The following is a 95,728-nucleotide window of genomic DNA, read 5'->3' as shown; positions in this document are numbered from 1 at the left end:
TACGGATTAACAGTCCGGCGTTCTACCAACTGAACTATGGGGGAATCGTCTTTGCGACAACGAGCGAGATGATAGGCAATCCATTATCTCGGTGCAACCCTTTTTTCAATAAATCCCCACACACTCGGCTCGAATGGCTAAAAAGGCAACAAATCAGACGATTAAACGATCACCTTTGCACTGACGTAGGTAAAAGTGCAAATATACGACATTGTAGCTGACTTCGAGGACCCAGAGACATTGGACAAAGACACATCGCTCCCACTGTTTATTGCCGGCCCCATGCTACGGCGGACGACACAGCATGAAGTGACCTTATGGTCAGTGCTGACACAAAAGCCCGACGATGGCACCGTCTCCGTTTATCAGCACAACCAGATATTAGCATCCATGCCGTTGTCAGCTGGACATTGGTTTCGTATTGGCGCGCATGCTTGGGTCGTACTTCATCATCTCCGTTCAGCGCATGGGTTTCCCGTCGATCGACCATTATCATACGACATACAGATCAACGGCAGTGGAATAGCGGACATCCAACCGGATGTCTTATATGACAACGAACGCGCTCCCTCTTTTTGTATTCCCTCAAAAGCCACCCATATCGCGCATGGCTCGTGCCGACATCCGCACCATCGCTGCGATGATGCCCTCGTGACCCTCGACCAACATTTGGCCACGACCCCGATGACACAATGGCCCAATATGTTGATTATGAGTGGCGATCAAATCTATGCCGATGATGTCGCCACGCCGATGCTGCAGCGTATTCGCCGGTTAATTGCCGTATTAGATCTCAAAAATGAGTCTTTTGAAGACGCGCCCATTGTCGACTGCCGGGCGTTGGATACACACCCGGACAGCTATGCTCAACGTGGCAAACTCCTCCCTAACCAGCGTGCAGAAAGGGGCAACCGCTTAGAAAAACTATTTGGGCAACCACTGCCTATTTTTACCTCCAAAACCGTCTCTAATCACTTGATAAGCTTTGCAGAGCATGTCGCCATGTATTTGCTGGTATGGTCGCCGGTTCCTTGGAAACTAACAGACAGCGCTGACCATCAATCCCCCAGTGGACTCACCGACGACCAACGCGCGCGCTATCAACAAGAAAAAGCCACCTTGGATGTGTTTCGCGCCGGCTTGCCTCAGGTGCAGCGACTATTCGCACACCTATCAACCTATATGATCTTTGACGATCATGACATCACAGATGACTGGAATATCACCGTCGGATGGGAGCAAGCCGCATATTTTAACCCCTTTTCTCGCCGTATTATCGGCAATGGCCTCATGGCGTATTGGTTGTGCCAAGGTTGGGGCAATGCCCCCGACAACTTTAGTCAAGACTTTCTCACTACGGCCCGCCAAAGCACCTATCAGCCCATTGATATTCGCGACTCGGACACACAAACAGAGGCTCATCAGGCCATGGTGGAGCAATGTCTGCGTTTTGAACACTGGCATTACACGGTGCCAACAACGCCACATCTCGTCGTGTTAGATACACGCACACGTCGCTGGCGCTCTGAGTCACGAATGAATAAGCCGTCGGGCCTGATGGACTGGGAAGCACTGATGGATTTTCAACATGATCTGTTAAGGCATGATAGCGCAGTGATTGTCTCTGCTGCCCCCATGTTCGGGGTTAAGTTTATTGAGGTATTGCAACGAGTCGCGACCTGGCTGGGCGTCCCCACTGTCGTCGACGCCGAGAACTGGATGGCCCACCCAGGGAGTGCCAACACCCTGCTGAGTATTTTTCGCCATCAACGTACACCCACCAATTATGTGATTTTATCTGGGGATGTGCATTACTCGTTTGCTTATGATATCCGAATCCGATTTCGCACCCATAGTCCGCGCTTGTGGCAAATAACCGCTAGTGGATTCAAAAATCGCTTCCCCGAGCCACTCCTCACCGTTTGCGAGTGGTGCGATCGCGTTTTATTCAGCCCACTGTCTCCACTGAATTGGCTCACTAAACGTAAGCGTATGCGCATTGATCGGCGCGATCCTGATACGCCAGGCCCTAAGCGGCTGGTCAATGCCAGTGCCGTGGGGTTAGTCACCCTCAATGAAGATGGCTCTCCACACACCATTGGCCTTCTGAAGACCGATGGCCAACGCATCGCTTTCCCGGAAAAGACAAACACCGAGTCAACTCGCCAGCTAGGTTACCGTGATTCTCATCGATGAAATTTGGATAATGGCGTAAGCAGGCCTAACCTTAGAAGGAGTTGGCCGATAAAAGGAGGCTTTATGCAAGGAGAAAACCACGCACTCGTTTTTGATTTCCCGGAGCATCGCGATCGTATCCATTATCTTAAGCAACATGACCCCGCGTTTCAGCTCGATGCACACCGCTATCATCAACTCGATCACCATATTCGTGGTCTAGAGATGAACCAAATTCCCACCAGCGACGATGTCTTTACCGCGATGAAACGACAGCGCGCGCACCTCAAAGACCGCTTGTACGAAAAGCTACGCACACATTAATGGGAGGTGAGTAATGCGTCTGTCGCATTCATTGTGCTTGGTGGTTCTGTTTCTAGGAACAATAGGGGCTGCAGTGGCGAAAACCATCAACACGGAGGCGGTGAGCCTTCGTGTTGAAACACTGAAATCCGGCTTTTCTCACCCATGGGGGATCACTGAGCTTCCGGATGGCGATCTACTGATTACCGAGCGCAACGGCAAGCTTAAACGGCTGACACCCAATGGATTGGTCGTCCCCATTTTAGGCACCCCAAAAAACGTGTTTCAAGAGGGACAAGGAGGACTATTAGATATTACCGTAGCACCTGATTTTGCGACCAACCAGCGTTTATATCTCTCCTACGCCGCCGTCGACGAGCGAGGACAAGCCGGGACTGAGGTAATGATGGCCACACTGTCTAAGGATGTACTGATTGACAGTCGTGTTATTTTCAAAGCCTTTCCAAAGCGCAGTGGCGGGCGCCATTTTGGCAGTCGCTTATTGGCCACTGCTGAGCATCTATATATCACGCTCGGCGACCGTGGCCACCGCGATCGCGCGCAATTTGCCGACGATCACCTAGGCACGCTCGTGCGTCTTAATCTTGATGGCACAGTGCCAGAGACTAATCCTTTCACACAGGTGAATGACAAACGTGCTGAAGTGTTTAGTTTCGGGCACCGAAATATCCAAGGCATCGCCCTCGATAGCACAGGTACACGTATTTGGGCCCATGAGCACGGTCCCCAAGGTGGCGATGAGCTCAACGTTATCCTCGCCGGCGAAAACTATGGCTGGCCGACCATAACACATGGCGTTAACTATGGGCTGGGCACACAAATCGGAGAAGGCACATCCAAACCTGGCATGCGCCAACCTGTGTATTACTGGGATCCCTCTATCGCACCATCAGGCATGACGATGGTGAACAGCCAGCAGTTTCCCATGTGGAAGGGGGATTTACTGCTCGGGTCGTTAAAGTTTGGCTTACTCGTCAGGTTAGAGCTGGAGAACGGCCAAGTCACACATGAAGAACGAATGTTCGACGGTCAGTTTGGCCGCATTCGCGATGTGATCCAAGCACGTGACGGCAGTTTACTCATCCTCACTGATAGAAGAAATGGCAGTGTATTGCGGGTCACACCATTGTCTCAGTCGTAGACCATTATCTCAGTCGTAGATAGGCGCTAGGAAAGACTGGACGTCAGCTCGCCATCATTGTGAGGCATCGACAGACGATATTGCCCACCATCGTAGTCTAAATTGGTGACCAACCACGCGCTTCGTGACTTAGAGCGTTCATCAAATTGAAACCCACAATGATAGCGACCGCCCATCAAACGGCAGTTCATTATAACGCCACTGATACCCATATCTTGACTTGCAGTGGTGTCGGTCAAACTCAACGATGCCGTTTGCGCCTCATCGAGTTGCAAGCCAACAGCGCGATAAGAAAACAAGCAGCCGCCGACAGAGAAGTCATGTATTGTCACCGAGATATCAGGTTTTCCATCGATGGTTAACAGCGCAGACAAGTCGACATTGAAACGCTTATCTTGGCGTAAAGGGGTCTCACTGGCCCCCTCACGAATAAGCTCGACACATAAAAGGGTGTGGTGGGCCTCCATCAAGCCTTGTACTTTTCCACCAAATCGAATCAGTGATCCATCGGCAGAAACACCATGAAGACGTAAACTATAACCGACCCCAAAATACTGCTTTTTCTGTTGGGCCGACAATTTAGGCAGTTGCAGATAACAAAAACGTTGCCCATCACTACCAATCAACAAGCCATTAAATCGAAATAGAGCTTTAGTCGGTGTCTGAATATGAACACGCACCAAGGTTGCCACCCCCAACTTCAGTATCGCTTGAGTGACAGCTAAAGCGATGACTTCTTGGTTTTTTTCTATCGCATTGAGTTGTTCTTTTCTGGGCATAATGACGTTCGTTATATTCCGTTAATATGAATTTCAGTATTTTCATCAAGATCGGTTGCCCTGAGTATAGATCGCACTATTCACCCATGTTACTTTTCGATTCATAACGCACGCATCTATCAAGGACACATCATGAAAGGGACGCTAAAACGGCTACTGTTCAGCACAATGCTGGTCTGCTCCCCCTTCGCCCAAGCCAGCGATCAAGCGGCATGTGGCAAGGTTTCTATCGCGGATATGAATTGGAACTCAGCCACATTAATAGCACATGTTGATCAATTTATCTTAGCGTATGGATATGGGTGTGATGTCTCTCTTGTCCCAGGCGATACCATGCCTACCGGCGTCTCAATGACGGAAAAAGGCGAGCCAGATATAGCGCCAGAGTTTTGGACAAACTCGCACAAAGCGATGTTGGACAAAGGCGTGCAAGCAGGACGATTACGGTACGCAGGCGATGTATTCTCACAAGGTGGCAACGAGGGCTTTTGGGTTCCCAAATACATGGTCGATCAACACCCCGAGTTAGCGACGATTGAAGGCATCAAAGCGCATCCAGAGCTGTTCCCTCATCCAGAAGATCCTGATAAAGCCGCATTCATGGGCTGCCCGGCGGGGTGGACATGTCAAATCTCAGCCCAACACATTTTTAACGCCCTTGAGTTGGACAAAGCCGGCTTTGAAATTGTCGATCCTGGCTCTGCAGCAGGCTTAGCCGGCACCATCGCGCGTGCCAATGAGCGAAAAAATTCTTGGTTTGGTTATTATTGGGCGCCGACGCCTGTGATGGGAAAATATGAAATGGTTGAAGTCGACTTGGGTGCCGATGTCAATTTAGCGCACTACAAACAATGTATCACTCAAGCAGACTGTCAATCGCCCCAGGTCACCGCCTTTCCCACCTCTCCCGTGCACTCGCTAACCACAGCATCATTTGCTGAGCAAGCACCAGCAGCATTCGAGTATATCAACCGCCGCGAATACGATAATCAAGTAATGAGTGACATGCTGGCTTGGATGGATACCTATCAAGCGGACGGTGAAATAGCCGCAGACGAGTTTCTTCGGCGCTACCCTGCCGTTTGGCATCAGTGGGTCGATGCACAAACCGCGCAACGTGTCGAAGACGCACTACGATAACGGTAGAATATACACTGAGAGGAATATAAGTAGACATGACTTGCCGAGGATCCAATTGGCCTCGGCAAGCCTAACAAGCGTGTCACTCGATCACGCCAAGCTCACGGAGGCGTTCCATCAAGTAACTGTTGGCAGTATGGCGATCAGACAGCACCACATCTGGCTTAGGGTGCAAAAATAGCGGCAACGAAATACGCGCTTTGGTTTTATCCGCGCCTTCCGGGTTCACGACACGGTGGGTGGTAGAAGGGAAGTATCCGCCGGATGCTTCTTGAAGCATATCACCGATATTGACAATCAAGTTACCAAAATCACAAGGCACATCTAACCAGCTCCCGTCTTTTGCTTTCACTTGCAAGCCAGGCTCATTGGCAGCCGGTAATATTGTCAGCAAATTAATGTCTTCATGAGCAGCCGCTCGAATCGCCCCAAGCTCTTCATCACCCTTTAACGGTGGGTAATGTAAAACACGCAATAAGGTCTGTTGGCTGCCATTAATCATACTGGACAATGGCTGTGAGTAGTGCTGACTCACTTCAGACGGTGACTGACGTTCAACCCATGACAGCAAGGTTTCTGCTAAATGCGTAGCATGCTCGTAATAAGACTGTAGATCACTTCTCAGTGCGTCAGGACACTGCCCCCAAGGGTAGTAGTGGAAGAATTCTTTTAAATCGCGCTTAGTATGACCTTTCGCGGTTTCTGCGACTTTGGCGGGAAAAAAGCCGTCTTGCGTATCGGGTTTATAGGTGAACAGATGCTTGTCTTCGGTATTAAAGAAACCTTCCCATTGCTGATAGATATCAGCGACCCATTGTTGCTGTAACGGGTGATTTTTTAATACACCAAACCCTGTTTCACGTAGGGATTTAACAAAGGCCTGCTCGGCATCAGGCGCATTAAAGTCAATGGCTTGCAGTGTCATAATGCTCTCGTAATCGTTTGCTTTTTATCATGAGGTAAGTGAAACAATAGTTTAACAGGCCGATCAGCGCACACAACGCAAAACTGTTCTCATAGAGAAACGCTTTGTTTTTTTACAAGCACGGTTGAGGTTAAATCATGCAGCCTCGAGATAGGCAAACAGATATCACGTGTTACACTCTATGCCGTTGTAAACGCATGGAGGTTATATGGGCGTTATTCGTTGGATCCTAGGCAAGATTATTCTGGTGATTGAGTCGTTGACTCAACCCAAGGCACCTCAGCTGAGCGCGACACAAAAACAGGCTATCGACACCTTGGCGCAGCAAGTTACCTTGTATCAATTTGCGGCCTGTCCGTTTTGTGTAAAAGTGCGCCAGGCCAGCCGCAAACTCGGCTTACCGCTGAACACCAAAGATGCGAAGCGTGATATAGACGCGCGGCAGGAGCTTGAACAAGGGGGTGGGCGAGTCAAAGTCCCCTGTTTGCGTATTCAAAAGGCAAGCGGTGAGGCGCACTGGATGTACGAGTCAGACGATATTATTGCCTATTTAAACAAGCAGGTCGCGCCGATAATTGAAAAATAATTAGACACAAGCGAGATCGGGGTCTATGGTTTTAGTGACAAGACTCCTTCGCTTGCCCCTTGTTGCCCGACTGGCTGATGCCTTTTATCGGGCTTTGCTAAACTGCCCTAGCACTGCGCCTGGGCAGTTTTCTTTTTAAACCTAACGGTTATCCATGTGACTATTGTCTACTCCCATCGATTCCATAAAGCACATTCATTTAAAAGCCATTAACATCACGTAAACCAAGAAAAGCGACATGCTTTCCCATTTTCCCTCGGAACGTATATCATTGCGGTCGTCGCTCTGACTTGAGTTAGGTTTAATCACAAACTAGCTTTAAAAAGATAGAGAAATAAGGAGTGTGACATGACAACGTACGATCCCAGGCAAACGATCAGCAAAAGCCGTTTTCCCAACCTGCTCATCTTTTTCGCGCTGTTGTGCCTGATGTTGGTCAGTCATGGTGTTAAAGCGAGAACTATTTTGACCCTTTATGGCGATGTCGCCAAGCACTCGTTTACCCGTGAAGAGCTGATGCAGCTGGCTGATCGTACGATTGAAACGAAAACCCCTTGGACGGAAGGTAAACAGGTTTTTCTCGGCGTGTCAGCACAAAAATTGTTGAAGAATCTCGACAAGCAAGGCCATGAATTGAAAGTTCACGCCCTCAATGATTATTGGTCTAAGATACCGACTGACGAGATCAATAAGTACAACCCGGTCTTCGCCATAAAGAAAAACGGCGAATGGATGCCTATTCGTGACAAAGGGCCGATTTGGGTTGTCTACCCATTATCCGAGTTTAATCAATACGACAATGAGATTTTACATAGCCGCATGGTGTGGCAAGTGAACCGTATCGAAGTATTAGGAAAAGAATAACAACGGACTGATGGGCTCAATCCCGGTTTTTGCCTGCACCACGAGCCTCTAGACCAAACCACAAATTTGCTAGGCAACACACAGTAGTAAAGGATTGTAACGGCATGGTCAAGCGCCCTCTTATTGGTTTCATCATTTTTGTATTTACCACTTTAGCCTTCGCGGCCGGGGCGCTTTACCAGTTTCACAATGCCTACGCACGGCAAGCCCTTCATACCCAATTGTCCGCATGGGCACTCGCACAAATGGAGCTCGAAACCTTAGAATTCCGTAATGAGCTTGCCTTGTACCTCGCCACCGCATCAGATAAACAGTCTCTTATCCTCTCTTATGACATCTTGTGGAGTCGCTATGATACGTTTTTAAGTAGCCAAGAGGCCGCGCCCATGCGCCGGGCCTTTGATGCTGAGCCTGTGGTGCAGCGCGCGTTTCGTTTAATTCAGCAATATGAGCAAGCGGTATTGAATGGTAACAGTCAGCGGCTAGAAGCCCTTCTGCATGAGATGGATATTGTTCTACCGCAAGTGCGTAACCTGATGGTGAATAACTTCACCGGCCCTGCCGCTATCGAGCAGCGCGCGTTTTTACAGCACCAGTTACAAACCATGTATGCGGTCATTTTTATACTGATGGTGTTGTTGATACTGTTTGCCTATCGCCTCTACCGTAACAGCAGCAAGCAACAGAAAATGGCATGGCACGACAGTCTTACCGGTCTACCCAATCGCAACTATCTGCTGGAATACCTCTACAAAGCCGCTGATAAAAAACAAATTCATACCTTGTTGTTGATCGATGTTCGTCGTTTTAAAGACATAAACGATCTGATGGGCTATGAGCAAGGCGATCTCGCGCTGACGCAGTTAGCCAATGAGCTGAAAAGCATGTGCTTGCCCTACGGCTATCCTTGCGCACGGATCAGTAGTAATGAATTTGCGGTTCTCGCATACACCGACAATCGCCACCTGAGCTTTTTTACTCAACCTTTGTGCAACGCGCTGCGAAGCGCGATCGACAGTGTCTATCCCGGCCATCGATTAGCGGTAGCCATCGGTGTCGCTAAGAGCCTCGATTTGGATGATAATGTCATCAGGAATCACCGCCAGTTTGCCAACCAGCTACTTAACAACGCCGATCTCGCCCTGATGAAGGCCAAGAAAGCGCCTGTGACACAAGATAGTGTTGATATCTTCAAAGCGGAGTATGAGCAAGAAGCCAAGCAACGTCGTCAATTACGCGATGAACTCAAGGCGCACCTCGACGACCCCTATCAAGATGCACTCTATGTATTGTTCCAACCCATGGTGGCGGCGACGTCAACACGCCTTGGCTGTGAGTGTTTGATTCGTTGGGACCATGCTGAATTTGGCCCTATAAACCCAGCCCTCATCATCAATATCGCCGAAGAATCAGGCCTGGGTCGGGCACTAGGCGCTTGGCTTTTGCGCCAAGTCTATTTGGCATTAAACACCGAATGGCAGACCATCAATGAACGTATTGATATCGCCATCAATCTCTCCGATTCATTTTTCAACGAGTCCTTAATTGCCGATGTCATCACTGTCTTTTCCGACCACCCCGAGCAACGTAAACAACTGATTTTTGAGGTGACAGAGACGATGACCATTGAAGATATGGGCCGCTTCAATTTGTTGATGAATCAACTGCGCGATGTCGGTATTCGGATCGCACTGGATGATTTCGGCACCGGTTGGTCATCCATGTCCGTACTCAGCCATCTGAATTTTGATAAAGTCAAAATTGATCGCTCGTTTGTCACCGGCATGGCCCATACATCGCGCCAGCATGTGCTGGTAGATACCATTTGTTATATGGCACACCAACTCGGTATTCGCGTGGTCGCCGAAGGCGTCGAAACACAAGAGCAACTCACCAGTCTAAAACAGATGGGCGTCGATGAATTTCAAGGCTACTTTTTCGCCAAACCGCTATCGGCGCTAGACTTTTATGCGTTCTGCATCGATCACTTAAATCATCAAGACAGGGAGTTGATTAATGATTAATCAAACACTTCTTCAATGTCGACCACTTTTGAACGGTTAACCGTAATTTTCCAACGCTGATATACCGTCGGCTGCCCCTTTATCCGCTGACAACTAACCAGGTTAAATTGATGCCGCTTCTCTACCGAGTCTTTGAGTACCTGACCTTCATTGAGCCGGTATAAGCGCTGACTACCGCGATCCATGAGGCGAGAAAAAGAGCGGAAGTCAAACTTCCACACGTCACGGGTGGTGTCATAGCCCGACAAAAAACGGGTCGTCTCGAGCTGTGTCTTCACTTTCAGCCTCACCACCGCTTCTTCTCGTTGACGAAGCTTACCACGCCGCAGTTTTTTCACTTCATCTGGCAGAGCAGCATAATCAATATAATCTAGCCACTCTAACTGCCGACCTATTTGTCGATTGGATGTAGGATCAATAAAGCGCTTTCGCCACTTGGGACGTCCTTTACGAATCCAGCGCCACAACGCATCACGTAGGTCATCTTTAAAGATCTCCCGCAACGCATACACACCCGCCATCGCCAACACGAACGATAACGTAATTTCGCCTAAGTATTGGCGTGCACGCACAATAACGGTAGTGACAAATAGCATCACAAACGCCGTCGCAGTGGCTTTAGCCAGTTTGTTTAGGTTTTTGCCTAGCGCCTGCGGCACTTGGCGAATCGTCACGGGAAACTCAATCAAACGGCGCGCAAGGCGCATCTTATTAACCATACGGGTGGGATCGCGGCGCGCTTTATCCGAGTTATAACGGTTGACGAGACGGTGCGCCTCTTCGGCTTGGCACAATTCAATCAATTGCTGGCGTACATCCTTGTAGACGTTTCCACGCGGCATATGGGCCAATAACGACAGAAAACGTTGCTCCGTCAACCAAGATAAATAATTATCTATATTATGGTAATACTTGAGTAGCTTGGTGTTTTGCGGTTTGTAGCGCCGGAGTCGTCGCAAAATCTCCACCGCCATCTCTATCGTGTCTTCTAATTGCTCTAGCGCCTGTTCATCCTCGAGCCCAGAAACGGATTCAAAAAAATCATGCGTCGCTTTTTCGAGCGATAGCGCATACTGATACGCATAGAGACTCAAGCTCACTCGATATTGTTCGGTTGGCAGTTTGTCACGACTGGCCAGGCGAGCATGTACCAAGGGCAGATGATAACGAGACGTAAAATACGTCCGACTATTGGTGAGAACACGGTAATAGAATTCATCTTCAGACAGCACATGCTTACCAAACTTAAGCTCACCAGGGACAAAGAGATAAAACTCAACCTCTTGGGCACTGACTTCCTCGTTGAGTACAGCCACCCTAACTGATAAGCCCTCATGTTTGTCTACCGTGATCACGACTGCTCTCCTGTGAACGCCAATAAAGTTGCTACCAAGCGGATCCCCCATCATACCCATGCGGTCAAGGTGTTACGAGTATCGCACATTTATCGCAACACGAGTGAAAAACCGCCATATAGACAGCATTAAGCTGTTCGTTTTTTAGTCAATCGATCGTGTTGGGGTTGCTTTCCACGACTCACGTGCATTGCCGCGATTGCTTACAAAGAAATTAACGGGGTTATCCACAGATACAGTAGATAACTTTGCCCTCACAGCGCTAAATATAGTTTAGGTCGCACAATATATAGTATGCATATGACGTCATCCTCTCCCAGATCCTAAACTAACCGCGAAGTCGTTTGGGCCAGTCGAGAAAGCAAAGCTGTGCATGCGTATTCGCGACCTCTGTCCAATGTTCGACCGGATACTGCACCACAGCCACCCCTGACGTCGGTAAGTTATCCTTAGTCATCCCCACGCCATACAGGTAATCGTTTAGTGCGGGGTTATGGCCAATAATCATCGCCACATCGTGTTCTAACTCAAGTGCTTGGATGGTATGAATGATTGCAGATGCATGCTCACTGTATAGCTTTTCCTCTAAAACAATGGGCGGCTTGTCGGCAAGCGTTTGTGCCACCAGCACGGCAGTATCTTTTGCCCGTTGCGCGGTGCTGGTCACAATCGTTTGCGGCTGATGCAGCCACGCGTTCAAGCGCTCCGCCATTTGTGGCGCTTGCCGAAATCCTCTCGGGTTGAGCGGACGCGCGTGATCATCAAGGCTAGGATCATCCCAACTGGATTTTGCATGGCGCATGAGAAATACCGTTTTCATCGTCTCCCTCCTTGTTCAATAAAAAAAGCGAGCCACGGCTCGCTTTTGTTCACACGGGTGCCTAGGCGGTTTAACTCGCCACAACTTGGCGTAAACGCTCCTGCACCACATTAACCAACAGGTCGGGCTGGAATTTAGAGATAAACTGATTACAGCCCACTTTCTCAACCATTGCCTCATTGAAGCTCCCGCTTAATGAGGTGTTCAATGCAATGTATAAATCACTCATCCGGCTATCAGAGCGCACTTCGTGCGTCAGTTTATAACCGTCCATTTCCGGCATTTCCGCGTCAGTGATCATCAGCAAAATTTCGTCACTCACGTTTTTGCCTTCATCGCACCAACTCTTCAGCAAATGCAGTGCTTCCGCACCATTTTTTTTAATGATGCACTCGACACCAAACTGCGACAAGGTTTCACTAACCTGCGCCCGCGCCGTCGATGAGTCATCAACAACCAATACTCTCTGTCCCGCCATATAAGGGGTCAAGTGGGGGTCGAGGGCATCTTCAGAAACGCCAACTTCATACGCAACGATCTCAGCCAGTACTTTTTCCACATCGACAATTTCCACTAAACGCGTTTGCCCGTCAAAGTCTTGGCGAGTAATGGCCGTTAAGTAATTATTGCGCCCTGAACTGGAGGGCGGCTCCATGATCTCATCCCAGCCCATGTTTTTGATATTGATCACCTGCCCAACGAGGAATGCTTGGATAGTGCGGTTATATTCAGTCACGATAACGTTACACTCATCCGACATGCCTATCGATCCCATGCCGATGGACTGGCGTAGGTCAATCACCGGAATAGATTTGCCACGAATCATGGCAACGCCACGAATATTAGGATGCGATCCCGGCATTTGGTTGAGCTTTGGCACTTTAATGACTTCACGTACTTTAAACACGTTGATGGCAAAAGGTTGGGTAGAGCCAAGGTAAAACATTAAAAGCTCGAGGCGGTTTTCACCCACCAATCGTGTCCGCGAATCTACCGAATCTAAAATATTGGTCATAGTTCACTCAACCGTCGTGTTACTGCTCATTCGCATTTATCCGGACACGTAAACCCTTGCTAACGTGCCTCAATGTTGGGGGCTTTTGTGTCGCGTTGCACTGTGACTTCACGTCCCGTGACAAAAAGCGTGTGTCATTCTTATTTTAGGTAAGATACAGCCACAGGCAACCTCTTTGCGTAAGGTGACGCCTAAATGACTGGCTCACCGAGTCTATATCTTTCGCTATCTTAGCAAAAGGCATGGCTTAAAAGCGTGGTATACACCACGTTTAAATGAGACTATCAATAAGTTTCAAATATGAGACAATAGCAGGCAAAAGTTTTATCTTTTCGCCCGTTAGCCCTATCCTTGGGGGTAAGAATAGGTGATTTAAGACAACACTGTTACCATACTCAAAAGAATGACGATAACACGCAGAGTGATGCTATGAAGAGCAAAGCGAATCAAGCACAAGGCATGTTGATGTTCCGCCTCACCGCCACCCAATCTTTCGCGATTGGGACGCTAAAGGTACGAGAAATCATCCCCTTTCAGCCGCTCACGGATTTGCCGGGATCTCACCCAACGGTGATCGGAACCACTAGCTTCCGTGGCATCGCCACCCCTGTCATTGATATGGCAAAAGCGATTGGCTACAAACCCGTTGCTAAGTCAGAATGGGAGTCTTGCTACATTATCGTGACCGACTGTCAGCGTCGGGTGATGGGCTTTTTGGTACGTGGTATCGATAAAATCAGCGAGTGCGACTGGCGCTCTATTTCCGAGCCCCCTGAAACCTTGGGAACACGTGCTTTTTTAACCGGGGTGATGCACATCGACGATAAGCTGGTGCAGCTTCTCGATGTGGAGTACATCATGGAACACATTTTCCCCTCTGCGCCTGATAAATTACACCCCATCCTGGCTGACGTGGATCGTGAAAAGCTTAAACCGATGAATATCCTCTTGGTCGATGATTCACTGACCGCTAGGCGACAGCTTTCAGAGGCACTCGACAGTATCAATATTCCTTATTTTGTCACCAACAATGGCCTAGAAGCGCTGCAAATGATGAAAAATGCCGCCTCTGCAGGCAAGCCATTTGATATCATTGTCAGCGATATCGAAATGCCTGGGATTGATGGCTATGAGTTAGCGTTTGAAATCCGCAGCGATGATAAACTCGCCGAGGCGTATCTTATTCTCCATACCTCATTATCGAGCGATATCAGTGTTGATCGTGCGAAACAAGTCGGGGCGCACGAAGCACTGACGAAATTCGATGCCACTGAGCTGGTACAGGCCATGTTGCGCGGCGCAATGATGAAAACATCCGGCTCATCGGTCAAGCTCGAAGGCAGTCCAACCGATTACTAAGGGTATGACCGCATTATCGGTGAGCCTTGATATGTGTCATGACACTGTCAATGCTCACCTGTTATCGTTGCCACCATCAATTAGCGAAGAAGGTAGGGTGACGGTTTAGCCAGCTGAATGGGGTTGTTGATAAACAGGCCTCACCATGTCTTTTCTTCACCCGCCTGTTTTATTCAAGTGTTTAAAAACTCCCCACTTCAAGCGCAAAAAGACTGGGTTTGCCGCAGCGCTTGTGGTTTAATTTTTTCATACTTCAAAAAATAGAAGGCGACTACTATGACCAGCGTATACGAGATTGTTAAGCACTCACGACAAAAGAACAAATTGAAGCGCGAAATCCAGGACAACGACAAGAAAATCCGCGACAACCAAAAGCGGGTGGTGTTGTTAGAAAACTTGCTCGACTACATCCAGCCTGAGATGTCGTATGAGGAAATCGTTGAGATCATCAAAAACATGAAAGGCGATTATGAAGATCGCGTTGATGACCACATCATCAAAAATGCGGAGATCTCTAAGCAGCGCCGTGAAATAAGCCGCACTATCAAAGAGTTAACCAAGCAAAGTAAGAGCGGTAAGTAATCCCGCGAGCACAAAACAACAAAAGGTCTACGAGTCAGTAGACCTTTTTGATACGCCTCCTAATAGCTTCCATCGCTTCCCCACACGAAAACGCCTGACCTCATTGATGCGCCACCGTACCTCTGAGCACTGATATCTATCAGAACAATCTTTATTAATCCCTTACATTTACCACGCCTTTTATGCGTTATTTTTCACCAATTTACGTGAAATATGGCAATTCGGTTATCAATGTATTGACATCGTTAGCAAAGATCAATAATCATAATGATATCCATTATCATTTGATTTTGGAATTAAGGTAGTGACGAAGAAGTACTGCAGGGACGCAGCCTCATCATGCCCTGCAGGGTTGTGACGTATAAGGATAATTATGAACACCATAAAAGCAGTCGGCTTTTCACTCTCGCCGCTGGCGTTAGTGATCAGCGCCCATCTCGCCCATGCCGCCCCTTCTGCGGCCAATACCGAAACCATCATTGTAACCGGTAGTAAGATTCAAACGACCATCGCCGATTCCGCCAGCACCAACTGGGTGATCACCAATGAAGAGTTAACCCGTGAAATTCAAGGCGGTGAGTCATTAAAAGGCGCGCTCGGGAAGCTGATCCCAAGCTTTGACTTTGGCAGCACCAACGCACGCACCAACGCCTCACAGAATTTACGTGGCCGCAGCGCGCAAATCATGATTGATGGCGTTGCTCTGAATGCTGCTCGAACCATCAGCCGCCAACTGGATAGTATCGACCCCTTTAATGTCGCGCGTGTTGAGGTACTGTCAGGCGCAACTTCCATTTATGGCGCAGGCGCAACCGGCGGTATTATTAATATCATCACCAAACGCGGTGAAGCGGGCGATGCGCAACTCGAGGTGCAGACTGGCATCACCACTGGGTTTAACAACAGCGACGATCTCACCAAGCAAGCCGCGGTCGCGGTCTCCGGCGGCAGTGATAGCTTGCAAGGGCGCTTATCCGTCGCGTATGAAGGTAAAGGTGCAGCCTACGACGGCAATGGCGATCCTATTCTGCCCGATGTGACCCAAACCGATACCCAATTCAATGACAGCATTGATGTCATGGGTAGCCTCGATTACCGCCCAGATGACCAACAGCACCTTTCCCTAACCGCGCAATACTATGACAGTCAGCAAGATACGGATTATGGGATTGATTATGGGCCTAAAACTAGTATTCCAGTTGGTGCGATATATCCCAAATATGCTGGCTTTGGTAATGTTGAATTATATTCAGGACTACTAGATTCATCATATCTAAAACGTTCCAATGGTTTATCGTTAGATGAGCAGCCTTTTACCGAAAGGTTGATGCTTAACACTCAATATAGTCACGCTAATGTCGCTGGTCACTCCCTTTTGGCTCAAGTCTATTACCGCGAAGAGACATTCGGGAACTTTCCCTTTCCAATGATTTCCGAGTCATTCAAGCAAAAAGTTGATTACGCTCTTTCTGGTGATATATCAGCTCCCACACTAGCATTCGGTGCCTCAGAGCAGAGCAATGACGTACTAGGCGGAAAGCTGCTGCTACAAAAAGACTTTACTCAGGCAACACTGAACTATGGTGTGGACTATTCACATGAGACTTTTAGTGCATTTCAACGTATCTACGAGCCGTCAGTTAGTGCAACGAGCCAGGGGTTAAACTTTAAACACAAAGCAAATATCGATCGTTATCCTGACTTCACCACACAAAATGTCGGTGTCTTCAGCCAAATTGATTGGGCAATCACAGATAAAACCAACTTGTTCGCTGGTATTCGCTATCAAAATACGGAGTACGATGGTGATAGTTTTGTCAGTGCATATAAGCAACTCGCTACACTGCTAGACGGAAAACCGCAGGCAGAAGCTATCCCTGGCGGTAAAGCGGATAAAGATATATGGCTCTTTAATGCCGGTATTAAATATGATCTTACTGACAAGCAGCAAGTATGGGCAAACTTTAGCCAAGGCTTTAACATGCCTGATCCCAGTAAGTTTTACGGCTATGGCTCATATTCTGGCTCTTCTTTAGATGATTACGTTAGCGTCAGTAATGTAGGCCTTGATGGTCAAAAAACAGATTCTTACGAGCTTGGATGGCGCCTCAGCAATGCGTCATTTAACACTCAGTTATCTGCGTATTATTCACTTTCTGACAAAACCTATAAATACTCTAATACACAGCTCGAATTAGACAACAATGAGCAGCGTATTTATGGCTTAGAAGGTCAAGTCAACTACTATATTTCTGATAATTGGTACTCTCGCTTGCAAGGTCATCTTGTCGAAAGTGAGGAAAAAGATAAAGGCACTTGGAAAGACTTGAGTATCTACACCGCCAGCCCATCAACTGCGATGGCAGCGATCGGATACGATAACTTCGATTGGGGCACTGAGCTTAACCTGCAACATGTTGGTGACTTATCAGATAAAGAGGGTGATCGCCTCGAGGGCTATGAACTTGTCGGTCTCAATGGTTATTACACCTTGCCAGTCGGTCAAATTAACTTTGGTATCCAAAACCTACTGGATAAAGATTACCTAACTATTTGGAGCCAAAAGGCACAAAAAGTCTACAGCCCAAGTATTCCAGCAGATCTAGTCACCTATCAAGGTGTCGGCCGTACCTTTAGCTTGAGCTACAGCGCCACGTTCTAATTATGTTCCTTTTCGCGCCCAGTCCTCGCTGGGCGCCTCTTCTCCCAATGTATTTCAACCATAGTTGCACCACAACATTGCCCAGTAAGCCCGTGTCTGTAAGGAGTTGTGATGACACACCCTAAAAGCGCGACACAAACTGCTAGGTGGCAACCGCTCACTTTGACCTTGATTGCGGCTTTGATGGGCATCGGTCAGAACGGACTCTTGGTCTCGCTCCCCCTACTGGTGGCGCAAGGTGGCTTTTCACTGTCGACATGGGCAGTGATTATTGCTGTAGGAAGCGTGTTATTTCTCCCTGCCGCGCCATTTTGGGGACGGATCAGCGACCAACATGGTCCTAAGTTTGTGGTCCTGCAAGCACTAGCCGGCATGGCGATTAGCTTCGCGTTATTGCTCGCAGCGACACTGGGCGCACAGAGCAGCGCTAACCCATGGCCTTGGTTGGCGCTTGCAGTACTGGCTCGGGTGATCTACGGCTTAACGGTCGCAGGGATGGTGCCTGCTAATCAGCATTGGGCCGTGTTACTCGCCGGGGAAGCGCGCCGTATGCAAGCGATTACCTCCATTAGTATTGGCTTAAGCCTCGGCCGACTCGCTGGCCCGTTGATTGCCTCAGCCGTATTAGTGATCAGCCCCTACGCTTCACTGACGTTGATGCTACTGCTGCCCGTCTTGGCGGCACTGGTTGTCAGTGTGATGCCTCACTGCGCGGGTAAAAAGGACGAATCTCATTCATCCGCCAATCTGTGGTTAGCGCCCAAAGCCATTTGGCCCTACATGGGTTACGGCCTTGCCGTATGTGCAGCGATTGCGCTGTTGCAATACAATCTCACCCCCATGCTCAATACCCTCACCGAGTGGTCCGCTGATCATGTCAGCCACACCATCGGCTATTTACTGACGTTAAGCGGTATCGCCACCTTAGCCGTACAAGTGTTGGTGGTAAAAAGGCAGCGTCTGAGCACCGAGCGTATGCTAAGCATTGGCGCAATCAGTCTGGTGTCAGGCTACACGATGCTATTGATGCCAAATTTTGCCGCGTTAGTGATGGCAATGCTGGTGATATCTGGCGCCTGCGCACTCCTTATCCCTGCCTATACCAGCCAAGCGATGCAACAACTTGACGATCAACCGGGAAAGGTCAGTGGTTATATTGCCATGGCCCATACACTGGGTTATGGACTGGCGTCCCTGCTAGCAACGCTCACGCTCAGTTATCCGCCACTGCCTACGGTCACCTGCATATTGCTTTCCTGCGTGGTTGCCATTGGGATATTTATTATCAAACCGCCCGCTCCGTCCTGCTAACTCAGCTCTCTTAGCAAGCTTTCGCTGCTCGTGCGTCCTATCTCTAGGCAGCGAATAATACTTAATCACTGCCGCCAAGCTTGGTAAGGCATGTTTTTGACTTAAACGTCGCCAAAAACTCAAGAAGACGACTTCGACGGAGCGGTGCACCAATGACATGGCCTTGCACACGCGTGCAGCCTTTTTCTCTCAAAACGTCGATTTGGTTTTGATTCTCGACCCACTCAGCGACCAACTCAATATTGAGTAAGGTCGCACTCTGGCAAATTGATGACAAGATCACTTCATCCGTTTCACTCTGACCGATATGACGGACAAAGCGACCATCAGTTTTTATCACGTCAAAAGTAGGCCATCATGGGCTGCGGCCTCCTATCATCGCCTCATGGACTGGCGGGAACATACGCTCAGCATGATTGCCCGAGTCGGGCAACACAATCGTCAATGTCGTTATCCTTCACGAGCCCCTTCCATGTTTATGCTATATGCACAGGAAAAACGCCGTCGTATTACGATCTGACGCACTCAAATCGTCTCTTTATACGATTGAGTAAAAAAAGCGCCGATATTGGCCGACCAAGACTGTAAAAGCTTGGCTTTGTCGATATCGTTCGCATTAATCCACTGACGGCAGTAATGCAATAGCGCCCCATCCTTGGTGCGCTCACTGTCAGGGGACAATGGGATGGCACCGCTTGCCAGCACAATCTCTGCAAACTCATAGTCATAGCCCCACAAAATAATGATATAACTCGAGACGACGAGCGCGGTATCAAAACGAACGGGTAAATCGCAAATGGGATTGTTGCCATTGTCACGACAGCCAAGCTCTCGCGCCATTAGCTCCCCTAACGCAGACAACACTGATGCAAGATACAAACGCTCTGCGCGCGCTTTGTCATACCCGAGGAATAGCCCCAGCGACTTACTCACATTAGCCAGTTCAATATGTTCATCCACCACCGCATAGTGTTCTTGGGTGGACAAGTGCTTAAAGGCATTATGTCCCACCATTGTCGCGGCAATTGACTCGACCGATTGAATGCCCAATCGATTTATCGCTGTCTCTAGTGACCATGTTCGGTTTCGAAAGCCCAAATAAGCAGAATTAGCAAGCTGTAAAAGTCGGGCAACTAAGGGAGGCTCTTCACTGACCACTCGTGCAATTTGTTCCATGTCCGAATGGGGATCATTAATCGTGGCACGTAAATGGCGCACACAGTCAGGCAAGACGGGGAAGTCCTCAATACCGACCAACCGGTTACGCGTTTCAGCATCAATCGGCAACTTATGGAGACGCTCAACACTATTCAGCACATTATTGAAGTCATCTTCAGAGAAGGGTTTGGGTAAGACGAAGTGCACACTGGGCGTGGCTAATTCAGTAATTTTTTGGCGTGTGTTCCCTGTTATCAGCGCACGTATCGTACCCGGGAAACGTGCCCGAACTTGGTCTAGTAATGCATCCCCTTTGAGCTTGGACATCAAGAGATCACTGATCACCAAAGACGGGGGCTGATCCTCTAATAGGCCTTTTTCCCACTGGGTAGGATCCTTGATCAAGCTGATCGCCCAACTTGGTTTCAAGCGGCGAATCTCCCGACCAATCGCCTTTAATGTGAGTTCGTCATCGTCAACATAGATGATATGGAAACGCGGCCTAGTCATGCTTCCCTCGTCTTCTGATCGTTGTCCTCAAGCCCCTTAACACTATCGCTAGGTCGCCAATAAGAGAATAATCAACGCCTCGGCGTGTCCCTATGAAGCGTTATCCAAGATGAGATGCCCAGCGATCCTATCAATAAGCGTAGTCCAAAATTCCAGACTGTCTTGGGCTAAGCGCAGAAATAAGCCGTGTCTCGCTGACGTTTATGGAGGGTGGGGAAAGCGGGCTCAACATCGTTAAGCCCGATATCAATGCGATCTATCAAGCGCTGAAATTATTCAAATTCAAACTGTACCATGACCGGATAGTGATCAGAGAGTTCATTGTAGTAACCATCATGATAGTTTTGTCCAGCCGCTTGCGGCCACTCGCCTTCAAGGTAGTCCCAATACCAACGGTCGTTAGCGGTTAACTGTACCACCTGCATCTCAGGTTGATTAGCTGGCACGGCATGATCACGGCTCCACAAAATATAATCTAACGTGGTGTTGTAGTTAAGATCATAGTCAAAGTGATACGCGTTCGCTTTCGTAAACCAATTGTGTTTGGCAGAAAAAGACGTTACTTCCGGCTCGGTAAAGCGCAATGCGCCATTTAATGCTGCTTTCATGTCTTTAATTTCATCTTGGCGGCTCCACTCCACATTCATATCACCACCAATAATCACAGGCTCGTCAGCCGGGATCGCCGCCTTGTCGATAAAGTCTTTGATTTCACCTAGCTGACCCAGACGCACTTGATGCTCTTCGTCAGACATCCCATCATGCGTGGCTTGTAAATGGGTGCCAATTAGGTGAAAAGCTTCGCCTTCTTTGTCAATTTCGACGTATGCAAAGCCTTTGTTGGCTTGGTAGTCCCAGCTACCTTTCAGGCTGTGATGATAAACGTGCGCTTTCTGAGTCAAAATGGGGTACTTGGAGAGAATGGTCACGCCGCCACGCACGACAAATAAAGAATTGGAGCAATCCCCAGTCAGCGCATCCCAACCTTCTCCGCTACAGTCTTGTCCGACATTCGGTGTTTGATAAGGGTACAGGCTTGCAAGCTGATTCATCGCTTGCTCAGCTTCAGCGTTGAAGGCCTCGCTCACCAAGATCACATCAGGCTGCGTGTCCATGTCGGCAATGGCTTGCGGCAGACGGGCTGCACGCTCAGCTTGATCCCAGTCTTGTAGGTTGCTGAGTTGCATAATGTTATACGCCATGACATTAAGCTGACCCGCATGCGCACTGAGGCTAAGCAGCAACGCCGCTGCCGTTGAGAGCAGTTTATTGATTTTCATGTTTCCTCTTTTCGTTTTGCTTTCTAATTGTTATCGGTGTTTCGCCCACCAAAAGATTAGAAGCCTAACGAAAATCATTTGAGACGCCCCAGTATTTGTTTACTTTTTCTGATAATTTTGTAACTAATATCACGTTACTTGTATTACGCCATTAATGCGTCACTAAGTAGGTTTGCGAGGTAAAGGTATGTTTTCTCAGCATGGTCGCAAGCTCATGCTGCCTAACAGGTTTGGCAATATAATCATCCATCCCCGCGGCTAAGCACGCTTCCTTGTCTTCCGTTGTCGCATTCGCGGTCAGTGCAATAATGGGGGTTCGGTTAAAGCGTGATTCTTGTGCCCGAATGTGTTCAGCGGCTTGATAACCGTCCATCACAGGCATTTGACAATCCATGAAAATCGCATCAAAAGGTTGGCTTTTCCATAGCGCTAACGCCTGCTCACCATCGGCAGCCGAACGGACATGTACCCCTAGCTGAGTCAATATCGCTTCAGTCACTCGTTGGTTAACTTTGGAATCTTCCACGACTAAAACATGCAACCCAGCCAGTGAGGTGCCTTTTCCGGTAGAGCGTACGACCCCCAGCGTCGGTTGGCGCTGTTGTAAGATCCGCACCAAATGCGCTTTTAAGTCATTAAATTGGTAGGGACGACCTAAGTAACCCTCTATGCCTGAGCGTTCAATCCGCGGCTTATCTAATGCATCAGGCGCCGCCGTTAACATCATGATCGCAGGGCTTTTATCTGCAAATGTAGCAATGATCTGTTCTGCCAAGCGAAAGCCATCCATTTTGGGCATCACTTTATCGAGTAAAATCACTTTAAAGGGATAGTGGCTATCAAGGCGTTCGCGAATTAAAGGGATCACGTCATCCGGGTGCATGCAGCATGTAACCTGGCAGCCAAGGTTGCTCAATTGTGCCGTGGTGATGCGCATGTTTAAACGACTATCGTCTACCAATAACATCGGCGCACCGGCAAAAAGATAAGCCTCGACCGGCGTGGCTAAAGGAATATCCGCACACTCAAAACGCACGGTAAACGTAAATAGACTGCCCACACTCACTTCACTGTTGAGGGTGATTCGCCCCCCCATTAAGTTGACAATTTGCTGTGAGATGGCAAGCCCCAGCCCTGTGCCTCGAGCGGCGGCGGTTAAAGAATCACCTTGTTCAAATTTACCAAAAATACGGCTTTGTTCTTCAACGGGAATGCCTGGCCCGGTATCGCTCACTTCAAAGCGCAGCACACTGGCGGTATCCTCGTCGCTCACTTGCTTGATAGAGACAACCACCTCTCCACGCTCAGTAAACTTGATTGCATTACCCACCAAATTAATCATCACTTGGCGTAATCGCGGTGCATCGCCGATCAACAATGGGGAAATATCAGCGTCTATCTCGCAGCGAAAGGCGAGTTGCTTTTCCTTGGCACGAAGAATGAACAGGTTCTCGAGATCTTTCCCTAACTCAAATATATTGAGTTCTAATGGTTCCAGCTCTAACTTACCTGCTTCGATTTTAGAGAAATCGAGGATGTCGTTAATGATATCTAATAACGACATCGACGACGTTTCTAACATCTCGACAAACTCTTGTTGCTCGTCATTTAAGCGTGTGCTCTTTAACAGTGAGGCCATCCCAATAATGCCGTTCATTGGTGTGCGGATCTCATGGCTCATATTGGCCAAAAACTCGCTTTTCTTTTGACTGGCCTTTTCAGCGTCGTGCTTCGCGTCCTCTAGCTGCGTCAGTTGTTGCCCTAGCGCTGTGATCATGGCGTTATAACGCGTTTCAAAACCCCGCCAATGATGAAATTGGCGTGGAACCTGAATCGGTGTGGGTATGCCATTCTCCCACTGGTTAACTTGCTGGTGTAGCGCCAATAACGGCCTATCTAAGTGGCGGCGCACAATCCACATAGAGCTGATAATTCCCAATCCTGACACCGCCAACCATCCAAGAAAAACCCACTGGGCACTATCACCAAAATAGGCGTTTAACGCCGTGTAATTTGACGCCACCTCAAGTTGCCCAAGGGTATACTCGTTCCCCTCGTCGGTTGCAATTAACGACCAACGCTTTTGCAACGACTGTGCAGCAGGCTCCACGCCGCGCTCAATTAACGAGCCATCGGCATCATATACATGGATATAGTCAATCTCAGGTTGGGCGATGAGCTGCTCTATCTGTTGCTCAAAAGCTTGCGTTTCCACACGCCATAGATGCCCAGTCATCGCACTGACATCTCTGTTGCCTACCTGTTGCAAGGCGCGCTCGACATCTGCTTTGTGCGTTTGGTAATCGCCCAGCAGGAGAAGCGCCGTAAACAATGCAGTCAGTACGGTCCAGCTTAAGGCTAGCTTGGTAACGATTCCCGCAGAAAGCGAAGGGCGTGTCAGGGGGCTACCTACCTTCATAATCACCTTTTTAGTGGGAAAGCTTCTCTGCTAATCATAGAGTCTAATCTTGTTTTGGGCGAGAAATGTCCTAGTTAGTAGGCGAAAAAGGACAAAAAAGGCGCTCCCAAGGGAGCGCCTGCCACACGCAATGTCTACAAATGATGACACGCTACCGATTGGAGTCAGTTTATCCGGATAACCCGTATCGCTGCCCCAAGCGGGTTTGTTATATGCCGTTTCAGTTAGTCCAATACACCACGACGCATTTGATCCAGCTCGATAGACTCGAACAAGGCTTTAAAGTTACCTTCGCCAAAGCCTTGGTTACCCTTACGTTGGATAATTTCAAAGAAGACCGGCCCAATAACAGTATTGGTGAAAATTTGCAGCAAGATGCCGCTGTCTACGTCACCGTCAATCAATACACGGGTGTCACGCAACTCGTCGATGCTTTCTTCATGGCCGTTGACACGCTCGTTGATTTTCTCATAGTAGGTGTCCGGCGTATCCATGAATGCCATACCTCGTTGACGTAACGTCCGCACGGTTTGGTAGATGTTGTCGGTGGTCATGGCGATATGCTGGATCCCCTCACCGTTGTACTCTTTTAAGTACTCTGCAATCTGTGACTTGTCATCACTTGACTCATTGATGGGAATACGGATTTTTCCGCAAGGCGCGGTCAGAGCACGCGACTTTAGCCCAGTCTTTTTGCCTTCAATGTCAAAAAACCGGATCTCTTTGAAGTTGGCAATACGCTCGTAAAAGTCAGCCCACACGTCCATGTTGCCAATATCCACGTTATGGGTTAAATGGTCGATGACTTTCAATCCTGCATCCGCTTCTTTCAGGCGCGATTGCCAATCTGGATAAAAGTCAAAATCGACTTCATAAATACTTTGGTCGCCATAGCGGTCGACAAAGTAAAGCAATGAATCACCAATGCCGTATACCGCGGGAATACTAAGCTCCATTGGACCGATGTTTGGTTCAACCACTTTGGCGCCTTGTTTAGCCGCATACGCAATCGCGTGTACCGCATCTTGAACGCGAAACGCCATGGCGTTGACACTCGCACCGTGCTGCTTGGCAAAGCCTTGCGCTTGTGATTCAGGCTCACCGTTGACGATAAAGTTAGTGTCTCCCTGACGATACAGCCAAACATCCTTGTGTTTGTGTTTGGCAATTTCGGCAAAACCCATCAGTGAGAACAAATTTTTAAGCGCATCAATCCCCGCTTGATCGGGCGCTGTGTATTCGACGAACTCAAATCCATCTGTGCCCAATGGATTAATCGTTTTGACAGGTGCTTGCATGGTTGACGTCATAATCGCTTCCTCCTTGTGTGTAGCATTAGAGATAGCATTAGACGGTGGTTGGGACTAGAGAAGACAGGCGGACAACAGGTTAAGCAATTGTTAACCAATAGTGTCACTTATACTGAACAGTGAGAGAAAAAGGCTGATAGCCGCGTTTTATTAGGGGTTTAAGCCAATTAGAAGTGTAAAGAATAGCGACCAACATCCTGCTTTTTTTACATTTTTGCAACGCAAGATAAAAACCACACAGCAAAGACACAAACGCCGCCCAGAGGCGGCGACCAAAAAGCGGGCGGATGAAAGGATTACACCTTGAGGCTATAACTATTTTGCTGGCCATTGGGTGTGATGGTTTTTTGCACTTGATCCATCAACGCTTGTTGCTGTTGGTTATAGGCATCAGCGCGCGTTTTCTGCGCTTCTTGTTCCGCAACACGATCAATGAGGGCTTGATAATCACGCTTATCCTCACGCTGCTCGCCCGATGCAGCGGCTTCTTTTTGCTCTTCCCGCTCTTTACGGATCAGCTCGGCACGCTCTTGCACGCTCATCGAGTTGTTGAGACCGCCATTGACCTGGTCATCTTGACGATCGCGCTGGCGCTGCATGTATTGCTGCGCTAAAGGTTGCGAATTGATTGACGTCGGCATAGGTCCTCTCTCGAACAAGGTGACAACTTGATTAAATTTTAGCCTATACGCCCACAAATTGATATCTCTATTTACTATAGAGGATGTCACCACTGGCCTAGTTGTTGCACGTTATCTCACGTTGGCCGTGAGATACCAACGCAGAAGCAGGGGCTTAGGTGACCCAACGCCCAAGAAAATCACGATGAATATAATGAGGAGAAACACCATGCTGACCGGTAAACACTGTGTCATTACAGGTGCCGCACAAGGGATTGGCCGCGCGATTGTTGAAACCTTTGTTGAGCAAGGCGCTACCAAAATTTATGCACTAGATAGGAATATTGACAACATGCAAGACTGGCAGACGGATGCGGTTATCGTGCCCGTCGCGCTGGATGTTTGCGATCAAGACGCTGTCGCGAATTGGGTGCAGACCCTGCACCAACAACACGCAGTGATCGATATACTGGTGAACAATGCTGGCATCACCCGAGACAACCTACTCACCAAAATGAGCGAAAGTGACTGGGACGCAGTCATTGACGTTAACCTAAAAGGCGTCTTTACCATGACACAAGCCATCGCGCCACTGATGATAGCGCAAGAGAAAGGCGCGATTGTGAGCTTGTCTTCCGTCGTCGGCACCGATGGTAATATTGGTCAAACCAACTACGCGGCATCAAAAGGTGGCGTGATAGCCATGACCAAAACCTGGTCAAAAGAGCTTGCCCGTCATGGGGCACAAATACGCGCTAACTGCGTCGCCCCCGGTTTTATTGAAACGCCCATGACAGCAAACTTACCCGATAAAGTCATTGATATGATGAAAGGAAAAACCCCGCTGGGACGAATGGGCACCGCCCAAGACATCGCCAATGCGATCAGCTTTCTCGCCAGTGATAACGCGAGCTTTATCACAGGGCAGACGCTTAAAGTCGACGGGGGATTAGTCATATAATAGTGGAACCAAATCAGCCACTATGAGGCAACAATGACGCCAACACTCCTTATCACAGGCGCAAACCGTGGAATTGGTCTAGCGCTCACCGAGTTGTACCTTGAGCACGGTTGGCAGGTGATTGCCTGCTGCCGCTTCCCCGGCTCTGCGCCTCACTTAATGACATTAAAAAACCGCTACGCAACACTCACCACGCACGGGCTGGATGTAACGGATCATACCGCAATACAGCATCTTGCCTCACAGCTTAGTGACACACCTATCCATTTGCTGATCAATAATGCTGGACTCTATGGCCCCAAAGGCTATCAATTCGGTGAAGTGGACACAGCCGCATGGCGCGACGTGCTGGAGGTCAATACCATCGCGCCACTGGTTATCGCTGAACATTTCACCCCGCATCTTGAAAAGGCAAGCCAAAGTGGCCATACACCCATTTTTGCTTTCTTGTCCTCAAAAGTCGGGAGCATGAGTGATAACCAATCAGGTGGCGGGTATATTTATCGAAGTTCAAAAGCCGCGCTCAATGCTGTGATCAAAAGCCTGTCTATTGACCTGCGAAGTAAAGGCATTCGTTCGATTGCTCTCCACCCTGGTTGGGTACAAACGCACATGGGTGGACCCAATGCCCTGATTGATACCGCCACATCGGCACAAGGACTAAAACATGTGCTCGATACCCTCACGGACAGTCAGAACGGCAACTTTATCGATTATCAAGGCCAAGACATTGGCTGGTAAGGGGCGAGGCGGTGATTGCACCGCCTCGTTAATTAGATAGGGAAGAACGTCATCGACGCCATACTGTGCACAACCTGATTGATATTACGGTTGGTACTGTCTGCCACCATCACCGCCATCATATCTTGAATAATGATCATCTGACTCAATAAGCGTTCGTAGCTGTAATTGGGCACCCCATTTTTGCCCATGCCATTACTCAGCAACAGCAGTTGGCCGTGTTCGTCCTTTTGATTGTTTAAAAGCCAGGCAATTTTTTCTAGGTTTCGAGCACTGTTATAGAGTTTTTGTTGGTCAATATCATCGAGCAAAAAAAACTCAAGTTGATGATTATAGCTCGCACTGATCATGCCGGTAACACCCGCCATGAGCGCAAACACGCGGTCGCCCTCAAATTCACTTGAAAAGGCTAAAGGCAGCAGCGCGATGCCATCCATTCCTCCCAGCTCTCGAAAGCCATTGTCGGGGCGTTCTGCCGTCATCAACTGCGCCACGCGTTTTTCAATCGTCATGCCGGGCACTTTTTTAAGCTCGCGCGGGTTACGCTTATACAATTTCACGATGAGGGCTTCGCTAAGATCACGAATCTCAGCGATGTGAATATCGGTAATTAAATCCATGTCTGACTTGGCGAGATTTTTAATATCAAATGGCCGACCAAGCTTCTGCGCACACCCTGTGAGGCTAAGCAATAATACGCTCACCCATACCCAGCGCATCATAACAACATCCTTGCATCCTCTAACTCGGCGCTAGCATAACGATTTACGCCCGCTCGGTGCACTCTTAGAAAAAATCTTGTATGCAATGTCACACTTTTGTGTGTCTTGCTGACCCATTTTTGATTAAATCATCTAAAAACAAATAATTATCGCAGGCTTTACATGGGTATACATTGACTATACTGATAGAAATATCAAAACTTAGTATCCATGATGAAGTACCTACTTTTTGCCGTCCTCATCGCTATGCAACTGATACATGGGGCGGCGGCTAACACTGAAAAATCATTAACCTATGTGGTTCCACACTGGCCACCTTGGACAGATATCCAAACTTATCCCTACCAAGGCATTGATGTCGAGATCATCACCACACTCGCGGACAAGGCAGGCTTTAAGCTCAATATGCTTCAGTGCGCGTGGAAACGCTGTCTACGATTGCTCGAACAGGGCAAAGCAGATATTGCGACAAATGTGCTCAGAAAGGCGGATCGCGAGGGCTACCTGCATTATTTGACCCCTGCCTACCGCACCAATCTCAATTATGTGATTTACACGCACAAAGGCGATATGCACAACGTCAGGACTAAACAACAGCTGTATTCGTTGCCCATCACAATTGAACGAGGCGCGCATTTCCCAGACGAGTTCAGTCAAGATAAAAATATTCAGACACGTCCTGTCAGTCAAACCTTGTTTGCAATTAAACAACTCATCAATCAACGCGCCAATGCAGTCATCGGTGAGGAATACCAACTCGATTATTTGGTTAGTCGCCTCGATACCAATCGCATGCTCGAAAAGCAGCCACTCCTCTTTTCTGAGCCGATTAACGCCTACATTGTGCTATCAAAAAAATCTCACCATGCGGAGGCAGTCGCTCAGCTCAGTAACACAATTGCACAGATGATGGATTCTGGGCAGATTGAATCGATGAAGCGTGATTATTTACGTACTATTGAGTGAGCGCCTTTTGATACATGGTGAGGCAGTCTTCTGCGATCACTTGCTCTTCATCGGTAGGGATCACCCAGACCCCGACTCGACTCGTTGTGCTCGAAATACAGGATTGACTGGCTTGATTCGCCTCGCCATCTAAATTAACCCCCAGCCACTGACAAAGGGCCGCTACCTGCTCTCGTACTGGCGCGGCGTGCTCGCCGACTCCAGCGGTAAAGACAATATGATCTAACCCACCTAACGCTGCCGATAAACTGCCAATCTCACGCGCAATGCGATAGCAATAATGTGTGACCGCTTGCTGCGCTCTGGGTCGGTCACTATTCAGCAAGGCACGCATGTCACTGCTAATACCAGACAAGCCTAGAAGCCCTGATTCCTTGTAGAGCAACGTCGTTACCTCATCGGTCGTCATCCCCTCTCGCGCAATCAAATGCAGCACCAAGCCAGCATCGATTGATCCGCAACGTGTCCCCATCGGTAAGCCTTCCAGCGCCGTAAATCCCATAGTAGAAGCAAGGCTAGTTCCAGCTTGAATAGCACATAAGCTTGCACCATTCCCCAAATGCGCCACAACCACACGCGCGTCATGGTTAAAATCAGGGATGATGGTTGGTAAGCGCCGCGTGATATAGTCGTAAGAAAGGCCATGAAACCCGTAACGCTGAAAGCCCCGATCGAACATCGCGTAAGGTAAAGCGAATTGTTTTGCTTCGAGCGGCTGATGAGCATGAAACGCCGTATCAAAACACGCAATCTGCACCAGATCAGGCAATCGCTCGCCGAGTATCTTAATTGGGGCAAGACTGTAAGGTTGATGCAAAGGTGCAAGCGGGGTTAACGCTTCCAACAAAGCCACTTTTTGCTCATCCAGCTGAGTCGCTTGATGAAAGTGCTGACCGCCATGCACGACACGATGCCCAACGGCGATAATCTCGTCCAACAGCTCTTGGCGCTCTAACCAGATGAGTAACGACGCGACAGCTGCATGATGGCCTGGCGCGGAGCCCGGAGAGACCGCGCTGATCCCCGGTTTATGACGGGTCATTGATACATCATAGCGATCGGTTCCAAGTCCTGAAAACTGCCCCTTCACTAAAGCGTTAACCGATGAACTGGGCCCCGAATCCACGGGGCCCGCTGTGTCAAACAATGCAAACTTTAAGCTCGACGAGCCACTGTTAATGACCAGTATGTTCGCCATCGTCGCCCTACTTATACTTATTCAGTGCTTTTCGTTGATGCTCCGCAAGCAACAACGCCAGCGCGCTCGACGCAATACGGGTTAGTGCATCATCGGCACGGCTGGTGAGCATAATAGGCACACGCGCCCCCACCACCACACCCGCGCCGGTGGCATCGGCAAGATAGCTCAATTGTTTCATCAACATATTGGCGGCCTCAAGATCGGGCGCCACCAGAATATCCGCACACCCTGCAACCGGGGAGTCAATCCCTTTGGTTACGCGAGAGTCCTCGGAAACAGCACTGTCAAACGCAAGCGGTCCGTCTAAGATACCGCCCGTTATTTGACCACGTTCCGCCATTTTACACAGTGCCGCGGCATCGAGGGTCGCATTCAATTTCGGGTTAATGGTCTCCACGGCCGACAATATCGCCACCCGTGGATGACTATTGCCAATCGCATGAGCCAGTTCGATGGCATTTTGAATAATATCGCGCTTTTGAGCCAATCCTGGATAGATATTAATGGCGGCATCAGTAATAAATAGCGGGCGCGGGTAGGTCGGCACATCAAAGGCCATCACATGACTGAGGCAGTGCTCAGTTCTCAACCCACCTTCTCGTTTGACCACTTCGTGTAACAATTCGTCGGTATGCAGCGCGCCCTTCATTATCGCCTCACTCTCCCCCGCACGCGCCATGGCCACCGCTTTTTCTGCCGCCGCATGACTATGAGGTGCATCGACAATGTCAAAGTCACGAATATCCAGCTCGGCTTTGTCCGCCGCCGCCATTATTTTGTCGCGAGGTCCGACGAGGGTGGGAATAATGAGCTGCTGTTTCGCCGATGCGACCGCGCCGCGGATCGAGCTATCATCGACTGGGTGCACCACCGCGGTGTGCATAGGATCAGGATGATCGGCCGCGGTTAAAATCGCATGCAATTGCCCGCGCTCGGATAAACGCACTTCAGGTAAAACGGTGCGTTGACGCCGAACTTTTTTGGTGGGGGCAAGGACGCGCGCTTCCCCTTCAATCACGGTATCACCGCGTTGGTTTTCACAGCGACAGGCAAACACAATGTGGTGATGTTTTTCGTCCATTTTATCGACACGAACGGCAACGCGCAGCACATCGCCGAGCATGACGGGGGCTTTGAACGCCAGTGTTTGTCCAAGGTAGACAGTGCCGGGGCCGGGTAGTTTTGTGCCGAGTACGGTAGAAATCAGTGCCCCACCCCACATACCATGGGCAATCACTTCTTGAAAGCGACTGCTCTTAGCAAAATCATCATCCACATGAGCGGGGTTAACATCCCCCGACATGATTGCAAAAAGCTTAATGTCTTCCATGGTGAGGCGCTTTTCTAAAAACGCCTCATCGCCTAATGAAATCTCATCGTACGTCTTATTCTCGATGACTTCCTCGTTATTCGTCCCTGACATGGTGGGCTCCTCAATAATCGATCAAGTCAAAAAAGTGTGTATTAGCCTCGTTGCGCTTAAAACCTAAGGTGATGACCAGCATCAACGTAATGGGTTAGCCCCGTCAACACACGACCGGCATCGGCGCTAAGGTACACCACGGCATGACCAACATCTTGTACGGTTGCCAATCGCCGAAGGGGAGAGCGCGTCTCGCCATCCACGGCCAAGGCTTCAAATTCTTTTAACCCCGACGCAGCACGGGTTCTGATCGGGCCGGGGGAAATAGCATGCACCCGGATCCCTTTTGGGCCTAATTCTGCTGCCAAGTAGCGGGTGGTTGACTCAAGCGCCGCTTTGACAGGCCCCATAAGGTTATAATTATCGACGGCTTTCTCCGCCCCATAATAGGACATGTTAAACAGCGTGCCGCCATCAGACATCAGTGGCTCCGCCTGTTTCGCCATACGGATAAATGAGTGACAAGAAATATCCATCGCTAGCGAGAACCCCTCTCGCGAGCAATCGACCACGCGACCGTGTAAATCATCCAAAGGCGCAAAAGCAATTGAATGCACAACAAAATCAACCCGTCCCCATTTTTCCTTGGCACGCGCAAATAGTGCATCGAGTTGTTGATCGTCCTGCACATCACACAGCATCAGTTCTGGATCGCCCATGGCCGCTTTGAGCGGGGTCACAAATCGCTCTGCCTTGGGTGTGCCATAAGTGACCAGCACATCGGCACCCGCTTGGCTCAGCGCTTGAGCACACCCAAACGCAATGCTGTTTTCATTGGCCAGTCCGGCGACAATGCCGACTTTACCTGCAAGTGAAAAAGGATGTTCCACAATATTCTCCCTACATTGGATAACGACGCGTTCATCGCTCAGAAACCTGAGTGATTACACTAAAACAGACATCATCCACTTTAAATCAACCGCAAACCCTCAACGTAGACTTAAATCAGCGTTAGGTGCAAAAGTATAGAAGAAAAAAGGCCGAGTGACGTGCTAGATAAAAAGACAATTTTGACAATTTTTTATGACAGCCGCGCCTTGGACCACGGCGATAAGAGCTTTCACTCTAATCAGTGTTCTCTTCTCACAACCAAAAACGCCACCGCGCTCAGCGGTGGCGTTTTACACAAGCGAGAAGTGTAGGACTACGCCAACTCGGCCATCACACACTTGGCAAGGTCAGCGGGACGGTAGTAGACCGATTTCATCACCTTGCCTTCACGGATAAGCTTGCCGTCCACACTGACATCGGCGGCACATTTAGCGATGATGCCATCCTCTTTGGGGCTGGCAACGACGTCTATCCCTTTTTGCGCGTAAAACGCTTGGGTATCGGCAAACTCTTGTTGATTGCGACAGACTTTACTCATATTGCTGCTGTGCACCTCATCCCAACAGGTCACAAAATCAACACCTAGGCGCGAGGCGATTTGAAGCAAGATATCAATCATGTAGCTCACTTCGAGTTGTTCCCGATAGCCACGCGACCCCATTTGAACAGCGCGCCCCATCAGCACGTAGACACTATCAACAATAGCGTCCACTTGCTCAACCAGCGAGTCGGCTTCCGCAAGCTCTGTCATCTCTTCTACCGCCAACGCCGTGTGCAAATCATCGGCCTTGTCATCGAGAGAATCTGGATCATTGCAGGGCAGATCAAAGGTGGTGCGAAAGGCTTCAATATCACGGTAAAGGTGGTCGTAGATCGCTTGATTGAGAACAGCAAATTTCATTTATAGGGCCCTTTGAGAAACAAACACGCATGCATTCATGCTGAAAGACAAGGGACAATACAATAGCACTGCTCATCAAGACTTAAAATCGATCCTGATGATTCTTTGTCACCAGACAGCGTTAAAGCACAAATATCGCTCAAGCTTAGTGTACGCGCGCCGCTAACTTCTTATACTGAACCTATGATGTCAATTGCACGCTCGGTCAAAAAGGATAGTTACTATGACCAAACATTTATCGCTCGCCACACTGTGTGCTGGCATGTTGCTGGCCACAACCGCACAAGCGCAAACCTCCCCGCTCAGTATCGGTGCTAGCGCAAGTGTCACCGACGTAAAATACGGCTCTCAAACGGAGACAGGTCACACTTGGGAAGTCAATGGCACCTTACGCGTGACAGATTATACGAGCTTATATACCGGATATGGCGAAACCAGCGCTGACTTTGACAATGAGAATGGCACCGAAACCAAGCTGACTTCATCCTATATTCCGGTTGGATTACAAGTTAACTTTCCCATGTCAATGGGCAATATCTACCTACGCGGTGGCGGCAACTACTATCAAACTGAGTTCGGCACAGATAAAGATATTGGCTGGGGCGCCACAGGCACTGTGGGATTTGAATTACAGCCCACCGTTGGCCCTAAAATGGCGTTTGAATTAACCTATGCTGATAGAGGCGACGCAGAAACCAGTTCAGTCAGTGTCGGAACCAGTGTTGGCTTTTAACGGCGTAATGTTATCGGTCACCAGCGGTAAGTGCGTGACCAATGGCCTGCTAACCCGACACGGTGCACCATCGTAATAGTACATGCTGGTCGTCGCCGAGCTGACGCGAATATGGGTGAAGCTCACCGTGCTCGCGTCATCTCGGTGCATACAAACAGATAAGCTACCTAATACAGGTTCGTGGCTACGATGATACTGGATTAAGTCGTGCACGGAAGGGCTCGCGTGCAGGCTTGATGCCAATAGCGCTGAGCGGGTTCGACGCGCATCATCCGGTACCACCGCAGACGACACGACAGGTGGCACACACTCAATACGCTGTAAGGTTTGCCCATCCCAGTGCCACGCCTTTGGGACCGGGCACCCAGGTGGCGTTCCAATTGGCGAAGCGGAACGAAACACCAGCAAGTTAAACGGTGAGAAATCCGTCATTGTATGCGCAGAGACGATGTGCCCAACTTGGGTTAAGTCACGTGCTCGGGCCACGGATTTAACCAGCTGACCCCGACTGCGCTTGGGCACAACAGACGACTGACCTTGATAATCATTTAACAAACAGACCAATAGTCCATGCTCATTCGCCGCTATCCAGGTTCCCATCCCATCAGGATCAATCGGCATGAGCACGCGTGTCCCCGCGATTTGATAAATTTTCGGCGGTATTGCACGGCTTCGACCTCGTGCCTCATCACGGTTAAAACACAGCTCAAACCCTTGCTCCGAGGTTAACCATGTCAGCGTGCACATTGATGTTGCTCTCGCTGATAACTTGCTGTCGCGGCGGCGATGCCAATCTCTTTATCCAACACTTCGCCCAGATCGTGGGCTGCTGTGCGCATCATAGCAAAATGGTGAGTGGCATGACTGGCCACTGCAATCAATTCACGCATTATGGTTGAGGGGGTCGTCACTGTGTTGGAGGTATATAAGGTGACTTGTGTCGATACGTTTATAGACTGCTTGAGTTGTTGATCAGACAGCGTGTGCAACCAGCTGGCTATGGCTTGCCATTCAGCTTGGGCAAGGGATTTATCGGTTTCTACACGATGGCCTCGCCGGCGTTCATCTGCATCCATGACGCCACTGCCCTCTCCTTGGTGTAAGGCCCAATACATATCAAGCGCATGACGCATATGTTGGCCAATGGTGCTGGTAAACCCATCAGCCTGCATACGGCTATAAGCTTCGTTCGTGACACTCGCTAGTAGCTGCTGTGCCTGATAAGCCACATCCAGGTTACCACGAATAATCGCACTATCTGCTTTGGTTAGACTCGAATGCATACCCTCACCTTAGTACATATTACGGCAATTTGGCGCCATCATCTTCATACAAGCAGATGTCATGCCGTTTTAGTCCGTTCCTGGGTATTGCTTCATCCAGCGCCTTTCTTGATACCAGGCGCGTAGCAAAGCAAACACAGAAGGTGGTTGGTGCCCCCGCAATCGCAAGCATGCGCCAATATGGTACAAATGCCGATATTGGTGCAGAAGTGCTCTGATGGCCTGAAAATACCCCCCTTCACTATCCCAAATATGCGCTGGCTCGCTGCTCGCCCCGTTGACCTCGACAATACACAGCCCCTTTCCTTGTTGTAACGACGCAATATCGCGAAACTTGATATCAAAGCGGCCGAAATAAAAGCCATCAATATCTTTCGCAATGGTATCGATTGTCTCTGTGAGCGCTGGGGTGATCCAAGCCGAACCATTTTTGAAAATGGCACCACGACAATGACTGCCCGAAAAGGCTAACGGAATGCGTGTACCGGCCGGAATGACCTCTTCAAGCCGATGGAGGTGACGATGATGATAAAGATGGCCACGCACAGAAGCGGCATCATGGTGTTGGATAAGCGCGGCTAAGGTGCGCTTACCATCACCGATCACAGCGGGCAAGTATTTCAACCCGAGGGAAAATATTTGCCCCCTTTCCTCGCCGGGATAGCGAATATAGAAAACCCCCGCTTCCGCGTCGAAAGGTGCCAATGCTTGGAAAATAATGTCTCTGTCGGGTGGAAATGTGCGGATATAGGCGAAGAGCTTTTTTTCCGTATCAATGCGCTGAACACCAGCCCCTCGACAGCCTTTGTCCGGCTTAGCCACCAGCGGCATAGTGATACCGGCCTTCGCAAGTTCGGCAAGTAGCGTTTTTTTAATGCTGGGGGTGATGGCATTGGGCCGCGTCCATCGCCAATAGGCAGCGATGTATCGTTGCGCCGTGTCGCCCGCTTGAGCAAACACCTCTGATTTAGCCTCACCCACCATTCCAGAAAGGGAGATCCCTGGGTTGGCAATCAATGGCAATGTCAAACTGCGATAGTAGAGGCCAAGCCCGATTGATTGAACCACGACGGGCGTGTAGAAACACCACGCCGGCAGAAACTCAAACCAGCCCAACGGCCGTGAAACAGGGTAATTGGGCATGCCAGCTTGACCGATGAGCATCATCGAGGGCTTTGTCATACCGAACCTTTTGCGGGGGTTAACAATGCGCGACGACGAAGAAAACGATTCATCAGCACCAACGCGATAACCGCAATAGCAAAGGCCCACCCAGTGAGCTGTTTCTCTGCTAGCCATTCACTGTGCTCAATGGTGAATGCCCCCCAAAAGATCACGCCTGTCCAACAGGCGGTGGCAATCCCCACGGACAATAAAAACGTACGAAACGGGATAAAAAGAAACCCACTGAGGCTGTAGGTGACCGTTCTAAGCCCGGGAATAAAGCGTATAAGAAACAGGTTTAAAAAAGCATGCCGACGCAACAAGTGGCGCGCGTCACGGACGCCTTTTAGCATTAACAGACGGGCACGTAAACGCCGGTAGCGTCGCGCGTACCGGCCCAGTAAGAATAGCGCGATATCACCACTGGCAATACCAATAAAGATAGCCAGTAACGCCATAGGCCAGGCTAATACCGCTTGAACAGCAACAAAAGCGGCCAGCGCGATCGCACCATCTTCAAAGACATACGAAGCAAATATAATCACAAAAAATAAACCCAGTGACGGTAAGGTCGCCAAACTGGGTATTATGTTCTCAACCATTGGCTTTCTCCTCCTTATTAATCATAGACAGAGGAAAACCCAAGTTACTTACAAATTGATGAAAAAACGCGGTTACATCCCCCCCGCCACATCAAATAAGCTGCCTGTCGAGTACGAGGCATTATCAGATAATAACCAAGCAATCATTTCGGCCACTTCAAGGGTAGAGCCACCACGCCCGAGTGGAATGTTATCCGCTACGCGGGCGACACGATCCGGCTCACCGCCTGCGGCATGCATATCCGTATCGATGGGTCCTGGCCGTACCGCATTCACACGAATACCTTCACGCCCCACTTCTTTAGCGAGCCCCATGGTCAAAGTATCAAGGGCAGCTTTGGTGGCTGCGTAGTCAACATATTCATTGGGCGATCCGGTTTTTACCGCTGCGGAAGATACGTTGACAATCGCGCCACCGTTCCCGCCGCGGGACTGCGCCATGCGGTGTACCGCTTCGCGGCAACACAAAAAGGCACTGGTGACATTCGCTTGGAACATCGCGTTGATCCGCTCGGCATCCATACTGCTCACCGCCGACTGTGGCAACATGATCCCCGCGTTGTTAACCAGTGCAGTGATATTTCCCAAACGGTTGTCTGCTTCGCTAAATAAGCGCTTCACGCCCTCTTCGCTCGACACATCCGCCTGAACCGCAATGGCATTGACACCAATCGCTTGAAGTTCATCAACAAGCGCAAAAGCAGATTCACTGTTGCTCAGATAATTGATGCAAATGGCATAGCCACGCTGTGCCAATAGTTTTGCCGTCTCACGGCCAATGCCGCCACTTGCCCCGGTTACAATCGCAACTGGATTCATTGCTACTCCTTTTCGCTTAATCCGCCGATACCGGTGGATAATACCCCATTCTCACTGCGCCCCAATGTTGACCTGCAACGAAAAGAGGGACAGAGAGATCATGCATTACCTCACCGGTATCGCGCTTGTAGGTCTGCAGCAACATGGTATCAGTATGTTGACCGCAACGCCTACCTGTTCGGTCATCAAATAAGCGTTTAGTCCGGTTTCCGGTGATATCTTGCGCATAATCGCCGGTGAGAGGCTGGCAAAAGCGCTGATTATGCGTGGGGACGTAGCCATGGTTGTCATTGGCAATTACATAAATCAGCACCGGCACAAATAGCGGAAACGCAATAAACGTCGTTAATTCTTAGGAAAAATGCGCTAAGCTACGGCTAGGTCATTGTAAGTAATGGGAGAGCCATGCTCCGCGGTCAACGAGTGCGTCAGGCGATTCACGCCTTTTTGGTATTGATGACAACTAGCTTCTCGCTGGTGTGCTTTTCTTTAGCTGTCATTCCTGAAAGCGAAGAGTTTGCCGTAATCTGGTATGTCTCAGCGGCCGGCGCATTCGGGTTTAGCTGTTTTCCTCGTTACGCGAGACTCTTCGCCGCCGTCGGTTTTTTTGTTGGTGTTTACTGTGCAGACACACTCATGGGGATTTCCGCGTCGCTCAGTGCCAGTATGGCCGCCGTCAACACCGCGACGGCAAGCATCGGTTTTGGAGCTTATCGTTTAGTGCGTAAACGTTACGGTGATCCCCTCGAGAGTATGTGGCCTTTCATCCGAGGACTCGCTCCCACTCTCTTTTTGAGTCCGCTAGTGGGTGCGATATTTGGCGCCAGCGTTCAATCAGCGGGCACCAACCAACCCTTCGATTATCTTTTACTTCGCTGGTTTATTAGTGAGTTTGTCGGTTTTGTCGCCTTATTCCCTTTATTGCTAGTTATTAAAAAGCATCTCAACCATGGATTTGATGAGCCATTAACAAGGCAAGGCACATTTGGGACCTCTTTGATCACCCTATTTGTAGGTGCATTCCTTGTTATCATCCTCTTACTGACTCTTTCCCCTCACCCGTTTTTAGTACTGACTGCCCTATTTGTATTGGCCGCAACGTTGCAAAACCGCTTGATTGGCTTAGGCTGCATCGCACTGACACTCTTTAGCTTTGACATTTTGTCTGCCCTTGGCGCACTCACATTTCAAGTGAGCGCGGACCAAAAGGCTTCACTGTCTCGGATGGCAATGGCAGCCGCGGCCATGGGCACCGGCGTGGTGATGACACAGCTGGCATATAGCTATCGCCGTCATCAGCGGCACCACATTGAGCAGCACTCGCTGCTCACACAAGCCATGCATAACTCATTGATTGGGATGGCGATACTTGATCCCAGAGGTATTATCCAAGATGCCAATGCCAGTTTGTCGCAGTTTTTTGGCTGTGAGCGCCACGTGCTACTCGGCTCGCATGTGTCTTTGTTCACACGAGAACAAGACCAATCGTCGCTGAGGGATTATTTTAATGATCTGATCATGGGCCATTCTGACAATAAGCGATTGGAAAAACGCTTTGTGCGCGTGGATGGGGAGATAGTATGGGGACGCCTCTCCGTCACCGCGGTGCGGGATAAACACGCTGAGCATGTCACTCACTTAATCAGCCAAGTCGAAGATATTAACGCCCTCAAAGCAGCACAGCGGGAACAAAAACGTTGGCTTGAGCGTTGGCGTTTTGCCCTCGATATCAACAAACTTGCCGTCTTTGAGCTCAACGTTGATACGGGCGCACTCTTGTTTTCTGGGTGGTCAGCGCCTTTGCTCGGCATCAATGCCAAACAGATACGCACCTACCAAGACTGGATCAGTCGCATACATCCAGATGATCGCGCCGCCTGGGAGCAATCTATGCGCCTGCTGGTCGACAAACACACCGATAGGATGGTGGAGGTATTCCGGTTTAAAAATGATGCGAATGCCTATCGCTATCTGCGTCAATCGTCGGCACGGCAAACGGGGGAAGAAGCCGAAACCGTCTTGAGTACCGTGATTGACATCACGGAGCAGTATCTGACTAACCGGCAAACAGACACCTTACGCCGCCGCCTAGAAGCCGCGACAAAAGCCGCCAATATTGGTATTTGGGAGTATCACGTTAATGAAGACAGACTAGAATGGGACGCACAAATGTACCGCCTCTACGATGTCCCCGAGGCCGAAGGCCGTGAAACACTCGCCAGCTGGCAGCAACGGCTTCATCCCGATGATGCAGAGACCATCAACCAAACACTTAAGCATGCCCTCAAGCATCATCAACGCCTGGATACCCAATTTCGTATCATTGATAGCCAAGGACGCATTCGCTACCTCCGTGCCCTCGCCAGCTTACAGATAGATGATAATGGCAACACCGTAAGGATGATCGGTGCCAATTGGGACAATACCGAAATCAACGAGCTTAACCACGCACTGGCCCAAGAGCGTGAACAGCTTGATGTGGTGATGAACTCTATCAACGATGCGGTGATTACCATCGACGATCAGGGCAACTTGGCCTACCTCAACAACACCGCGCAGTGGCTTGTTGCCAATGATAGCGTGCTACCACTCGGCCAACCTGTAGACACCGTTTTCGAGCTGTATAAAAACCAACAACAGGTGCTGCTTTCTAGCTTTAGCAATCAACAGACAGAGACCTTTTTTGAAACACAAATACAAGATGCCTATCAATTAGTGCTAGCCAATGGTAAGCGTGTGTATGTATCGGTGGCTGTGTCTCCGCTGAACAATAACCAAAACGGTGAACACGGGTATGTGTTTGTGCTGCGAGACGTATCGGATGAGCATGCGCTGATGGCACAGTTAGACTACAACGCCAATCATGATTCGCTCACGCAGCTACCCAATCGCCGTGCCTTTGAAACCCTGATGGAAAATCACTTGTCCCGCGAGAGTCAGTCGCCTTCCGTGCTAGCCTTTATCGATTTAGACCTTTTCAAAATCATCAATGACTCGGTCGGCCATCACGCCGGTGACGAAGTACTATGCCAGGTATCACAAGCCTTAGCCGATAACATACGCAGTGATGATGTGGTGGCGCGTTTGGGCGGCGATGAGTTTGCGTTGCTACTCACTCACTGCAATATGCGTGATGCGAAGCATACGATCGCCGACTTAATCAAACAGCTTGAACACTTGTCTTTCTCCTATGGCGAGCGCATTTTTGCCATCAGTGCCAGTGTGGGGTTAGTGGATGTGAACGATGCGACGTTAACGCTCTCGGATTTGATGAGTCGCGCCGATGTGGCGATGTATGAGGCCAAGTCGTCGGGACGCGGGCAGATAATGGATTACAACGATATCTCAGGAACCGCACAAGGACGCCACAGTGACATGCAAATGGTGGGGAAAATTACACGGGCACTGACTGAAAACCGCTTTGCGCTCTACGGTCAACAGGTCGCCCCCGCACAAGGGCCTGTGGTTGAACACTGGTATGAACTGTTAATACGCATGATAGATACCGACGGCCATATTATGAATCCGGGGGAATTTATTCCTGCTGCGGAAGCCTTTGGTTACATTCGTGATATCGATGGCTGGGTAGTGAACTATGTGCTCAATACGCGCGCGGTGGAGTTGGCAGCGTCAGGACTCAGGTTCAATATCAACCTCTCAGCCAATTCAATCAGTGACCCTAAATTTCAGGCTCAACTCAAACAGCTATTGAGCGCCTCTGTCTTCCCTGCCGAGCGATTGTGTTTCGAGATCACTGAATCAGCCCTCATTAGTCATTTAAACACAGCGGTCTCCTTTATTGACGAACTACGCCAATATGGCGCACATGTCGCGCTAGATGATTTTGGCGCCGGCCTCTGCTCATTTCATTACTTAAAGCTGTTCAATGTGGATGTGGTCAAAGTCGACGGTCAATTTGTGGCTAACCTCACCGACCGAGAAAACAAAATCGATCGCGTCATCCTGGAGTCCATCGTCAGCATCTGTGACACTATGGGGTACAAAACAGTGGCGGAATGGGTCTCCGACGAAGAAAAACTGGCCTGCGTGCAAGAAATTGGCATCCACTACGTGCAAGGGTTTCTTATCGACCACCCAACACCACTCGATACACTGCTTGCAACACCTAATCTCACACCGCCGAGTCACTGACGGCGCTCGACGATCACCGACTATCGTTTTACTTTCTCGCCTAGTATGCAGGTTGCTTACGACATTGGGCGTACAGTGACACAAGTCATCGCATGCGCCGTTGCACTCGCCCAATAAAAAAGGCAATTTAGAGGTTTTATTTGGACGCCTGCCTCATGAACCGATATACGCTGGCCGGATGCGGCGCTATCCTGCTTTGGAGCAGCAATGTCGCCTTTATTCGCCATGTTACCGAACTGCTTGGGCCACTCGGTGGCGCAGCGGCGATTTATACCCTGGCTGCCTTCTGTTTGATTGGCGTTGTGGGTCTACCCAACCTCCGGGAGTTTCCACGCCAATATTTAGTTATCGGCGGCGTTTTATTCGTGGTGTATGAACTGTGCTTGGCCTTATCACTGGCTTGGGCGAATACCCGCACCCAAGCAATCGAAATGGGGGTGATCAACTACCTCTGGCCGTGCTTAACCGTCTTGTTTTCGGTTATTTTGACCCGTCAGAAGGTGAGTCTTTGGCTCTATCCTGCGTTAGCGGTCGCCTTTATGGGTGTGGTATGGACAGTAGGAGGGAAACAAGGCGTCTCTTGGTCTCACCTCGTAGCAAATATTCAATCAAATCCGGTCAGTTATATATTGGCGTTTAGCGGTGCGATTATTTGGGCGATATACTGCAATCTCACCAAGATGCGCGCACAGGGTAAGAACGGGATAACCTGGTTTTTCTGTGCCACCGCGGTGACGTTATGGGTGGGCTACCTCGTCTCTGACGCACCCGCCATCAGTCTATCATGGCAAATCAGCGGCTATGTGCTGCTCGCTGGACTTGCCATGGGAGGCGGTTACGGGCTTTGGAATATTGGCATTCTCAAGGGCAATTTGATGGTCTTGGCCACCTTGTCCTATTTCATTCCTATCTTATCGACCTTATTGTCGGCCGTGTTACTTTCGACTTCGTTGACGCTCACCTTTTGGCAAGGCGTGGCCATGGTCACATTTGGCTCACTGGCCAGCTGGTGGCTAACGCGTGAGCCCGTAAAAGCCGCCAGTAGACGTCAACAAGTGAGCGCTCAATGACGCCTGAACGCCGTCATTATATGAGGCGTGGCGGCGAGATGACACAGGCGACCAGCCTCGAGTGGCGGCTAGTCGCCGAGAAAGTTAGGACTCGATGGCGGCCATCGACGGGGACGTCGTCGCGACGCCATAATACAGACAAATGCGCTGCCCGTTTATCTCCTCCACTTCAAAATCAATCTCGTAAACCTGCTCCATGATGGGTTTAGTCACAACATCTTTTACTCGACCACTGGCAACAACCTCACCCGCTTTCATCGCAATCATGTTATCGGCATAACACGCACTAAAATTAATATCGTGCATCACGACCACGACCGCCTTGTTGTATCGGTGTGCCAACTCTCGTACCGTTTTCATGATCGCCACAGAATGACGAATATCGAGATTGTTGAGTGGCTCGTCGAGGAAAACATAGTCAGTGTTTTGCGCGACCACCATGGCAATGAATGCCATTTGCCGTTGGCCACCACTGAGCTGATCAATAAAGCGATCTTGCAACTCTGTTAGCCCCAGCTGCGCTAACGCATCGTCAATCATGGCATTGTCTTGTTCGGATAGCCGCCCTTTGGAATGGGGAAAGCGTCCAAACGCCACCAGTTCACGCACCCGGAAGCGCATATTGACGTTGTTTGCTTGACGCAACACGGCCAGCCTTTTTGCTAATGCCTCATTGCTCCATTCGCTGAGCGGTTTATCGCCAATCAAGACTTCACCCGCATCACTGTCTGTCAGCCGGCTCGCCATCGACAGCAGCGTACTTTTCCCCGCCCCGTTAGGGCCGATGATAGCGGTCACTTTACCGAGGGGAAACAGAGCACTGGCTTGATTTACCACCTGTGTTTGGCCGTAAGCTTTCGATAATCCAATTAATTCAATCATAATGTTAAAACTTGTTTTTCGTCAGGAGATACAAAAAGTAAGCCCCACCGACAAAGTTAATGATCACACTCACCGTGGTCTCAAACCCAAACCATTGCTCGACAACATACTGGCCACTTAACAACAAAAATGCGGCCAACACACTCGTGGCCACAATTAAAAATCGATGCTGATAACTGACAAACATTTGCCGCGCAAGGCTCACCACAATCAAACCAAAAAAGAGCACCGGCCCGACCAAAGCGGTTGATAAGGCAATCATCACCGCAATCACCATCATTACCTTTAGGGTGAGTCGACGTGTATCGATGCCAAGGCTGGTCGCGTTATCCTCACCCAACAAGCACACATCAAGCTGATTGCTCAATCGATAGAGCACCAGCAAACAGGCAGCGAGTACCGGCACACTGACATAGACCAGTTCACGGTTGGCATTATTGAAACTGGCGAACATCGCATCTTGCAATACAGCGAACTCACTCGGGTCAACCAACAAGGTAAAAAACTGACTGATACTGCCAAATACGCTACCTAGCACGATACCAATCAACAGCAGGGTGTAGATGTTGGCGCGATGGCGACGAAAGTAAAGTGTGAACAACACAGTCGCGCTGATCGTCATTAGCACCACACTGGCGGTAAAGTTCGCGTAAGCATTGATCAGCAATACGCTACTTGAGCCGAATACCACCAATAAAACGGTTTGCAAAAGGACGTATAAACTATCGAAGCCCAGAATCGAAGGCGTCAAAATCCGATTGTTGGTGATGGTTTGAAACACCAGCGAAGAAGCCGAGATCGCCACGGCAGCGAGCGTAATAGCTAAGACCTTAGGGGTTCGTCGTGAAAGAAAATACGCGTAATTATCCGCCGTTAATCCATGCCCTAAAAAGTACCCGGCTACGAGCACCACACCCATTGCGACAAGAGAGAGCTTGATACCATCACGCATTGGCTTTGTCCCTCATCACCAGATAGATAAACACCGCACCGCCTAAGATAGAAATAATCATCGCGATCGGGACTTCATAGGGGAAGATAATGACGCGGCCCAGAATGTCGCAGCTCAGCACCAACACCACGCCCCAAAAGGCTGTCCAAGGTAGGTTACGTTTAATGTTATCGCCCATAAAAAGCGAGACAACATTAGGCACAATTAAGCCAAGGAAAGGGATAACGCCGACAATCATCACCACAGTGGAAGACAACAACGCAACCACCATGACACCAAATAGCACCACCTTTTGATAATCAAGGCCGATGTTTTTGGCAAAGCTTTCACCAATACTGGCGGCGCTGAATTGGCTGGCATACGCATAGGCGATACCACATACTGGAATAGCCACAAAAAGCACTTCGTAATTTCCCGCCAGCACCGACGAAAAGTTGGCGACCGTCCACGCTTGCAAGGTTTGAATCAGATCGTACTTATAAGCTAAAAACTGGGTCAGCGAAGAGACCACATTGCCGTACATGATCCCTATCAAGGGAACCAGCACGGTATTCTTAAACTTCAGACGTTGGAGAAAGTGGACGAACAACCAGGTGCCGGCCATTGCCATTCCCACAATAACGGACAGATCCAGCCATTGGCTGGCCCCCCCAAACATAACCAACGTCAGTACATAACCCAGCAGCGCACAATCAATGGTGCCCGTGGTATCAGGCGCGGCAAAGCGGTTTTGGCATATCTGCTGCATGATGAGTCCAGCCACACTTAAGCCCGCACCAGCCAGACAAATAGCCAGTAAACGAGGAATACGGCTGGTGGTAAAAATCGTCCACGCTTCTGGGTCGCCCGCCCATAAGCTCGCGAGGGACACATGCGCCACACCAATGGATATCGACAAGATCGCCAACACCACAAGGACAGGAATAGAAAGATACTTCACAGAATCACTACCGTTGAGGTCTAGAACCACAAAGACCCAGGTCCAGCCTGGGTCTGCTTGTTTGTCGTATGATGATTAAAGCACGCGGTTTACATCATCAATCATCTTATCCATCGCCGTCATGCCAGCCATAGTGATGTACCAAGCGGTTGGGTCGAGATAGCTGATACGTTGCTGTTGGTGAGCTTGCGTTTTATTGACCAAAGGATTGTCAAAACGCGCTTTCGCCTTGCCTTCACCTTCCCCAATCGCCTGCTCACGATCAAGGACTAATAAGACATCTGGGTTGGCGTCGGCAATATATTCGAATGAAATCAAGTTACCGTGTGAGCCGGCGACTTCCACATCGTCGCTTGTCGCTGGCTTTAAGCCTAGCTCATCAAACACCATACCAAAACGACTATTCTCGCCAAACATCGCCACTTTACTACCGTTACTCATGACCATCAGCGCGTTAAAGTTGTCCGCCACCGCTTTCTCATGCGTCTGCGCAATTTTGCTGCTCATTTGCTCAATGATCGCGTCGACTTTATCTTGCTTATTAAACACTTCGCCAAGCATGCGCCAGTTGGCTTGCACACTTTGCCAATAGTGCTCGTAGTCGGCTTTAAACATGATAGTCGGCGCAATTTCCTCTAACTCGCCCATGAGCGATGCCATACGCGCTTCCGCAATGATCAAATCAGGCTTTGCGGTAAAAATGGCTTCATAGTCAGGCTCTTTCACCGTCCCGACCGCAACATATTTATCGTCTTGATAGGTTTTAGCGAGATAATCCGGCATTAAGGACTTCACCACGCCAACAGGCTCAACGCCAAGACGATCGAGTACATCTAAACTGCCTTGCCCCAAGACAACGACGCGTTGTGGTACGCCGTCGATTTCAACCGTGCCCATCGCATGGGTGATTGTTTTCGCCGCAGCATGGCCGCTTAGCACTAAGGAAACAGTAAGAAAAATAAATTGAAAAAATGAACGAAAAGCTTGCATAGCCCTTTCCTCGTAAAAATCGGTGGAGGAATGCTAACGCAGTTGAATAATTAAGTCACGAATAGAAGTGAGAATTATTCATATTTATAATGTTATTGATCAAGCGCATGGCATGAGACGATAGGTTTTGCACGCACAAACCAGTCATCATGTCTTGCATTCAAGCATACCAACGACGCTTACCAAAACTGTTTTGATCTTGCGCAAAAAAACCGCAATTGAGTCGACGACATGCGGACAATGCGTCACCAGCACGCGTTATAGAAACGAAAAAACCGCGCGACTTGCGCAAAACGCAAGCGATTGCATCGACACTATCAACATATTTAGTAATCATTAAGGGTTTTACGCGCTAATATGGGGATAGTTGTGATCAGGATCGCGCGTAAATGCGCACGGGTTACATACACTGGGCCCATCTCATGCGGAACCACTTAAAAGACAATAAAGACAGCTATGACTGTCGCAATTTAGGTACCGATTTGAGCTGGACTGCACCTAACTAGATGTTTGAGGGTTATAATGAACGAAATTTTACTTGCGGTCGTCGCTGGTGCCATCGTTGGCTTTTTCTTCAGCGCGATCAAGTTACCATTGCCTGCTCCCCCGGTCATTTCTGGGATCATGGGCATTGTTGGTATCTACCTTGGCGGCATGGCTTACCAAGCCGTGATCGAACGCTTTTTCTCTTAACTAAAGATAATTGGAGCACACTATGGCTACCCCACATATTAATGCTGTAGACGGCGCATTTGCTGAAACTGTCCTCATGCCTGGTGATCCGCTGCGTGCGCAGTACATTGCCGAAAACTTTCTCGAGAACGCGGAGCGCGTAACCGACGTGCGTAACATGTTCGGCTACACCGGTACCTACAAAGGCAAAAAAGTGTCTGTCATGGGTCACGGCATGGGGATCCCATCTTGCTCAATCTACGTGCATGAGTTGATCAAAGATTACGGTGTTAAAAACGTGATCCGCGTCGGTAGCTGCGGTGCGGTTAAAGACGATGTCAAACTGATGGATGTCATCATTGCACAAGGTGCGTCCACGGATGCGAAAGTCAACCGTACACGCTTTGCGGGTCACGACTTTGCGGCTATCTCAGACTACCACCTGCTTGAAACAGCAGTCGGTGAAGCACGTAAGCAGAATGTTGCCGTGCGTGTCGGGAACATCTTCTCTGCCGATCTGTTCTACAGCCCAGAAGCTGATTTGTTCAACAAAATGGATAACCTAGGTATTCTGGCGGTGGATATGGAAGCGGCCGGTATCTATGGTGTCGCTGCAGAGCTGGGCGCTCGTGCACTGACCATCCTGACTGTGTCTGATCATATTATTCGCGGTGAAGCACTTAGCTCAGATGAACGTCAAAAATCATTTAACGAGATGATGACTGTTTCGCTAGAAACCGCAATCAACCTGTAAGTGTTGGTCGGAGGAAACGTGTCTAGCGGTAAACTGCCCCTCGCGGCCGGTGATTTACAGCTGAACTTCTGTAAAACCCTCACCTGCCCGAATTTTGGGTCAAAGGATGAGCAAGATTACTTGGTTCAGCACACCAATCCAGCACGACCAACCTTGGTGTGCCGTGAGTGTGGCGCGTTTCCTCCACTGTTAAATAACCATGATGTTCACGCTGAGCTAATTACTCAGCGCCAACTTCATGCCGATGGCTTGTGTGCCTGTACCAATCCAGAGTGTGAGCATTTAGGCAAACCCGTGCTCACGCATCGGCATTGTTATCATGCGTTCGGCTATAGTGGCGATCGTCAGCGTTATCGGTGCAAAAGCTGCCAAAGTACCTTTGTCGATCGCTGGTCTGGGATCAACAAAAAAAGTGAGTTACAGCAAAAGCTGTTGGCCTTTCTTTTTACTGGCCACACAGTGCGTGACATCTGCCGGCGGCTGTCGCTGAATCCGAAAACCTTCTACGATCATCTTAACCAAATAGCCGCACGATGCCGACAAAAGCTTGCCGCTTACGATAGTCGGTTTTTAGCTGATACCTCAACCGGTCACCTAGCCAGTGTCCACACCGCGTTGCAGCCCAAGAGCGACAATGGCGTGCAATGGCTAGCAACGGGTGAAGCGCATAGTGGCTACGTGCTGCAGCAAGATGTGAATTATCATGCGGATGACCATCACCACTTGACCACACACCATGACCCTTACCAACCTGATTGTCGGTTTATGTCGACGCACAGTGCGGGTCAGCCGCAAGAAACAGTGCCACGGCCAGAGGGATTATTGGGTCGGGTTGATGCCAAATACCGCGATGTCTTTGCCCGCTCGAATGTCGAAGATCCCTATACGCAGCCACTGCATTTTATTTATCCTAATCGCGGCACGCTGATCCGCCCTCAATACACCACGTATGCACACTACCTCAACCTCAAGCCGTTAATCGAACATTGGCAGCAAATTGTGGTGTTTTCGCCACAAGAGCCCTTATTGCGCTCCGCTTGCCTCTCCGTTTTTGAGGCCGATATTCGCGATAAGCGCGTCAGCCATGTATACGTCGAGCAAGATGCCGGTTGGCAGCCCGGATCAGAGCCAGAAAAAATTGATATCGTTTTGCTAAGCTGGTGGCGTGACCGTTGGGCCTTTACTCGCCGTGGCGACGGCGCTAAGGCGATCTGCGATCATGGCCAAAACAAAGGTCAAGAGGCCTATTGGTTAACCCATGCAAGCTGTGATGCGTTGAAAAAATATCAACAGCACTTCCACCAGCAGTTTTCACTGTTGGTCAATGAGCCGAGACGCCGACTGCGCCCGGGTGGACTGCTACCCTTGCTTGATATCTATCGCGCATGGCACAACTTATGTTGGCAAGACCGCGCGCATCTCACCCCAGCCCAACGGCTTGGCTTGACCGAACGCCCTTTGACCTTGGCGGATCTGATGCTCTGATTGATATCGCGCGCATTCACTTGACGTGCATCGAGGTTTTTTGCCTAAATGCCCAATATCGCCGAGAAGGAAACCGCCATTGGACATTCAACTCCTGCGCACATTTATTGAAGTCAGCAAGACACGTCACTTCGGTCGTGCAGCGGACAACCTTTACCTGACCCAGTCCGCTGTGAGCTTTCGCATTCGACAACTCGAAACGCAGCTGAATACATCCCTGTTTATTCGTCAGCGCAATAATGTTCGTCTGACCGATGCGGGGGAGCGATTACTTCCTTACGCTGAAACCATGCTGCAAACCTGGCAGCGCGCCCAACAGGACGTCAGTGCGATGCACCACGCGAGCGCGCAACTGACGCTAGCCGCCTCCCCGATGCTGTGGGAACTCGATGGCGTCAGCGCATGGGTAAACCGCGTCTGTGCGGCACACGGAGACTGGTTGATCCGTACCGAATCGACGCCAGCCCAGTTGCTAGCACGCCATTTGATTGAAAAACGTATTGATGCCGGGTTGACCTCAGAGCTGCCTAAGCTTGAAGGATTACAATCGCATCACTTAGGCGATTACCAACTTCAGTTAGTCAGCCATATACCGGGGCTCACGCTGGACACGAGCGAGACCCTCCCCCTGATCTATCTCGATTGGGGCACTCGCTTTTCGCTCGAGCAAAGCCAAATTGCGTCCCTGCAACGTTCACCTGTGTTACACACCCAGTCATGCCAACTCGCATTAAACTATTTACTCGTACACGGTGGCGTCGCGTTTCTACCGTCATTAGCGGTTCATCCTTATCTCGACAATGGACAACTCCACCTGATTGACCACGGCCATATGTTGACCCATCCTCTTTACCTTACCTGGCTAACCAATAGTGATAAAAGCAACCTAATCAATGATTTAGTATCATCCGCCGGTCAGTTATAAGGGCACAGAAAAAATCGCTAAATTCACGCCTATTTCACTAGTCGACGGTCAATTTTTAGGCTATCTTAGAATCGTTAGGCAAATATTATGTGTCTAACACTTCGGCTACACATAGCACTGACAATCAACAAGCGTTAGGAAAACACCACCATGGCACAGTGGGATCAATGGTTAAAACACGGCTCGCAACAAAAAGAGAAGTTTAAATCTCGCCACCACGACGATTTTGATGACGATATGCCACGCGGCAAAAAAGACAAGAAGCGCCATAACAAACGCGCGCAACGCTCTCAATACGACGACAGTTATTTTGGAGAGGATCGCTAATCGCGAGGTAAGGCTCGCGGCATGAAGCACTGGTCATTGATAGGATAAAGGCAACGGTATCGCGTTGCCTTTTTGTTGTGGTTTTTAGACACTGGAGCACTCACTCAGGCTTGTTGCGCTTGCCACTCTGCTGCGTGTCGTTTAATCGCACGCTGTGCTAGCTGCCAACGCGGATCTTGCTGTAAGCGTTGCCAATCCACGGTTTGGCGCACCCGCAACCTGTCAGCCGCAGGAACCGACTGAATCGGCAACGCGTCGAGCACCGACACCGCACTGTGACGATCATTGCATATCAAGGCCATATCACATCCAGCATCAAGCGCCGCTTTGGCACGCGCGGGCGCGTCGCCGAACAAATGCGCGCCGCCCATGCTTAAATCATCAGAGAAAATAATCCCTTTAAACCCAAGCTGTTGGCGCAAAATCTGGGTAAGCCAGTATGGCGAGCCGCTCGCAGGCAAGGCATCATGTTGTGGGTAAATCACATGCGCAGGCATCATCGCATCCACGAGCCCCTGCTCAATAAACGATTGGAAAATCGCAAAATCGTCTGAGTGCAAAATATCGCGCGTGTCCTCAGGTGTCACTAAGTGCGAGTCTTCTTTCACCCCGCCGTGTCCCGGAAAATGTTTCCCTGTCGTGGCCATGCCCGCCAGGCGCATCCCCTTAGCAAAGGCGCCGGCATAGTCGGTGATAGCTTGATGTGTTGCGCCAAAGGCGCGGTCTTTGATTGCCGCACACCCAAACCCTAAATCCAGCACAGGTGCAAAGCTAAGATCAATCCCATGGGCGATCAGCTCCATTGCCATTATCCAACCAGCCTGCTCCGCCAGCGCTGGACTGGCGCTCAACGCACCATATGACTGCGCGGCGGGGATGGGCGTAAACGCGTCGCGAAATCGCTGAACACGTCCGCCCTCTTGGTCGACGCCAATTAAGATCTCACGCCCAGCCGCAACACGAATCGATTGCGTTAGTGCACGAAGCTGCTCTGAATCGTAATAGTTGCGCGCAAATAAAATGACGCCGCCAACACTCGGGTGGGCCAAGATTTCTTTTTCTTCGTTATCGAGCTGCTCTGCATGCACATCCAGCCAAACCGGTCCCATTGTTTCTCCTTCATACGCTTGTCAACCCACTGACAACCATGCTCGGTATTCTCAACCATCATGTCTTACCGACTGATAAGATGTCAGTATCACAGACGCATAATCAAGCACTTTGCCACGTATCGCAATCTGTTTATACTCAGTGCGTTTTACCTCATCGCCATCTTATTGTTTGACTAACGTAAGGAAACACCCGATGTCACAGCCCGCCGCCGATATCTATATAGGTGTCATGTCAGGGACGAGCTTAGATAGTATCGATGTCGTCGCTGTAAGGTTTACTCACGCCGGTTACGTGGAGTCTATCGCCCGCCACAGCGATCCGCTTCCCCAAGATATTAAAACCACGGTGATTACCTTGAGCCGAGGCCATCCGATGTCGGTCAAAGCTTTGGGTGAACTCGATCGTCGTTTAGGGGAATGTTATGCCAATGCTATCAATACCTTACTTGAACAAGCAGCGTTACGGCCCAAGCATGTCGCCGCCGTCGGTTGTCATGGTCAAACCGTCTATCACCAACCCAGCGGTGATTATCCATTCACCATGCAGCTTGGCGACGCCAATGTGATTGCAGCGCGAACCGGCATTACCACCGTCGCGGATTTTAGGCGCAAAGACATGGCGTATGGCGGTCAAGGCGCCCCTTTGGTGCCCGCCTTTCACAATGATTACTTTGCCGATAGCGAACAAGCCACCGCAGTAGTAAATATTGGCGGTATTGCCAACGTATCAATGATTTGCCCCGATCGCCCTTTATATGGCTTTGATACGGGCCCTGGGAATATGTTGATGGATGCCTGGACGCAGCGTCACCGCCATCAAGCCTATGATAAAGATGGCGAGTGGGCAGCCACCAGCTGCGCGTATCAACCCTTACTCAACCGCCTGTTGTCCGACGCCTACTTCTCACGTCCCGCCCCCAAAAGTACCGGGCGGGAATACTTCAATCTTGACTGGCTCGATCGCCAACTGCTCGCGTTTTCACTCTCTCCAGACCAAGTGCAAGCGACCTTGCTGGCATTGACTGCCGAAAGTATTGCATTAGCCATTCGTCCATTAGAACGTGGCCGCGTCTTCGTGTGTGGCGGTGGCGCGCACAATCAAGCATTGATGCATGCGCTACAACAGGCACTTCCGCAATGGTCGATTGCACAAACTGACGATGCCGGGATCAGTTGCGACGATATGGAAGCCATTGCCTTTGCTTGGCTAGCCAGACAAACCCTCAATCACCAACCAGGCAACGTACCCGCCGTGACGGGCGCAACGCAAGCCTGTTGCCTTGGTGCCATTTATCTACCTTACTGAGGAACGATTATGTCAGCCCCCAGCGTCGATCAGCTAAAAGACTTACTCTCAGAAACACGCAACCCGCATACACTGACGATCGACCAACAAGACACACTGGGCTTGGTGGCGATGATTAACGCAGAAGATAAAGGAGTCGCCGCCGCCGTGCAGACGCAGCTCCCTGCGATTGCCAACGCGGTCGATGCGATTGCGGCAAGCTTTAACCAAGGCGGCCGTCTTATCTACATCGGGGCGGGAACCAGTGGTCGACTTGGCGTGCTTGACGCCGTGGAATGCCCGCCCACCTTTGGGGTGGATAGCCAGCAAGTCATAGGATTGATTGCCGGTGGCGACCCGGCCATGTTCGTTGCCCAAGAAGGTGCCGAAGATAACCCTGATGCGGGTAAATCGGATTTGGTCGCGCAACACCTCACCGCGAAGGATGTAGTGGTCGGCATCGCCGCCAGTGGTCGCACCCCTTATGTCCTCGGTGCACTCGATTATGCCCAGCAAATCGACGCGGTGACGGTCGCGCTGTCATGTAATCCCCATGCGGCGATCAACACCCACGCCCAGATTGCCATTACACCCGAGGTTGGCCCCGAAGCGCTCACGGGCTCAACCCGAATGAAATCAGGTACGGCGCAAAAAATGGTATTAAATATGCTGAGCACCGCTGCGATGATAAAGACAGGCAAGTGCTATCAAAATTTGATGGTCGATGTAAAAGCTAGCAACGATAAACTGGCGACCCGTTCAACGTTAATCGTGATGGAAGCGACAGGGTGTGACGAAGATACCGCGACACATGCCCTTTCACGCACTGATGGCGAAGTAAAAGTCGCGATCTTGGTGATCCTAGCCGACCAGGATCCCGCCACAGCCCGGCAACGCCTTCAGCAGGCCAATGGGCACCTACGTGATGCGCTGGCGTTAGGGTAATACTCGACAAGCCTTATCCGTCTGAGGAGGAGCGCAGGCTTTTCTCTTGCAATATCGCCGTCGGTTGCACACTGTCCATACGCTCAACATAAGCCTGATATTGTTGGAACGGAAGCGGGCGAGAGTAATAATAGCCTTGTGACACATCGACGCCATACCGGCGTAACAGGGCCTCCGCTTCCTCTGTTTCCACGCCCTCAGCAACAACCATTACCCCTAGTGAGCGGGCCATGTCTGTGGTGGCGCGAACAATGCTTTGATGACGGCCGCTCTTGTGCAGATCTCGAACAAAACTGCGATCAATTTTGAGCTCAGTGAATGGGAGTTGAGAAAGGAAATACAACGAGGAATAGCCCGTGCCGTAGTCATCGATCGATACTTCAATCCCACTGGCAGACAGTGCTGAAATCAGTTGTTTCAGCCAGTTATAGTCCTCGACCATCACTGATTCTGTCAGTTCCAACGAGATGAGGTTTGTCGGTATATGATATCGGCGCGCCAGCTCGACCACACGATTGGCTAAGTCGGGGATATAAATATCAGACGCACTGATATTGATGGAAAGGCGGCGGCAATGGCCGTTACGGATAAGCTGCGCTTGTTGTTGAAACGCGCGTTTCATCACCCATAAAGTAAGATTATTAATGATCCCAACATCTTCCGCCATTTGCACAAAGACTTCAGGCGATATTTGCCCATACTCAGGGTGCGTCCAGCGCGCTAAGACTTCCGAACCATGGATAGAGCCAGTGCGCAAGTCAATCTGCGGTTGATGATAAAGCTCGAGCTGATCATTCTCGATGGCGTCTCTTAAATCAGTCACGAGTGAAACATGCAGTTGATGATGTCGCTGCTCGTCGTAGTTAAAGCGTGCATAGTGAGTAGTGAGTGACTGGTGTTGAGCAATAGCGCTTAGGGCACGGCTGATTAATAAGCTCGGATGATCACCATCGGTGGGGTAGTGACAAACACCAATCCGTACTTTCACTTGTGTGACAAACGCGCCAACACACAATTCACCATTTAACTCTTTAATCAGTGCGTCGATGATACGGTCACACGTTGCGCTGTCAGCATCATCCATTAAAAAAGCAAATACGCCTTCTTTTAAGCAGCCCAAGCGATAATTGGGCCTGTCACTGTCCGTTCTTATACAGATCACAGGGGGTACATCCAGGACATCACTGATACGCTCCGCAATCGCGGTGATGTATTCCTCTCGAGCGTGCTCATCTAAATACGGTAAGAGGCTGGTATAATTATCTACCGAGAGGCAATATAAATTGAAACTCATATTCCGACTGATCAAGTCGTCGATCATCATATGTAATACATTATTATTCGGTAAATAGCTTAAGGTATCGTGGGTGAGCGCTTGCATTTCTTGTAACCGTTGGCACCGGAAACGCTCGGCTAACGCCAAAGTAAACAAGATCATGGTCATTCCCAGCGACATCATCAGGGCATAACGTGATAGTAAGCTGTATTCAACGTAATTGAGCATCAAGGCATAAAGTATCACCCCACCCACTATGGCGGGGATCCAGCTGAAGGCAAAAAGCAAGAGCCAAGATTTTCTCGGTTGCCATTGCAACCATAGGTAGTAGGCTAGCAAGCCATAAACTGGTAATTGCGCGATAAAAACGAATGACAGTGACACATACGTAGGGGTAATAAAACTTAATACAGCTAAGCCAAATAGCCCTCCACAAGTCATATAAAACAGTGATCTGGCACGCTGATAAAGCCGACTTCGCTCAAAATCTAAAAAATAATAAGTAAACCACAATCCCGCCATGAGTAAGCAAACGGCCAACGCAACCAAGTGGTTACTGATGAATATTTGAACCGTATCTGGCAAAAAGTAACGACTGAAACCGTGATTCACACTCACGAGCATCGCACTCATTAGGGCAACGGGAACAAAAATGAGATAGACGCGCTGACGGCTATAGACATACACCCCAGCACTATACAGCGCGACCATAAACGTAAAGGTGACAAATCCCCCCCAGACCAAATGTACCGATCTAGACAGATGATCAAACGCGTGGTGCGACATTACACTTAACGGCATGATCGCCATATCATTCGAGGTAACTTTGAGCAGTAATTGGTTGTCACGATCAGGGAGTAAATTGACCGGAATGGAATCAGGCATTGGCAAGCGATTCAAGCGTGCCGGTGTTTTATCCCCTGCTTTTATCTGTGAGCGCACCTGATCGCTATCCAAGATATGGTAGGCGTCCAAATAGTCAATCAGTGGGTTATCGGTGAGCACATGAATGTCGCGCTCAGCCAAGCCACGATAATTAAAATCAAGCTTGATCCAATAGGTTTGATAAGCCAGCTTCCACGGAATGTCACGCGCGCTATCGGCTGGCGTAAACGGCGCATGATCCAACACATAGTTAAGAGAGAGATCGTTGGTTTCATCAATGAAATAGCTATAGTCGATACTGACCAGTGATTGCGCAGGGGCGGTGGTGCGGCTCAAACTCGTCATCCAAAACCCGACAGCCAATACAACCACCAATGTGAACAAGGTCGTCACCCAAATAAGGGGCTGCCGAGACTGTAGTGCGTGCATAAACATACACTCCTTAACCAAACACGAGTCTGCCGCCCGAGGTTACCCCCCTTCCCTTGTACTTCTTGCGATTTAATCTGCTCGGAATGCTGGCGAGACTTAATAAAAATAGATAGTGATGGCTACTTTTTCAAACAGAACGCCTTTAAAAACGCTGCCTATACGATTAATCAGAGGGTTACATAGCGCGTCGTAGAAGCCAAAAAAATGAACATAAGTTTTAAAATGGAACATTTGTTCAATCATCATAAGCGCGATACACTGAGACCCATTACAGTGAGCCGTACTGTGTGCGGTGAGTTTGATCCGATCGATGAGCGAGACCAACATCTATGAGTACGCCAGCATCCCCAGATAACGTTCACGAAGACACAGATTTGCTGACCGAAATCGCCATTCTGTATTACCAGCAAAGCGCGACCCAAGAGGAGATCGCACGCAAATACAAAATAAGTCGCCCCAAAGTCAGCCGTCTACTCCGAAAAGCACGCGAGGAAGGGATCGTTGAAATCACGGTGAAGTTTCACCCCGTGCATAGCGCGCAATTAGAACAAAGGCTCATGGCGCGATTTAATCTCAAACGCGCATTAATTTCTCTCGACCAACCCAGTCCCGAAGAGCAGCGCACTCAAGTCGCGACCCTGGTTTCCACTTATTTGGATGGCAACCTCAACGACGGCATGGTAGTCGCAGTGGGGCAAGGTCAAAACGTCGCGGCGGTTGCTGATCACCCAGGGGTCGTCTCTCATCGCCAAACGCGCTTTGTTTGTGCTATCGGCGGTACCCACCGAAGTGGTGATGCCTTTAACGCGGATCATATTTGCCGGCGTCTCGCCAAAAAATTTGGTGGCAGCAGTGAAACCCTGTATGCCCCCGCCTACGTCGATAACGAGTCAACCCAACAAGTGTTTGTCTCTCACCCCAATATCAGTGAAACCTTGAATCAGGCGAGAAAGGCAGAGTTTGCACTGGTCGGCATTGGCGATATGGACGAAAATAGCCATATGGTCAAATTAGGCTGTTTTACCGCACGCGAATTTGTTGAAGCACGTGTTAACCATGGTATTGTCGGAGACATCGGTGGCTTTGATTTTTTCCGTCTCGACGGGCAACCCACCGATAATTTGATGCGAGGGCGCGTGGTTGGGCTAGCCATGCCTGACTTGGCACGTATTCCCAGTGTCATCGCCATGGCCAGTGAGAGTCGTAAAGCTTTGTCCATTCTTGGCGCTTTGCGTACGGGCGTGATTGATGTGCTGGCCACCAGCGCAAGTTGTGCGATGGCACTGCTCAACATGTCAGAGCCCGCCCCTGATGAAACCGCGTTCATGTTTCAACAGGATGAGTAAATTCGAGACCAAAGAGTGAGACTTAACTCTCTTTATGTCGCAATACAATTGACAAGTGACGTAAAAAACTCAAAGATCGTCACATCATTTGCTCAGACGCGTTGCATCTGTTCATATTCAGAGCAAGCGTTAGCACGTCATACGGCGTCTGGGCCTACCACGTAAAGAAGGTGAGTGAAGATGAGCAACAAACTGGACCAACTCCGTGCCCTAACCACAGTGGTCGCTGACACAGGCGACATCGAAGCAATTAAAAAATACCAACCGCAAGATGCCACAACCAACCCTTCTCTGATCCTCAAAGCCGCGCAAATCAAAGAATATGCGCCGCTGATCGATGAAGCGATTGCTTATGCAAAATCACACAGCAGCGACGCAGACCAACAGGTTGCCGATACCTGTGACCGTCTCGCCGTCAATATTGGTAAAGAAATCCTCAACGTGATCCCTGGCCGTATCTCTACCGAAGTAGACGCACGTTTGTCTTACGACACAGAAGCCAGTGTGGCTAAAGCGCGCAAGCTTATCAGCATGTACAACGAAGCGGGGATCAGCAACGAGCGCATTCTGATCAAACTGGCGTCAACTTGGGAAGGCATCCGCGCTGCAGAAATCCTGGAAAAAGAAGGGATCAACTGTAACCTGACACTCTTGTTCTCATTCGCGCAAGCACGTGCCTGTGCCGAAGCGGGCGCTTACCTGATTTCACCATTTGTGGGTCGCATCATGGATTGGTACAAAGCCAAAGAAGGCCGTGATTTCGAGGCGGCTGAAGACCCAGGTGTTAAATCCGTCACCACCATCTACAACTACTACAAAGCCCACGGCTACGACACCGTCGTGATGGGCGCGAGCTTCCGTAACACGGGCGAGATTTTAGAGCTGGCTGGCTGCGATCGTCTTACCATCAGCCCACAGCTTCTCCAAGAGCTGAGCGACGCCGACGGTGACGTGCCTGTGAAACTCAAAGACGCGGGAGCCACCGAGCAACGCCCAGCGCGTATGACCCACGCCGAATTCTTATGGGAGCACAACCAAGACGCGATGGCGGTTGAGAAGCTCGCAGAAGGCATCCGCAATTTCGCGGTTGACCAAGGCAAGCTTGAAGACATGATTCGCGAACAACTGTGATCAAACACAAAGCGTGATTTAACACAATAAAAGCGGCTGAGTCCGCTTTTATGATACTGTTTAACCCTATTTCACCTGTTCAACCTGTAGGTAAACACATGGAACGCAAAATGCTAGCTAACGCCATCCGCGCCCTTGCGATGGACGGTGTGCAAAAAGCCAAATCTGGTCACCCAGGCGCCCCAATGGGCATGGCTGATATCGCCGAAGTCTTGTGGCGCGACCACATGAACCACAACCCACAAAACCCAGATTGGGCCAACCGTGACCGTTTCGTACTGTCAAACGGCCACGGCTCTATGCTGATTTATTCGTTACTGCACCTGACCGGCTATGACGTATCCATTGACGATCTTAAACAGTTCCGTCAATTGCACTCCAATACCCCAGGCCACCCTGAATATGGTTACGCACCGGGAATTGAAACCACCACAGGTCCTCTCGGCCAGGGCATTACCAATGCCGTGGGTATGGCAGTGGCAGAGAAATCGCTCGCGGCGCAATTTAACCGCGACGGCCATGACATTGTCGACCATCACACCTACGCATTCTTGGGTGATGGCTGCTTGATGGAAGGTATCTCGCACGAAGCATGCTCACTCGCCGGCACCCTAGGCCTGGGCAAACTGATCGCTTTCTGGGATGACAACGGCATTTCTATCGACGGTCATGTGGAAGGTTGGTTCTCTGACGATACCGCGAAACGCTTTGAATCTTATGGCTGGCACGTGATCCCTGCCGTCGACGGCCATGATTCGGCAGCCATTCAAGCGGCCATCGAAGCGGCAAAAGCAGAAACTGGCAAGCCGACATTGATCTGCACCAAGACCACCATCGGTTACGGCTCACCCAACAAAGCAGGCAGCCACGACTGCCACGGTGCGCCACTGGGTGATGACGAAGTACAAGCCGCGCGTGAGTTCCTCGGTTGGGAGCATGGCCCATTTGAGATCCCACAAGATATTTATGCACAGTGGGACGCCAAAGAAGCCGGTGCGGCCAAAGAAGCCGCATGGAACGAGAAATTCGCGGCGTATCAGGCACAGTATCCAGAGCTAGCCGCTGAGTTTACTCGTCGCATGAAGGGTGAGCTGCCAAGCAACTGGGACAGCGAAACCCAAAAGCTCATCAAAGATCTACAGGCCAACCCAGCCAAAATTGCATCGCGTAAAGCGTCACAAAACGTGTTAGAAGAATTTGGCAAGCTACTGCCAGAACTGCTCGGTGGCTCTGCTGACTTGGCACCGTCTAACTTAACCATGTGGTCAGGCTCAAAAGCGATCAGTGCTGACGATGCTAGCGGTAACTACCTGCACTACGGTGTGCGTGAGTTTGGTATGACCGCCATTATCAACGGTATTGCCCTGCACGGCGGTTTTGTACCTTACGGCGCAACCTTCCTGATCTTTATGGAGTACGCCCGTAACGCGATGCGCATGGCCGCGTTGATGAAGGTGCAAAACATTCAAGTGTATACCCACGACTCGATTGGCCTGGGTGAAGATGGTCCAACTCACCAGCCGGTTGAGCAAATGGCCACTCTGCGCCAAACGCCGAATATGAGCATGTGGCGCCCGTGTGACCAAGTTGAATCTGCGGTCGCGTGGAAAGCAGCGGTTGAGCGTAAAGACGGCCCAAGTGCCCTGGTGTTCTCGCGTCAAGGCCTGGCTCAGCAAGAGCGTGATGACGCACAATTGGCTAACATTGCCAAAGGTGGCTACATCCTAAAAGATGCAGCGGGTAAGCCTGATCTGATCTTGATTGCGACCGGCTCTGAAGTCGAATTGGCGATGGAATCAGCCGCGAAACTAAGCGAAGCCGGCAAACAAGTGCGTGTCGTCTCTATGCCAAGCACTGACTTGTTCGATAAGCAAGATGCCGCCTACCGCGAGTCCGTGCTGCCATCAGACGTGACAGCACGTATTGCCATTGAAGCGGGTATCGCCGATTACTGGTACAAGTACGTGGGTCTCGACGGCCGTGTTGTCGGTATGACCACCTTCGGTGAGTCAGCACCGGCTGACGAGTTGTTCAAAATGTTCGGCTTTACCGTTGAAAACGTGGTTAACACCGCTGAAGAGTTGCTCGCTTAATCGCACCTTCACGGCACGTTAATTCTGCTAAGGCCAGTCAGCGATGACTGGCCTTTTTTCTATCCTCGCTTCTCGCATCCTGCAACCCATGCTGTAACAGCGACAGATGCAGCGCGCCTATAGAAAGCGACTCGCCGAGGGACGCACATTAGCATCCAGAGTATCCACCCCTATGTCATTTTGAAGGTGGGCTGGCATCGATGCGATTGACACTGCTTTCGGTTTACGGCTCATACCAACTCGCCCTTGAACACCTTGGATAATCGCCAATAACATTGAGGTAACGCCCTTTTTCATTTCTTTCATCGTGATTCCCCTCTCATTGTGTTGTGAAGATGCTAGTCAGGATAAAACCTCAAGTTATATTGAGGTAAACAAGGAGTGGCAGAAAAAGGTGAAAAAAGATGGAAATGAGTGTTGGGCAAGTGGCAAAACGCGCGGGGGTAAAGGTGTCTACCCTGCATTTTTACGAGCAAAAAGGCTTGATCGCCAGTTGGCGTAATGCGGGCAATCAACGCCGTTACGACCGTGCAGTGCTGCGTCGTATTGCGGTGATTAAAGCTGCACAACATGTGGGGCTCTCACTTGAAGAGATAGGCGAAGCATTAAGTGAACTGCCCTCTCACCGAGCCCCCACCAAAGAGCAGTGGCGTGATATGGCAGAGCGCTGGGATGCCACCCTCAATGAGCAAATCGCACGCTTACAGCAGTTACAAGCCAATTTAAGTGGCTGCATTGGCTGTGGCTGCCTATCAATGAAAACCTGCTCGCTCTATAACCCCAATGACGTGGTTGGTGAAGTCACCCAAGATGACAACGTGTTGAATCACCCGAAAATGGGGGTAACCCAACTGTTAAAAGACTGGGGAAAGAGACGATGAGTAGCCCAACCGCAACGCTCCACCCAAGGATTAAATAAAAATACTCACAACGCTTTACATGTGGGTGGAATGCTGTATGGTGGACACAGCTCTGGAACATGGAGCATCAATGATACATCAAGTAAAAGTCAACATAAGCTACGCTATTATCAATATTATAGAGTTTCTAACGTTACCCGCTTTCGCTTTTAGACATTTCATCGACTCCGTTCAAAGCTATCCTATTTTTTGTAACTTAAGAGAGAATGATTATGTCTAATCAAGCAACTGGTATCGTAAAGTGGTTTAACGAAGAGAAAGGTTTCGGTTTCATCACTCGTGACAACGGCGAAAAAGACGTGTTTGTACACTTCCGCGCGATCGTTGGCGAAGGTTTCAAAACCCTAACTGAAGGCCAGCGTGTGAACTTCACCGTTGAGCAAGGCCAAAAAGGCCCACAGGCTTCTGACGTTTCTGTAGCATAAGAAATCAGACCTGATTGATAGAGGGCGCTCAGGCGCCCTTTTTTTGTGCCTATCGTTTGGCGAATGTGATCAACACGGCGGATGGCAAACGATAGACACAACACGTTTTCACAAAAAAGCCCCGGCTATCTGGTGTTGCACCAGCTGGGGCTTTTTATCAGAGTAACCGACCAAGATTCACTCGCTACCTGTGACTTAATCAGCCTCGCTGCATTGTCTGACGCTTTTTCAAAAACGTTAACCAGCTCTCTACCGCCTCATCAGGGGCAATCTTTTTAGCAATGCGTGCTTGCTCAAGGGCCTGGTCAAACTGCTTCAGTTTGTAGTAGGCGCGCACTTTTGTCAGCGCTATCTCTTTAGCAGATGCCCCTTTACCCGCTTTATCAAGCGAAGTAAGTGCTTGCTGATAGTCGCCTTGCTGAATTTGCATTAACGCCAATTGCCAATGGTACTGACGGTCTTTTTGTGCGGCTAAACGCCACGCTGAAGCCGCTTGAGGCCATTCTCGCGCTTGCTGCCATAAGCTTGCTTGCTGCGCGAGCGTTTGCGCATCTTGTTCGTTCTCAGGCAAGCGTTTGAGCCACGTCGCCGCCCGTTCGGGAACGCCGATATTGGCATACAACTGCGCCACCGTACGCTGCTCACTGGGTTCAAGCTCCACCCCTTTACGCTGGGCGAGTAAATAGGTGCTGATCGCCTCTTTCGGTTGCTCTAAGCGCACATAGTTGGCCGCCAATTGGCGCCACCATTGCTTGTTTTCAGGCTCGCGCTTCAACAATGCTTTAAGCGTCGGGGTCGCTCCACGCCATTGCTCGAGTTGTAGCTGCGCGCCCAACTTCAACGACAGCGCCGACACACTGGCGCCATTTTTCACCACGCCCTGATACGCCGGATAGGCGTTTAATACCTGGCTCCATTGTTCACGCTGATAGTGCGCCTGCATAATGCGCAGCCACACATCTTCACTTTGATCCGTCTTTTCTTTGGGGATCGCGCGAGCCAACGGATAGTAGTATTGCAGCGCCGACGCATACTGGCCATCAATCAACAATAAATCAGCGAGCATGCGCTTGGTTTGCCAGGCTTGCGCGTCTTTCAGCTGTTCACTGTCGACCGCGCGTTGAATATGGACAATCGCCTTATCATTATTGCCATATTGCCAATAGAACACCCCCAACGCCCGGTTTACAAAGGCTTTATCGTAGGCGCGTTCAGCAGACAGCGCTTCAAGCACGGCAATCGCCTCACCCAGTTTGGCGTCTTGCTCTAGCGTTTGTGCTTTTTCAATCGAGCGTGCCACCGATGGCGAAAGCTGCGCAGCGGCTGGGAGCGAAATGACCAATACGAAGGTAACAATGAGTCGTTTAAACATTAGCGTAAGTTAAACTCCAGTTTCACCTGTTGACCGGGTTGAGCCACGGCTTCTCCGTTAACCACTTTCGGCTCATACTTCCATTTACGCAGCGCGCGTAACGCCTCTCGCTCAAACACGCGCGGCGGGTTGGCATCAACCACGGTCAAATCTTGTGGGCGTCCCGAGGGACTAATGGTAAAGCTCACCACCACGAATCCCTCTAGGCCGCGGCGCATGGCGCGTGGCGGATAATTCGGCTCGACCCGAAATAGCGGCATCGCCTGCTGGTTGTTCGGCCCGGTGCTGACATTTAAGTCGCCGAGCGACGGCGCTTGCACCATCACCCCTTGAATATTGCTTTGCACATTCAAGTTCGGCATATCCGGCTGTGGCGCAGTACTGGATTGTGTCTGCGTTTGCGTCACCGGCGTCGGTGGATCAGGCACCTCTGGCGGTGTCGGGCGCTCCGGGACACTGCGTTGACGACGTTGTACCTCGGTATCCGGCTCTTGCATGAAAATATCAATGCTTACCGACTCAGCCTTCTCTTGAGGCCGCTGAGACGAATGTCCGACCATTAGCGCCATCAACATAAACAGGCCAAGCGTAAACACCAACGCCGCCGGCAATGAGATTAGCCATCGCTTCATTACGGCGACTCCGTGGCCAACGCAATGCTGCCAATGCCGGCCCCTTTCGCCGCATCCATGACTTTAACCACCGTCCCGTTGTAGGCCAGCTCATCAGCTTGAATCACCAGCGAGGCATCGGGTTTGTCGAGCAATAGATGCTCAAGCGTCGCTTCGACACGTTCCACATCGACAAGGCGCTTATCAATGTACACCTCATTCGAGGCGGTGACCGCGACAAAAATACCCGCCTCTTTTTGGCTGGTTGAGTGGCTGGCTTCCGGGCGGTTTACTTCCACGCCAGACTCGCGCACAAAGGAGCTGGTAACAATAAAAAAGATCAGCATGATGAACACAATGTCCAACATGGAGGTTAAATCAACCTGCGCTTCCTCGCGCTGTTTTTGGGCTCGAATCAATCGCATTACTGACTCCGAAGCGCCTGCTCCAGCGCGACTTCACGACGCTGACAGGCTTTAACTAAACGGGCATGAGCAAACATACCGGCCAAGGCAGCCACCATACCTGCCATCGTGGGTAAGGTTGCCATTGAAATACCTGAGGCCATTAAACGGGGCTCACTGGTGCCTTGGCTGGCCATCACATCAAACACAGAAATCATCCCCGTGACCGTGCCTAACAGCCCCAACATCGGGCAAATAGCCACCAAGGCTTTAATAAAGCCAAGATAACGGCCGAGATCCTGTTGGGCTTGAAACAACCAGCCTTGGCGAATGGCGCGTGCATGCCAAGAATGATGGTCGGTACGCGCCTGCCACGCGGCGATCCACGCGCGACGTTGTGCGGGGAATCGTGAATAGAGATATAGCAGGCGTTCAATCACCAACACCCAGCACACCATTACCACCACACCTAACCACCAAAGCACGGGCCCACCTTGCGCCATAAAATGACGCAAGGTGCTCAAAATATCCTGCTGGCCAAGCTGTGAGAATAACGCCACGTCTATCATGCCGCTTGTCCGGTTTCCACTCGCTGATCACTGTTTTCAGCTTGTTCCGCCACCAGGCTAATGCTTTGTTTTTCCAACATGCCACGAATGTGATCGGCTTGCCCACTCAAGATGTTATGCGCCAGCAGTAGCGGAATGGCGGCAATCAAGCCAAGCACTGTGGTGACCAGAGCCATCGAGATGCCATCCGCCATCACTTTCGGATCGCCATTACCAAACTGGGTGATCACCTGGAAGGTCTCGATCATCCCGGTCACCGTCCCCAGCAAGCCAAGCATCGGCGCCAATGCAGCAAGCAGTTTCAGCATCGATAGGCCTTTTTCACAGCCTTGCTGTTCATCCACCACCGCTTCCAATAAACGCAGCTCCAGTGATTCCACATCGCGCTTTGGTGCATCATGATAGACCTTCAGCACACGGCCAAGCGGATTATCCTCCGGTGATTCTGGGTGTTTAAGCTGGCGATGCATTTTGGCGTGAACCGAGAGCAAGACTGCCCCACGGTATAGCGCAATGAGCAAGCCGACAGCCAATAGGGTCGCGATCACTTTGGCAACAAAGCCACCCTGCGCAAAGCGTTCGCTTAAGCTTGGCGCATTTTCTAGCTGCCCAAGTAACATGCCACGTGACGGATCGACGAGCACAGTCTCACCGACGTTGGCGATGGCTTGTTCAAGCTTTGCTGATGTTAAAGTGTTGTCCGGTTGTGCGCGGTACGGGATCGCCACTTGTCGTTCAGCTTGCCAGTTTAAATACCCTTGCTCATTCACCAGCCCAAGGTTACCCACTCGCACCACCGACTGCTCAGACGATACACCTTGCGCATTCACCACAGGTAAAGAAAGGGTTTGCAGCTGACCGCTGGTTTGCATTTGCGTGAGCATGCCCTGCCACAGGCTATTAAGCTGCTTGAGCGAGGGTAAGGTATCCGCGGCCACAATATCTGCCACCGTTTGATTAAACGCAGGCTGAGTAATCGCCACATAACTCGACGCGCCGTCGGTCTGGATGGTTTTACTTGCTTGGCGCACCACACCAAACAACTCACCCAAACTGCCCGACTCCAAACGCAACTTATCTTCCAAAGACGCCAGTTGTTGCTCGTTATCGCTGAAGGTGTCACTCAATTGCTCTGTTTCCGCCTCTAACGCATTGCGCGTGGCTTTGAGCTGATTGAGTTTCGCGCGCAATTCACGCTCGGTCAGCGCGAATTGTGCTTCTCGCGCTTGGTTATGCTCATTCGCCTGCTGATGTGCCTTTTGGGTTTGCTCGACAAGATCATCGGCGTGGGTAAAAGGCGCCATCGCGGCAAAACAGGTTGCGACAATAAGGGTTTTCCAACTCATGACTTCACCCCTTGATTAGCACTCAATGGCAGAGATAACAACGACGGTGCCATTTGTTTTTGCGCCACCGCAAAGGCCTTATCCACCGCTTCCGCGACACTGGCATCCAGCGCGACCCACTGATCATCGCGGGCGCTCCACAGCCAATGCTGCTGACCATCTAAGCTACGCGCCACCAGCGACATTCGACCCAAGTGCAACACATCCACCTGGTGATCTCGACCATTAAGCACAACGGTATCTTGATAGGCATCAAGCTTGCTGCCATAGTCTCGCTCAATTTGATACGCCTCGAGAATACGACGGAATTTCTCTGAGTCCGCCACATCGGCACGGCCCATCATCGCCTTAAGTTTTTGCAAACGGGCTTGGCGTTGGTCGGCTTTAAGAGGAATATCCTTGGCAAGCCACTGCTCGAGCCCACCCAACATGCGATACATCAACGGCACGATGCCTTGGCGAGTGTCTTTGATCTCGTCGATTTGATTCCGCAGGCTGGTCGCCTCTTTATCCTGATTGACCACCAAGTTTTGCAAGTGATCGCGATAGATTTCCAGGTTACTAATCTGTGCCTGCAGCTGCTCAATTTCTTGGCGCATGGCCAAGCTGCTATCAGAGTGGCGATTAATCCGTGACTGTGACTGCGCGGCCTCTTGGGTAGTGTTACCCTCGATAGCTTGCGCTTTTTCGAGTTGATCCGCACTCACTACTGGCGTAAACGCCAAACAGGACGCAACGCCCAGCACGAGCCGAAATGAAGACGATTTTATCATGGTGATATCTACAAACATGCATGGTGATATGGCTTGCGCCATAAACAAAAGTGAGAATAGTTTCTATTTGCGTGTAATGTACCGAGTTTGGCGGAAAAGATCTAGCCTAGCAGGCCTAGAAACGCGGGAATATTGCCCATATCGAGTCATGATGAGCTGACGGTGAAACAAGGCGGGATAGCGCATGTGCCTCGCGAGTGAGCAGTATCTCGACCATCAAACAGGTCAACATGCTCGAGCTCAATCAGCCACCATAAATCCTGTCACGGCCTTGGTGCTTGGCGTCATACATAAGCTTGTCTGCCCTCACTAATAGTGTGCGGAGCGAGTCCTCTTTTTCTAATTGAGCTAAACCGACACTCACGGTTAGCGACAAAGCAGGGGCTTGTTCAATGTTTGCCTTTCTCAATTTATCGGCGATACGCGTCATCACCTCGTGAGCCTCACGGCGATGACAGCCAGGGAATGCGAGTAAAAACTCTTCACCTCCCCAACGTGCTACCAGATCACTTTTTCGACATTCGCCTCTTGTCAAGTCAGCAAATATCGTTAGCGCTTTATCACCGACATCGTGCCCGTATGTGTCGTTGATGTTTTTAAAGTTATCAAAGTCCACCAGTGCAATACTCAGCGGCTGCTCATCCGCAAAAGCTTGCATTATTATTTGTCTTAGCGCTTTATCACCATAGCGACGGCTATAAAGACTCGTGAGTGAGTCTGTATTCGCTAACCGCGTGATTTCTTCCTTGGCTTGCTTTAATTCACTGATATCCCTCATTCTGGCCAATTCATGCCCGAGCCAGTCAGCAAATAGTTTTATCATTTCATAATCTTGCCGAATAAACGGACGGCAGGGACTCGCGCTCGAGAAGTTGACCGTACCGTAACGTTGACCGTCGACAAAAATCGGTGCGCCTAGGTACGCTTCTAAGCCAAAGTTTTTAAAGCACGGATGCTCAGCTATCTCACTGGAAGAGACATGGTGAAAACCTTGCACATCGTTGGCTTTGTAAACATGACTACAGTAAGTGCCCTTCAAGTCAAACACCGTGCCCTCTTCAATCGCGTCGTCAGGGTGGTGGGCGTGCTTCACGATATAGTCATCGTCAATGATCTCGCTGACAATACCGATAGGCAGCCCGAACATTTCGCACCCTAATGCCAGGATCTCGAGTGTTCGCTCACGAAATGATAGCTGTCGATTAGATGTAACGCTGTGGAGTTTGTTCAGCCCATACTCTGCTTTGAGTTTGACCGTTTCATCGGTTATTAGTCCAACGTACAACGCATTAACGCCGTCGTCATTTCGAATGATACCGCCGTTTAACCGACCTTTAAAAACGTCACCATACTTAGTGACACAATCGATGTAAAAGGTCTCGTTAGGGTTGTCACTGCGGGCGTTGGCGATCACTTGGCCGACACGAAGAAAATCACTTTCACTCGCATAAAGGATTTGCGTTGGTTTTCCTATCACTTCATCGTACTTATAACCAAAACAATCAGTAAAGCTTTGATTTACGTGTATAATCTCTCGGGACGTATTCGCAATGACAGCCGCTTGATCTAAGTTATCAAAACCTCTAAAAAGCATAGAGAGCTGAGTAGAATTAAAGTACTTCTCTGGCATCATCATGCCTTACTATGTCGATGAATAGATATAAATAATAGCCTAGTCAACAGGGGTATTTCTACTAAAAGTCTAATTAATAAGACAAATGTTAAGTTTGTACTCGTTCCCACTCGCGACAAACCGCCAGCCGCCCCGACGTGCCCATGTAATCTCTGTCATTGGAGGAGCCCCGCTTTCCACTGGGCTGAAACTTTCTCTCGTTCCCACGCTCCTGCGTGGGAATACATACCTCGCTACCACTCACGACAAACCTCAAGCAACCCCGGCGTGCCCATGTCATCTCTGGCACTCGAATAACGCCAGTGAGCTGCTTCACCTCTCGTTCCCACGCTCCTGCGTGGGAATGCATACCTCGCTACCACTTGCGACAAACCACCAGCAGCCCCGGCGTGCCCATGTAATCTCTGGCACTCGAATAACGCCAGTGAGCAGCTTCATCAACATAGCCCCGCTTCACCGGATTTTGATGGATATAGTCTATTTTCTGCCACATCATGGCGTCGCTTTGTATCAATTCAGGATGCACACCCTCCTGCCAAAACTGATAAGCGCGGTCACCTTTGTGGGCTTTTTTATAAAACGCCAATTGATCCAGAATTTGCTTAACGTTGCGTTCAGCAAGGTATTGAATCAGATTTTTCGCCGTCCATGATTTAAGTCGAGCAATATCATGATCCAATGCCTGACTTTGCAGCACCAAATGACAGTGGTTTTCTAGTACTACCCAAGCGTAAACCTTTAGGCCGTCTCTGCTTAAAAAACGCAAAGCATCTAGCAAGATATTAACGGTGTCCGGGCGCGTGAATACCGGGATCCAGTGCAGCACGGTCAACGTCACGAAGTGCGGTAAGTGAGGCTCGGTGATTTTATAGCGGCTTCTCCCCATGATTCACACTCCATATGCATTACCACGCCGGAGCGTGGGAACGAGGTAACGAGATACGACTTCTACCCATTATTCACACTCCGTATACACTCCCACACCGGAGCGTGGGAACGCGCGAACAGCGCTCAAACCCAAACATAGGGCGCTTTATTCAGAATGCGCTCTCGATGAGCTTACAACTTCCCGCCATTTCGAGTAACTCGTAACAACATCATGTTTCGCGTTTTCACTCGTAATCTCTGCATTAATTTTTTCAGAGAATTTAACTCGTTCCCACGCTCCTGCGTGGGAATGCATATCGAGTTTGTTCCCCTGTTAGTGATCACAGAGCTAAAAAAATCACCACACAGAGATGTCATAAAATCCAGTCAAGAGTGCGAAGTGAACCGCAGCAGTGATAAACTACGCCCATTCGTTCTCTCGTTCCCACGCTCCTGCGTGGGAATGCATACCAAAGTTATCTCATAACAATCATACTTTTCCGCCAACGCCTTTAAACTTATCGACAAACGCAGCAATCTTCTGTAGGACGGTTTGTTTTTTGGTCAGGTATTGTGGATTTAATGGGCTCATCTTCGGCAATAGGCTGTTAAGTTCCGTACCTTGCTCGCTGGCGTATTCGCGTTTGAGTGAGTTTTTAATGTAGCGCTTTGCCTCTTCGGATTTAAGGTTTTCTTCCTCAATCAGTGCTTGCGCCTCACGCATTTGCTCCGCTTGTGCAAAGCTAAAGAAGGCTTCAATCACGCTGGCTTTCTCACCCAGCTGATCGAGATCGGTCTGGTTAATAAAGTCCACCACCAAGCTTTCCTTAGCACGGTTGCCGATACTGGCGCGGATCACCCGACGCACTTCATCCACCAAATCGGCTTTGCTTTTGGTCTTTTTATTGTGCTCAAAAATCAGTTCAAGAATGTAATCGAGATTGATTTCTTGCGACTTGAGCAAATCCACCTCAAACTCCACATCATCCCAATCAAGGGTTGATTCGGATTGGTTTTGTGCGGCTTTTTCGCGGCGTTGCCAATCGCGAATGTCATTGTAAGCTGAGCGGTAGTCTTGCAACTTACGGTCTGACGGCAAGCGAATGGTCTGCATCTCGGCCAGCTTCTCGTCATCCACATGATGTTCGTTCTTGAACGCCTCGACCGCTTCAGGATCACTGGTGTCCACACTTTGCAGCGCTTTTAGGCTCGAAAATTCATCATAGTTTTGTAGCAAATTCTCGACCCGCAAGTACTCACCAAATACTTTAGCGAAGGCTTTTTTCTCTTTCTCCGTTTCAATGTCAGCCGGATCGGGGAAGTTTTGCTCCAAATCGGAGACCACCTCCATAAAGCCGCGTTTAGCTTTACCGGTGATCACGTCGGTAAAGCCTTCCATGTATTCCTGATAGCTTTTTTCCAGCACCACATTTTTGGTGTTTTTATCACCAAATAGGGTGATGGCATCGACGGTCGCTTTTTCTAGGTCTCGGAAAGTGACGATATTACCGAACGCTTTAGTGGCATCGTAAATTCGATTAGTGCGTGAAAATGCCTGCATTAAACCGTGATAGCGCAAGTTTTTATCCACAAACAAAGTATTGAGTGTTGGCGCATCAAAACCGGTCAAAAACATGCCGACTACAATAATCAGGTCGATCTCTTTTGCTTTAACCCGTTTCGCGAGATCGCGGTAATAGTTTTGAAAGCCGTTGCTATCGACGCTGTATGTGGTTTTAAAATACCCGTTGTAATCCGCAATTGCGGCGCTTAAAAACTCCTTGGCACTCGAGTTCATGGCCGACACATCAAAGCTTTCGTCTAAAATCTCACCAACAGCATCCTGCTCTTCATTGGCGGCATACGAAAAAATTGTTGCAATCTTTAATGGTCGATCACTGTCTTTTTGCAACGCATTCAGTGTTTCGTAGTAGAGCTTAGCCGCCTCGACACTGCTCACCGCAAACATGGCATTAAACCCTTGGTTGTTACCATTCAAGCGATGCGTCTTTTGCCGGTAGTGTTGCAATATATACTGTGAGATTTCGCGAATACGCTCTGGGTGCTGCAGGGCTTGTTTATTCTCTGCTGCATTGAGCTTTTTTTCATCGTGCTCGGTTTCTATGGCCTTAAATTTTGGCCGGACGTCGTTGTAGTCCACCTTGAATTTGAGCACTTTTTCATCCCGAATCGCATCAGTGATGACATAAGAGTGCAGCTCGCGGCCAAACACGCTGGCGGTGGTTTCAGCGCCCAAGGCGTTTTGCGGAAAAATTGGTGTGCCGGTAAAACCAAATTGGTAAAAACGCTTGAATTTTTTCTGCAGGTTCTTTTGCGCTTCACCAAACTGACTGCGGTGGCATTCATCAAAAATAAACACAACCTGCTGATTGTAGACAGGCAACTTGCCTTCACTTTTCATGAGGTTGTTGAGCTTTTGGATAGTGGTAACGATGATCTTGTTATCATCTTTATCCAGATTACGTTTAAGGCCAGCAGTGCTGTCAGAGCCATTCACACTGTCCGGTGAGAATCGCTGGTATTCTTTCATGGTCTGATAATCGAGATCTTTACGATCCACTACAAAGAACACCTTATCGATAAAGTCCAGCTCTGTGGCAAGACGCGCCGCCTTAAAACTGGTTAGGGTTTTTCCCGATCCCGTGGTATGCCATATATAGCCGCCGCTTTCAGGCGTTCCCCAGGTTTTTGCCTCATACGAGCTTTTTACTTTCCACAAAATGCGCTCAGTGGCGGCAATTTGATAGGGGCGCATCACCAATAAGGTGTTGTCGATATCAAACACTGAATAGTGCAGTAGCACATTCAACAATGCGTGTTTTTGGAAAAAAGTGGCGGTAAAGTCTTTCAGATCTTTAATCAAGGTATTATCGGCTTGCGCCCAGTTCATGGTGAAGTCAAAGCTGTTTTTATTGCGCTTCACCGTGTTGGCAAAATAGCGTGTGTCTGTACCATTGGAAATCACGAACAGCTGTAAATACTTATACAGCGAGTTATCACTGTTAAAGCTCTCTTTGCTGTAGCGATGCACCTGATTAAAGGCTTCGCGAATGGCGACTCCGCGTTTTTTTAGCTCGATTTGTACCAGCGGCAGGCCATTTACCAGCACAGTGACATCATAACGGTTGGCATGGCTGCCGGTTTGTTCAAACTGCTTGATGACCTGAACTTTGTTTCGCGCAATGCGCTTTTTATCCACCAGATAGATGTTTTGAATACGGCCATCATCAAACACGAAGTCGTGAATATAATCGTCGTGAATCTTACGGGTTTTCTCGACAATGTTGTCGCTTGGCTTATCTAAATAGGTTTCGACAAAACGCTGCCACTCGGCGTCTGAAAAAGTGACCTTGTTCAAGGTTTGCAGCTGCACGCGCACATTGGCGAGCATGGCGTCTGGATGGGTTAATTCTGGTACGAATTCATAGCCTTGATTGACAAGATCTTGAATGAGCTCTCGCTCTAGCGCGTCTTCACTCTGATAGCTTTCTGCTATCTGGCCCGCCTTTTCATATTTGCTTAATACAATAAAGTGATTAGCTTCGGCGATGGTGTTGTAATGTGTCACGATTGAACCTCCCAATGGCCGGCTTTATCAGAGCCGACCCGTTTAATCCTTTGCGCTTGCTGTAACTTGGCCAAGGCGCGACCAATGGTGCGAATATCTTTGCCGATCCGCTCGGCCAGCTGCGGCCGCGTGAGCGTGTTATCGGCCGCTAGTAGGGCGATGATAGCCTCCGGCGTCTTCAAGCCTTGAATATCCACCGCATTAATATCATTTACAGGGGCGCTTACAGGGGCGCTTACAGGGGCGTTTTGTGTCAGTGTTTGCGCGATAACCGACAACATAAAGTGAACAAAGGGCGTGCTGTCGGCTTGTTCATCGGCCTGCTCTAGGGCTTGGTAGTATTGCGATTGGTGGTCTTTGATCACGCTTTCTAAAGGTAGCGATAAAAAAAGCGGATGCCACTGAGACAAAATCAGAGTTTGCCATAGCCGTCCCATGCGACCATTACCGTCGCTAAACGGATGGATAAACTCAAACTCGTAGTGAAACACACTGCTAGTGATCAACGGGTGGTCTTTGGCATTAGCCAACCATTGCGCCAACTCTGCCATCAGGCCCGAAACTTTCTGGGCAGGCGGCGCGACATGGTGCACCACGCCGGCTTTGTGAATACCAACTCCTTTGTTGCGAAATGTGCCTGCGTTGGTCAATATCTCCGACATCATTAAGCCATGCGCGGCCAATAAATCCTCAATGTGGCTGGGAGTGAAGGACGGCAAAGCCTCATAGGCCGCTATCGCCCCTTTTACCTCCGCCAGTTCACGCACACTGCCCATAACCGGCTTGCCTTCAATAATGGCGGTAATCTGCTCTTCGGTCAGGGTATTGCCTTCGATAGAGAGTGTGCCGGTAATGCTTTTAATACGATTTTGCTTACGCAACTGCGGCGACGCGTTTAACCCGCTGGCATCCAAACGCCCTACCTGGTGGCTGATATCCGCCACTAGGTTCAAAATATCAGGGGTAATGCTAAAAGGCGGTTGGTAAGCCATACTAAGAGTCCTTCCAATAACCTTTCGTTCCCACGCTCCTGCGTGTGAAAGAGTAAAAACTTAAAAACCGCAACGCGTCGAGCAAGATGTTGCCGGTGTTTGGACGCGTGAAGACGGGGATCCAGTGCAGCACGGTCAACGTGGCGAAGTGCGGTAAGTGAGGCTTGGTGATTTTATAGCGGCTTCTACCCATTATTCACACTCCGTATGCATTCCCACGCGGGAGCGTGGGAACGAGTTGTTTGCATGCACCTCTGGCACTCATGCGCTTGCGTGAGTATCTTCTCGGTGTGGGTGGTTGCAGCTGTGGTATGGCACATTACGCGGCCTTTTCGTCACTGGGCTTGGGAAAGCTCAACAACAAGTCACGATAATACTCATATTGCTTTTGACGGAGTTCGATTTCTTGGGGCAGACCTTCGGTGATGGAATTCGTGAGCGCATCGAATTTGTCGAGAATTGAAACGATTCGCTCTTTTTCTGCTGGCGAGGGATTTGGTATACGGATCCTTTCCAAGTTTTTCTTGTTCAGTTTCGGTTGTGCAGCGCCAGAAATATAGGGCGTCAAATCAATACTATTCAGGTAATACTCAACGTATCTTCTCTCTGCATAAGTTTCGAAATTAAGGACATGCGCATGATTGTTAACCCAGGTTTTACCGCTGATACTAAATGCTATTGGTGTACTTCGCGCCAATAGATTTGCACCGTCTTCAGAAACCAGTAAAAAGTCGCCATCGAAAATATAGTCTTTAACGTAATCGACAATTCCAGACGCACCGTAATACGGAATATTTCCTCTTTCCCTCAAGCCACTCGTGATTGGCTTTCTTTTTGAGTCGAGGTTCTCGGCTAGTTCCCCTAGCGTCTTCCACTCCACTTCTCCTTCTTCGAACGTTAACAACTGCTCACGATAGTAGTTGTATTGTTGTTTACGGGCGTTAAGCTCGGTGGTTAGCTCGGTGGTTAGCTCGGTGAAGGTGTCAAGTATGCGCACGATCTCCGCTTGAATCGCCAGCGATTTTTCGGGATTGTTTGGGCAAGGGATGGGGATTGGGTAATCAAGGATTTTATCTTTGTTTCCCCGAGGCATTTTAGCCCCTTTTGCATACTGCATGTTGTATTCAAAAAACTTATCGTTACCAAGCACTTGGTATAGAAAGAAAGGGCTAACGGTGTCATCTGTAACCTGAACAACCAACACATCGCCGTTAGTTCCGCCATCACAATCAGCATGCCATATTTTTTTCAGATATGGCCGAATATTCCCTATGAGGATGTCATGCGTTTTGAACTGTACTAAATTACCTTGCTTTGGGACGCGAGTAGATTGAGTTTTGCCCGCTTTATTTTGGAGTAAATTATCAACTCCCACATAGTTGTCTTCATTGAGGCTCTCATAACTAACACGCACTTTTGAATAAGCTGCAATCTCTCTGAGTGCCTTCCACTCAACCTCAACGCCATCCAGCAATTTATCCAAAAAGCTCAATTGACTCATGCCTCGCCTCCTTCAATTTCCGCAACAATGGCATCAATCTCAGTGCGTAGTTGAGTGATTTTACTCACCGTGGTTTTTAACTCGGCATTCAGTGCGGTGATATCAATCTGCTCGCGGGTGTCTTCAGCTGCCACATAGCTGCTGACCGAGAGGTTGTAGTCGTTAGCGACCACTTCATCCAAGGGCACTGAACGAGCCAGATAATCGATATTTTCTTTGCTATCAAACACGGCCATGATTTGCTGAATATGACCCGGATTTTTTTCGTCTTCGTTGTCCGTTAGTACGTTGTTATTGGTTTCTTTTTTAAACAAACCGCTCGCATCAATAAATTGGGTGTCCGTGTTGGGTTTGTTTTTCGCCAGCACCAAGATATTCACCGCAATACTGGTGCCAAAGAACAAGTTAGGCGCCAGTGAAATCACGGTTTCAACGTAGTTGTTGTCCACCAAGTACTGGCGAATTTTCTTTTCCGCGCCGCCGCGATAAAAAATACCTGGGAAGGAAACAATGGCAGCGCGCCCTTTGCCTGACAGGTAATGCAGCGCATGAAGCACAAACGCAAAATCGGCTTTTGATTTGGGTGGCAACACCCCCGCTGGCGCAAAGCGATCATCATTAATCAAGGTGGGATCATCACTGCCAATCCACTTCACCGAATACGGCGGGTTAGACACAATGGCATCAAACGGCTTTTGATCGCGTAGTTTTGGGTCGGTCAGGGTATTGCCTAGCTGCATATCAAACTTGTCGTAGTTAATGTTGTGCAAAAACATGTTCATACGTGCCAAGTTGTAGGTAGTGTGATTGATCTCTTGCCCGTAAAAGCCGTCTTCGATGATGTGATTATCAAAGTGCTTTTTGGCTTGCAACAACAACGAGCCAGAGCCAGCAGCGGGATCGTAGATCTTATTCACGCTGGTTTGCTTGTGCATTGCCAGTTGTGCAATCAGTTTAGAGACATTTTGCGGAGTAAAGAACTCACCGCCTGATTTACCTGCATTCGCCGCGTAGTTAGAGATTAGAAACTCGTACGCATCGCCAAACAGATCAATTTGGCTGCTTTCACCGTCTTCAAAAAAAGCGTGACCAAAATCTAGCCCGGCGACACCTTTGATGACATGGGCGAGGCGGGTGTTCTTGTCTTTTACCGTGCTGCCGAGTCGATTGCTGGTGGTGTCAAAATCAGCAAACAAGCCTTTAATGTCGGATTCGGACGGGTAGCCGTTGGCGGAGTTCTCAATATCGGAAAATATATCGGCGAGATCGGTATTTAAGTGCTCATTGTTATAGGCATCTTTGGCCACGTTACTAAACAGCTGGCTTGGATAGATGAAGTAGCCTTTGGTTTTGATCGCATCATCTTTGATCTCTGGTGTAATGACCTCGTCAGGCAAGCCGGCATAGTTGACGCTCTCATCGCCCGCTTCAATGTAGTTAACAAAGTTCTCGCTCATAAAGCGGTAAAACAGCGTACCCAGTACGTAATGCTTAAAATCCCAGCCATCGACGGATCCACGCACGTCGTTAGCAATGGCCCAAATTTGGCGTTGTAGTGCGGCACGTTGTTGGCTGCTTGTCATAGATATTGTCTCGTTTGAATGTGGTGTTCTGAAATATCGTGAGTTGGCTCGATTTTACCATAGAAAACATAGCGCAAAAGGCACGGTGACATGTTTGGGCTAAGAATGTGACGGGGCGGCAGCCATATGCATTCCCACGCCGGAGCGTGGGAACGAGTGGTGAATTGGCTACGGTATGCATTCCCACGCGGGAGCGTGGGAACGAGTGGTGTATCGGCTTCGGTATGCATTCCCACGCCGGAGCGTGGGAACGAGCGGAGCATCGGCCACGGTATGCATTCCCACGCCGGAGCGTGGGAACGAGTGGTGCATCGGCTAGGGTATGCATTCCCACGCGGGAGCGTGGGAACGAGCTATTAATCCGCTAACTGCGAGAACTTGATGATCTCGTGAGAGTGTTCAAGGGTTTGTGCGAGATGTTGGATATGGGCGGGGGTGATTTCGCAGCAGCCGCCGACCACCAACGCGCCGTCGGCAATCCATTGTTGTACGCGTTCGGTGTGGACTAAGGGGGAGAGATCTTCCCGCGCTTGCAGGGCATCGGCTTTGCTGCCTTTGGCCATGTCTTCTACCGATTTAAACGCATTGGCATAGCCACCGACAATGTCGGCCTGGGTCGCCATCTTTGGCATCGCCGTGGTAAGCACTTCTGGGTCGCAGCAATTGAGCATCACTGCTGTCGGCGCGTAGTCAGTGACCGCGTGCATGGCTTGTTCGAGCGACTCGCCAGAGCGGAGTGCGCCATTAGGCTCTAACCGAAACGCCACCCCAAACGGTTTGCCTTGTTCACGGGCGGCGGCGCATGCTGCACGCGCTTCTAGGGTGTTGGTCATGGTTTCAATTAAAAACACATCCACATGAGGCTGTAGGCGGGCGATATGAGAAAACTCGGCTTTCATATCGTCAAAGCTGCGTTGCGGCTGGCCGAGGTAGCTGCCCACCAGCGGCGGCAAACAGCCGGCAATATCGACATCGGCGCCTGTCTCATCCACCGCTTGCTGTAGCGCTTCGAAGGCTTTTTGATAAATAGTGTCTATTTTATCGCTCAGGCCGGCTTTGGCGAGGCGCGTGGGCGTCGCTGGGTAGGTATTCAGGGTATGCGTTTTTGCGCCGGCGCGAATAAAATCTTTATGCACGTCTTTGACAATGTTGGCATGTTTTAACATCACCGCGACCGACCAAAGCTTCGAGCTCACATCCGGACCACGTTGATAAATTTCCTGTCCTAGGCCGCCATCGAGTAATGCAATCGACGTCATGATAACTTCAGCCTCCTTCGGCCATTTGTCCTTGGTTTAGCGTGAGATTACCATGCGCTCGCCGATTTAACATCCCGGTGTTACGCCACCTCTTCGCTGCCTTCAATCGCGAGGTACTCAAGCTTATCGATGACCATCATGCTTGCCGACTCCATGTGTTGTAACTCACTCACCATTTGCTCGGGTTGTTGATGATGGTATGCCTCCAGTGCCGCTTTAGCATGAGTATGCACTTTCTCATGAGGTGCGGCTATGGCTTTAAACGTTTGTAACTGCGCAAAATATTGCTGACCTTCACCATGCTCATACCACTGCCCGAGGCGGCATTGGGTGTGATCGGTGACATCTGCTGCCACCATGCTGTCTTCACCCAGCACCACGCGATATATCGCAAATTTAAAGCTAATATGGTCAAGTTTCGCCAGTTCACAAAAAGCACGCAGCGCAGCCGCTTTAATGGTGGTACGGCTATGCTGTGCTTGCTCACTCTGCGTGGCCATCGCATCGGCCACCTGTTGGCCTTGCTCGCTATATTCGATCGCGTCACTGGCAAGCTGATCGGTAAGTGTGCAAGCATGCCCACTCCCAGCGCGAATCTTCTCGACCAGCTGGGTAATATCTTGCGTGGCACTGGCTGTGCGTTCCGCCAAGCTACGCACTTCATCGGCGACGACCGCAAACCCTCGACCTTGCTCGCCGGCACGTGCCGCTTCAATCGCCGCGTTTAATGCCAAGAGATTGGTTTGATCGGCGACATCGCGAATCAAGTTCACAATACCGCTTACCTCTTGTGCATGCTGATCGAGCGAGCGAATCGCCTCTGACGATTGCTGACATTGCGCGGATAAGGATTGCACGTGACGCGCAAGATCATTAACTTGCTCGGCACACGACGACGCCTGATGGCTCACGTCCGTTACCCGTTCTTTTTCACCGTTAATGGTGTCCGCTAGGGTAGCCAGAGAGGATTGGGTCGCATTGATAGAATCACCAAAATGGCATAAGTTGGCATCAATCGCTTTTCCCGTTTGTCGTTTTTTCTCTGCGGTGTCTAGCTCTTCCTGCAATGCAGCTTTCTCTGCATTCAGCGCGTCGATGGTCTGATTAATCTGCTCAATTTTTTGCTGTAGAGCGACTTGTTTTTGCTGTTCTTGTTCAAGTTGACGACGGGATATAAACACGCTAGCTCCTAATTAAGCTTTTTATAATATTTTAACGCTTAATATTGGCTTTGTATGATAAACGGAGAGAAATGTGATCCATTTTACGCCAATCATTTGATTTACACTGTAAACCGATAAAAATTCCCGCCATACTGACGTCTCTGCGGCGAATGAGCGAAACATTATGACCTTTTGGTTGCTTTTTAAACGTTGGATTATCAGTCACTTCGCCCATTTAAATGGGCGTATTTTGGGCTTGGTGGTCCTTGCTTACGGCATCATCGGCTGGCTGCTTTTGTACTGGGCGGGCGAAACCGAGATGACCCAGTCACTCGGTCGCTATATTTATTACTTAATGGTCACCGCGTCCACCGTTGGCTATGGCGACTATTCGCCAGCGACAGAAGCAGGACAGTGGATTACCGCCTTTTGGATTATTCCCGGCGGGCTGGGGTTATTTGCCGTTGTAATTGGCCATGTAACCAGTGCGTTGGTCGATTATTGGCGACGTGGATTACAAGGAAAACGGAGTCTTACAGTGAAAAATCATATTCTGGTGTTAGGGTGGAATGGTCAACGCACTATCCAGCTTATTCGCCTACTACAAAGCGGTGTGCATGGCGATCGTCCTATTGTGCTTTGTGTGCGTCCCGAAATGGAAAACCCGCTCCCTGGCGAGGTGGAATTTGTGCGCGTCACCAGCTTTACCGATGCCGAGGGCATTGCCCGTGCGGGTATTGATAGTGCCGCGAGCATTATTATCGATAACCCCGAAGACGATATTACCCTGTCAGCGGCCTTGTTTTGCGCGCACAAAAACCCCTCAGCGCATCTGCTCGCCTACTTTCAAGATGATGCACTCAGCCAAATATTAAAACAGCACTATCCACACGCCGAGTGTGTGCCATCTGTGTCGGTGGAAATGCTAGCGAAAGCTGCCGTGGATCCGGGTTCCAGCCAGTTGCATCACGAGCTGTTAAGCACGGCACAGGGGATGACGCAGTATTGCGCTCGCTATCCCACCAATGCGAGCGCCACGGATGTGGGCACTCTGTTCAACCAATTAAAGCACGAATACGATGCGACATTAATTGGTCTCGATAAAGGTGAAGGCATTACCCTTAACCCCAACCTTGCAACAGACGTCGCCCCTGGCGATCGCGTATTCTATATTGCAGCCGAGCGTTTACCGCATTGGTCAGCGGCGTAATTCGGGTACCATTCATCACACGCGACACCCGCTGTTAGCCTTTCCCGAACAGTCCGCCGCTTCACCTTAGGAGCGGCGAACTCGCTTTAGGTGCCCTATTGGTGAAAAACCGTCTATTCGACCGAGGCTTCTTGTCCATCGTGATGACGCGCCTCAACGGGGTAAGCGTAAAAATGATGAACAGGCCCTGCGCCTCTTCCCACCTTTAACTGCTGGCTATGCGCTAACGCGTCGGTGAGATAATGTTTCGCCGCGCGCCCGGCTTCAATGGGCGTCATTCCCTGCGCGTAATAAGAGGCGATCGCTGCAGACAGTGAACAGCCTGTGCCGTGCGTATTTGCAGTCTCAACCCGACGGGCGCTCAAGGTTTGGCACGTATCTCGGCTAATCCATACATCCACGCTTTCAGGAACGTGATGTAAATGGCCACCTTTGAGCATCACGTACGGGCAGCCGAGGCGACGCAAGGCGGGGACTAACGCATGCATTTGCTCAATGGAGGTAGGAACAGGCTGACCGGTTAATCGCGCCGCCTCCGGCAAGTTGGGGGTGAGCACGGTTGCGCGTGGGATCAGCTCCTCAATCAGCGCTGTCATGGCGTGCTCATCCAACAAAGGATCACCGCTGGTAGCCACCATCACGGGATCTAAAATCACCGGTAAGTGTGGCGACCGCGCCAACACGGCGGCTACTTCGCGAATAATCGCTTGGTTGGCGAGCATACCGATTTTCACTGCACGCACTGGCATATCGTACAACACCGCATCCAATTGGGCGCGGACAAAACCAGGAGCAACCGCCGAGACGGCCTCAACGCCACAGGTGTTTTGCGCGGTTAATGCGGTGATCACCGAGCACGCATAACCGCCGGTAGCTGAAATCGCTTTAATATCGGCTTGAATGCCGGCACCGCCACCGCTGTCTGAGCCGGCGATGGTAAGAATTACAGGTGGAGATAGGTTCATATTGGCCCCTTAATCATCAGGGACGGAAGGAGACAAAGCGAGCCCGAATAGGCCACTTCGTATGCTGAACGTGTCAGTTCCCTCCGCCAGTGCTAACTGGATCAGGTTCTACGGGTCCTGCTTTCGCAGTCTCAGCAATTACTTGCTCCCCGACTAACACGCTCAGAATATAAACCTTACGGATAAAGCGCAAGGTTGATTGCTCGTTCATTTTCCCACTAGAAACAAAAAACGCCCCATCGATGGGGCGCTCTACCACGTACCTCGTTCGGTTTTATCGTGGTTATTTTTTGTAATTTTTGACCAACGCATCCACCTTTTTCAGGAACTGCTCTTTTAGGTTTTCGTGCTCATAGTCAAGATCATAGGTATTGTGGAATCCCACGCGTAACTGAACCCCGTTACCCGCTAAATAAATGGTATAGCCGTCATAATCCGAGAAAGCGTCGATGCCATCTAGGCGGTGCCCATCTTCAATTTCTTCACCATACTCTGTCACTATCTCAAACGCGCGCAGTAGATGGGTAGGATTGAGTTCGTTTTTCACGCTTCCCTCCTGGCTGTGTTAGCGAAATTGTGCTCCACCTCCCGGCCGTGATCCACGACCATAAAGTGGGCCGGCCAATACCGGTGGCGTAGTCAACACATGCCCTGACACCTCAAGCCGGCTTGGCTTAGAAATAATATTGGGCAAGGCTGCCAAAGTATCAAGGGTGGTGTCTGGCCCCGTTTTTTGGATTGCCGTACCGTAATTATAGCCGTAATCGACACACACGACAGGCGAGCCCGCGGCTCTTGCCGCATGAACATCATTCACGGCATCACCAACCACCAGCAATTCTGATGATGGCACTGCTAAAATCGCCGCCGATTCAAAAATGCTATCGGGATCCGGCTTTCCGGCTGCGATTGCATCGGTTCCTAAGATTCGGGTAAAAAAGTGGCTGACCCCAAGCGCTTTGAGTAGGCTATTGGCATGCGCCGTTTGCATGTCCGTGGTACATATCATCGGGAACTGACGTTGAGAGAGGCCTTCAAGACAAGCAAGTACCCCTGGATAGAGTCGAGTTTTTGGCGGTTTTTTGCCTAGGTATGAGGACAGGAACAACGCGCGGGCTTGGTTCAGTACGGTGGTAGAAACCCGCCCATCAATGTGTCGCGTAAGCACCCGATGGATCAATAAATCCGCGCCATCACCAATCCAGTCTCGAATCGCACTGGGCTCTTCCTCCGGCAAATCAAACCCTCTCAACATGCCGAGGACAGCGTCGTATAGATCATCAAAAGGGTCTGCGATCGTGCCGTCTAAGTCAAAGCATATCGCAGAGATATTCTCCAATTTTTTCATGGAACGCCTCCACAATCAGTGTGTTATCGCCAGAAAGGAAAGGGAACGGTGGATCGGGCTTGCTATCCAACGAGTCTTTGAAAGTTAGCAGAGAACCAGAAAGCATCCTACCAAAACAGCAGGCACAATGTATCGAATCACCGGTACAAAATTGCATAACTCACCGCTTGCCCACAAACTTCAGAGGCGAATCAAGCCCCTAACCATAACGTGATCATTTTCACATTTATATATCTTCGCACTCATCGATACCGACCTTAACCCTGTATAAAAATCCGTCATTTTTCTGACACTCCAGGGCAGGCGAAGTCACGACCTGTCATAAAAATGAAAACCAAATAGGCATAGATTGTCATCGAACCGCTCTACCCTGTCTCTCTCGATAGTGAGATTCGATGTATTCTTTATATGCGTTATTTTTCTTCACAGTCTCTATGGCGTTACCTGGCGGTCGTAATGATTGCGCTGATCGCCGGTTGGTCTGTCTATACCTTGGAAAACCAGCGTCAGCAAAGCCGATTTTCTACCGACGTGGAAAAGCAACGTCACACACTCAGTAAAGCCTTTTCCCAACTCTATGAGCTTCAATTATCGGCACAGTTGTATCTGCAACAAGAAGGCGGCCTGACACGTGATAAATTCCATGCCTTTATCGATAACCATACCCAAAAGCGCTCTGGGCTTGATAGCGTCATGTGGCTACCTCGAGTCAATCGCGCTGAGTTAAAACAATTTGCCGCGCAACACGGGCATTATCATCCCTTTCCACCGCTCAATAACCATGCCTGCCAGTGGGTGATGCGGGGTGATACCTTTCCCGCGCTTTACTTGTCCCCCAAAGCTGCGGCAGAGGGGTATTCAGGTTGGCGCGCGGATGCGCAATGCGAGAATACCGTCACCATGGAACGGGCTTATTTTAAGCGCCAGCCCGTCGCGCGATTAATTCACGACGAGCAAGGCCATGGGGTGCGATGGTTTGCAGCCATTACCGCACGAGACGGCCAATTAGCCGGTTTTCTCGCCACCACACTTTATTTTGATACCTTTCTACCCACACTCTGGCAAGATGACACTCCCGCGCCCGATATGGGGCTAATCGCCCGTGAAGCCTTTGGCCACCAGCAAATGTTTGCCACGCACTCAACGCAAGCATTGCAAACATGGCGAAATACTCACTCGCCCGACATCACTATTCCGATTGCGGGAAGTGAAGAAGGGTTAGTGGTCAGGTTCACCCATCTGCGCGGCTTGCACACCGGGCTGCTCTACGGGGTGCTGGTCGGGCTATTGGTATTGTCACTCGGCTTATCGGTTCTGGCCAGTTTTTGGTCTTACGCCAACCGACTGTCACTGGCACAACACTTAGTCAACAAGCAGACCCGCCAGCTCACCCACCAAGCACAACACGACAGTCTGACGGGGCTGGCAAACCGTGCTGCGCTCGACAATGCCTTGGAGGGAGCAATCCAGCAAGTGAGCGCCCAGTACAGCGAGCATTTTACCTTGCTGTTTATCGATCTCGATCGGTTTAAAGTGGTTAACGACTCTCTCGGTCATGTGACGGGAGATACGCTTCTAAAACAGGTAGCCAAACGCCTGACACAATCGGTCAGTGGCGAGCGCGTGTTTCGCTTTGGTGGCGACGAGTTCATCATTTTGCTTAAAGCCGACAGCTCACTGGCATTGGCACAAACCAAAGCCAAGCACCTGCTCCAGGCGCTCAGCGCACCTTACAAGGTGGACGAGCATATGATTAACTTGTCCGCCAGCATTGGCATTGCCTCGGTGAACAAGGCCAATGCCTCGGTGACGGATATCATTCAGCAGGCGGATATTGCCATGTATCACGCCAAGCAAACCCGTGATCGCCTGGCCATTTTCCAACCGGCCATGCTTGCCAAAGTCCAGCAACGCTTTATTGTTGAACAAGACTTAAAGAAAGGGTTGGCACAGCAGCAGTTTCACCTGATGTTTCAACCTATTTTTGATGGTGAACATGAAACACTCAGCCATGCAGAAGCGCTGCTCCGGTGGCAACACCCGACGCTGGGGTCGATCTCACCGGCAGAGTTCATCCCAATCGCAGAAGAAACCGGTTATATCATTGAGCTTGGCGACTGGGTGCTCGAGCAAGTCGCTGATGTGCTTGATAGCTGGCATATCCGATTTCCCACTAACCAATGTCCATCTATCACGGTGAATGTGTCGGCCAAGCAGTGTCAGTCAGCCACTTTTGCCGATGACGTCGCCTCACTGATCGCCAGGCACCAGTTTGCGCCCCAGTGTCTGGGGTTAGAAATGACAGAAACAGCCCTATTTGAGCATTCAGAAACGGTGGGGAAGAACTTACATCAGCTTCACGCGCTGGGAATAAAACTGTACCTCGATGACTTTGGCACCGGGTATTCATCCCTCTCTTTACTACGCCAATATCCGTTTAGCGTGATTAAGATGGATCGCAGTTTTATCATGGATATCGATCAGCCCAACGGCAAAGCGGCACCCCTTTGTCGAGGAATGATTGCCATGGCACATGCCGTCGGTTTAACCGTCGTAGCAGAAGGCGTCGAGACCAAACAGCAGCTAGGCTGGCTGCGCCAACACCAATGTGACTACTTGCAAGGATATGTGCTCTCTCGCCCGATTGCGCGGACAGCACTTGAAGATTGGTTGCTGCCAAAATCACACCAGCGAATGGTCTTGGTGCATGGTTGAGGCGACGGTTGCCATGGCTTCGGCGGATGACGTACCCATTCGACATAATGGCGCCGCTTGCTGCAACCACTCGTCGCGCAACACGCCGTAGCGGAGTGAGTCATAATACTCACCTTGATAGTAACGGACGGCGCGTAAGCGCCCCTCCTCACGCATTCCTAGCGCTTTAGCACAGCGCATCATCCCCGTGTTCCCTGACCAGGTCGTTAAGCCGATTCGGTTTACTTGGTGACGAATAAACAATTGGTCAATCCACTGCGTCAGTGCACGTCGGCCGATACCTTTGCCCCAGTCTGTGGGATCGAAAATGGTGATCCCCACTTCCAACCAACGCGTGCGTTTGTCTTCCCAGTAAAGGGTGACATAACCGACTGGCTCGTTATCCACACAAATCACCTGTGCCGTGTCACCCACGATGAACCGGCGAAAAAGACCAAAACGAAACGACCAAAACGACACCGGTTCAATGGGTGTGTAAGGCGCATCATACTGTTTCCAGGCACGAGAGTAATAAATATTGCGCCAAAAATAACGGGCTTCGTTTCGCCGTGCGGCTCTCAAGGTAACGACTAAGCGGTTAGTTACATCCACGTCCATGTCGGGTTACTGTTCTCTCTTTACCAGATAATAGGTGACGACCCTGCCCCGTCACAGCGACCGTTTGTCGGTGTGACCCACAAAGGTACCCAGTTTAACTCAATTAACCACCACATTGGCGACCTCCGTCAAACAACCCACTTTTATTGAGTGTAGACGGTTACGCGCAAGACCGACGTCTTGATTGCTGTGAGATGGCCACACCCAGCATCACCAATCCACCGCCCAACAAGTGGTACTGAGTGAGTGTTTCCCCTAGCACAACAACGGCGATAGCCGCTGTCATCACGGGGAGAAGGTTCATGTACATCGCCGTTCGACTCGCCCCATTGAGCGCGATAGCGTGTAGCCAAACCGCTGGAGCAATCACCGAAGCGCCCAAGGCGGCAAATCCCACCAATGGGTAAGCGTCCGCGGGGATCGTAGGACTAGGCGCCATCCACAAGACCGGCAGCAACATGATCACCGCAAACAAGGCTTGTACATACACTGAGACCCAGTTTGACAGTGCCATCGTCCATCGCTTAAGAAGCACGCAATACAGTGCATATGAGGACGCACACACCAGCATCAGCCCATCCCCCACCGACGCACCAGCGTGAAAAAGAGAAAGCGGTTTGCCCAGCGTTAGCATATACACCAAGCCAGCGAAGGATAACACGGCCCCTATTACAGCCCGCGTCGTTAGTGGTTGCCCGAGTGTAGGTACACTGATCAATAAACTTAACATTGGTACCAACGACATAATCAGCGCCATATTGGTTGCCGTGGTCGTTTGTGCCGCAAAGTAAGCGACGGATTGATTGGTCACCATCCCGAGTAATGCCAGCACGGCTAAACGTGGCGCCAATCGGCCAACGGCGCGTCGGTGTCGCCATACAGTGGGCAGACAAAAGGGCGTTAACACTAACATGGCAAAAAACCACCGATAGAACGCCATCGCGCCAGGTGCAATCACAGTCACCGACATCTTGTTTACAATCGTATTAATCGCCCAGATGAGCACCGCGGCTAACGGCAATAAAAATGGCATGACTGTCTCACAAACTCACACAAAGGATGGATAAAGCAGGTAGTTTACACTGTAAAGCGGCAAATAAAATCCAAGCGAATCGCCAACGGAGCCTAACAGATGGATACTCGGTAAGCGGATGAGGAAGGCAAGGAGAAAAAAGCGGGCAAAGCCCGCTCGGCAAGTGATTCGCCAAATGGTGCCATCAGAGCACCCAATAGGACAAAGGTATCGAGAGGTAGTTTACGTCGATCATCGAAGCTTGTGTCATTACCCTGTCAACAACCTGCAAAATCGGTCACTACCCGCCCATTGCAATATCATCCAGAGCCTTAAGCACTTGCCCATCGAGATGGCCCTCAAACACGCGCTGACAGACTTTTCGTCGCACGGCTAGGCCAGATATCAACTTTTCAATAGAAAGGTGTCTATCATGCTGTTGTTGATTGTAAAACTCGATGGTGCGGCTGAGTGTTTCGTAAGAGACCACTTGCTCACCCACGCGCAACCAATCAAGCTTTTCTAAATACCCCTGACATTCTTCGGTGATCACGGATGAAGGATGCCCTGTCATCGCCGACAACGCGGTAATACTGCGTTGCAACGCTTCCTCAGAGGTATACTTTGAGAGCACAATGGTCAGTTCATCTGCATTAATCTCAACCAAGTGCTTACGTTGTTTAACACGACGTCCCAAGCGGCCACTGCTCTTCTCTTTGCGCTGGATCGGTTCAAACTCACCATCAATGATCCCGGAAAGCTGATCAAGGTCTTGGCTGGGTAAGATCTCGTTTCGCAATGGATTGGGCATGGTGGGGGCTAGCGAACGTTTGCCCTCGTTATACATCTTGGCACGCGAATAGCGGATCACCTCGTCCACGTTGCATTTTATGTCTATGCGGTAGTCAGGGTATTTTTTCTCTTCGTCTTCGCGCGTTAACGTTAAGTGATACCCCCACAAGTTCACCGCAAAGACAGATTCGGTCACCTTCCCTTCCGCCAGCTTTCGTAGCTCCCGGATTAAATCACTGGAAAAACGGCGCCATTCGATATTCCGCGCCATTTTTTGGTTCAGCTCGCTAAGCAACATAGAATCTTCGAGTCGACGCGACATACGGCTTCTGAACAACGAGTAGAGCTGAAACACCAAGGTGTGCTGACGCAATATCTCTGGTGGGAACAAAAAGAAATAATCGCGTGTCATCAACTCTTCAAAGAACGAAGGTTCCCACACCAAGATGTAAAGGTTGGGCTTGATCCTAACCTCACCATCTTCCCCTTCTTGAGGCGCTTCCTCCGAGGCGGTAATGGTTCTGGCTAAGAACCGGAATCGGTCACTTTTGAACCCTTCTGGCATGTTTTCACTGAGCCAACGTCCTGTCAGCTCATGAAGCTGAAAGTCAGTAAACTCAATTCTATCGATGCTTTCGCGGATGGCGTCACGTGCAGGACCACTGTCTTTTTTACCCCGTAATTGCAGAATATCAGTGATATAGATGGGGGTTTTGTTGCCAATCGATTGTGTTTGTAGCTCGTAATTAGGCAAATGGTGATCATGGTACTGCACCGTGAGGGTGAACAGGGCGAACAGTGTCATCAGATCATCCACTGTCATGATCGACTTAGCCGAGCGGGTTTCAATGATCGCTTTGGTGCCGCTGATCGCCACCATCGATTTTTGATAACCTTTTTTGGTGCGCGGAGGGGCAAGCGCTTGATCAATGATCCCAGCCCAGCTGGTCGGTGAGACCAAAATCTGATCTTTTTCACCAGGCATCATGGGGGGCGTGCCCAGACCATGCTCACTGAGTAGTTGTCGATTAACTTGTGTTTGCGCTAACGCTTTTGAACGTTTTTGTTTGACTGCATCGCGACTTTTTTCTGTCATTAGGCCTGCACTGCCGAGCGATGAAATCAATCGGGTAGGATTAACAAACTGATGCAGCATGGTTTTGCCCGCGAGTCCTTCTTCAAACCGCACAGGTTGCTGAATGAACAGTCCTAACTGGACAGCGGCACGAAGCCTTTGCTGAATCGCTGCGCGTGTGAGCTGGCCATCTGTCGCATCAACCAATTCTGTGGTGGAGACATACCCGTCTTGAGAGGCAAAGCCCCGCACTGAAATTAAGTTCAGCAGCTCTAGAATGCTTTTGGTTACCCCTTTAAAGTGTTCATACTGTGCAAGCCAATCAATCAACTGATCATGAACGGCAAACAAATGCCCGTCTTTGTGGGAGCGAGGGGCTTTTATCAAGATTTTTTCGGGTTTACTGGCATTCATGTCAGCTTAAATCCTTTGTCACGAGCATACTCAACGCGCATTTTTAATTGAATTGACGGAAACCGTAAATCGATCACTCTTCCAGGGAAAGACTAATAAAAAAAGAACCAAAAAGAAAGATCTTTTTTATTGTGCTTTTTAACTGATCTTTATGATTATTCTGATCTAATTTGATGATCTGATCTTATGATCCAAACAATTGGATTTATATAACATTCTGATTTTTATGAAGTATAATTTTACCTTCCTCGAAAGCATGATCATCAAAGTCTCGGAGACATGATCATCACCACGCACCAACGATGATCAAGTAAGGCCCGCATCAATGATCAACATCTTACCGCATTGATGATCAGATAATAACGGCAACGATGATCAAGCGTGATACACATCTTATCCACAGTGATAGGCTATCGCTGACGATGATGTTATTCGATTTAGTGACTAAACGGGCGAATGGGACTTAGGAACAATGATCAAGACAGCGCTTTTTTAGTCGATCCGATGAAAAAGCGTCCATGTTGTTGGTTAGGCTAGCGGCTATTTCACGCTTATCCATCAAATCGAAATGACATTGACAGTATAACCGTCACCGGGATGTATGTGTCCGGTTATTGGAACAATGATCATGAAGGGGATCGTGCTGTTCGATCATCTTGACCTAACCCCTTGTTTCGTCCACTGGAGACGGAGAGGAGGATAGGATCCTTCTCGATCCCTTGTTACACCTGACGTTATCCGTAATTTGGCGGTTTGATTATATCGTTCCGAACAATGGGACATTGTATAAGCGTTTACAGCAAGTCTTGATCATTGTTCCGTTGAATAGCGATATACGCCGCGTGGATTTGCAGAGGATTTAGCCCATAATACCGCTTGATCATGTTTCCTAAATGATGCGCTTATGCTCGAAAGCATGATCAAGTGATGGCGTCCATGAAGGCCGTACACCTTGATCATCGTTACGGGAAAAATGATCAAAACGGTAGCAAGCGATCGGGTGAGCGACAAATGGGGATGTTTTTCAAACCAACTTCCCTGCTTCAGGGTTAAGTCACGATAAACTCAGTTCAATGACCGGATACCGTAAATTAGCCATTCAAAGATAAGCTTCCGGTTATTCGACTTGTTTACATTGTAAATAAGTGACGCTGTGACATTTTAAATGTGCTGAACTTATCCTAGGTTTGTCGAGGTGAGGATAAGCGGATATTTGTCGCTATTTTCATCAATCATCCAAGATAACAATTGTGAGCAGGATCTTTATTTGATTGGCTTTTGTTCACCTTTTTATTGTTTTGACTGGAATGTGCTGTACAATCGGCAATTATTTCTCGTTAAGGCGAAAAAGAATATGGATAGGGAAAAGACGATTGAAAACCTTCGCAACATCGCCGCGCAGACGAAACAGGTTCAGTCTGATCGGGTCGAGATTGTGATGGAAGAGCGCCACGACCAACTCTTTCCACCGATGTCAAAAGCATTAATGGAAACGCGTTCTGGTTTAACGCGGCGAAAGCTTGATGAAGCGATCTCTCGCATGGAGCAAGAGGGGCATCAGTTTACCAAAAACAACGCTAACCATTATTCGATTACACTCGATGAGGCGCACCAAATCATGGATGCGGCGAACGTGCCGACCTTTCATGAGCGTAAAGGAAAAACCCATAAGCCTTGGGTGGTGAACATCCAAAACCAGAAAGGCGGAACCGGTAAATCCATGAGTGCGGTGCACTTAGCGGCGTGTATGGCCCTCAATTTGGAAAAGCGTTATCGCATTTGCTTAATCGATTTGGATCCACAAGGCTCATTGCGACTGTTCCTCAATCCACAAATTAGTTTGACCGAGCAAGAGGGGATTTACTCCGCCGTTGACGTCATGTTGGATAATACGCCCCAGCCTGCAGACAAAGACTTCATGATGCGTAATGTCCTATTGCCGACACAGTACCCAAACTTAAAAACCATGGCGGCCTTCCCAGAAGACGCGATGTTTAATGCTGAGGCGTGGCAAGCGTTAGCAACGAGCCAGTCTCTGAATGTGGTTGAGTTGCTGCAAGAAAAAGTCATCGACCCAATCAGTGATGAGTTTGACATTATCATGATAGATACAGGCCCGCATATCGATCCGCTGGTATGGAATGCGATGTATGCTTCAAACTCGTTAGTGATCCCTTGTGCGGCAAAGCGCCTTGACTGGGCGTCGACGGTGAACTTTTTCCAGCATCTGCCACAAGTCTATGAGATGTTCCCTGAAGACTGGCATGGCCTCGAGTTTGTGCGGTTGATGCCGACTATGTTTGAAGATGACAACAAAAAACAGATTTCGGTCTTAACGGAAATGAATTATCTTTTAGGTGAACAAGTCATGATGGCGACCATTCCAAGAAGTCGCGCCTTTGAGACCTGCGCCGACACGTACAGCACAGTGTTTGATCTTACCTCACAAGACTTTGAGGGCGGTAAAAAGACGTTATCGACAGCCCAAGATGCCGTCCATCGTGTCGGTTTAGAACTTGAGCGTGTGCTGCACAGCCACTGGTCTCAGCTCAATCAGGAGTAATCACGAAAAATGGCCATTAAGACCTCTGATTTAAATGCGCGTTTGTTTGCCAAAGCAGACAAGCGACGAGCGACGACAACGCAAGAAGCTCAGAGTGCAGCGAGTGAAAAAGCGGCAGTCATTGAGCTTGCGGTCGCCGGTGAACACACGGTTGAATTTGAGCTGGTAAAAGTCCCTGCCAGTGAGATCCGAGATAAAACGACCGTCTTTGATAAGAATGCGCGAGAGCAGTCATTTCTGAATGAACTTGCGTTATCCGATATTTTGGTAACGCTAAAAGCACATGGCCAGCAGTATCCTGCAGTGGGTCGTTGGCTTGACGATGGTCGTATCGAAGTCCTCGACGGTAGCCGACGCCGCATGTCGTGTCTGATTGCAGACCAAGATTTTTTAGTGTACGTGGCCAAAGGCATTAGTACGCGCCATGCTAAATTCTTGTCAGATGTCGCCAATGCGCACAAACCCTTATCGCTTTATGAACGCGGTAAAGAGATGCAGGCAATGTTAGACAGTGGTGAAGTGAGTGACCAAAAAGCATTGGCGAATGCGTGTCAGTGTAGCGAAGCCTTGGTCAGCGGCGCCCTAAAAGCCGCGGCCCTGCCCTTACCGCTACTCCAGGCCTACCCGAGTGTATCGGAGTTGGGACGGCCGACGATTGTGAAGTTGCACCGCTTGTATTTTGGCCTTGATGCGTCTTTGCAACAACAGCTGGTTGCTAAGCTTGGTGACACGCCTTTATGGCAACAGGTCGATGCGCAAGGCGTGACGCGTATTACGCGAGAAGTCACCCAGTTGATTGAGCAGTTTAAGGATGAACTGGTTGCGCCGACATCTACTGAAAAAGAGCAAGCGCAAACACTGCTTGAAGGGCGAGCGTCATACCGACGCAAAGGCAACAATTTGAATATTAACCTCAAAAAAGTCAGTGACGAAGACGCAGAGCGTATTTTAGCGCTGATTAAGCAAACACTCGATAGCTAATCTTTTTGCCGAAAATGACAAAGTAAAAACGACATGCCTGGCGTGTCGTTTTTTTTTGCGTGTTATCATCCCCTATCCGCTTGGTAAAAAGCCTTATGGAAACATGATGACATCACCCACATTGGAAGACTTTTTTGCGCCGCTGATCTTACGTGCAGCCCATCACTCCCACCGTCAACTGGTTTGTGTCGATAAGGATTTGGCGATTGTGCTAGCCGGCTTTGATGAGACACAAGCCCCGTTAATTGTGGGAAGCGCTGAACATGGTTTGAGTTGGCGCCAGGCTCAGCAAAAGTTAGGACAAGAGTGTGGTCATATCGTGGTGGAGGTGAACGCGCAATTTAACGCGGAAGCTTTTTGCGCCATCGTCGGTTGCTGTCGCGCGGGGGCGCTCATTGTGCTCCGAATTGCCGCCGGCGTTGAAGATATGCCGCCATCCGTGCAACGTCTTCTTCGGTGTTTGAGTGAAGATGATAGCGTCGCATTTCATTGTCATTGGCAACACCGGTTACCGCGAGAACGTTCGGTGCGACCCCAAACGCATTCAGTCACCCAGAAAGATGCGATTGCTGCGGTGGAGAAAGTCGTGACCGGACATCGGCGCCGTCCCCTGCTGCTTAGCGCTGACCGAGGTCGGGGTAAATCGGCCGCTTTAGGAATGGCCGCGGCTAACTTGATGATGAAAAAGC

The 95,728-nt window shown here is 49.8% G+C and carries 82 protein-coding genes, 1 pseudogene and 1 riboswitch; of the genes and pseudogenes, 34 read left to right on the top strand and 49 right to left on the bottom strand.

Annotated features, from left to right (window positions below):
• The first annotated feature begins 282 nt into the window (after window positions 1-282).
• From C7A19_RS05255 to C7A19_RS05245, 3 genes are all read left to right on the top strand, one after another.
• The gene (locus tag C7A19_RS05255) at window positions 283-2,196 is read left to right on the top strand and encodes an alkaline phosphatase D family protein (protein WP_116644383.1); all 1,914 of its coding nucleotides are present in this window, start codon (window positions 283-285) and stop codon (window positions 2,194-2,196) included.
• A gap of 63 nt (window positions 2,197-2,259) precedes the next feature.
• On the top strand, window positions 2,260-2,499 hold the full coding sequence (locus tag C7A19_RS05250; protein WP_116644380.1) for a DUF465 domain-containing protein: 240 nt from the start codon (window positions 2,260-2,262) through the stop codon (window positions 2,497-2,499).
• A gap of 13 nt (window positions 2,500-2,512) precedes the next feature.
• Entirely contained in the window at window positions 2,513-3,640 is a 1,128-nt protein-coding gene (locus C7A19_RS05245; RefSeq protein WP_116644379.1) for a PQQ-dependent sugar dehydrogenase, read from the top strand.
• A 26-nt stretch (window positions 3,641-3,666) separates the two neighbouring features.
• Here C7A19_RS05245 and C7A19_RS05240 read toward each other — a convergent pair whose 3' ends face one another.
• Window positions 3,667-4,419, bottom strand: a complete 753-nt coding sequence (locus C7A19_RS05240; protein ID WP_077457147.1) for a PilZ domain-containing protein — start codon at window positions 4,417-4,419, stop codon at window positions 3,667-3,669.
• Window positions 4,420-4,587: 168 nt separating this feature from the next.
• Between C7A19_RS05240 and C7A19_RS05235 the strand changes: the two genes are divergently transcribed.
• Window positions 4,588-5,559: a glycine betaine ABC transporter substrate-binding protein gene (locus C7A19_RS05235; RefSeq protein ID WP_106407277.1), complete on the top strand. Its 972-nt coding sequence runs from the start codon at window positions 4,588-4,590 to the stop codon at window positions 5,557-5,559.
• Window positions 5,560-5,641: 82 nt separating this feature from the next.
• On the opposite strand, the gene C7A19_RS05230 is transcribed toward C7A19_RS05235, so the two are convergent.
• Window positions 5,642-6,484 carry a 2OG-Fe(II) oxygenase family protein gene (locus tag C7A19_RS05230; protein ID WP_069360947.1) on the bottom strand — a complete coding sequence of 281 codons (843 nt, stop codon included), beginning with the start codon at window positions 6,482-6,484 and terminating at the stop codon, window positions 5,642-5,644.
• 208 nt (window positions 6,485-6,692) lie between these two features.
• Between C7A19_RS05230 and C7A19_RS05225 the strand changes: the two genes are divergently transcribed.
• The 3 genes from C7A19_RS05225 to C7A19_RS05215 all read left to right on the top strand — a co-directional run bounded on the left by C7A19_RS05225 (window position 6,693) and on the right by C7A19_RS05215 (window position 9,958).
• Window positions 6,693-7,070 (top strand): glutathione S-transferase N-terminal domain-containing protein, encoded by a 378-nt coding sequence (locus C7A19_RS05225; RefSeq protein ID WP_077600108.1) that lies wholly within the window; start codon window positions 6,693-6,695, stop codon window positions 7,068-7,070.
• Window positions 7,071-7,499: 429 nt separating this feature from the next.
• Window positions 7,500-7,934 (top strand): oxidoreductase, encoded by a 435-nt coding sequence (locus tag C7A19_RS05220; protein ID WP_116644382.1) that lies wholly within the window; start codon window positions 7,500-7,502, stop codon window positions 7,932-7,934.
• Between the two features lie 104 nt (window positions 7,935-8,038).
• Window positions 8,039-9,958: a phosphodiesterase gene (locus C7A19_RS05215; RefSeq protein ID WP_116644378.1), complete on the top strand. Its 1,920-nt coding sequence runs from the start codon at window positions 8,039-8,041 to the stop codon at window positions 9,956-9,958.
• On the opposite strand, the gene C7A19_RS05210 is transcribed toward C7A19_RS05215, so the two are convergent.
• The 3 genes from C7A19_RS05210 to C7A19_RS05200 form a co-directional block, all read right to left on the bottom strand.
• On the bottom strand, window positions 9,955-11,313 hold the full coding sequence (locus C7A19_RS05210) for a hypothetical protein (RefSeq protein ID WP_069360943.1): 1,359 nt from the start codon (window positions 11,311-11,313) through the stop codon (window positions 9,955-9,957). The genes C7A19_RS05215 and C7A19_RS05210 overlap by 4 nt on opposite strands.
• Before the next feature lie 328 nt (window positions 11,314-11,641).
• Window positions 11,642-12,133, bottom strand: a complete 492-nt coding sequence (locus tag C7A19_RS05205; protein ID WP_069360942.1) for a histidine phosphatase family protein — start codon at window positions 12,131-12,133, stop codon at window positions 11,642-11,644.
• A 70-nt stretch (window positions 12,134-12,203) separates the two neighbouring features.
• On the bottom strand, window positions 12,204-13,148 hold the full coding sequence (locus C7A19_RS05200) for a chemotaxis protein CheV (protein ID WP_116644377.1): 945 nt from the start codon (window positions 13,146-13,148) through the stop codon (window positions 12,204-12,206).
• 429 nt (window positions 13,149-13,577) lie between these two features.
• Between C7A19_RS05200 and C7A19_RS05195 the strand changes: the two genes are divergently transcribed.
• From C7A19_RS05195 to C7A19_RS05180, 4 genes are all read left to right on the top strand, one after another.
• A complete protein-coding gene (locus tag C7A19_RS05195; RefSeq protein ID WP_069360940.1) occupies window positions 13,578-14,507 on the top strand; it encodes a chemotaxis protein CheV in 930 nt (309 codons plus the stop codon).
• A 276-nt stretch (window positions 14,508-14,783) separates the two neighbouring features.
• Complete coding sequence (locus tag C7A19_RS05190) at window positions 14,784-15,089, top strand: DUF496 family protein (RefSeq protein WP_025744875.1); 306 nt, start codon at window positions 14,784-14,786, stop codon at window positions 15,087-15,089.
• 373 nt (window positions 15,090-15,462) lie between these two features.
• Window positions 15,463-17,751, top strand: coding sequence for a TonB-dependent receptor (locus tag C7A19_RS05185; RefSeq protein WP_116644376.1), 2,289 nt, complete (start codon window positions 15,463-15,465; stop codon window positions 17,749-17,751).
• Between the two features lie 111 nt (window positions 17,752-17,862).
• Window positions 17,863-19,062 (top strand): MFS transporter, encoded by a 1,200-nt coding sequence (locus C7A19_RS05180; protein ID WP_116644375.1) that lies wholly within the window; start codon window positions 17,863-17,865, stop codon window positions 19,060-19,062.
• A 61-nt stretch (window positions 19,063-19,123) separates the two neighbouring features.
• On the opposite strand, the gene C7A19_RS05175 is transcribed toward C7A19_RS05180, so the two are convergent.
• From C7A19_RS05175 to C7A19_RS05150, 6 genes are all read right to left on the bottom strand, one after another.
• A complete protein-coding gene (locus tag C7A19_RS05175) occupies window positions 19,124-19,402 on the bottom strand; it encodes an EAL domain-containing protein (RefSeq protein WP_116644374.1) in 279 nt (92 codons plus the stop codon).
• A gap of 185 nt (window positions 19,403-19,587) precedes the next feature.
• The gene (locus tag C7A19_RS05170) at window positions 19,588-20,730 is read right to left on the bottom strand and encodes an HDOD domain-containing protein (RefSeq protein ID WP_077457133.1); all 1,143 of its coding nucleotides are present in this window, start codon (window positions 20,728-20,730) and stop codon (window positions 19,588-19,590) included.
• A gap of 272 nt (window positions 20,731-21,002) precedes the next feature.
• Window positions 21,003-22,010 (bottom strand): sphingomyelin phosphodiesterase, encoded by a 1,008-nt coding sequence (locus C7A19_RS05165; RefSeq protein ID WP_116644373.1) that lies wholly within the window; start codon window positions 22,008-22,010, stop codon window positions 21,003-21,005.
• Window positions 22,011-22,161: 151 nt separating this feature from the next.
• Window positions 22,162-24,429: a response regulator gene (locus tag C7A19_RS05160; protein WP_116644372.1), complete on the bottom strand. Its 2,268-nt coding sequence runs from the start codon at window positions 24,427-24,429 to the stop codon at window positions 22,162-22,164.
• 224 nt (window positions 24,430-24,653) lie between these two features.
• Complete coding sequence (gene hppD, locus C7A19_RS05155) at window positions 24,654-25,739, bottom strand: 4-hydroxyphenylpyruvate dioxygenase (RefSeq protein ID WP_069360933.1); 1,086 nt, start codon at window positions 25,737-25,739, stop codon at window positions 24,654-24,656.
• A gap of 296 nt (window positions 25,740-26,035) precedes the next feature.
• The gene (locus C7A19_RS05150; protein WP_046075644.1) at window positions 26,036-26,380 is read right to left on the bottom strand and encodes a hypothetical protein; all 345 of its coding nucleotides are present in this window, start codon (window positions 26,378-26,380) and stop codon (window positions 26,036-26,038) included.
• 208 nt (window positions 26,381-26,588) lie between these two features.
• Between C7A19_RS05150 and fabG the strand changes: the two genes are divergently transcribed.
• Complete coding sequence (gene fabG, locus C7A19_RS05145) at window positions 26,589-27,320, top strand: 3-oxoacyl-ACP reductase FabG (protein ID WP_102504862.1); 732 nt, start codon at window positions 26,589-26,591, stop codon at window positions 27,318-27,320.
• A gap of 33 nt (window positions 27,321-27,353) precedes the next feature.
• Window positions 27,354-28,061 (top strand): SDR family oxidoreductase, encoded by a 708-nt coding sequence (locus C7A19_RS05140; protein ID WP_069360931.1) that lies wholly within the window; start codon window positions 27,354-27,356, stop codon window positions 28,059-28,061.
• Between the two features lie 32 nt (window positions 28,062-28,093).
• Here the strand turns inward: C7A19_RS05140 and C7A19_RS05135 are convergent, their stop codons facing one another.
• On the bottom strand, window positions 28,094-28,783 hold the full coding sequence (locus C7A19_RS05135) for a hypothetical protein (protein WP_116644370.1): 690 nt from the start codon (window positions 28,781-28,783) through the stop codon (window positions 28,094-28,096).
• A 210-nt stretch (window positions 28,784-28,993) separates the two neighbouring features.
• Here C7A19_RS05135 and C7A19_RS05130 point away from each other — a divergent pair, with 210 nt between their 5' ends.
• On the top strand, window positions 28,994-29,749 hold the full coding sequence (locus C7A19_RS05130) for a transporter substrate-binding domain-containing protein (protein ID WP_116644369.1): 756 nt from the start codon (window positions 28,994-28,996) through the stop codon (window positions 29,747-29,749).
• Here C7A19_RS05130 and C7A19_RS05125 read toward each other — a convergent pair.
• The 4 genes from C7A19_RS05125 to C7A19_RS05110 all read right to left on the bottom strand — a co-directional run bounded on the left by C7A19_RS05125 (window position 29,739) and on the right by C7A19_RS05110 (window position 34,105).
• The gene (locus C7A19_RS05125) at window positions 29,739-30,947 is read right to left on the bottom strand and encodes an acetate/propionate family kinase (RefSeq protein WP_116644368.1); all 1,209 of its coding nucleotides are present in this window, start codon (window positions 30,945-30,947) and stop codon (window positions 29,739-29,741) included. The genes C7A19_RS05130 and C7A19_RS05125 overlap by 11 nt on opposite strands.
• A gap of 7 nt (window positions 30,948-30,954) precedes the next feature.
• Complete coding sequence (locus tag C7A19_RS05120) at window positions 30,955-32,373, bottom strand: bifunctional enoyl-CoA hydratase/phosphate acetyltransferase (RefSeq protein ID WP_116644367.1); 1,419 nt, start codon at window positions 32,371-32,373, stop codon at window positions 30,955-30,957.
• Between the two features lie 56 nt (window positions 32,374-32,429).
• On the bottom strand, window positions 32,430-33,203 hold the full coding sequence (gene fabI / locus C7A19_RS05115) for an enoyl-ACP reductase FabI (protein WP_069360927.1): 774 nt from the start codon (window positions 33,201-33,203) through the stop codon (window positions 32,430-32,432).
• Window positions 33,204-33,517: 314 nt separating this feature from the next.
• On the bottom strand, window positions 33,518-34,105 hold the full coding sequence (locus C7A19_RS05110) for a nucleoside triphosphate pyrophosphohydrolase family protein (RefSeq protein WP_069360926.1): 588 nt from the start codon (window positions 34,103-34,105) through the stop codon (window positions 33,518-33,520).
• A gap of 223 nt (window positions 34,106-34,328) precedes the next feature.
• On the opposite strand from C7A19_RS05110, the gene C7A19_RS05105 reads away from it, so the two are divergent.
• Window positions 34,329-34,838, top strand: a complete 510-nt coding sequence (locus tag C7A19_RS05105) for an outer membrane beta-barrel protein (protein ID WP_069360925.1) — start codon at window positions 34,329-34,331, stop codon at window positions 34,836-34,838.
• Here C7A19_RS05105 and C7A19_RS05100 read toward each other — a convergent pair.
• The 6 genes from C7A19_RS05100 to C7A19_RS05075 all read right to left on the bottom strand — a co-directional run bounded on the left by C7A19_RS05100 (window position 34,806) and on the right by C7A19_RS05075 (window position 39,019).
• The gene (locus tag C7A19_RS05100; protein ID WP_116644366.1) at window positions 34,806-35,585 is read right to left on the bottom strand and encodes an NRDE family protein; all 780 of its coding nucleotides are present in this window, start codon (window positions 35,583-35,585) and stop codon (window positions 34,806-34,808) included. The genes C7A19_RS05105 and C7A19_RS05100 overlap by 33 nt on opposite strands.
• Window positions 35,573-36,121: a DinB family protein gene (locus C7A19_RS05095; RefSeq protein WP_116644365.1), complete on the bottom strand. Its 549-nt coding sequence runs from the start codon at window positions 36,119-36,121 to the stop codon at window positions 35,573-35,575. The genes C7A19_RS05100 and C7A19_RS05095 overlap by 13 nt, the downstream gene beginning before the upstream one ends.
• A 69-nt stretch (window positions 36,122-36,190) precedes the next feature.
• A complete protein-coding gene (locus C7A19_RS05090) occupies window positions 36,191-37,303 on the bottom strand; it encodes a D-alanine--D-alanine ligase (RefSeq protein ID WP_116644364.1) in 1,113 nt (370 codons plus the stop codon).
• Window positions 37,300-37,887, bottom strand: a complete 588-nt coding sequence (locus tag C7A19_RS05085) for a VTT domain-containing protein (protein WP_069360921.1) — start codon at window positions 37,885-37,887, stop codon at window positions 37,300-37,302. The genes C7A19_RS05090 and C7A19_RS05085 overlap by 4 nt, the downstream gene beginning before the upstream one ends.
• A gap of 72 nt (window positions 37,888-37,959) precedes the next feature.
• Window positions 37,960-38,706 (bottom strand): SDR family oxidoreductase, encoded by a 747-nt coding sequence (locus C7A19_RS05080; RefSeq protein ID WP_069360920.1) that lies wholly within the window; start codon window positions 38,704-38,706, stop codon window positions 37,960-37,962.
• Between the two features lie 16 nt (window positions 38,707-38,722).
• Window positions 38,723-39,019, bottom strand: coding sequence for a hypothetical protein (locus tag C7A19_RS05075; protein WP_155522545.1), 297 nt, complete (start codon window positions 39,017-39,019; stop codon window positions 38,723-38,725).
• 92 nt (window positions 39,020-39,111) lie between these two features.
• Between C7A19_RS05075 and C7A19_RS05070 the strand changes: the two genes are divergently transcribed.
• Together C7A19_RS05070 and yddG are read left to right on the top strand one after the other, a co-directional pair.
• Window positions 39,112-42,858 carry an EAL domain-containing protein gene (locus tag C7A19_RS05070; protein ID WP_116644362.1) on the top strand — a complete coding sequence of 1,249 codons (3,747 nt, stop codon included), beginning with the start codon at window positions 39,112-39,114 and terminating at the stop codon, window positions 42,856-42,858.
• 155 nt (window positions 42,859-43,013) lie between these two features.
• Complete coding sequence (gene yddG / locus C7A19_RS05065) at window positions 43,014-43,928, top strand: aromatic amino acid DMT transporter YddG (RefSeq protein WP_116644361.1); 915 nt, start codon at window positions 43,014-43,016, stop codon at window positions 43,926-43,928.
• 84 nt (window positions 43,929-44,012) lie between these two features.
• Here the strand turns inward: yddG and C7A19_RS05060 are convergent, their stop codons facing one another.
• The 4 genes from C7A19_RS05060 to C7A19_RS05045 all read right to left on the bottom strand — a co-directional run bounded on the left by C7A19_RS05060 (window position 44,013) and on the right by C7A19_RS05045 (window position 47,692).
• On the bottom strand, window positions 44,013-44,810 hold the full coding sequence (locus C7A19_RS05060; RefSeq protein ID WP_116644360.1) for an ATP-binding cassette domain-containing protein: 798 nt from the start codon (window positions 44,808-44,810) through the stop codon (window positions 44,013-44,015).
• Window positions 44,811-44,814: 4 nt separating this feature from the next.
• Window positions 44,815-45,762, bottom strand: a complete 948-nt coding sequence (locus C7A19_RS05055) for an iron chelate uptake ABC transporter family permease subunit (RefSeq protein WP_116644359.1) — start codon at window positions 45,760-45,762, stop codon at window positions 44,815-44,817.
• Window positions 45,755-46,702: an iron chelate uptake ABC transporter family permease subunit gene (locus C7A19_RS05050; RefSeq protein WP_116644358.1), complete on the bottom strand. Its 948-nt coding sequence runs from the start codon at window positions 46,700-46,702 to the stop codon at window positions 45,755-45,757. The genes C7A19_RS05055 and C7A19_RS05050 overlap by 8 nt, the downstream gene beginning before the upstream one ends.
• Before the next feature lie 75 nt (window positions 46,703-46,777).
• Window positions 46,778-47,692: an ABC transporter substrate-binding protein gene (locus C7A19_RS05045; RefSeq protein WP_077485122.1), complete on the bottom strand. Its 915-nt coding sequence runs from the start codon at window positions 47,690-47,692 to the stop codon at window positions 46,778-46,780.
• Window positions 47,693-48,214: 522 nt separating this feature from the next.
• Here C7A19_RS05045 and C7A19_RS05040 point away from each other — a divergent pair.
• The 5 genes from C7A19_RS05040 (at window position 48,215) to C7A19_RS15530 (ending at window position 51,855) form a co-directional block, all read left to right on the top strand.
• Window positions 48,215-48,385 (top strand): XapX domain-containing protein, encoded by a 171-nt coding sequence (locus C7A19_RS05040; RefSeq protein WP_021023774.1) that lies wholly within the window; start codon window positions 48,215-48,217, stop codon window positions 48,383-48,385.
• A 22-nt stretch (window positions 48,386-48,407) separates the two neighbouring features.
• Window positions 48,408-49,118 (top strand): purine-nucleoside phosphorylase, encoded by a 711-nt coding sequence (deoD, locus tag C7A19_RS05035; RefSeq protein ID WP_116644357.1) that lies wholly within the window; start codon window positions 48,408-48,410, stop codon window positions 49,116-49,118.
• A gap of 18 nt (window positions 49,119-49,136) precedes the next feature.
• Window positions 49,137-50,603 carry an IS1 family transposase gene (locus tag C7A19_RS05030; RefSeq protein WP_116644356.1) on the top strand — a complete coding sequence of 489 codons (1,467 nt, stop codon included), beginning with the start codon at window positions 49,137-49,139 and terminating at the stop codon, window positions 50,601-50,603.
• A 79-nt stretch (window positions 50,604-50,682) separates the two neighbouring features.
• Complete coding sequence (hdfR, locus tag C7A19_RS05025; RefSeq protein ID WP_069360910.1) at window positions 50,683-51,528, top strand: HTH-type transcriptional regulator HdfR; 846 nt, start codon at window positions 50,683-50,685, stop codon at window positions 51,526-51,528.
• A 150-nt stretch (window positions 51,529-51,678) separates the two neighbouring features.
• On the top strand, window positions 51,679-51,855 hold the full coding sequence (locus C7A19_RS15530; protein WP_155522544.1) for a hypothetical protein: 177 nt from the start codon (window positions 51,679-51,681) through the stop codon (window positions 51,853-51,855).
• 104 nt (window positions 51,856-51,959) lie between these two features.
• Here C7A19_RS15530 and nagZ read toward each other — a convergent pair whose 3' ends face one another.
• A complete protein-coding gene (gene nagZ / locus C7A19_RS05020; protein WP_116644355.1) occupies window positions 51,960-52,964 on the bottom strand; it encodes a beta-N-acetylhexosaminidase in 1,005 nt (334 codons plus the stop codon).
• Window positions 52,965-53,160: 196 nt separating this feature from the next.
• Here nagZ and C7A19_RS05015 point away from each other — a divergent pair, with 196 nt between their 5' ends.
• Both C7A19_RS05015 and murQ read left to right on the top strand, forming a co-directional pair.
• The gene (locus tag C7A19_RS05015; protein WP_077485114.1) at window positions 53,161-54,273 is read left to right on the top strand and encodes an anhydro-N-acetylmuramic acid kinase; all 1,113 of its coding nucleotides are present in this window, start codon (window positions 53,161-53,163) and stop codon (window positions 54,271-54,273) included.
• A 9-nt stretch (window positions 54,274-54,282) separates the two neighbouring features.
• Window positions 54,283-55,197 (top strand): N-acetylmuramic acid 6-phosphate etherase, encoded by a 915-nt coding sequence (gene murQ, locus C7A19_RS05010; protein WP_116644354.1) that lies wholly within the window; start codon window positions 54,283-54,285, stop codon window positions 55,195-55,197.
• 13 nt (window positions 55,198-55,210) lie between these two features.
• Here murQ and C7A19_RS05005 read toward each other — a convergent pair whose 3' ends face one another.
• Window positions 55,211-57,787: an EAL domain-containing protein gene (locus C7A19_RS05005; RefSeq protein WP_162300248.1), complete on the bottom strand. Its 2,577-nt coding sequence runs from the start codon at window positions 57,785-57,787 to the stop codon at window positions 55,211-55,213.
• A 332-nt stretch (window positions 57,788-58,119) separates the two neighbouring features.
• Between C7A19_RS05005 and C7A19_RS04995 the strand changes: the two genes are divergently transcribed.
• The 3 genes from C7A19_RS04995 to tkt all read left to right on the top strand — a co-directional run bounded on the left by C7A19_RS04995 (window position 58,120) and on the right by tkt (window position 62,360).
• Window positions 58,120-59,136: a sugar-binding transcriptional regulator gene (locus C7A19_RS04995; protein ID WP_116644351.1), complete on the top strand. Its 1,017-nt coding sequence runs from the start codon at window positions 58,120-58,122 to the stop codon at window positions 59,134-59,136.
• A 180-nt stretch (window positions 59,137-59,316) separates the two neighbouring features.
• Window positions 59,317-60,267, top strand: a complete 951-nt coding sequence (gene tal / locus C7A19_RS04990; RefSeq protein ID WP_116644350.1) for a transaldolase — start codon at window positions 59,317-59,319, stop codon at window positions 60,265-60,267.
• Window positions 60,268-60,365: 98 nt separating this feature from the next.
• Entirely contained in the window at window positions 60,366-62,360 is a 1,995-nt protein-coding gene (tkt, locus tag C7A19_RS04985) for a transketolase (RefSeq protein ID WP_116644349.1), read from the top strand.
• Between the two features lie 117 nt (window positions 62,361-62,477).
• Here tkt and C7A19_RS04980 read toward each other — a convergent pair whose 3' ends face one another.
• Entirely contained in the window at window positions 62,478-62,666 is a 189-nt protein-coding gene (locus C7A19_RS04980) for a hypothetical protein (RefSeq protein WP_116644348.1), read from the bottom strand.
• Window positions 62,667-62,764: 98 nt separating this feature from the next.
• Here C7A19_RS04980 and soxR point away from each other — a divergent pair, with 98 nt between their 5' ends.
• Both soxR and C7A19_RS04970 read left to right on the top strand, forming a co-directional pair.
• A complete protein-coding gene (gene soxR, locus C7A19_RS04975) occupies window positions 62,765-63,241 on the top strand; it encodes a redox-sensitive transcriptional activator SoxR (RefSeq protein ID WP_116644347.1) in 477 nt (158 codons plus the stop codon).
• Between the two features lie 251 nt (window positions 63,242-63,492).
• Window positions 63,493-63,705: a cold-shock protein gene (locus C7A19_RS04970; RefSeq protein ID WP_069360900.1), complete on the top strand. Its 213-nt coding sequence runs from the start codon at window positions 63,493-63,495 to the stop codon at window positions 63,703-63,705.
• Window positions 63,706-63,904: 199 nt separating this feature from the next.
• On the opposite strand, the gene C7A19_RS04965 is transcribed toward C7A19_RS04970, so the two are convergent.
• The 14 genes from C7A19_RS04965 to C7A19_RS15840 form a co-directional block, all read right to left on the bottom strand.
• A complete protein-coding gene (locus tag C7A19_RS04965) occupies window positions 63,905-65,077 on the bottom strand; it encodes a BTAD domain-containing putative transcriptional regulator (RefSeq protein WP_116644346.1) in 1,173 nt (390 codons plus the stop codon).
• Entirely contained in the window at window positions 65,077-65,709 is a 633-nt protein-coding gene (locus tag C7A19_RS04960; protein WP_116644345.1) for an energy transducer TonB, read from the bottom strand. The genes C7A19_RS04965 and C7A19_RS04960 overlap by 1 nt, the downstream gene beginning before the upstream one ends.
• Window positions 65,709-66,113 (bottom strand): biopolymer transporter ExbD, encoded by a 405-nt coding sequence (locus tag C7A19_RS04955; RefSeq protein WP_069360897.1) that lies wholly within the window; start codon window positions 66,111-66,113, stop codon window positions 65,709-65,711. The genes C7A19_RS04960 and C7A19_RS04955 overlap by 1 nt, the downstream gene beginning before the upstream one ends.
• A complete protein-coding gene (locus C7A19_RS04950; protein ID WP_069360896.1) occupies window positions 66,113-66,661 on the bottom strand; it encodes a MotA/TolQ/ExbB proton channel family protein in 549 nt (182 codons plus the stop codon). Before C7A19_RS04950 ends, C7A19_RS04955 begins: the two co-directional genes overlap by 1 nt.
• On the bottom strand, window positions 66,658-68,007 hold the full coding sequence (locus C7A19_RS04945) for a MotA/TolQ/ExbB proton channel family protein (protein WP_116644344.1): 1,350 nt from the start codon (window positions 68,005-68,007) through the stop codon (window positions 66,658-66,660). The genes C7A19_RS04950 and C7A19_RS04945 overlap by 4 nt, the downstream gene beginning before the upstream one ends.
• Window positions 68,004-68,786, bottom strand: a complete 783-nt coding sequence (locus tag C7A19_RS04940) for a DUF3450 domain-containing protein (RefSeq protein ID WP_235614264.1) — start codon at window positions 68,784-68,786, stop codon at window positions 68,004-68,006. The genes C7A19_RS04945 and C7A19_RS04940 overlap by 4 nt, the downstream gene beginning before the upstream one ends.
• 238 nt (window positions 68,787-69,024) lie before the next feature.
• Entirely contained in the window at window positions 69,025-70,374 is a 1,350-nt protein-coding gene (locus C7A19_RS04935) for a diguanylate cyclase (protein WP_162300247.1), read from the bottom strand.
• 394 nt (window positions 70,375-70,768) lie between these two features.
• The gene (locus tag C7A19_RS04925; RefSeq protein ID WP_116644342.1) at window positions 70,769-71,299 is read right to left on the bottom strand and encodes a transposase; all 531 of its coding nucleotides are present in this window, start codon (window positions 71,297-71,299) and stop codon (window positions 70,769-70,771) included.
• 471 nt (window positions 71,300-71,770) lie between these two features.
• The gene (locus tag C7A19_RS04920; RefSeq protein ID WP_116644341.1) at window positions 71,771-74,869 is read right to left on the bottom strand and encodes a type I restriction endonuclease subunit R; all 3,099 of its coding nucleotides are present in this window, start codon (window positions 74,867-74,869) and stop codon (window positions 71,771-71,773) included.
• Window positions 74,866-75,861: a Fic family protein gene (locus tag C7A19_RS04915; RefSeq protein ID WP_116644340.1), complete on the bottom strand. Its 996-nt coding sequence runs from the start codon at window positions 75,859-75,861 to the stop codon at window positions 74,866-74,868. The genes C7A19_RS04920 and C7A19_RS04915 overlap by 4 nt, the downstream gene beginning before the upstream one ends.
• 319 nt (window positions 75,862-76,180) lie before the next feature.
• On the bottom strand, window positions 76,181-77,362 hold the full coding sequence (locus C7A19_RS04905) for a restriction endonuclease subunit S (RefSeq protein ID WP_116644339.1): 1,182 nt from the start codon (window positions 77,360-77,362) through the stop codon (window positions 76,181-76,183).
• The gene (locus tag C7A19_RS04900) at window positions 77,359-78,945 is read right to left on the bottom strand and encodes a type I restriction-modification system subunit M (protein WP_116644338.1); all 1,587 of its coding nucleotides are present in this window, start codon (window positions 78,943-78,945) and stop codon (window positions 77,359-77,361) included. Before C7A19_RS04900 ends, C7A19_RS04905 begins: the two co-directional genes overlap by 4 nt.
• A gap of 356 nt (window positions 78,946-79,301) precedes the next feature.
• The gene (locus tag C7A19_RS04895; protein WP_116644337.1) at window positions 79,302-80,204 is read right to left on the bottom strand and encodes a homocysteine S-methyltransferase family protein; all 903 of its coding nucleotides are present in this window, start codon (window positions 80,202-80,204) and stop codon (window positions 79,302-79,304) included.
• Window positions 80,205-80,284: 80 nt separating this feature from the next.
• Complete coding sequence (locus tag C7A19_RS15840; RefSeq protein ID WP_116644336.1) at window positions 80,285-81,385, bottom strand: methyl-accepting chemotaxis protein; 1,101 nt, start codon at window positions 81,383-81,385, stop codon at window positions 80,285-80,287.
• A 166-nt stretch (window positions 81,386-81,551) separates the two neighbouring features.
• On the opposite strand from C7A19_RS15840, the gene C7A19_RS04885 reads away from it, so the two are divergent.
• Window positions 81,552-82,577, top strand: coding sequence for a potassium channel family protein (locus C7A19_RS04885; RefSeq protein ID WP_077457044.1), 1,026 nt, complete (start codon window positions 81,552-81,554; stop codon window positions 82,575-82,577).
• 113 nt (window positions 82,578-82,690) lie between these two features.
• Here the strand turns inward: C7A19_RS04885 and thiD are convergent, their stop codons facing one another.
• From thiD to C7A19_RS04870, 3 genes are all read right to left on the bottom strand, one after another.
• The gene (gene thiD / locus C7A19_RS04880; RefSeq protein ID WP_116644335.1) at window positions 82,691-83,542 is read right to left on the bottom strand and encodes a bifunctional hydroxymethylpyrimidine kinase/phosphomethylpyrimidine kinase; all 852 of its coding nucleotides are present in this window, start codon (window positions 83,540-83,542) and stop codon (window positions 82,691-82,693) included.
• A gap of 61 nt (window positions 83,543-83,603) precedes the next feature.
• Window positions 83,604-83,704, bottom strand: a riboswitch (TPP riboswitch).
• Between the two features lie 121 nt (window positions 83,705-83,825).
• Entirely contained in the window at window positions 83,826-84,089 is a 264-nt protein-coding gene (locus tag C7A19_RS04875; protein ID WP_074214461.1) for a DUF3081 domain-containing protein, read from the bottom strand.
• Window positions 84,090-84,107: 18 nt separating this feature from the next.
• A complete protein-coding gene (locus C7A19_RS04870) occupies window positions 84,108-84,890 on the bottom strand; it encodes an HAD-IA family hydrolase (protein ID WP_116644334.1) in 783 nt (260 codons plus the stop codon).
• A 408-nt stretch (window positions 84,891-85,298) separates the two neighbouring features.
• Here C7A19_RS04870 and C7A19_RS04865 point away from each other — a divergent pair, with 408 nt between their 5' ends.
• Window positions 85,299-87,605: a bifunctional diguanylate cyclase/phosphodiesterase gene (locus C7A19_RS04865; protein WP_116644333.1), complete on the top strand. Its 2,307-nt coding sequence runs from the start codon at window positions 85,299-85,301 to the stop codon at window positions 87,603-87,605.
• On the opposite strand, the gene C7A19_RS04860 is transcribed toward C7A19_RS04865, so the two are convergent.
• The 3 genes from C7A19_RS04860 to C7A19_RS04850 form a co-directional block, all read right to left on the bottom strand.
• Window positions 87,573-88,202 (bottom strand): GNAT family protein, encoded by a 630-nt coding sequence (locus tag C7A19_RS04860; RefSeq protein ID WP_077457030.1) that lies wholly within the window; start codon window positions 88,200-88,202, stop codon window positions 87,573-87,575. The genes C7A19_RS04865 and C7A19_RS04860 overlap by 33 nt on opposite strands.
• Window positions 88,203-88,362: 160 nt before the next feature.
• Complete coding sequence (locus C7A19_RS04855) at window positions 88,363-89,235, bottom strand: DMT family transporter (RefSeq protein WP_116644332.1); 873 nt, start codon at window positions 89,233-89,235, stop codon at window positions 88,363-88,365.
• Window positions 89,236-89,515: 280 nt separating this feature from the next.
• Window positions 89,516-91,495 carry a replication initiator protein RctB domain-containing protein gene (locus C7A19_RS04850; protein ID WP_116644331.1) on the bottom strand — a complete coding sequence of 660 codons (1,980 nt, stop codon included), beginning with the start codon at window positions 91,493-91,495 and terminating at the stop codon, window positions 89,516-89,518.
• 1,354 nt (window positions 91,496-92,849) lie between these two features.
• On the opposite strand from C7A19_RS04850, the gene C7A19_RS04845 reads away from it, so the two are divergent.
• The 3 genes and pseudogenes from C7A19_RS04845 to C7A19_RS04835 form a co-directional block, all read left to right on the top strand.
• Window positions 92,850-94,058, top strand: a complete 1,209-nt coding sequence (locus C7A19_RS04845; RefSeq protein ID WP_046076018.1) for a ParA family protein — start codon at window positions 92,850-92,852, stop codon at window positions 94,056-94,058.
• A 9-nt stretch (window positions 94,059-94,067) separates the two neighbouring features.
• Window positions 94,068-95,039, top strand: a complete 972-nt coding sequence (locus tag C7A19_RS04840) for a ParB/RepB/Spo0J family partition protein (RefSeq protein ID WP_069360882.1) — start codon at window positions 94,068-94,070, stop codon at window positions 95,037-95,039.
• Window positions 95,040-95,142: 103 nt separating this feature from the next.
• Window positions 95,143-95,728, top strand: a pseudogene (locus tag C7A19_RS04835) (hypothetical protein); the annotation flags it as partial.

The organism is Salinivibrio sp. HTSP (assembly GCF_003390965.1).
GTDB classification, from domain to species: Bacteria; Pseudomonadota; Gammaproteobacteria; order Enterobacterales; family Vibrionaceae; genus Salinivibrio; species Salinivibrio kushneri.
Note: the sequence above shows the minus strand (reverse complement) of the source record. Positions and strands in the feature narration are given on the sequence as shown.

What these genes read in the sequence shown, in the direction of transcription:
- C7A19_RS05100 (WP_116644366.1), bottom strand. Translation starts at nt 35,585, where the DNA reads ATGTGCACGCTGACATGGTTAACCTCGGAGCAAGGGTTTGAGCTGTGT.
- C7A19_RS05110 (WP_069360926.1), bottom strand. Translation starts at nt 34,105, where the DNA reads ATGAAATTTGCTGTTCTCAATCAAGCGATCTACGACCACCTTTACCGT.
- C7A19_RS04970 (WP_069360900.1), top strand. Translation starts at nt 63,493, where the DNA reads ATGTCTAATCAAGCAACTGGTATCGTAAAGTGGTTTAACGAAGAGAAA.
- C7A19_RS05140 (WP_069360931.1), top strand. Translation starts at nt 27,354, where the DNA reads ATGACGCCAACACTCCTTATCACAGGCGCAAACCGTGGAATTGGTCTA.
- fabG (WP_102504862.1), top strand. Translation starts at nt 26,589, where the DNA reads ATGCTGACCGGTAAACACTGTGTCATTACAGGTGCCGCACAAGGGATT.
- C7A19_RS04900 (WP_116644338.1), bottom strand. Translation starts at nt 78,945, where the DNA reads ATGACAAGCAGCCAACAACGTGCCGCACTACAACGCCAAATTTGGGCC.
- C7A19_RS05080 (WP_069360920.1), bottom strand. Translation starts at nt 38,706, where the DNA reads ATGAATCCAGTTGCGATTGTAACCGGGGCAAGTGGCGGCATTGGCCGT.
- C7A19_RS04840 (WP_069360882.1), top strand. Translation starts at nt 94,068, where the DNA reads ATGGCCATTAAGACCTCTGATTTAAATGCGCGTTTGTTTGCCAAAGCA.
- C7A19_RS05195 (WP_069360940.1), top strand. Translation starts at nt 13,578, where the DNA reads ATGAAGAGCAAAGCGAATCAAGCACAAGGCATGTTGATGTTCCGCCTC.
- nagZ (WP_116644355.1), bottom strand. Translation starts at nt 52,964, where the DNA reads ATGGGACCGGTTTGGCTGGATGTGCATGCAGAGCAGCTCGATAACGAA.
- C7A19_RS05055 (WP_116644359.1), bottom strand. Translation starts at nt 45,762, where the DNA reads ATGCGTGATGGTATCAAGCTCTCTCTTGTCGCAATGGGTGTGGTGCTC.
- C7A19_RS04950 (WP_069360896.1), bottom strand. Translation starts at nt 66,661, where the DNA reads ATGATAGACGTGGCGTTATTCTCACAGCTTGGCCAGCAGGATATTTTG.
- C7A19_RS05225 (WP_077600108.1), top strand. Translation starts at nt 6,693, where the DNA reads ATGGGCGTTATTCGTTGGATCCTAGGCAAGATTATTCTGGTGATTGAG.
- C7A19_RS05255 (WP_116644383.1), top strand. Translation starts at nt 283, where the DNA reads ATGCTACGGCGGACGACACAGCATGAAGTGACCTTATGGTCAGTGCTG.
- C7A19_RS04980 (WP_116644348.1), bottom strand. Translation starts at nt 62,666, where the DNA reads ATGAAAGAAATGAAAAAGGGCGTTACCTCAATGTTATTGGCGATTATC.
- C7A19_RS04965 (WP_116644346.1), bottom strand. Translation starts at nt 65,077, where the DNA reads ATGTTTAAACGACTCATTGTTACCTTCGTATTGGTCATTTCGCTCCCA.
- C7A19_RS05070 (WP_116644362.1), top strand. Translation starts at nt 39,112, where the DNA reads ATGCTCCGCGGTCAACGAGTGCGTCAGGCGATTCACGCCTTTTTGGTA.
- C7A19_RS05125 (WP_116644368.1), bottom strand. Translation starts at nt 30,947, where the DNA reads ATGGCGAACATACTGGTCATTAACAGTGGCTCGTCGAGCTTAAAGTTT.
- C7A19_RS04905 (WP_116644339.1), bottom strand. Translation starts at nt 77,362, where the DNA reads ATGAGTCAATTGAGCTTTTTGGATAAATTGCTGGATGGCGTTGAGGTT.
- C7A19_RS04895 (WP_116644337.1), bottom strand. Translation starts at nt 80,204, where the DNA reads ATGACGTCGATTGCATTACTCGATGGCGGCCTAGGACAGGAAATTTAT.
- C7A19_RS04995 (WP_116644351.1), top strand. Translation starts at nt 58,120, where the DNA reads ATGAGTACGCCAGCATCCCCAGATAACGTTCACGAAGACACAGATTTG.
- C7A19_RS05095 (WP_116644365.1), bottom strand. Translation starts at nt 36,121, where the DNA reads ATGCATTCGAGTCTAACCAAAGCAGATAGTGCGATTATTCGTGGTAAC.
- soxR (WP_116644347.1), top strand. Translation starts at nt 62,765, where the DNA reads ATGGAAATGAGTGTTGGGCAAGTGGCAAAACGCGCGGGGGTAAAGGTG.
- C7A19_RS05045 (WP_077485122.1), bottom strand. Translation starts at nt 47,692, where the DNA reads ATGCAAGCTTTTCGTTCATTTTTTCAATTTATTTTTCTTACTGTTTCC.
- C7A19_RS04860 (WP_077457030.1), bottom strand. Translation starts at nt 88,202, where the DNA reads ATGGACGTGGATGTAACTAACCGCTTAGTCGTTACCTTGAGAGCCGCA.
- C7A19_RS05245 (WP_116644379.1), top strand. Translation starts at nt 2,513, where the DNA reads ATGCGTCTGTCGCATTCATTGTGCTTGGTGGTTCTGTTTCTAGGAACA.
- C7A19_RS04945 (WP_116644344.1), bottom strand. Translation starts at nt 68,007, where the DNA reads ATGAGTTGGAAAACCCTTATTGTCGCAACCTGTTTTGCCGCGATGGCG.
- tkt (WP_116644349.1), top strand. Translation starts at nt 60,366, where the DNA reads ATGGAACGCAAAATGCTAGCTAACGCCATCCGCGCCCTTGCGATGGAC.
- C7A19_RS05220 (WP_116644382.1), top strand. Translation starts at nt 7,500, where the DNA reads ATGTTGGTCAGTCATGGTGTTAAAGCGAGAACTATTTTGACCCTTTAT.
- C7A19_RS05040 (WP_021023774.1), top strand. Translation starts at nt 48,215, where the DNA reads ATGAACGAAATTTTACTTGCGGTCGTCGCTGGTGCCATCGTTGGCTTT.
- C7A19_RS05180 (WP_116644375.1), top strand. Translation starts at nt 17,863, where the DNA reads ATGACACACCCTAAAAGCGCGACACAAACTGCTAGGTGGCAACCGCTC.
- C7A19_RS05090 (WP_116644364.1), bottom strand. Translation starts at nt 37,303, where the DNA reads ATGACAAAGCCCTCGATGATGCTCATCGGTCAAGCTGGCATGCCCAAT.
- C7A19_RS05165 (WP_116644373.1), bottom strand. Translation starts at nt 22,010, where the DNA reads ATGAAAATCAATAAACTGCTCTCAACGGCAGCGGCGTTGCTGCTTAGC.
- C7A19_RS05250 (WP_116644380.1), top strand. Translation starts at nt 2,260, where the DNA reads ATGCAAGGAGAAAACCACGCACTCGTTTTTGATTTCCCGGAGCATCGC.
- yddG (WP_116644361.1), top strand. Translation starts at nt 43,014, where the DNA reads ATGAACCGATATACGCTGGCCGGATGCGGCGCTATCCTGCTTTGGAGC.
- C7A19_RS05205 (WP_069360942.1), bottom strand. Translation starts at nt 12,133, where the DNA reads ATGAAAACGGTATTTCTCATGCGCCATGCAAAATCCAGTTGGGATGAT.
- C7A19_RS15530 (WP_155522544.1), top strand. Translation starts at nt 51,679, where the DNA reads ATGGCACAGTGGGATCAATGGTTAAAACACGGCTCGCAACAAAAAGAG.
- C7A19_RS05015 (WP_077485114.1), top strand. Translation starts at nt 53,161, where the DNA reads ATGTCACAGCCCGCCGCCGATATCTATATAGGTGTCATGTCAGGGACG.
- C7A19_RS05235 (WP_106407277.1), top strand. Translation starts at nt 4,588, where the DNA reads ATGCTGGTCTGCTCCCCCTTCGCCCAAGCCAGCGATCAAGCGGCATGT.
- C7A19_RS04915 (WP_116644340.1), bottom strand. Translation starts at nt 75,861, where the DNA reads ATGGCTTACCAACCGCCTTTTAGCATTACCCCTGATATTTTGAACCTA.
- murQ (WP_116644354.1), top strand. Translation starts at nt 54,283, where the DNA reads ATGTCAGCCCCCAGCGTCGATCAGCTAAAAGACTTACTCTCAGAAACA.
- C7A19_RS04870 (WP_116644334.1), bottom strand. Translation starts at nt 84,890, where the DNA reads ATGAAAAAATTGGAGAATATCTCTGCGATATGCTTTGACTTAGACGGC.
- C7A19_RS05160 (WP_116644372.1), bottom strand. Translation starts at nt 24,429, where the DNA reads ATGAAGGTAGGTAGCCCCCTGACACGCCCTTCGCTTTCTGCGGGAATC.
- C7A19_RS05240 (WP_077457147.1), bottom strand. Translation starts at nt 4,419, where the DNA reads ATGCCCAGAAAAGAACAACTCAATGCGATAGAAAAAAACCAAGAAGTC.
- C7A19_RS05170 (WP_077457133.1), bottom strand. Translation starts at nt 20,730, where the DNA reads ATGACTAGGCCGCGTTTCCATATCATCTATGTTGACGATGACGAACTC.
- C7A19_RS04935 (WP_162300247.1), bottom strand. Translation starts at nt 70,374, where the DNA reads ATGCTTTTTAGAGGTTTTGATAACTTAGATCAAGCGGCTGTCATTGCG.
- C7A19_RS05185 (WP_116644376.1), top strand. Translation starts at nt 15,463, where the DNA reads ATGAACACCATAAAAGCAGTCGGCTTTTCACTCTCGCCGCTGGCGTTA.
- C7A19_RS04955 (WP_069360897.1), bottom strand. Translation starts at nt 66,113, where the DNA reads ATGCGATTGATTCGAGCCCAAAAACAGCGCGAGGAAGCGCAGGTTGAT.
- tal (WP_116644350.1), top strand. Translation starts at nt 59,317, where the DNA reads ATGAGCAACAAACTGGACCAACTCCGTGCCCTAACCACAGTGGTCGCT.
- deoD (WP_116644357.1), top strand. Translation starts at nt 48,408, where the DNA reads ATGGCTACCCCACATATTAATGCTGTAGACGGCGCATTTGCTGAAACT.
- C7A19_RS05060 (WP_116644360.1), bottom strand. Translation starts at nt 44,810, where the DNA reads ATGATTGAATTAATTGGATTATCGAAAGCTTACGGCCAAACACAGGTG.
- C7A19_RS05215 (WP_116644378.1), top strand. Translation starts at nt 8,039, where the DNA reads ATGGTCAAGCGCCCTCTTATTGGTTTCATCATTTTTGTATTTACCACT.
- C7A19_RS05130 (WP_116644369.1), top strand. Translation starts at nt 28,994, where the DNA reads ATGATGAAGTACCTACTTTTTGCCGTCCTCATCGCTATGCAACTGATA.
- C7A19_RS05005 (WP_162300248.1), bottom strand. Translation starts at nt 57,787, where the DNA reads ATGCACGCACTACAGTCTCGGCAGCCCCTTATTTGGGTGACGACCTTG.
- C7A19_RS05190 (WP_025744875.1), top strand. Translation starts at nt 14,784, where the DNA reads ATGACCAGCGTATACGAGATTGTTAAGCACTCACGACAAAAGAACAAA.
- C7A19_RS05105 (WP_069360925.1), top strand. Translation starts at nt 34,329, where the DNA reads ATGACCAAACATTTATCGCTCGCCACACTGTGTGCTGGCATGTTGCTG.
- C7A19_RS04855 (WP_116644332.1), bottom strand. Translation starts at nt 89,235, where the DNA reads ATGCCATTTTTATTGCCGTTAGCCGCGGTGCTCATCTGGGCGATTAAT.
- C7A19_RS05200 (WP_116644377.1), bottom strand. Translation starts at nt 13,148, where the DNA reads ATGACCAATATTTTAGATTCGGTAGATTCGCGGACACGATTGGTGGGT.
- C7A19_RS04845 (WP_046076018.1), top strand. Translation starts at nt 92,850, where the DNA reads ATGGATAGGGAAAAGACGATTGAAAACCTTCGCAACATCGCCGCGCAG.
- C7A19_RS04865 (WP_116644333.1), top strand. Translation starts at nt 85,299, where the DNA reads ATGCGTTATTTTTCTTCACAGTCTCTATGGCGTTACCTGGCGGTCGTA.
- C7A19_RS05135 (WP_116644370.1), bottom strand. Translation starts at nt 28,783, where the DNA reads ATGATGCGCTGGGTATGGGTGAGCGTATTATTGCTTAGCCTCACAGGG.
- hppD (WP_069360933.1), bottom strand. Translation starts at nt 25,739, where the DNA reads ATGACGTCAACCATGCAAGCACCTGTCAAAACGATTAATCCATTGGGC.
- C7A19_RS04850 (WP_116644331.1), bottom strand. Translation starts at nt 91,495, where the DNA reads ATGAATGCCAGTAAACCCGAAAAAATCTTGATAAAAGCCCCTCGCTCC.
- C7A19_RS04885 (WP_077457044.1), top strand. Translation starts at nt 81,552, where the DNA reads ATGACCTTTTGGTTGCTTTTTAAACGTTGGATTATCAGTCACTTCGCC.
- C7A19_RS05085 (WP_069360921.1), bottom strand. Translation starts at nt 37,887, where the DNA reads ATGGTTGAGAACATAATACCCAGTTTGGCGACCTTACCGTCACTGGGT.
- thiD (WP_116644335.1), bottom strand. Translation starts at nt 83,542, where the DNA reads ATGAACCTATCTCCACCTGTAATTCTTACCATCGCCGGCTCAGACAGC.
- C7A19_RS04960 (WP_116644345.1), bottom strand. Translation starts at nt 65,709, where the DNA reads ATGAAGCGATGGCTAATCTCATTGCCGGCGGCGTTGGTGTTTACGCTT.
- C7A19_RS05120 (WP_116644367.1), bottom strand. Translation starts at nt 32,373, where the DNA reads ATGTCAGGGACGAATAACGAGGAAGTCATCGAGAATAAGACGTACGAT.
- C7A19_RS05230 (WP_069360947.1), bottom strand. Translation starts at nt 6,484, where the DNA reads ATGACACTGCAAGCCATTGACTTTAATGCGCCTGATGCCGAGCAGGCC.
- C7A19_RS04925 (WP_116644342.1), bottom strand. Translation starts at nt 71,299, where the DNA reads ATGGGGAGAAGCCGCTATAAAATCACCGAGCCTCACTTACCGCACTTC.
- C7A19_RS05150 (WP_046075644.1), bottom strand. Translation starts at nt 26,380, where the DNA reads ATGCCGACGTCAATCAATTCGCAACCTTTAGCGCAGCAATACATGCAG.